General features: G+C 67.3%; 106 protein-coding genes and 8 tRNA genes (2 of these 114 cut by a window edge). 47 read left to right on the forward strand and 67 right to left on the reverse strand.

The genetic code is table 11. The features are described 5' to 3' along the window. Both N8888_RS12535 and N8888_RS12540 read right to left on the reverse strand, forming a co-directional pair. Positions 1-69, reverse strand: the 5' end (the start) of a protein-coding gene (locus N8888_RS12535; protein WP_263175088.1) for an amidohydrolase. 738 nt of this gene lie to the left of the window's left edge; the window shows 69 of its 807 coding nt (coding positions 1-69); it begins with the start codon at positions 67-69; its stop codon lies off the left edge, out of view. A 14-nt stretch (positions 70-83) separates the two neighbouring features. Next, positions 84-1232, reverse strand: a complete 1149-nt coding sequence (locus tag N8888_RS12540) for a pyridoxal phosphate-dependent aminotransferase (protein WP_263175089.1) — start codon at positions 1230-1232, stop codon at positions 84-86. 143 nt (positions 1233-1375) lie between these two features. Between N8888_RS12540 and ccmA the strand changes: the two genes are divergently transcribed. The 11 genes from ccmA (at position 1376) to N8888_RS12595 (ending at position 9839) form a co-directional block, all read left to right on the forward strand. Then, positions 1376-2077: a heme ABC exporter ATP-binding protein CcmA gene (ccmA, locus tag N8888_RS12545; RefSeq protein ID WP_428992327.1), complete on the forward strand. Its 702-nt coding sequence runs from the start codon at positions 1376-1378 to the stop codon at positions 2075-2077. After that, positions 2074-2769, forward strand: coding sequence for a heme exporter protein CcmB (gene ccmB, locus N8888_RS12550; RefSeq protein ID WP_053516872.1), 696 nt, complete (start codon positions 2074-2076; stop codon positions 2767-2769). The genes ccmA and ccmB overlap by 4 nt, the downstream gene beginning before the upstream one ends. A 43-nt stretch (positions 2770-2812) precedes the next feature. Next, complete coding sequence (gene ccmC / locus N8888_RS12555) at positions 2813-3583, forward strand: heme ABC transporter permease CcmC (protein ID WP_193396145.1); 771 nt, start codon at positions 2813-2815, stop codon at positions 3581-3583. After that, the gene (gene ccmD / locus N8888_RS12560; RefSeq protein ID WP_053516869.1) at positions 3580-3768 is read left to right on the forward strand and encodes a heme exporter protein CcmD; all 189 of its coding nucleotides are present in this window, start codon (positions 3580-3582) and stop codon (positions 3766-3768) included. The genes ccmC and ccmD overlap by 4 nt, the downstream gene beginning before the upstream one ends. Then, a complete protein-coding gene (gene ccmE / locus N8888_RS12565; protein WP_262218736.1) occupies positions 3765-4241 on the forward strand; it encodes a cytochrome c maturation protein CcmE in 477 nt (158 codons plus the stop codon). Before ccmD ends, ccmE begins: the two co-directional genes overlap by 4 nt. After that, positions 4242-6161 carry a heme lyase CcmF/NrfE family subunit gene (locus N8888_RS12570; protein WP_262218734.1) on the forward strand — a complete coding sequence of 640 codons (1920 nt, stop codon included), beginning with the start codon at positions 4242-4244 and terminating at the stop codon, positions 6159-6161. A gap of 8 nt (positions 6162-6169) precedes the next feature. Beyond that, on the forward strand, positions 6170-6787 hold the full coding sequence (locus tag N8888_RS12575; protein ID WP_053516864.1) for a DsbE family thiol:disulfide interchange protein: 618 nt from the start codon (positions 6170-6172) through the stop codon (positions 6785-6787). 4 nt (positions 6788-6791) lie between these two features. After that, positions 6792-7238, forward strand: a complete 447-nt coding sequence (locus N8888_RS12580; RefSeq protein WP_430542986.1) for a cytochrome c-type biogenesis protein — start codon at positions 6792-6794, stop codon at positions 7236-7238. Beyond that, positions 7232-8224, forward strand: coding sequence for a tetratricopeptide repeat protein (locus tag N8888_RS12585; RefSeq protein ID WP_414488331.1), 993 nt, complete (start codon positions 7232-7234; stop codon positions 8222-8224). Before N8888_RS12580 ends, N8888_RS12585 begins: the two co-directional genes overlap by 7 nt. 161 nt (positions 8225-8385) lie before the next feature. Beyond that, the gene (gene metX / locus N8888_RS12590) at positions 8386-9498 is read left to right on the forward strand and encodes a homoserine O-acetyltransferase MetX (RefSeq protein WP_111186426.1); all 1113 of its coding nucleotides are present in this window, start codon (positions 8386-8388) and stop codon (positions 9496-9498) included. Further along, complete coding sequence (locus N8888_RS12595) at positions 9498-9839, forward strand: DUF1294 domain-containing protein (RefSeq protein WP_053520347.1); 342 nt, start codon at positions 9498-9500, stop codon at positions 9837-9839. The genes metX and N8888_RS12595 overlap by 1 nt, the downstream gene beginning before the upstream one ends. Positions 9840-9852: 13 nt before the next feature. On the opposite strand, the gene cydC is transcribed toward N8888_RS12595, so the two are convergent. Together cydC and cydD are read right to left on the reverse strand one after the other, a co-directional pair. Then, positions 9853-11526: a thiol reductant ABC exporter subunit CydC gene (gene cydC / locus N8888_RS12600; RefSeq protein ID WP_263175101.1), complete on the reverse strand. Its 1674-nt coding sequence runs from the start codon at positions 11524-11526 to the stop codon at positions 9853-9855. Continuing rightward, on the reverse strand, positions 11523-13262 hold the full coding sequence (gene cydD / locus N8888_RS12605) for a thiol reductant ABC exporter subunit CydD (protein WP_263175102.1): 1740 nt from the start codon (positions 13260-13262) through the stop codon (positions 11523-11525). Before cydD ends, cydC begins: the two co-directional genes overlap by 4 nt. 228 nt (positions 13263-13490) lie before the next feature. On the opposite strand from cydD, the gene N8888_RS12610 reads away from it, so the two are divergent. The 6 genes from N8888_RS12610 (at position 13491) to N8888_RS12635 (ending at position 18220) form a co-directional block, all read left to right on the forward strand. Continuing rightward, positions 13491-15080: a cytochrome ubiquinol oxidase subunit I gene (locus N8888_RS12610; protein ID WP_263175104.1), complete on the forward strand. Its 1590-nt coding sequence runs from the start codon at positions 13491-13493 to the stop codon at positions 15078-15080. 17 nt (positions 15081-15097) lie between these two features. Further along, the gene (cydB, locus tag N8888_RS12615) at positions 15098-16249 is read left to right on the forward strand and encodes a cytochrome d ubiquinol oxidase subunit II (protein ID WP_053520343.1); all 1152 of its coding nucleotides are present in this window, start codon (positions 15098-15100) and stop codon (positions 16247-16249) included. A 27-nt stretch (positions 16250-16276) separates the two neighbouring features. Further along, on the forward strand, positions 16277-16393 hold the full coding sequence (gene cydX, locus N8888_RS12620) for a cytochrome bd-I oxidase subunit CydX (RefSeq protein WP_053520342.1): 117 nt from the start codon (positions 16277-16279) through the stop codon (positions 16391-16393). 55 nt (positions 16394-16448) lie between these two features. Continuing rightward, positions 16449-16525 (forward strand) — tRNA-Pro (locus N8888_RS12625). A gap of 140 nt (positions 16526-16665) precedes the next feature. Next, positions 16666-16742: transfer RNA gene (locus N8888_RS12630), tRNA-Pro, on the forward strand. A 272-nt stretch (positions 16743-17014) separates the two neighbouring features. Further along, positions 17015-18220: a CynX/NimT family MFS transporter gene (locus tag N8888_RS12635; RefSeq protein WP_197600310.1), complete on the forward strand. Its 1206-nt coding sequence runs from the start codon at positions 17015-17017 to the stop codon at positions 18218-18220. Positions 18221-18257: 37 nt separating this feature from the next. On the opposite strand, the gene N8888_RS12640 is transcribed toward N8888_RS12635, so the two are convergent. The 11 genes from N8888_RS12640 to N8888_RS12690 all read right to left on the reverse strand — a co-directional run bounded on the left by N8888_RS12640 (position 18258) and on the right by N8888_RS12690 (position 29562). Then, positions 18258-19529: a glutamate-5-semialdehyde dehydrogenase gene (locus N8888_RS12640; RefSeq protein WP_263175108.1), complete on the reverse strand. Its 1272-nt coding sequence runs from the start codon at positions 19527-19529 to the stop codon at positions 18258-18260. Further along, entirely contained in the window at positions 19526-20683 is a 1158-nt protein-coding gene (gene proB, locus N8888_RS12645; protein ID WP_053519697.1) for a glutamate 5-kinase, read from the reverse strand. Before proB ends, N8888_RS12640 begins: the two co-directional genes overlap by 4 nt. A 10-nt stretch (positions 20684-20693) precedes the next feature. Next, positions 20694-20957, reverse strand: coding sequence for a YciI family protein (locus N8888_RS12650; protein ID WP_065181936.1), 264 nt, complete (start codon positions 20955-20957; stop codon positions 20694-20696). Next, complete coding sequence (gene argH / locus N8888_RS12655; RefSeq protein ID WP_263175110.1) at positions 20957-22252, reverse strand: argininosuccinate lyase; 1296 nt, start codon at positions 22250-22252, stop codon at positions 20957-20959. Before argH ends, N8888_RS12650 begins: the two co-directional genes overlap by 1 nt. A 19-nt stretch (positions 22253-22271) precedes the next feature. After that, a complete protein-coding gene (gene argC / locus N8888_RS12660) occupies positions 22272-23225 on the reverse strand; it encodes an N-acetyl-gamma-glutamyl-phosphate reductase (protein ID WP_053519694.1) in 954 nt (317 codons plus the stop codon). Further along, positions 23222-23824, reverse strand: a complete 603-nt coding sequence (locus N8888_RS12665) for a GNAT family N-acetyltransferase (RefSeq protein ID WP_263175112.1) — start codon at positions 23822-23824, stop codon at positions 23222-23224. Before N8888_RS12665 ends, argC begins: the two co-directional genes overlap by 4 nt. A 3-nt stretch (positions 23825-23827) precedes the next feature. Then, positions 23828-25156: an acetylglutamate kinase gene (locus N8888_RS12670; protein WP_053519692.1), complete on the reverse strand. Its 1329-nt coding sequence runs from the start codon at positions 25154-25156 to the stop codon at positions 23828-23830. A 75-nt stretch (positions 25157-25231) separates the two neighbouring features. Then, entirely contained in the window at positions 25232-26320 is a 1089-nt protein-coding gene (locus tag N8888_RS12675; RefSeq protein WP_053519691.1) for an acetylornithine deacetylase, read from the reverse strand. Between the two features lie 85 nt (positions 26321-26405). Beyond that, positions 26406-27602, reverse strand: coding sequence for an argininosuccinate synthase (locus tag N8888_RS12680; protein ID WP_053519690.1), 1197 nt, complete (start codon positions 27600-27602; stop codon positions 26406-26408). Positions 27603-27662: 60 nt separating this feature from the next. Then, positions 27663-28673 (reverse strand): N-acetylornithine carbamoyltransferase, encoded by a 1011-nt coding sequence (locus N8888_RS12685; protein ID WP_053519689.1) that lies wholly within the window; start codon positions 28671-28673, stop codon positions 27663-27665. Between the two features lie 319 nt (positions 28674-28992). Continuing rightward, positions 28993-29562 carry a glycine zipper 2TM domain-containing protein gene (locus N8888_RS12690; RefSeq protein WP_197600315.1) on the reverse strand — a complete coding sequence of 190 codons (570 nt, stop codon included), beginning with the start codon at positions 29560-29562 and terminating at the stop codon, positions 28993-28995. Positions 29563-29749: 187 nt separating this feature from the next. On the opposite strand from N8888_RS12690, the gene cysS reads away from it, so the two are divergent. The 3 genes from cysS to N8888_RS12705 are packed head-to-tail and all read left to right on the forward strand — an operon-like array spanning position 29750 to position 32858. Then, positions 29750-31126 (forward strand): cysteine--tRNA ligase, encoded by a 1377-nt coding sequence (gene cysS / locus N8888_RS12695; protein ID WP_065181932.1) that lies wholly within the window; start codon positions 29750-29752, stop codon positions 31124-31126. Between the two features lie 35 nt (positions 31127-31161). Next, a complete protein-coding gene (locus N8888_RS12700) occupies positions 31162-31614 on the forward strand; it encodes a SufE family protein (RefSeq protein WP_053519686.1) in 453 nt (150 codons plus the stop codon). After that, complete coding sequence (locus N8888_RS12705; RefSeq protein WP_180875549.1) at positions 31611-32858, forward strand: MFS transporter; 1248 nt, start codon at positions 31611-31613, stop codon at positions 32856-32858. The genes N8888_RS12700 and N8888_RS12705 overlap by 4 nt, the downstream gene beginning before the upstream one ends. Positions 32859-33392: 534 nt before the next feature. On the opposite strand, the gene dksA is transcribed toward N8888_RS12705, so the two are convergent. After that, positions 33393-34610 carry an RNA polymerase-binding protein DksA gene (gene dksA / locus N8888_RS12710; protein WP_263175120.1) on the reverse strand — a complete coding sequence of 406 codons (1218 nt, stop codon included), beginning with the start codon at positions 34608-34610 and terminating at the stop codon, positions 33393-33395. Between the two features lie 271 nt (positions 34611-34881). Between dksA and yidD the strand changes: the two genes are divergently transcribed. From yidD to N8888_RS12725, 3 genes are read left to right on the forward strand one after another with little or no spacing between them, the layout of a single operon-like run. Continuing rightward, positions 34882-35136 (forward strand): membrane protein insertion efficiency factor YidD, encoded by a 255-nt coding sequence (yidD, locus tag N8888_RS12715; protein ID WP_053519683.1) that lies wholly within the window; start codon positions 34882-34884, stop codon positions 35134-35136. A gap of 1 nt (position 35137) precedes the next feature. Continuing rightward, positions 35138-36484, forward strand: a complete 1347-nt coding sequence (locus N8888_RS12720; protein ID WP_053519682.1) for a dihydroorotase — start codon at positions 35138-35140, stop codon at positions 36482-36484. After that, entirely contained in the window at positions 36484-37329 is an 846-nt protein-coding gene (locus N8888_RS12725; RefSeq protein ID WP_065181928.1) for a M23 family metallopeptidase, read from the forward strand. Before N8888_RS12720 ends, N8888_RS12725 begins: the two co-directional genes overlap by 1 nt. Before the next feature lie 269 nt (positions 37330-37598). Here the strand turns inward: N8888_RS12725 and N8888_RS12730 are convergent, their stop codons facing one another. The 5 genes from N8888_RS12730 to efp all read right to left on the reverse strand — a co-directional run bounded on the left by N8888_RS12730 (position 37599) and on the right by efp (position 41820). Continuing rightward, positions 37599-38303, reverse strand: a complete 705-nt coding sequence (locus N8888_RS12730; RefSeq protein ID WP_065175504.1) for a squalene/phytoene synthase family protein — start codon at positions 38301-38303, stop codon at positions 37599-37601. A gap of 11 nt (positions 38304-38314) precedes the next feature. Continuing rightward, positions 38315-39010, reverse strand: coding sequence for a phosphoglycolate phosphatase (locus N8888_RS12735; protein ID WP_263175121.1), 696 nt, complete (start codon positions 39008-39010; stop codon positions 38315-38317). Beyond that, positions 39007-39723 carry a bifunctional 2-polyprenyl-6-hydroxyphenol methylase/3-demethylubiquinol 3-O-methyltransferase UbiG gene (ubiG, locus tag N8888_RS12740; protein WP_065175506.1) on the reverse strand — a complete coding sequence of 239 codons (717 nt, stop codon included), beginning with the start codon at positions 39721-39723 and terminating at the stop codon, positions 39007-39009. The genes N8888_RS12735 and ubiG overlap by 4 nt, the downstream gene beginning before the upstream one ends. Before the next feature lie 24 nt (positions 39724-39747). Continuing rightward, positions 39748-41091: a TRZ/ATZ family hydrolase gene (locus N8888_RS12745; protein ID WP_263175122.1), complete on the reverse strand. Its 1344-nt coding sequence runs from the start codon at positions 41089-41091 to the stop codon at positions 39748-39750. A 162-nt stretch (positions 41092-41253) separates the two neighbouring features. Next, entirely contained in the window at positions 41254-41820 is a 567-nt protein-coding gene (efp, locus tag N8888_RS12750; protein ID WP_053520087.1) for an elongation factor P, read from the reverse strand. A gap of 121 nt (positions 41821-41941) precedes the next feature. Here efp and epmB point away from each other — a divergent pair, with 121 nt between their 5' ends. Next, complete coding sequence (epmB, locus tag N8888_RS12755; RefSeq protein ID WP_053520088.1) at positions 41942-42958, forward strand: EF-P beta-lysylation protein EpmB; 1017 nt, start codon at positions 41942-41944, stop codon at positions 42956-42958. A gap of 60 nt (positions 42959-43018) precedes the next feature. On the opposite strand, the gene N8888_RS12760 is transcribed toward epmB, so the two are convergent. From N8888_RS12760 to N8888_RS12770, 3 genes are read right to left on the reverse strand one after another with little or no spacing between them, the layout of a single operon-like run. Next, entirely contained in the window at positions 43019-45145 is a 2127-nt protein-coding gene (locus tag N8888_RS12760; RefSeq protein WP_053520089.1) for a putative bifunctional diguanylate cyclase/phosphodiesterase, read from the reverse strand. Further along, a complete protein-coding gene (locus tag N8888_RS12765; protein ID WP_111186437.1) occupies positions 45142-46074 on the reverse strand; it encodes a phosphate/phosphite/phosphonate ABC transporter substrate-binding protein in 933 nt (310 codons plus the stop codon). Before N8888_RS12765 ends, N8888_RS12760 begins: the two co-directional genes overlap by 4 nt. Positions 46075-46121: 47 nt before the next feature. Next, on the reverse strand, positions 46122-46892 hold the full coding sequence (locus N8888_RS12770; RefSeq protein WP_053520091.1) for an RNA methyltransferase: 771 nt from the start codon (positions 46890-46892) through the stop codon (positions 46122-46124). A 120-nt stretch (positions 46893-47012) separates the two neighbouring features. Here N8888_RS12770 and N8888_RS12775 point away from each other — a divergent pair, with 120 nt between their 5' ends. Next, positions 47013-47840 carry an inositol monophosphatase family protein gene (locus tag N8888_RS12775; protein WP_053520092.1) on the forward strand — a complete coding sequence of 276 codons (828 nt, stop codon included), beginning with the start codon at positions 47013-47015 and terminating at the stop codon, positions 47838-47840. 479 nt (positions 47841-48319) lie between these two features. Here the strand turns inward: N8888_RS12775 and htpX are convergent, their stop codons facing one another. Then, on the reverse strand, positions 48320-49186 hold the full coding sequence (gene htpX, locus N8888_RS12780) for a protease HtpX (protein WP_053520093.1): 867 nt from the start codon (positions 49184-49186) through the stop codon (positions 48320-48322). A 93-nt stretch (positions 49187-49279) separates the two neighbouring features. Here htpX and gluQRS point away from each other — a divergent pair, with 93 nt between their 5' ends. The 3 genes from gluQRS to phaR all read left to right on the forward strand — a co-directional run bounded on the left by gluQRS (position 49280) and on the right by phaR (position 51675). Further along, positions 49280-50221 (forward strand): tRNA glutamyl-Q(34) synthetase GluQRS, encoded by a 942-nt coding sequence (gene gluQRS, locus N8888_RS12785; RefSeq protein ID WP_263175123.1) that lies wholly within the window; start codon positions 49280-49282, stop codon positions 50219-50221. Continuing rightward, complete coding sequence (gene phbB / locus N8888_RS12790) at positions 50218-50958, forward strand: acetoacetyl-CoA reductase (protein WP_180875542.1); 741 nt, start codon at positions 50218-50220, stop codon at positions 50956-50958. Before gluQRS ends, phbB begins: the two co-directional genes overlap by 4 nt. A 183-nt stretch (positions 50959-51141) precedes the next feature. After that, positions 51142-51675 carry a polyhydroxyalkanoate synthesis repressor PhaR gene (gene phaR / locus N8888_RS12795; protein ID WP_065175511.1) on the forward strand — a complete coding sequence of 178 codons (534 nt, stop codon included), beginning with the start codon at positions 51142-51144 and terminating at the stop codon, positions 51673-51675. Between the two features lie 77 nt (positions 51676-51752). Here the strand turns inward: phaR and N8888_RS12800 are convergent, their stop codons facing one another. The 6 genes from N8888_RS12800 to N8888_RS12825 all read right to left on the reverse strand — a co-directional run bounded on the left by N8888_RS12800 (position 51753) and on the right by N8888_RS12825 (position 59272). Continuing rightward, entirely contained in the window at positions 51753-52700 is a 948-nt protein-coding gene (locus tag N8888_RS12800; protein WP_193396134.1) for a TraB/GumN family protein, read from the reverse strand. A 1-nt stretch (position 52701) separates the two neighbouring features. Then, positions 52702-53631 (reverse strand): DUF1684 domain-containing protein, encoded by a 930-nt coding sequence (locus N8888_RS12805; protein ID WP_193396133.1) that lies wholly within the window; start codon positions 53629-53631, stop codon positions 52702-52704. An 11-nt stretch (positions 53632-53642) separates the two neighbouring features. Next, positions 53643-55538 carry a DNA mismatch repair endonuclease MutL gene (gene mutL, locus N8888_RS12810; protein ID WP_263175124.1) on the reverse strand — a complete coding sequence of 632 codons (1896 nt, stop codon included), beginning with the start codon at positions 55536-55538 and terminating at the stop codon, positions 53643-53645. A gap of 131 nt (positions 55539-55669) precedes the next feature. Beyond that, positions 55670-57226, reverse strand: a complete 1557-nt coding sequence (locus N8888_RS12815) for an N-acetylmuramoyl-L-alanine amidase (RefSeq protein WP_263175126.1) — start codon at positions 57224-57226, stop codon at positions 55670-55672. An 82-nt stretch (positions 57227-57308) separates the two neighbouring features. After that, positions 57309-57791 (reverse strand): tRNA (adenosine(37)-N6)-threonylcarbamoyltransferase complex ATPase subunit type 1 TsaE, encoded by a 483-nt coding sequence (gene tsaE / locus N8888_RS12820; RefSeq protein WP_111186443.1) that lies wholly within the window; start codon positions 57789-57791, stop codon positions 57309-57311. Then, positions 57788-59272 (reverse strand): NAD(P)H-hydrate dehydratase, encoded by a 1485-nt coding sequence (locus tag N8888_RS12825; protein WP_263175129.1) that lies wholly within the window; start codon positions 59270-59272, stop codon positions 57788-57790. The genes tsaE and N8888_RS12825 overlap by 4 nt, the downstream gene beginning before the upstream one ends. A 23-nt stretch (positions 59273-59295) precedes the next feature. On the opposite strand from N8888_RS12825, the gene queG reads away from it, so the two are divergent. Both queG and xseA read left to right on the forward strand, forming a co-directional pair. After that, positions 59296-60372, forward strand: coding sequence for a tRNA epoxyqueuosine(34) reductase QueG (queG, locus tag N8888_RS12830; protein ID WP_164150595.1), 1077 nt, complete (start codon positions 59296-59298; stop codon positions 60370-60372). Between the two features lie 69 nt (positions 60373-60441). Further along, complete coding sequence (gene xseA, locus N8888_RS12835) at positions 60442-61782, forward strand: exodeoxyribonuclease VII large subunit (protein WP_263175130.1); 1341 nt, start codon at positions 60442-60444, stop codon at positions 61780-61782. Between the two features lie 34 nt (positions 61783-61816). Here the strand turns inward: xseA and N8888_RS12840 are convergent, their stop codons facing one another. Both N8888_RS12840 and N8888_RS12845 read right to left on the reverse strand, forming a co-directional pair. Beyond that, positions 61817-62713, reverse strand: coding sequence for a M48 family metallopeptidase (locus N8888_RS12840; protein WP_263175131.1), 897 nt, complete (start codon positions 62711-62713; stop codon positions 61817-61819). 86 nt (positions 62714-62799) lie between these two features. After that, complete coding sequence (locus tag N8888_RS12845) at positions 62800-64683, reverse strand: formylglycine-generating enzyme family protein (protein ID WP_193396128.1); 1884 nt, start codon at positions 64681-64683, stop codon at positions 62800-62802. An 84-nt stretch (positions 64684-64767) separates the two neighbouring features. Between N8888_RS12845 and rnd the strand changes: the two genes are divergently transcribed. Continuing rightward, positions 64768-65847 carry a ribonuclease D gene (rnd, locus tag N8888_RS12850; RefSeq protein ID WP_053520336.1) on the forward strand — a complete coding sequence of 360 codons (1080 nt, stop codon included), beginning with the start codon at positions 64768-64770 and terminating at the stop codon, positions 65845-65847. Between the two features lie 67 nt (positions 65848-65914). Here the strand turns inward: rnd and N8888_RS12855 are convergent, their stop codons facing one another. Beyond that, positions 65915-68209, reverse strand: a complete 2295-nt coding sequence (locus tag N8888_RS12855; protein WP_315974026.1) for a TonB-dependent receptor — start codon at positions 68207-68209, stop codon at positions 65915-65917. Positions 68210-68461: 252 nt separating this feature from the next. On the opposite strand from N8888_RS12855, the gene N8888_RS12860 reads away from it, so the two are divergent. Next, positions 68462-68537, forward strand: a tRNA-Ala gene (locus N8888_RS12860). Positions 68538-68725: 188 nt separating this feature from the next. On the opposite strand, the gene N8888_RS12865 is transcribed toward N8888_RS12860, so the two are convergent. Both N8888_RS12865 and N8888_RS12870 read right to left on the reverse strand, forming a co-directional pair. After that, complete coding sequence (locus N8888_RS12865) at positions 68726-68899, reverse strand: hypothetical protein (protein ID WP_164972374.1); 174 nt, start codon at positions 68897-68899, stop codon at positions 68726-68728. Between the two features lie 109 nt (positions 68900-69008). Continuing rightward, positions 69009-69770: an SDR family oxidoreductase gene (locus N8888_RS12870; RefSeq protein WP_263175135.1), complete on the reverse strand. Its 762-nt coding sequence runs from the start codon at positions 69768-69770 to the stop codon at positions 69009-69011. 132 nt (positions 69771-69902) lie between these two features. Here N8888_RS12870 and N8888_RS12875 point away from each other — a divergent pair, with 132 nt between their 5' ends. After that, on the forward strand, positions 69903-70742 hold the full coding sequence (locus tag N8888_RS12875) for a bifunctional transcriptional activator/DNA repair enzyme AdaA (protein ID WP_253119465.1): 840 nt from the start codon (positions 69903-69905) through the stop codon (positions 70740-70742). An 89-nt stretch (positions 70743-70831) separates the two neighbouring features. Here the strand turns inward: N8888_RS12875 and N8888_RS12880 are convergent, their stop codons facing one another. Further along, on the reverse strand, positions 70832-71857 hold the full coding sequence (locus N8888_RS12880; RefSeq protein WP_263175136.1) for an NADPH-dependent curcumin/dihydrocurcumin reductase: 1026 nt from the start codon (positions 71855-71857) through the stop codon (positions 70832-70834). A gap of 371 nt (positions 71858-72228) precedes the next feature. Between N8888_RS12880 and N8888_RS12885 the strand changes: the two genes are divergently transcribed. From N8888_RS12885 to dxs, 7 genes are all read left to right on the forward strand, one after another. After that, positions 72229-72304, forward strand: a tRNA-Phe gene (locus N8888_RS12885). 74 nt (positions 72305-72378) lie between these two features. Further along, positions 72379-72454, forward strand: a tRNA-Phe gene (locus N8888_RS12890). 127 nt (positions 72455-72581) lie between these two features. Then, complete coding sequence (locus tag N8888_RS12895; RefSeq protein WP_053518705.1) at positions 72582-73133, forward strand: lipocalin family protein; 552 nt, start codon at positions 72582-72584, stop codon at positions 73131-73133. 161 nt (positions 73134-73294) lie between these two features. Continuing rightward, positions 73295-73771 (forward strand): LEA/WHy family protein, encoded by a 477-nt coding sequence (locus N8888_RS12900; protein WP_065181910.1) that lies wholly within the window; start codon positions 73295-73297, stop codon positions 73769-73771. Positions 73772-73832: 61 nt separating this feature from the next. Beyond that, positions 73833-75623, forward strand: coding sequence for an acyl-CoA dehydrogenase C-terminal domain-containing protein (locus N8888_RS12905; RefSeq protein WP_053518703.1), 1791 nt, complete (start codon positions 73833-73835; stop codon positions 75621-75623). A gap of 246 nt (positions 75624-75869) precedes the next feature. Continuing rightward, a complete protein-coding gene (locus N8888_RS12910) occupies positions 75870-76535 on the forward strand; it encodes an HNH endonuclease (protein ID WP_053518701.1) in 666 nt (221 codons plus the stop codon). A 105-nt stretch (positions 76536-76640) separates the two neighbouring features. Continuing rightward, positions 76641-78548, forward strand: coding sequence for a 1-deoxy-D-xylulose-5-phosphate synthase (gene dxs / locus N8888_RS12915; protein ID WP_065175547.1), 1908 nt, complete (start codon positions 76641-76643; stop codon positions 78546-78548). 69 nt (positions 78549-78617) lie between these two features. On the opposite strand, the gene N8888_RS12920 is transcribed toward dxs, so the two are convergent. The 3 genes from N8888_RS12920 to N8888_RS12930 form a co-directional block, all read right to left on the reverse strand. Next, on the reverse strand, positions 78618-78821 hold the full coding sequence (locus tag N8888_RS12920) for a hypothetical protein (RefSeq protein WP_263175139.1): 204 nt from the start codon (positions 78819-78821) through the stop codon (positions 78618-78620). Between the two features lie 170 nt (positions 78822-78991). After that, entirely contained in the window at positions 78992-79531 is a 540-nt protein-coding gene (locus N8888_RS12925; protein ID WP_263175140.1) for a DUF3011 domain-containing protein, read from the reverse strand. Between the two features lie 132 nt (positions 79532-79663). Then, a complete protein-coding gene (locus tag N8888_RS12930; protein ID WP_065175527.1) occupies positions 79664-79870 on the reverse strand; it encodes a hypothetical protein in 207 nt (68 codons plus the stop codon). 405 nt (positions 79871-80275) lie between these two features. Between N8888_RS12930 and N8888_RS12935 the strand changes: the two genes are divergently transcribed. Both N8888_RS12935 and N8888_RS12940 read left to right on the forward strand, forming a co-directional pair. Continuing rightward, the gene (locus N8888_RS12935; RefSeq protein WP_053518696.1) at positions 80276-80551 is read left to right on the forward strand and encodes a hypothetical protein; all 276 of its coding nucleotides are present in this window, start codon (positions 80276-80278) and stop codon (positions 80549-80551) included. A 10-nt stretch (positions 80552-80561) separates the two neighbouring features. Next, positions 80562-80795: a DUF1653 domain-containing protein gene (locus N8888_RS12940; RefSeq protein ID WP_053518695.1), complete on the forward strand. Its 234-nt coding sequence runs from the start codon at positions 80562-80564 to the stop codon at positions 80793-80795. Between the two features lie 57 nt (positions 80796-80852). On the opposite strand, the gene N8888_RS12945 is transcribed toward N8888_RS12940, so the two are convergent. The 3 genes from N8888_RS12945 to N8888_RS12955 all read right to left on the reverse strand — a co-directional run bounded on the left by N8888_RS12945 (position 80853) and on the right by N8888_RS12955 (position 82504). After that, positions 80853-81026: a DUF1328 domain-containing protein gene (locus tag N8888_RS12945; protein ID WP_006380555.1), complete on the reverse strand. Its 174-nt coding sequence runs from the start codon at positions 81024-81026 to the stop codon at positions 80853-80855. 106 nt (positions 81027-81132) lie between these two features. After that, the gene (locus N8888_RS12950; protein WP_263175167.1) at positions 81133-81774 is read right to left on the reverse strand and encodes a LysE family translocator; all 642 of its coding nucleotides are present in this window, start codon (positions 81772-81774) and stop codon (positions 81133-81135) included. A gap of 97 nt (positions 81775-81871) precedes the next feature. Then, positions 81872-82504, reverse strand: coding sequence for a cation efflux transmembrane domain-containing protein (locus N8888_RS12955; RefSeq protein WP_263178409.1), 633 nt, complete (start codon positions 82502-82504; stop codon positions 81872-81874). Positions 82505-82611: 107 nt separating this feature from the next. Between N8888_RS12955 and N8888_RS12960 the strand changes: the two genes are divergently transcribed. Then, positions 82612-83307, forward strand: coding sequence for an aspartate/glutamate racemase family protein (locus N8888_RS12960; protein WP_053518692.1), 696 nt, complete (start codon positions 82612-82614; stop codon positions 83305-83307). Positions 83308-83326: 19 nt separating this feature from the next. Here N8888_RS12960 and N8888_RS12965 read toward each other — a convergent pair whose 3' ends face one another. The 10 genes from N8888_RS12965 to thrS all read right to left on the reverse strand — a co-directional run bounded on the left by N8888_RS12965 (position 83327) and on the right by thrS (position 91727). After that, positions 83327-83722 carry a hypothetical protein gene (locus N8888_RS12965; protein ID WP_065181907.1) on the reverse strand — a complete coding sequence of 132 codons (396 nt, stop codon included), beginning with the start codon at positions 83720-83722 and terminating at the stop codon, positions 83327-83329. A 216-nt stretch (positions 83723-83938) separates the two neighbouring features. Then, positions 83939-84015 (reverse strand) — tRNA-Pro (locus tag N8888_RS12970). Between the two features lie 67 nt (positions 84016-84082). Next, a complete protein-coding gene (locus N8888_RS12975; RefSeq protein WP_053518690.1) occupies positions 84083-84439 on the reverse strand; it encodes a MerR family transcriptional regulator in 357 nt (118 codons plus the stop codon). Next, the gene (locus N8888_RS12980) at positions 84420-84719 is read right to left on the reverse strand and encodes an integration host factor subunit alpha (protein WP_005410432.1); all 300 of its coding nucleotides are present in this window, start codon (positions 84717-84719) and stop codon (positions 84420-84422) included. Before N8888_RS12980 ends, N8888_RS12975 begins: the two co-directional genes overlap by 20 nt. A gap of 27 nt (positions 84720-84746) precedes the next feature. Next, positions 84747-87128, reverse strand: coding sequence for a phenylalanine--tRNA ligase subunit beta (gene pheT / locus N8888_RS12985; protein ID WP_263175192.1), 2382 nt, complete (start codon positions 87126-87128; stop codon positions 84747-84749). An 85-nt stretch (positions 87129-87213) separates the two neighbouring features. After that, the gene (locus N8888_RS12990) at positions 87214-88209 is read right to left on the reverse strand and encodes a phenylalanine--tRNA ligase subunit alpha (RefSeq protein WP_065181862.1); all 996 of its coding nucleotides are present in this window, start codon (positions 88207-88209) and stop codon (positions 87214-87216) included. Between the two features lie 190 nt (positions 88210-88399). Then, complete coding sequence (gene rplT, locus N8888_RS12995) at positions 88400-88759, reverse strand: 50S ribosomal protein L20 (RefSeq protein WP_005410435.1); 360 nt, start codon at positions 88757-88759, stop codon at positions 88400-88402. Between the two features lie 11 nt (positions 88760-88770). Beyond that, positions 88771-88968: a 50S ribosomal protein L35 gene (gene rpmI, locus N8888_RS13000; RefSeq protein ID WP_005410436.1), complete on the reverse strand. Its 198-nt coding sequence runs from the start codon at positions 88966-88968 to the stop codon at positions 88771-88773. A gap of 266 nt (positions 88969-89234) precedes the next feature. Then, entirely contained in the window at positions 89235-89777 is a 543-nt protein-coding gene (gene infC / locus N8888_RS13005) for a translation initiation factor IF-3 (RefSeq protein ID WP_080104334.1), read from the reverse strand. A 48-nt stretch (positions 89778-89825) separates the two neighbouring features. After that, positions 89826-91727, reverse strand: coding sequence for a threonine--tRNA ligase (thrS, locus tag N8888_RS13010; RefSeq protein WP_065175534.1), 1902 nt, complete (start codon positions 91725-91727; stop codon positions 89826-89828). 431 nt (positions 91728-92158) lie between these two features. On the opposite strand from thrS, the gene N8888_RS13015 reads away from it, so the two are divergent. Genes N8888_RS13015 through N8888_RS13025 form a run of 3 tightly spaced genes read left to right on the forward strand, consistent with a single transcriptional unit; the run spans position 92159 to position 94288 of the window. Further along, on the forward strand, positions 92159-92455 hold the full coding sequence (locus tag N8888_RS13015) for a hypothetical protein (RefSeq protein ID WP_053518685.1): 297 nt from the start codon (positions 92159-92161) through the stop codon (positions 92453-92455). Further along, on the forward strand, positions 92455-92718 hold the full coding sequence (locus N8888_RS13020) for a hypothetical protein (protein ID WP_053518684.1): 264 nt from the start codon (positions 92455-92457) through the stop codon (positions 92716-92718). The genes N8888_RS13015 and N8888_RS13020 overlap by 1 nt, the downstream gene beginning before the upstream one ends. A gap of 10 nt (positions 92719-92728) precedes the next feature. Then, complete coding sequence (locus N8888_RS13025; RefSeq protein ID WP_128988813.1) at positions 92729-94288, forward strand: PepSY-associated TM helix domain-containing protein; 1560 nt, start codon at positions 92729-92731, stop codon at positions 94286-94288. Between the two features lie 37 nt (positions 94289-94325). On the opposite strand, the gene N8888_RS13030 is transcribed toward N8888_RS13025, so the two are convergent. After that, entirely contained in the window at positions 94326-95516 is a 1191-nt protein-coding gene (locus tag N8888_RS13030; protein ID WP_263175193.1) for a glycoside hydrolase family 18 protein, read from the reverse strand. 260 nt (positions 95517-95776) lie between these two features. On the opposite strand from N8888_RS13030, the gene N8888_RS13035 reads away from it, so the two are divergent. Further along, positions 95777-96823, forward strand: a complete 1047-nt coding sequence (locus N8888_RS13035; RefSeq protein ID WP_263175194.1) for a serine hydrolase domain-containing protein — start codon at positions 95777-95779, stop codon at positions 96821-96823. Here N8888_RS13035 and N8888_RS13040 read toward each other — a convergent pair. The 13 genes from N8888_RS13040 to nuoL form a co-directional block, all read right to left on the reverse strand. Further along, complete coding sequence (locus tag N8888_RS13040) at positions 96792-98354, reverse strand: winged helix-turn-helix domain-containing protein (RefSeq protein WP_263175195.1); 1563 nt, start codon at positions 98352-98354, stop codon at positions 96792-96794. The two genes, N8888_RS13035 and N8888_RS13040, sit on opposite strands and share 32 nt — an antisense overlap. A 136-nt stretch (positions 98355-98490) precedes the next feature. Further along, on the reverse strand, positions 98491-100599 hold the full coding sequence (gene pnp, locus N8888_RS13045; RefSeq protein ID WP_053518678.1) for a polyribonucleotide nucleotidyltransferase: 2109 nt from the start codon (positions 100597-100599) through the stop codon (positions 98491-98493). 151 nt (positions 100600-100750) lie between these two features. Next, the gene (gene rpsO / locus N8888_RS13050; protein ID WP_005417886.1) at positions 100751-101011 is read right to left on the reverse strand and encodes a 30S ribosomal protein S15; all 261 of its coding nucleotides are present in this window, start codon (positions 101009-101011) and stop codon (positions 100751-100753) included. Between the two features lie 172 nt (positions 101012-101183). Then, the gene (gene truB, locus N8888_RS13055) at positions 101184-102092 is read right to left on the reverse strand and encodes a tRNA pseudouridine(55) synthase TruB (protein ID WP_065181858.1); all 909 of its coding nucleotides are present in this window, start codon (positions 102090-102092) and stop codon (positions 101184-101186) included. A gap of 111 nt (positions 102093-102203) precedes the next feature. Beyond that, positions 102204-102587 (reverse strand): 30S ribosome-binding factor RbfA, encoded by a 384-nt coding sequence (rbfA, locus tag N8888_RS13060; protein WP_053518676.1) that lies wholly within the window; start codon positions 102585-102587, stop codon positions 102204-102206. A gap of 123 nt (positions 102588-102710) precedes the next feature. Then, positions 102711-105353, reverse strand: a complete 2643-nt coding sequence (infB, locus tag N8888_RS13065; RefSeq protein WP_053518674.1) for a translation initiation factor IF-2 — start codon at positions 105351-105353, stop codon at positions 102711-102713. Between the two features lie 92 nt (positions 105354-105445). Further along, complete coding sequence (gene nusA, locus N8888_RS13070; protein WP_263175196.1) at positions 105446-106957, reverse strand: transcription termination factor NusA; 1512 nt, start codon at positions 106955-106957, stop codon at positions 105446-105448. 4 nt (positions 106958-106961) lie between these two features. After that, positions 106962-107552: a ribosome maturation factor RimP gene (gene rimP / locus N8888_RS13075; protein ID WP_053518672.1), complete on the reverse strand. Its 591-nt coding sequence runs from the start codon at positions 107550-107552 to the stop codon at positions 106962-106964. 368 nt (positions 107553-107920) lie between these two features. Further along, positions 107921-107997: transfer RNA gene (locus N8888_RS13080), tRNA-Met, on the reverse strand. A gap of 82 nt (positions 107998-108079) precedes the next feature. Then, a tRNA-Met gene (locus tag N8888_RS13085) sits at positions 108080-108156 on the reverse strand. 126 nt (positions 108157-108282) lie between these two features. Continuing rightward, complete coding sequence (gene nuoN / locus N8888_RS13090; RefSeq protein WP_065181855.1) at positions 108283-109743, reverse strand: NADH-quinone oxidoreductase subunit NuoN; 1461 nt, start codon at positions 109741-109743, stop codon at positions 108283-108285. 15 nt (positions 109744-109758) lie between these two features. After that, positions 109759-111267 (reverse strand): NADH-quinone oxidoreductase subunit M, encoded by a 1509-nt coding sequence (locus N8888_RS13095; RefSeq protein WP_053519919.1) that lies wholly within the window; start codon positions 111265-111267, stop codon positions 109759-109761. Between the two features lie 23 nt (positions 111268-111290). Next, positions 111291-112082, reverse strand: partial view of an NADH-quinone oxidoreductase subunit L gene (gene nuoL, locus N8888_RS13100; RefSeq protein WP_053519918.1) — the final stretch only. Its footprint extends 1371 nt past the window's final position; 792 of the gene's 2163 nt are visible here — the last part of the coding sequence; its start codon lies off the right edge, out of view; the stop codon is at positions 111291-111293.

Consider the following 112082-nt stretch of genomic DNA (forward strand, 5'->3'; position numbering starts at 1 on the left):
GGTGCGGTTGCCGGCCGGGTCGTGCCAGCGGGTGTCGCCCTGGACGAGGGAAATGCGCAGATCCTGCATGGTCGTCACTCCGCTCACAGCAGGCGCAGGCGTTCGATCGCCGCGTCCAGGGTCGCCTCGTTCTTGGCGAAGCACAGCCGTACCAGGCGCTGGCCGGCCGGTGCGGTTTCGTAGAACGGCGACAGCGGGATGGCGGTGACGCCCTTCTCGATGGTCAGCCACTTCACGAATTCGTGGTCGGGCAGATCGCTGATGGCCGAGTAATCGACCAGCTGGAAGTAGCCGCCCGGCACCGGCAGCGGCTTCAGCCGCGTACCGGCCAGCTGCTCGCGGAAGCGGTCACGCTTGGCCTGGTAGAACGCGCCCAGTTCCAGGTGGTGCTCCGGTTCGTCGCGGATCATCGCGGCAAAGCCATACTGGGCCGGGCCGAAGCTGGTGAAGGTGTTGTACTGGTGCACCTTGCGGAATTCCGCGGTCAGCAGCGGCGGCGCCACCGCATAACCGATCTTCCAGCCGGTGCAGTGGTAGGTCTTGCCGAAGCTGGAGATGACGAAGGTCCGCTCGCGCAGTTCCGGGTAGCGCAGCACCGATTCGTGGCGGCGGCCATCGTAGATGATGTGCTCGTACACCTCATCGGAAATCAGGTAGATCTGCGTGCCACGCAGCACGTCGGCCAGCGCCTGCATGTCGGCCTCGTCCAGCATCGCACCGGAGGGGTTGTGCGGGGTGTTGACCATCAGCATGCGGGTGCGCGGCGTGATGGCCGCACGCACGCGGTCCCAGTCCACGGCGAACGTCTGCGGGTCCAGCGGCACGTGCACGGTGGTGGCGCCGGCCAGCTCGATGGCCGGCTCGTAGCAGTCATATGCGGGGTCCAGCACGATCACCTCCTCGCCGGCACGCACCACGGCGTGGATGGCGTTGAAGATGGCCTCGGTCGCGCCGCTGGTGACGGTGATTTCGGTGTCCGGGTCGACCTGGGCGCCATACAGGTCCAGTGACTTCTGCGCGATGGCCTGGCGCAGCGGCGCCACACCGGTCATCGGCGGATACTGGTTCAGGCCGGCCGCCATCGCCCTGGCGGTTTCGTCGATCAGGCGCTGCGGCGCGGAAAAATCCGGAAACCCCTGGCCCAGATTGACTGCACCGTGCTCGGCAGCGAGCTGGGACATGACGGTGAAGATGGTGGTACCGACCTTGGGCAGCTTGGTGGTGGGTTGCATCGGCCTGGGCTAATGGGAACAAGGGCTGGAAGTGTACGAAATCCGGACCCGGCCTGCGGCGCGGGCCGGTCGTGACGGGTCATGCCGGGCGGCTGTTTGCACATGCCCTTTCAGCGGGATACCGCGCTTGACGCTCGCCGGGCGTGGCCCGGCGCTACCGGGCGGATTTCATCGCTACAATTGCCGCCGCACTCCGGCATGAAGATCCCTGCCCCTTGGACACCCCTGCATTGCTGGCCGCCAGCGGCCTGAGCTTCTCGCGCAATGACGCGCCCGTGTTCGGCCCGCTGGACTTCCACGTGGATGCTGGCGAGGCGCTGCTCGTGCAGGGCGGCAACGGTGCCGGCAAGACCACCCTGCTGCGCGTGCTCGCCGGCCTTGCGCGACCCGGCGCCGGCCAGGTGCGGATCGACGGCAGGCCCGCCAGCAACGCCGAACGGGCGCGCTACGTCGCCTATCTCAGCCATCTTCCCGCGCTGAAGCCGGACCTGGACACACTGGAGAACCTGCACTTCCTGTGCGGCCTGCACGGGCGCCGGGCGCGGCAGATGCCGGGCAATGCGCTGGCCATCGTCGGCCTGGCCGGGTATGAGGACACCCTGGTGCGGCACCTGTCGGCCGGACAGAAGCGGCGGCTGGCGCTGGCCCGCATCTGGCTCTCGCCCGCCCCGCTGTGGCTGCTCGACGAGCCCTACGCCAACCTCGACCTGGAGGGCATCACCCTGGTCAACCGGATGATTTCGGCACACCTGCGTGCCGGTGGCGCCGCCCTGGTCACCACCCATGGGGCCTACGCCGCACCACCGGTGCGTACCCGCCAGCTCGACCTCGGCGGTGCCGCATGATCGCCCCGGGTACCGAACCTGGCCTGTGGCAGACCGCGCGCGCCCTGGTCAGGCGTGACCTGCGCCTGCTCTGGCGCCGCCGCGGCGATGCGTTGCAGCCGCTGCTGTTCGCCCTGCTGGTGGTGGTGCTGTTCGCACTGGCACAGGGACGCGATCCACAACCGCTGGCGGCGACCGCTGGTGCGGTGCTGTGGCTGGCGGTGCTGCTGGCCGGGCAGCTTGCGCTGGATTCGCTGTTCCGCTCCGACGCGGAGGATGGCTCGCTGGAGCAATGGCTGCTGGCACCGGTGCCACTGGCGTGGCTGGTGCTGGTGCGGGTGCTGCTGCACTGGGCCACCACGGCCCTGCCACTGATCGTACTGAGCCCGCTGCTGGCGGAAATGCTGCATCTGCCGCATGACCAGCTGCCGATGTTGCTGGCATCGTTGCTGCTGGGAACACCGTTGCTGAGCCTGATCGGTGGTGTGGTCGCTGCACTGACCGTGGGCATCCGGCGCTCTGGTATTCTCGTGGCGTTGCTGTCGTTGCCGTTGTACGTGCCGGTGCTGGTCTTCGGTGCAGGCAGCCTGGCTGCAGCCAGCCGTGGACAGGATCCGGTCGGCGCGCTGCTGATGCTGGGTGCCGGCCTGCTGGTGGCACTGGTGCTGGCACCGCTGGCGACTGCCGCTGCGATTCGTATTTCTCTGAGTTGATCGAGCTGAGAGCCAATCCACCCCTGCTGGATAGCCGTCACGCATGAATCCGATTGTCCGCTGGTTCCACCAACTCGGTTCTCCGCCCACGTTCGATCGTTTCGCCGCCCGCTGGTCGCGGGTGTTCTACCTCGCGGCCGTGCCGGTCCTGCTTGTCGGAATCTGGCAGGCATTGCTGGTGGTGCCGCCGGAAGCCCGGCAGCTGGACAGTTTCCGCATCCTCTACATCCATGTGCCCAGCGCCTGGATGAGCCTGTTCGTATTCGCGCTGATGGCGCTGTACGCCGCCATTGCCCTGATCTGGCGGATCAAGGTCTGCGAGATCCTGGCCATGGCGTGCGCGCCGATGGGCGCGGGGTTCACGCTGATCACCCTGCTCACCGGCAGCATCTGGGGCAAGGGCACGTGGGGGACCTGGTGGGACTGGGACCCGCGCATGACCAGCGAACTGGTGCTGCTGTTCCTGTATCTGGGCGTGATCGGCCTGTACCACGCCATCGAGGACCGCCGCAGTGCCGCCCGTGCGGCCGGTCTGCTGGCCATCGTCGGCGTCAGCCTGCTACCGGTGATCCGCTATTCCGTGGACTGGTGGGGTGGGTTGCACCAGCGCCAGTCGATCAACGTGTTCGGTGAATCGGCCATCGACAGTGCGATGATCGCCCCGCTGTGGTGGATGGTGATCGGTACCAAGTTCTGGTTCGCCGGTTCGGTGCTGGCCAAGGCGCGTGCCGACAATCTCGACCGCGAGGCCGGCAAGGCCTGGGTCGGCGGCCGCATCGACACCGCGCAGGCTGCTGCGGAGAACCCGCAATGAGCCACCTGCCCTACGTGATCGGTGCGTACGCGGTGTTCGTGCTGGTGCTCTGCGCCGACGCGCTCGGTTCCTGGCTGCGCCTGCGCGCCGCCCGGCGCATGGCACAGGCCCGGCAGCAGCGGCAGCAGGCACGTGCCAGCGCTCAGGATGTCCCACCGTCGCTGTCCACGGAGCTGGAACGATGACACCGGTCCAACGCCGCCGCCTGGCCTGGGTCCTGCTGGCCCTGCTCGCTTCCGGCCTGGCCACCGCGCTGGTGGCGATGGCACTGGAGCGCAACATTGCCTACCTGTACACGCCCTCCGAAGTGCTGCGTGGCGACGTCGAGCCGCAATCGCGGTTCCGCCTCGGCGGCATGGTGGTGAAGGGTTCCTTCAACCGCCCGCCCGGCTCGCTGGATGCCCACTTCCTGGTCACCGATGGCGATGCCCAGCTGGCGGTGACGACCTCGCGCATCCTGCCGGACATGTTCGCCGAAGGCACGGCCGTGGTCGCCAGCGGCCGCCTGCAGGAGGGCGCGCTGCAGAATGCCGTGTTCATCGCCGACGAAGTGCTGGCCAAGCATGACGAGCAGTACGTGCCGAAGGAAGTGGCCGACAAGATGGGCCAGGCCCATCTCAAGCACGACGTGCCGGTGACGGCACCCGAGGTCCGCTGAGTGCTGCCCGAACTGGGTCAGATCCTGCTGCTGTGCGCACTGCTGGCGTCGCTGCTGCTGGCCGGCCTGCCGCTGGCCGGCGCCCATCGCGGCAACGCGGCGTGGATGGCGGTGGCACGGCCGGCCGCTTACGCGCAGCTGCTGCTGGTGGCCGGTGCATTCGCGGTGCTGACCGCCACCTTCGTGCAGCAGGACTTCTCGGTGCGCTACGTGGCCGAGAACTCCAACTCACTGCTGCCACTCATCTACCGCTACTCGGCGGTGTGGGGCGCGCACGAAGGCTCGCTGCTGATGTGGGCGCTGGTGCTGGCGCTGTGGACTGGAGCGGTCGCGCTGTTCTCACGGCACCTGCCCCGACACGTGCAGGCGCGCGTGCTGGCGGTGATGGGCATCGTCAGCGTGGGCTTCCTCGCCTTCCTGATCTTCACCTCCAACCCGTTCCTGCGCTTGAACCCGGCCCCGCTGGAGGGCCGTGACCTCAATCCGCTGCTGCAGGATCCGGGACTGATCATCCACCCGCCGATGCTGTACCTGGGCTACGTGGGTTTCGCGGTGCCGTTCGCCTTCGCCGTGGCCGCGCTGCTGGAGGGACGCGTGGACGCACGCTGGCTGCGCTGGACGCGGCCATGGACCAATGTCGCCTGGGCGTTCCTGACCCTGGGCATCGCCCTGGGCAGCTGGTGGGCCTACTACGAACTGGGCTGGGGCGGCTGGTGGTTCTGGGATCCGGTCGAGAACGCCAGCTTCATGCCATGGCTGGTCGGCGCCGCACTGATCCACTCCCAAGCGGTCACCGAGAAGCGCGGCACCTTCGGCAGCTGGACCCTGCTGCTGGCGATCGCCGCATTCGCGCTGTCGCTGCTGGGCACGTTCCTGGTGCGCTCCGGCGTGCTGACCAGCGTGCACTCGTTCGCCGCCGATCCTTCGCGGGGCCTGTTCATCCTCGTGTTCCTGTCACTGCTGGTGGGTGGAAGCCTGCTGCTGTACGCGCTGCGCGCTGGCCAGCTGAGCATCGACGCCGATGATGCCCGCCGCGGCTTCACCGCAACCTCGCGCGAAACGCTGCTGCTGGCCAACAACCTGCTGCTGGCCACCGCCTGCGCGATGGTCCTGCTCGGCACGCTGTACCCGCTGCTGGCCGATGCGCTGGCGCTGGGCAAGATTTCGGTCGGCCCACCCTACTTCGGCAGCCTGTTCCTGCTGTTGATGGCGCCGTTGGTGCTGCTGCTGCCCTTCGGCCCGCTGGTGAAATGGCAGCGCGACCAGCCTTCGCGCGCCATGGCCCTGCTCGCCCCCTGGCTCGGCCTGGCGGTACTGCTCGGTGCGCTGGCCTGGTGGCAGGCGCCGCAGAACGGATGGAAAGCCGGCATCGGCGTCGCCGCGGCGGCCTGGGTCGCGCTGGGCACCGCCCGCTTCGTCTGGCAGCGGTTGCGTGGCAATGGCCGCTTTACTGCCGAAATGCTCGGCATGATCGTTGCCCATGCCGGCGTCGCCGTGTTTCTGGCGGGCGCGTTGCTGGTGGAAGCGCTGAACGTGCAGCGCGAAGTGGCGCTGGCACCGGGCCAGCAGATCGTGGTCGGCGGTCACGAAGTGCGCTTCGAAGGCGTGGATCACCGCGAGGGCCCCAACTTCATTGCCGACCGCGGTCATCTGCGGGTGTTCCGCGACGGCCGCGAACTGGCCCTGCTGCATCCGGAGAAGCGGCAGTACGCCAGCGGTGGCCAAGTGATGACCGAGGCCGGCATCGATGCGCGCATCGGCGGTGATGTCTACGTGGCATTGGGTGAGCCGCTGGGCAACAATGCATGGGCGGTCCGCGTCCACATCAAACCGTTCGTGCGCTGGATCTGGCTGGGCGCGCTGCTGATGGCCCTGGGTGGATTCATCACCGCCGCTGACCGCCGCTTCCGTCGTCCGTAGGAGTTTCCATGTCCGAGTCCCCCGCCCCGCGCCCCTCCCGCCCGCTGCCGCCGGTCGCCATCGTTATCGGCGTGCTGTTCTTCTTCGGCCTGCTCGGGTTGATGATCTACGGCGTGATGAAGTCGGGCGACCCGCAGCGCGACGTGCTGCCTTCGGCCCTCATCGACAAGCCCGCCCCCGCCTTCGCGCTGCCGGTGCTGCACGATCCGCAGATGATCGTGCGCAGCGAAGAACTGCGCGGTGCGCCCTATCTGCTGAACGTCTGGGGCAGCTGGTGCGCGGCCTGCCGCGAGGAACACCCGGTACTGACCCGTTTCGCCGAGAGCAAGCGCGTGCGCGTGATCGGCTACAACTGGAAAGACGACCCCACCGATGCCCTGCACTGGCTGGAACAGCTGGGCAATCCGTTCATGGTCGTGCTCAGCGACATCGAAGGCCGTACCGCGATCGACTGGGGCGTAACGGCCGCGCCGGAGACCTTCCTCGTCGACGGCAGCGGCATCGTGCGCTGGAAGTACAGCGGAGCGATGACGCAGAAGGTGGTCGACGAGAAGCTGATCCCGGCGCTGGAGAAGATCGAGAAGGCTCAGAACGATGCGGCCGGTTCGCAGCGCGTTGCTCCGTAGCGGCCTGCGCGGGCTGCTGGTACTGCTGCTGGCCGGGTCGTTGCCCGGCCTGGCGCAGCAACCACTGCATGACCCAAAGCCGCTGCAGTTCCGTGATGCAGCGGAGGAGCGTCGTTTCCACGACCTCGCCGCGCAGCTGCGCTGCGTGCAGTGCCAGAACCAGTCGCTGGCCGATTCCAACGCCCAGATCGCCCAGGACCTGCGCCGGGAGGTACTGCAGCTGATGCAGCAGGACCATGACGATACGCAGATCAAGCGCTTCCTCGTCGCCCGCTATGGCGACTTCGTGCTTTACCAGCCCCCACTGCAGCCGGGCACCTGGTTGCTGTGGGGTGGTCCGCTGCTGGTACTGGGCGCCGGCGCGCTGGTGGTGGTGGGCATCGTCCGCCGTCGTGCCCGTACCGTGGCCGCCGCACCGCCGACATCGGCCGACGAGGGAGAGGACTGGTGAACGATTGGCTGCTTTTCGCGGCTGCCGCCAGCGCTGCGCTCACTGCGCTGCTGGTGTTGTGGCCGCTGCGGCGGCAAGGCCGCACCGGCTTCCTCGTCGCCGTGGCTGCCGTGGGCATCGCCGGCGCCTGCCTGTACCAGCTGGTGGGGAACCCGCAGGCGGCACGGGTGCAGCCGGCGCCATCGGTGGCGACCCTGCGCGAGGGCGTGCAGGCCCTGCAGGGCGCGCTGCAGCGCGATCCACAACGTGCCGATGGCTGGGCCCTGCTCGGCCGCTCGCAGAGCGAACTGGGCAACGCCGCCGCGGCTGCCGAAGCCTTCGCACGCGCGGTGGCACTGGCACCGGACGACCCGGGCGTGCTGGTGGAAGCGGCACAGGCGCGCGCCCAGGCCGATGCCGGAAAGCAGTTCGACGACACCGCCGTATCGTGGCTGCAGCGGGCGCGCACGCTGGCGCCCGAAGCCGAACGGGCCAGCTGGCTGCTCGGCATCGCCCTGCGCCAGCGCGGCCGCAACAGCGAAGCCGCCGATGTCTGGAGTGGCCTGCTGCCGCACCTGGAACCGGGTGCCGCGCAGGCGCTGCAGGCACAGATCGCCATTGCCCGCGAAGCGGCCGCACAGGCGCATGATCCGGCCCCGGCGACCTCGCCTGCACTGCTGCAGGTGCGTGTGCAGCTGCCCACCTCCGTGCAGCATGCGCAATGGCCGGCGGGCGCGCAGATCTTCGTGCTGGCACGTGCGGTCGGCGGCCCGCCGATGCCGGTCGCGGTGCGCAAGCTGCCCCTGGCCGGTTTTCCCGGCACGGTCGGACTTGGCGACGGCGACAGTCCAATGCCCACCGCTCCCCTGTCAGCGCATCGCGAGGTGGAAGTACTGGCGCGGATCTCGCGCAGTGGCAGTGCCAATCGCGGCGACGGTGACCTGCAGAGCCTGCCGGTAAAGGTGACCCTGCCGCATGAGGATGTGGTGGAACTGCGGTTTCCGTAACACCGCACCGCTGCGCTCGCCGGGCACGGCCCGGCGCTACCTGTGCGCTTGCCATCGGTAGCGCCGGGCCATGCCCGACAGAGGGTTGGCGTGCGACATTCGCCCGCTGATGGAAACCAGCGTGTCGCCAGCTCCACATGTGGCCCCGCTAGAATGCCCGCATGACCGAATTCATTCCGCCCGGCACCCGCTTCCATGCCCTGCCTTCGCCCTTCCCGTTCAAGCGCGGCGGCGCCCTGCACGGTGCGCGCGTGGCCTACGAGACCTGGGGCACGCTGGCTGCCGATGGGGGCAACGCGATCCTGATCGTCACCGGCCTGTCGCCGGACGCACATGCCGCCGGCAACGCAGGCAATCCCGCACCGGGCTGGTGGGAGGCGATGCTCGGGCCGGGCAAGCCGATCGATACCGACCGCTGGTTCGTGGTCTGCGTGAACTCGCTGGGCAGCTGCAAGGGCTCGACAGGACCGGCATCGATCAATCCGGCGACCGGCGAACCGTACCGGCTCGACTTTCCCGAACTGTCGATCGAAGACGGCGCACGCGCCGCCGTCGAGGTGGTGCGTGCGCTGGGTATCGAACGGCTGGCCTGCGTGATCGGCAACTCGATGGGCGGCATGACCGCGCTGGCGGTGCTGATGCTGCATCCGGGAATCGCGCGCAGCCACATCAACATTTCCGGCAGTGCGCAGGCGCTGCCGTTCTCCATCGCCATCCGATCGCTGCAGCGGGAAGCGATCCGTCTCGATCCACGCTGGAACAGTGGCCGCTACGACGACACCCAGTACCCTGAATCCGGCATGCGCATGGCGCGCAAGCTGGGGGTGATCACCTACCGCTCGGCGCTGGAATGGGACGGCCGCTTCGGTCGCGTGCGCCTGGATTCGGACCAGGCCGACGACGATCCGTTCGGCCTGGAGTTCCAGGTCGAAAGTTATCTCGAAGGCCACGCGCGCCGCTTCGTGCGCTTCTTCGATCCGAACTGCTATCTGTACCTGAGCCGCTCGATGGACTGGTTCGACCTGGCCGAATATGCCGATGGCGATGTCATGGCTGGACTGGCCAGGATCCGTGTGGACAAGGCGCTGGCCATCGGTGCCAACACCGACATCCTGTTCCCGGTGCAGCAGCAGCAGCAGGTGGCCGACGGCCTGCGCGCCGGCGGCGCCGATGCACGCTTCATCGGACTGGACTCGCCGCAGGGCCATGATGCCTTCCTGGTCGATTTCGATCGGTTCGGCCCGGCTGTTCGCAGCTTCCTCGACACGCTCTAGTGGGATGGCGGCGTCATCTCGCGCTGGCCGCCTTCGGCGCGCTGATCGCACTGACGATCAGCGGCGTTCTGCCCCTGTGGCTGGGCGGCTGGTGCCTGCTGGCCAGTGCCGTGTCGTTTGGCCTGTATGGCCATGACAAGCGCGCCGCACAACGCAACCACCGGCGCATTCCGGAACGGACACTCCAACTGCTGGCCTTCGCCGGCGGCTGGCCTGGCGCATTGCTGGGCCAGGCGACGTTCCGCCACAAGCATCGCAAAGCCGCATTCCAGTGGGTATTCGGGTTGTGCGTGCTGGCCAATGTGGCCTCGATCGCCGTGATGCTGCGCGAATTTTCCTGATGAGGCGCGCCGCTCACGCCTCGCGGATCAGCGCGCCATCGCGCAACCGGTACTGCGCGTCGACCACGCCATCGGGCAGGTCGTCATGGGTGATCATCAACAGGCTGCGACCGTCCAGCAGGCCAGCCAGATCCTGCAGCAGGGCATGGGCCGTGTCCACGTCCAGGCCTTCGGTCGGTTCGTCCAGCAACAGGATCGGCGCGTTGCGCAACAGCGCGCGGGCCAGCGCCAGGCGTCGCGCCTGACCCGCGGACATCGTCGCACCGTTCTCGCCAACCCAGGCCAGCAGGCCACCATTGCGCTCGGCCCACTCGCCCAGCCGCACCCTGTGCAACACCGCCCACAGTGCAGCATCGTCGGCATCAGGATCCCCCAGGCGCAGGTTCTCCGCCACGCTGCCGGCGAACACCGGGGCGTTCTGCGGCAGCCAGGCCAGCTGCCGATGCCAATCGGCCTGGGCGAAATCACGCAGGTCCCGCCCGCCATAGGTCAGCCGGCCCTGCTGCGGATCCCACAGGCGCAGCAGCAGGCTGGACAACGTGGTCTTGCCGCAGCCACTATCGCCACGGATCGCGATGCGCTCGCCGGGCGCCAACGTCAGCTGCAGCCCGCGCAGCACCGGGCGTACCGCCCCCGGCCACTGGAAGTGGACGTCATCCCAGTGCACGCGTGCGTGCACCGGAACCGGCTGCGGTGCCAGCGGTTCGTCCACGGCCGGCGGCTGCTCGACGATGGACTGCAGGCGATCGACCGAGATGCGACCGGACTGCAACGACTGCCATGCCAGGCCCATCCCCGCCCACAGCTCGATCAGCGCCACCGTCAGGAACACCAGTCCGGCTGCCATTTCAGCGGCGATGCGCTGCTGCTCGGCCGCATGCAGGGCCAGTGCCAGCATGGCCACCAGGCCAAGTCCGGCCACGCTGCCGTGCAGTGTCGACGCGGCGATCAGGCGCCAGCGGCGACGGCGATCACGCGCGGCCAACTGCTTGGCGGCCACCCGCACCTTCAGCTGCCACGCCGCATCGGCATGCAGCGCCGCCAGATCGCCCGCGCCTTCCAATCCTTCAAACGCGGCAGTGCGCAGTGCGGCTCGATGCGCGGCGCGATCCGCTTCCTCGCCATCGCGGCCACGCACGCCCAGCCACGGCACACCGAAGGCAATCAGCGCGGCCAGCACCGCCAGCAGCACCGCTGCGGACGGCAGGATCATCGCCGCCGACAGCACGGCCACCATCGACAGGGCACCCAGCGCGACCAGCGGGCCCAGCGCGCGGACCAGCAGGCCGTCCACTTCACCGATATCACCGAGCAGGCGCGCGAGCAGCTCGCCGGTGCGGGTGGCACCCAGCCGCGCGGGCGCCAGTGGCAGGGCGCGCCGGAAGAACCATACCCGCAGGTCGCGGGCGATGCGCAACGTGGCATCGTGGCCAACCAGCTTCTCGAAATAGCGGGAAACGATGCGTGCCATGGTCAGGCCACGGATGCCGGCCGAAGGTGAAAAGAAGTTGAAGCCCTGGCCGAGACCGGCGGCACCGGCCAGCGCCGCTGCGGTGAGGAAGCCACCGGACAGGCCAAGCAGGGCGGTACCTGCCAGCATCGTGGTCCACAGCAGCAGCATGGTCAGCAGCAGACGCGGCCGCTGCTGCAGGAACACCGCACGCAGCGTATCGGGCGAGCGGCTCATGCGTGCACCGCCTGCGCCGGCTCGACCAGACGTCCTTCCGGCAGCAGCAGGCAGCGATCAGCCCAGGCGATCACGGCCGGGCTGTGGGTGGCAACCACCACGCTGCGGCCACGCGCGTAGGCGGCAAGACTGCGCAGCAGCGCTGCTTCGGTATCTGCATCGAGGAAGGCGGTCGGCTCATCCAGCAACAGCACCTGCGGATCGCGCAGCAGCAGGCGGGCCAGGCCGATGCGTCGTGCCTCGCCCCCGGACAGGCCGAAGCCGCGTTCACCGATGATCGTGTCCAGCCCCTGCGGCAACCCCTGCGCGAACGTGAGCACCTGCGCTGCCTCGGCCACCGCGCGCAATCGTGCATCACTGGCGCCAGGATCGGCCAGCCGCAGGTTGTCGGCGATGCTGCCGTGGAACAGATAGGGGCGCTGGCTGGCATAGGCCACCTGCACGCCGGGGCGCAGCATCAGCCTGCCCTCGCGCGGCGGCAGCCAGCCGGCCAGTGCCTCCAGCAGCGTGCTCTTGCCGCTGCCGCTGGCACCTACCAGTGCCAGCCGCTGGCCTGGTTCCAGCAGCACATCCACGCCCCGCAGCACATCCTGCGACGCGCCCAGCGGGCGCAGCACCAGGCCCTGTGCCTGCAGCGGCGGCAGTGCGGCCTCGGCCGGCTCCACTGCCAGCGGCACGACCTCGTTCTCGATCAATCCCTGCTCATCCGGCAACGACTGCAGCAGGCGCTCCACTTCGGCTGCCGCGGCCAGCGCGTTGGCACGATCGTGATAATGGGCGGCCAGTCGTCGCAGCGGTGCATAGAATTCCGGTGCCAGCAGCAGGCAGAACAGGCCTGCGCCCAACGTCGGCACGGCCGCATGCAGCGACATCATGCCCAGATAGCTCAAGCCCAGGTACAGCGCGACCATCGCCACGCTGACGGAAGCGAAGAACTCCAGCACCGTGGACGACAGGAACGCGATCCGCAGCACTTTCATCGTGCGCAGCCGCACGCCCTCGGCAGCGGCTTCTATGCCCGCCAGCTCGGCCTCGCCCCGTCCGTACACGCGCAGCAGGCCCAGGCCCTTGATGCGGTCGGCGAAATGGCCGCTCATGCGCGCCAGCTCACCCAGCTGCGCGCGACCTGCCGCTTCGGCGCCCCACCCCACCAGCATCATGAAGAACGGCACCAGCGGCGCCGTGAACAGCAGGATCAGCGCCACCACCCAATCCACCCAGGCCACCGCGGCCAGGATCAGCACGGGCACCACCACCACCTCAGTGCGCACCGGCAGGAAACCACTGTAATAATTCTCGATCGCATCACCATGATGCAGCAGCAGCTCGCCCAGCTCGCCGGTGCGGCGCTGCCGCAGCCACAGCGGCCCGTGGCCGAGCAGGCGCGCGAACACGCGCTCGCGCAGGGCCAGGCGGGCAGTGTCGGCAACATCGCCGGCGGCAGCCTGGGTCGCGCTGCCCAATGCCGTGCGCAGCAGGAGGATCAGCGCCAGTGCGGCCAGCACCGGCAGGCCCGAGGACAGCGGCGCCTGCTCCACCAGCACCTGCTGCACCAGCCAGGCGATGGCGGCGGCCTGGCCGATCAGCAGCGCGCCGGACAGGCTGATGCATACGGCCGCCAGGCGCTGGCGGCCCCGTGCCCCCCGCGCAAGGTCTGCCAGCCACGCGGTGCGGGCACGCCGCTGCCGGTTCGTCTCGGCTTCCGGCGAAAGGACGGTCGGTTCGGCAGCGCTCAAAGGGTCTTCACAGGGAGTGGAGGATGGATGGCATTGTAGGCATAGGCAACAGCCTCCCCCTGCGGCCAGGGGTCGCAGTTTTCACAGGGCCCGCATACGATCTCTTCGCGTACCTGTTCATACATTGATCTGGATCAAGGCTGTCTGAAGTAGTCGGTCACATCATTCACGTCGTAGACCACCCTTCCCGCCACCTGCAACGGCACTATCCAACGAGGTAGCCAGGCCATGATTGATCAGACAGTCGTAGAACTGTCGCGGCTGCAATTCGCGCTGACCGCGATGTACCACTTCCTATTCGTACCACTCACCCTGGGCCTGTCGTTCATGGTCGCCATCATGGAGAGTGTCTACGTGATGACCGGCAAGGAGATCTGGCGCCGGATGACCCTGTTCTGGGGCGTGCTTTTCGGCATCAACTTCGCCATGGGCGTGGCCACCGGCATCGTCATGGAATTCCAGTTCGGCATGAACTGGTCGTACTACAGCCATTATGTGGGTGACATCTTCGGTGCGCCGCTGGCGATCGAAGGGCTGATGGCCTTCTTCCTGGAAGCCACCTTCGTCGGCCTGTTCTTCTTCGGCTGGAACCGCCTGAGCAAGGTCAAGCACCTGACGGTCACCTGGCTGATGGCGCTGGGCACCAACCTGTCGGCGGTGTGGATCCTGATCGCCAACGGCTGGATGCAGAACCCCACCGGCGCGGTGTTCAACCCGGAAACCATGCGCATGGAAGTGGTCGATTTCATGGCCGTGGTGTTCAACCCGGTGGCGCAGGCCAAGTTCGTGCATACCGTCAGCGCCGGCTACGTGACCGGCGCGGTGTTCGTGATGTCGATCAGTGCCCTGTTCCTGCTGCGCAACAAGCACAAGGACCTGGCCCGCCGTTCGTTCGCGGTGGCCGCTGCGTTCGGCCTGCTGTCATCGCTGTCGGTGGTGGTGCTGGGCGATGAGAGTGGCTACGCCGCCAGCGAGCACCAGAAGATGAAGCTGGCTGCGATCGAGGCGATGTGGGAGACCGAGCGTGCCCCGGCGGACTTCACCGCCTTCGGCATTCCCAACCAGCAGACGCACCAGAACGACTATGCGGTGAAGATCCCATACCTGATGGGCCTGATCGCCACCCGTTCGCTGGACCAGCCGATCCCGGGCATCCTGGAACTGGTGGAGCGCGCCGAGCACCGCGTACGCGGCGGCCAGCTCGCCTACGGTGCGCTGGAGCGCCTGCGCGCCAACAAGAACGACGTCGAAGCCCGTGAGATGTTCGACCGCCACTGGCAGGATCTGGGCCATGGGCTGCTGCTCAAGCGCTACCGCGAGGACATCCTCAACGCCACCCCCGAGCAGATCTCGCAGGCGGCAATGGATACCGTGCCGCGCGTGATGCCGCTGTTCTGGACCTTCCGCGTGATGGCAGGCCTGGGCTTCTACCTGATCGCCTTCTTCGCATTGGCCTTCTACTACTCGTGCCGCAACAACTTCCAGGACAAGCGCTGGTTCCTCACGCTGGCCCTGTGGACGCTGCCGGCACCGTGGATCGCGATCGAATGCGGCTGGTTCGTGGCCGAGTACGGCCGTCAGCCCTGGGCGGTTGATGGCGTGCTGCCGACGTTCTACGCGGCATCGGGCCTGGCCCTGCACCAGATCGTGCTGACCCTGGCCGGCTTCACCGCGATCTACACCGCACTGATCGTGGTCGAGATCAAGCTGATGCTCAAGGCGATCCGCAAGGGTCCGGACGAGGTGCTGCCGTCGCTGCAGTCGCCCCGCCCGAATGCTTCCCACAATGCCGCAGCGCCGGCCGCCGGCCAGGCCTGAGGCAGGAGAAAACCAAGATGGATTTCATTCTTCTGGACTACACCACGCTGCGCGTGATCTGGTGGCTGCTGCTCGGCATCCTGCTGATCGGCTTCGCGGTGATGGATGGTTTCGACCTGGGAGTGGGCACGCTGCTGCCTTTCGTGGCCCGCACCGACGCCGAGCGCCGGCTGGTGATCAACACCATCGGCCCGGTATGGGAAGGCAACCAGGTGTGGCTGATCCTGGGTGGTGGTGCGATCTTCGCCGCCTGGCCGCCGCTGTACGCGGTCAGCTTCTCAGGCTTCTACCTGGCGATGTTCGTCATCCTGTTTGCCCTGATCCTGCGCCCGGTCGGCTTCAAGTTCCGCAGCAAGATGCCGGGCGAGCGCTGGCGCAACACCTGGGACTGGGCGCTGTTCATCGGCGGCTTCATCCCTGCGCTGATCATGGGCGTGGCGGTGGGCAACGTCCTGCTGGGCGTGCCGTTCCACTTCGATGACAGCATGCGCATCTTCTACACCGGCTCGTTCTTCGGGCTGCTGATGCCGTTCGCGCTGCTGGCCGGCCTGCTCAGCGTTTCCATGCTGGTGGCCCACGGTGCCGCGATGCTGGTGATCAAGACCGATGGCCCGGTGGCTGAACGCTCGGCACGCTTTGGCAGCATTGCCGCGCTGATCGCCTTCGCACTGTTCGCGGTGGGGGGAGCCTGGGTGGCCTTCGGCCTGCCGGGCTACCAGATCACCTCGCAGGTGATCACCGACGGCGCCACCAACCCGCTGCTGAAGAGCGCCGAGCTGGGCGCGGCCGGCGGCTGGATGCGCAACTACAGCACCATGCCGGCGACCCTGCTGGCGCCGCTGGTCGGCCTGCTTGGCCTGCTCGCCAGCGCGGTGCTGCTGCGTGCCCGTCGCGGCGGCCTGGCCTTCATCGCCTCCGGCGCAGCCATCGCCGGCATCATCCTGACCGTCGGCTTCGCGATCTTCCCGTTCCTGCTGCCGTCCTCCAGCCAGCCCACCTCCAGCCTGACCGTGTGGGATGCCTCGTCCAGCCATCTGACCCTGTGGATCATGCTGCTGGCCACGGTGGTGTTCCTGCCGATCATCCTCGCTTACACCACCTGGGTGTACCGCGTGCTCAAGGGCAAGACCACCAGCGATGAAATGGGCAGCAACCCCAACGCCTACTGATCCCCTGCCTCCCAAGGAGAACCGAACATGTGGTATTTCGCCTGGATCCTCGGCGCCGGCCTCGCCTCGACGGTCGCCATCCTCAACGGCATGTGGTTCGAAGCCCGCGAACAGAACCGCATCGACACAGAGAATCGTCGCTGAAATGTAAAAAAACCTTGCCGCCCAGGCCTTCACACGGTATCTTAGGCGGCTCCTTCGGGGTGTAGCTCAGTCTGGTAGAGCGCTACGTTCGGGACGTAGAGGTCGCAGGTTCGAATCCTGTCTCCCCGACCACTTCGGTGGTCGCATTGAAGCCTGGTGAAGTCGCCCAGGCTTTTTTGTTCCCTGAAGAGCCGCTGCCCCGGCAGCGTGAAGGAAACGGCGTTCACCCCTTGCCGCCATCGGGGTGAATGGCTAGAATAGGCGGCTCCCTTCGGGGTGTAGCTCAGTCTGGTAGAGCGCTACGTTCGGGACGTAGAGGTCGCAGGTTCGAATCCTGTCTCCCCGACCACTCCGGTGGTCACCAAGAAGCCTGGAAGACGCCATCGTCCTCCGGGTTTTTTTTGTGTCTGCCGTCCAGCGACCCGCCGGACGCGACGCCGGAGAGGCGCGCCGCAGCGTGCCGGAAAGTGCCGATAGCGACAGATTGCGCCGACGGGACCTCGCCCCGCCCGCCAGCCAGCCACGTACAATGATGCCCACTCCCCCACCCGCCGCGTCGGCGTAGACCGATGCCGGCGCTGCACGCCACTGTGGCGGCGTGCGACACCTGCAAGGACCACCATGAGCTCCTCCTCACCCGAATCGCCGTCGCTGCTGCACGGCCGCGTTCTGGCATTCGCCGCCATCCTGCTGGCGGCGGTCAACCTGCGCACTGCCGTCACCTCGATCACCCCGCTGCTGGACGTACTGGGCCAGCAGTTCGGATTCGGCACCACCATGACCGGCGTACTGGGCATGCTGCCGACCGCCTCGTTCGCGCTGTTCGGCGTGGCCACGCCGGCCGTGGCCCGGCGCCTGGGCCTGGAGCGCACCACCCTGCTGGCGATGATCCTGGCCACGGCAGGCCTGCTGCTGCGCTCCAGCGCCGGCAACGTCGGCACCCTGCTGCTGGGCGCAGTCGTCGCGCTGGCTGGAATGGGCATCGGCAACGTGGTGGTGCCGCCGCTGGTGAAGCGCTATTTCGCCAACAAGGTCGGCACCATGAGCACGCTCTACATCAGCGTGCTGCAGCTGGGCACCATGCTGCCGGCACTGCTGGCGGTGCCGGTGGCCAGCGCGGCCGGCTGGCGCGTATCGCTGGGCATGTGGGCATTGCTGGCATTGGCCGCCGCGCTGCCGTGGCTGGTACTGGCCAGGCGCGCGCCGAAGCCGCAGGCCGACGCTGCCGATCCCACCGCGCAGCCTCACGGCAAGGTCTGGCGCACCTCGTTGGGCTGGAGCATGACGCTGATGTTCGGCATGACATCGTTGATGACCTATTCGATGTTCACCTGGCTGCCGCGCATCGTGGTCGAAGCCGGCGCCACACCTGCGTTCGGTGGGGTGATGGTGGCGGTGTTCTCGGCGCTGGGCCTGTTGCCGTCGCTGGTCATTCCGTCGATGGCGGTGCGCCTGCAGAATCCGTTCCCGCTGGTCCTGATCGGCTATTCGTCATTCGTGATCGCCTTTGCCGGCCTGCTGCTGGCCCCCATGAAGGCGCCGCTGCTGTGGGCCTGCCTGCTCGGCGTGGGCCCCTCGACCTTCCCGCTGGCGCTGACCCTGATCAACCTGCGCACGCGTACCCCGACCGGTTCCGCCGCGCTGTCCGGCTTCATGCAGGGCGTGGGTTACAGCTTCAGCTGCCTGGGTCCGTTCCTGGTCGGTTGGCTGCATACCGTCAGCAACGGCTGGACGCTGCCGTTCGGCTTCCTGTTCGGCTGCGCCACGCTGATGCTGTGCGCATCGTGGGTGGCCTGCAAGCCGCGAAAGCTGGAAGACCTCTGGTAAACGGCTCGCCGCCGGCGCAGGCCTGGCGGCTGCCGGGTCAGACCCGCGTCTGACCCTCGCCGCGGACCACGAAGCGCTCGACCGTCAGTGCCTCCAGCCCCATCGGACCATAGGCATGCAGGCGCGTGGTGGAGATGCCGATCTCGCTGCCCAGCCCAAGCTGGCCGCCGTCCGAAAAGCGCGAGGACGCGTTGACCATCACCACCGCCGAGCGCAGCGCATTGACGAACCGCTCGGCATTGACGGCATCGGTGGTCGCGATCACTTCGGTGTGATCGGAGGTGTAGCGGCGGATATGCGCGATTGCCGCATCGAGATCATCGACGACGCGCACGGCCAACACCAGATCGAGGAATTCGGCTGCGTAGTCCTCGTCGGTCGCCTCGGTGCTGCCCGGCAGCAACGGACGCGCGTGGGCATCCGCACGCAGTTGTACGCCCCGTTCGCCAAGCGACTGCGCCACGCGCGGCAGGAACTCCGCCGCCACGCGCCGATGCACCAGCAGCGTCTCCAGTGAATTGCATGCGGCCGGCCGGCTGCACTTGCCATCGACCAGCAGGCCGACGGCCTGGTCGAGATCGGCGCTGGCGTCCACGAACAGATGGCAGACGCCCTTGTAGTGCTTGATCACCGGCACGCGCGCGTGTTCGGCGACAAAGCGGATCAGGCCTTCGCCGCCCCGCGGAATCGCCAGGTCGATCAGCTCGTGCAGCTGCAGCAGCTCCAGCATCGCCTCACGCCGCAGGTCGGTCAGTACAGTCACCGCTGCGGGGGGAACACCGTTGGCCTGCAACGCACCGGCCAATGCCTGGGCAATGGCGGTATTGGAATGGATCGCCTCGGAGCCACCACGCAGGATCACGCCGTTGCCTGCCTTCAGGCACAGTGCGGCCGCTTCGGCGGTCACGTTCGGGCGCGCCTCGTAGATCATCGCGATCACGCCCAGCGGCACCCGCACTTTCTGCACGCGGATGCCATTGGGGCGGACGTCGTTGCGGGTCACCTGCCCGACCGGATCGGGCAACGCGGCAACCTCACGCACCGCGTCGGCCATCGCCAGCAGACGCGGCGGGTCCAGTGCCAGCCGGTCCAGCATGGCACTGCCGACGCCCTTATCGCGCGCGGCGGCCAGGTCGCGCGCATTGCCGGCCAGGATCTGGCCGGCATTCACTTCCAGTGCCTGTGCCATGGCCTGCAGCAGCGCGCGACGCGCTTCGCTGTCGAGGCCTGCAACCGCCTGGGCCGCGTCACGGCAGGCGCGTGCCTGTGCTTGGATGTCACTCATCGGGGTGTCCTGCGGTCCGGTCATGGCAGCACCAGATCGTCACGATGGACGACGCTGCCCCCATAGTTGTAGCCCAGTACGGCCTGGATGTCGCGCGAATGGCGGCCAGCGATGCGGCGCACGTCGTCAGCCGCGTACTGGCTGACACCACGGGCAACGCAGACCCGCCCTTCGGCGGTGTTCCAGCACACCTGCACCATGTCGCCCCGGCGGAAATCACCGTCGGCACCGGTGATGCCACCGGGCAGCAGCGAGGCGCCCTTCTCACGCATCGCCTGCGCCGCGCCCGCGTCGATCACGATCGCGCCATCGGCCAGGGGGGCATGGCGCAGCCAGTGCTTGCGCGCCGCCTCACGGCTGCGTGCGGCATGGATCCGGGTGCCGAACAGGCGATCCTGCGCCAGCGCGCGCACCACCTCGCCGCTGCGGCCGTTGAACAGATAGGTTTCGATACCCAGCCGGCCGGCCTTGGCTGCGGCCTCCAGCTTGGTACGCATGCCCCCGGTGCCCGCGCGCGAGCCGGCGCCGCCGGCCATCGCCAGCACGTCCGGGCCCAGTTCCGGCACATCGTGCAGCGGCCGTGCGTCGGCCACGGTGCGCGGATCGGCGCTGTACAGGCCATCGATGTCGGTGGCGATGAACAAAGCGTCGGCATCGACCAGCGCCGCCACGGTCGCGGCCAGGTTGTCGTTGTCGCCGAGCTTGAGTTCATCCACCGAGACGGTGTCGTTCTCGTTCACCACCGGCAGCGCACCCAGCCGCAGCAGTTCGGTGAGGGTGGCGCGGGCGTTGAGGTAGCGGCGGCGGTTGCGCAGATCGTCGTGGGTCAGCAGCACCTGCGCGACCGGGCGCTCGAAGAAGCGCTGCCACAGGCCGATCAGCTGCGCCTGGCCAAGCGCAGCCAGTGCCTGCCGCGCGGCCATCGCAGCGCCCGGCGCATCGGCACGCGGCAGGATCGCGCGGCCGGCGGCGACCGCGCCGGACGAGACGATCACCACTTCGCGGCCAGCCAGCACATTGGCCGAGACGAACTGGGCCAGGCCAAGCGCGTGGCGTGGCGACAGGCCGCCTCCATCGGCAGCGAGCAGGCTGCTGCCCACCTTCAGTACGGCACGTCGCCATGGCGGCAGCGCCTGTTCGGGAAACGGCGAAGCGACGGGGGCGGCGTGCGGGGTCATGGCCGGGCTCTCAGCGGGTATTCCATTCGTGCACGGTCAGCTCGGAGGCCTGCATCGTCACCAGCGGATCCGTGGCGACGATGGCCTGCGCCTGTGCGAGGCTCTCCACGTTGCACAGCACGTAGGCACCGCCGCTGCCGTCGGCGAAACCACCGGTGAGCTGCAGCTGGCCCTGCGCACGCAGTCCATCGAGGAAATCCAGATGCGGCTGCACAGCGGCGGCACTGAAGCCGGGCCGGCGCATGGCCAGGACCAGATAGACGGTGCCCGCCATCAGGAAAGCGCCTGCCAGCGCGCGCGCAGCTCATCCAGGCGCAGGTCCGATGCCGAACCCGGCGAGACACGCGCGGCCAGGCTGCCCTCCGGCGTGCGTCCCTGCCCTGCGCTCTCGGCACCTGCCGCGGCGGCCTTGTAGGCGTCGCGGAACGGCACGCCGGCCACGGCGGCCTCGACCGCGACGTCGGTGGCATACATGCCGGAGTCGATCGCCGCGCGCAGCCTGTCCTCGCGCCATTCCAGATTGGCCAGCAGCGCCGGCAGCAGTTCCAGCGCGGCCAGGCCGCGACCGAAACCATGGAAGATGGCCCCCTTGGACGATTGCAGATCACGATGGTAGCCGGACGGCAGCGACAGCAGCTGTTCGATTTCGGTGCGCGCCGCAGCAACGCTGGCATGGGTGGCACGCATCAGTTCGATCACATCGGGGTTGCGCTTGTTCGGCATGATCGAGCTGCCGGTGGTGTACTGCGCCGGCAGTGCGACGAAGCCGAATTCGGCGCTGGTGAACAGCGACAGGTCCCAGGCGATGCGACGCAGGTCCAGGGTAGCGCCACCCAGCGCCTCCAGGGCGGCCAGCTCGAACTTGCCGCGCGACAGCTGTGCATAGATCGGTGATACCTGCATGCGCGCGAAACCAAGCGCGGCCGTGGTGTGTTCACGGTCCAGCGGCAGGTTCACGCCATACCCGGCGGCGGTACCCAGCGGGTTGGCATCGACCAGCGCATGGGTGTCACGTGCACGGATGGCATTGTCGATGAAGGCTTCCGCCCAGCCGGCCCACCACATGCCCGCCGAGGACACGACGGCTCGCTGGATGTGCGTATAGCCCGGCACCGGCAGGTCCTTTTCCGCCTGAGCGCGGTCGAGCGCGACCTTGGCCACCTCGGCGCTGAGCTGGGCGACGCGCTGCAGCTTTTCCTTCAGCCACAGGCGCGTGGCGACCAGGATCTGGTCATTGCGGCTGCGACCGGTGTGGATCTTGCGGCCGGCATCACCCAACCGCTCGGTCAGGCGCGCTTCGATCGCCGAGTGACCGTCTTCATAGCGCGTATCCAGCACGAAACGGCCTGCGCGGAAGTCGTCTGCCAGCACCTCCAGCTCGCGCAGCAGGCCCTCCAGCTCGCTGGCGGCGAGGATGCCGATGTGCTGCAGGCCCTGTGCATGCGCGGCGCTGGCCGCGATGTCATGCAGGAAGAACTCACGGTCGAGGATCACGTCATCGCCGGCGAGGAAGGTCTGGATCTGGGCGTCGACAGCGACGCCGGGTTTCTGCCAAAGAAGGTCTGCCATGGGGGCTCCGGATGCGGGTTCAGTGCGGGATCGACGTCAGTTCGTCGATGCCCAGCGCAAGGTTGAGATTCTGCATGGCCTGGGTGGCCGCGCCCTTCAGCAGGTTGTCCAGCGTCGCCACCACCACCACCCGCTTGCCACCCGGGGCCAGGGTGAAGCCACCGATCTGGGCACCGTGGCGGCCGGCGATGCGGCTGACCCACGGCGCGTCATCCACCACCTCGATGAGTGCTTCGCCGGCATAGGCCTGCTGGAAACGCTCGACGATCTGCTCGCGCGTCTGTGCGCGGTTCAACCACAGATTGGCGGTCAGGGTGATGCCGCGGAAATGGGGCGCCACATGCGGCATGAACTCCACTGCCACCCCCAGCTGCACCGACACCTCGCGCTCGTGCACGTGGTTGGTCAGCGCGTACGGCATCAGGTTGTCGGCCAGCAGCTCGACGTTGTTCTTGTCGGAGGGCGTGGTGCCCGCACCGGAGTAGCCGGACACGCCGAAGCACTGCGGGGGCCCGGCCAGCAGGTCCAGCAGCGGATGGATCGCCAGCTGCATCGCGGTGGCGTAGCAGCCAGGATTGCTGATGTGCTTCTGCCCGGTGTAGCGACCCCGGGTCAGCTCCGGCAGACCGTAGTACCAGCTGTGGTCGAAGCGGTAATCGGCCGACAGGTCCACGATCACCGTATCGGGCCGGGCGCTTTCAAGCGCGGCCACGAACGGTGCGGCCAGGCCATTGGGCAGCGCCAGGATCACCGCGTCCACGCCCTTGGCCGCCACCGCGTCGGCGTCGAGGTTCTCGTAGCGCAGATCACCCTGCACTTCCGGGTGATGGTCAGACAGGCGCTGCCCTGCACGTTCGCGCGAGGATACGAACGCCAGGCGCAGGCGCGGATGCGCGGCAACGAGCTTGATCAGTTCGGCACCGGTATGGCCGCGGGCACCGATGATGCCCAGGGAGAAAATCGAATCGTTCATGCGTGGCTGTCCAGACGGTACTGCAGTTGGCGCTTCACGCCCTGCCATTCCGCATCGATGATGGAAAAGATGACGGTGTCGCGCGGCGTGCCGTCGGCATGCCGCTTGTGGTTGCGCAGCACGCCATCCTGCTTGGCCCCCAGGCGGGCGATGGCGGTGCGCGAGGTGGTGTTGAACCAGCTGGTTTCCAGCACCACGCTGATGCAGCCCATGACTTCGAAGGCATGCTGCAGCAGCAACAGCTTGGCCTCGGTATTGGCACCGGTACGCTGCGCGCGCGGTGCATACCAGGTATAGCCGAGACTGAGCCTGGGCACGGCGGCATCGAGGTCATAGAAGCGGGTGCTGCCGACGATGTCGCCAGCGGCATCACGGATGACGAAGGGCAGCACCCTGCCCTCCGCCTGCGCCTGCAGTGCGGCCTGTACGTAGGCGCCTGCCTGTGCCGGCGCCGGCACCTGGGTGTACCAGAGCCGGTCCAGTCCGCTGCCTTCCAGCGCGGCACGCAGGCCGTCCACGTGTCCCTGCTGCAAGGGCTGCAGCGTCACATGCTGGCCGCGCAGGGTCGGCACCGTCGCCCAGGTGTCGGTGACGGTCATCGTTCAGCCCTGCAGGCTCGGTGCGCGTGCAGCGCAGTGATCGACATAGGTGCGGATGCGGTCGATGCCATCGGCACCGAACCAGAACACCTTCCACTGGTCCTGCTTGTAGCAGCCGTCGGATTCGGCGTAGTAGAAGTGGTTGATCGGATTGCCGTGACGCGAGCGCCAGAACAGCTGAGGCGTTTCCTCCAGCATCACGTTCCAGACCGCACGCCCCAGGCCCTCGCCCTGCGCATCATCGAGCACGGCGAACTTGTCCAGATAGACACCTTCGGCCTCGTTGGTCAGGATGACGGCCGTCCGATAGTTCTCGCTGACGTACGCGCGCAGCAGCCTGGTCTTCTGGAAGTAGTCCGGCACCAGGGTGCGGCCGAAGCTGGATTCGATCAGGCCCTTCAGGCGTGGCAGATCCAACTCGTCCCACGTGGCCGCACGCAGCACCTTCTCGCCCTTGCGCACCAGCGTGCCTGAGCCCTTGTGGGTGAACAGTTCCTTGGCCAGATCGGCCGGGCGGGTGATCGACACCGACGATTCCAGCGGCAAGCGATCGAGCAGATCCTTGATCTGTTCGATCTTGACCTTCATGCCGCCGTGGATCCACGGCTGTGCGATCAGGTGGTCGTACTCGGTGGACAGGTTGATTGAATCGATGACGTTGCCCGCCTCGTCCAGCAGGCCACCGGTACCGGTCAGGAAGATGATCTTGTACGGCTGCAGTTCCTGCACCAGTTCGTTGGCGGCAAAGTCGGCATTGACGTTCAGGATCTGTCCGCCGGCGGTCTCACCCAGGCTGGTGATGACCGGGATCGATCCGGCGCGCAGGCTGGCTTCGATCGGCGCCAGGTTGACCTTCTTCACTTCACCGACCAGGCCGTAGGTGTCCACGTCCAGGTACTCGGCCTCGAACACGCCACCGGTGATCGAGGTGGCACGCGCTCCATTCTGCTGCAGGGCTTCGACCAGGCGCAGGTTGGATTGCTGGAACACCCGGCGCACGATCGCCAGTGCTTCCGGCGAGGTCACGCGCAGGCCGTTGACGGTCTGCTTCTCGATGCCAGCAGCGGACAGCTCGGCGTCCAGCTGAGGGCCGGCACCGTGCAGCACGATCGGGGTCAGCCCGACTTCCTGCAGGAAGGACAGCGAGGAGGTCAGCGCTTCAAGATCGTCGCGCAGCACGGCGCCACCGACCTTGACCACGGCGAAGCGCTTGGCGTCCAGCTGCGAGAAGCGCTTGAGGTACTGGCTGATCTCCTTCGCGCTGGCCATGCTGGACAGCAGGCGCACGATGGTCTGGCGGGTCTGGCGGTGGGGCTGGAGGGCAGGAGACATTTCGGTTTCGTCACGGGCGGCGGTCGCCGCGTTGCAGTTCCACCATGCCGGGGCGTGGCGGCGTTGTGGGGTTGATCAGGCGCCGGCGCCGATGATGCGGTGCACGGCGTCGGTATAGCGTTGCAGCTGCTCCAGCGTCACGAACTCATCGGCCGTGTGGGCCTGGGCAATGTCGCCGGGGCCGAACACCAGCGTGGTATAGCCTGCCGCGGAGAACAGCGAGGCCTCGGTCCAGAAGTCCACCGCGTTGCCGATCGGCAGCTCCAGCGCATCGGCCACGTCACGCGCCAGCAGACGGCGGTTCTCGGCTTCGGCGATGTCACCGGCCGGGAGGCTGGGGCCACGGAAGGTTTCGGTGAACAGCGCGGCTTCCGGTTCGGCAAGACCCGCGAAGGTCGCCAGCAGCGCATCGATGTCCATCGAGGGCAAGGGGCGGAAGCCGAAACGCACTTCGGCTGCCGGTGCGATCATGTTGGCCTTGATCCCGCCTTCGACGCGCCCGATGTTGAAACGCAGGCCGGTCAGGCCACCGAAGCGTGCAGATGCAAGGGAATCCACATGATCCAGGGCCCGATTGCCCCAGCGCATCGCCTGGTGCAGCGCACTGGCGGCGGCATCCTGCCTGCCGGACGCATGGCCCGCACGGCCGGCGAACTGCATCAGCACCGAGCTGATGCCACGGTGCGCGAGCACGGCCTCGCTCATGGTCGGCTCGGCCACCAGCACCGCGTCATAGGCAATGCCACGGGCCAGGAACGCGGCGATGCAGCGTGGATCGTTGGCTTCCTCGTCGCTGGAGAACAGGAACGCGGCGTCGCCATCACTGGCATTGGCCGCAGCCACCAGCGCCGCCGCAGCGCCCTTGATGTCACACACGCCCAGGCCGACCACACGATCGTCCAGGCGGCGCATCACGTGCGGGTCGGCAGTCCAGTGTGGCGAATCCGGCACCGTGTCCAGATGCACGTTGAACAGGTACTTCGGTGTGCCGCGCACGGCATACAGGCTGACCGCACCGGCCCCGTGATCGATCACTTCAACGGTGAAACCCGGCAGGTTGGCGCGCAGGTAATCGAAGATGCCAGCGGTGCTGATCGCGCGCGGCGGGTTGCGGGTGTCGAAGGACACCAGGGCCTGCAGGTGATCGAGTGTCTGTTCAAGCATGAATCAACAGTTCCTGTGAAATTCCGCCGGGCATGGCCCGGCGCTACCGTATCGCCTCTGCTGGAGCGCCCCAGCGCAATCGCGGTCAACCGCGATTGACCTGCGCGTACAGCGTGGAGCTCATGCCGAACAGCTTGATGAAGCCTTCCGCCTCTTCCACGCCCCAGTCGGCCGACTGCGCATAGGTGGCGCCCTTGGTGTTGAGCAGATGCGGCGACTTCACCGCCACCGCGTCCACGCGCCCGCCACGGGTCTCCAGTACCACTTCGCCGTTGACCTTGGCCTGCGAGGACTTCAGGAACGCTTCGATGTCGGTCTTCAGCGGGTCGTGATAGAAGCCTTCGTAGACCAGCTCCACCCACTTGCGCGCCACGTCCGGCTTGAAGCGGTTCTGCTGCTTGGTCAACACCGCGTCTTCCAGCGCGCGGTGGGCGGCCAGCAGCGAAACCAGGCCCGGGGCCTCGAACACGATGCGGCCCTTCAGGCCGATCACGGTGTCGCCGGTGTACACGCCACGGCCCACGCCGTAGGGAGCGAACAGCTTGTTGAGCTGGGCCAGGATCTGGTCGCCCGGCAATGCCTTGCCGTCGAGCTCGACCGCTTCGCCCTCGACGAACTTCAGGGTGACGGTCAGCGCCTGTTCCGGCCATTCACTGCGCGGCGAGCACCAGCCACGTGCGCCCTCGCCCGGAGCTTCCCAGCGGTCGATCTCGCCACCGGACATGGTCACGCCCAGCAGGTTCTCATTGATGGTGTAGGCCTGCTGCTTGGCGCGCACGCCGAAACCACGCTCTTCCAGGTACTTCTGCTCGTAGGCGCGGGTCTGGGTGTGCTCCTTCTGGATCTCGCGGATCGGCGCGATGATCTGGTAGTCGCCCAGCGCCTTCACCGCCAGATCGAAGCGGACCTGGTCGTTGCCCATGCCGGTGCATCCGTGGGCGATGATGTTGGTGCCCAGCTCGGCGGCACGCTTCAGCGCGGCATCGACGATCAGGTAGCGGTCCGAGACCAGCAGCGGGTACTGGCCCTGGTAGCCCTCGCCCGCCCACACGAACGGCTTGACGAAGCCCTCCCAGATGGCCGGGCCACCGTTGACGGTGACATGGCTGGTCACGCCCAGCTCGGCGGCACGCTTCTCGATGAAATCACGCTCTTCATCATCCACGCCGCCGGTGTCGGCGAACACGGTATGCACGTTGTAGCCGCGCTCCTGCAGGTACGGCACGCAGAAGCTGGTATCGAGGCCACCGGAGAAGGCGAGGACGACGTCTTTGTTGCTCATGGGGGGTAATGTCCTGGTAGCGCCGGGCCATGCCCGGCGGGGTTTTTGAATGGGAAAGAATCAGCGCCCGGCAACCGCCGCCATGATCGCCTTCTGTACGTGCAGGCGGTTCTCGGCCTCGTTGATGGCGATGCACTGCGGCGAGTCCATCACCGCGTCGGTCGCCTTCACGTTGCGACGCAGCGGCAGGCAGTGGCTGAAGACACCGTTGTTGGTCAGTGCCATCTTGCGTTCGTCGACGATGAAGTGCTTGAACTGGTCGCGGATCGGCTTTTCCGGCTCCCAGTTGCCGAAGAACGGCAGCGCGCCCCAGCTCTTGGCGTAGACCACATCGGCACCGGCGTAGGCGCTGTCGATGTCATGGCTGATCTTCAGCGAACCGCCGCTCTCGGCCACGTTCTGCTCGGCCCAGCCCATGTAGCGGTCGTCGAGAATGTAGTCGGCGGTCGGGCACAGCAGGGTCACGTCCATGCCCATGCGGGTGGCGATGGTCAGCGCCGAGTTGGCCACGGCGGTATTCAGCGGCTTGGGATGATAGGTCCAGGTCAGCACGTACTTCTTGCCGCGCAGGTCCTGGGTGCCGAAGTGCTCCTGCAGCGCCATCACGTGAGCCAGTTCCTGGCACGGGTGGGTGATGGTCTCCATGTTGATCACCGGCACCGGCGAATACCTGGCGAAGCTGTTGAGCACGATGTCCTGGCGGTCATAGGCCCAGTCCACGAACTTCGGGAACGCGCGCACGGCGATGATGTCGCAGTAGCGGCCCAGCACCTTGGCCACTTCGGCGATATGTTCTTCGGTATCGCCGTCCATCACCGTACCGAGGTTGAACTCGATCGGCCACGCATCCTTGCCCGGTTGCAGCACCACCGCGTGGGCACCCAGCTGGAACGCGCCCAGCTCGAAGCTGGTGCGGGTGCGCATCGACGGATTGAAGAACACCAGCGCGATCGACTTGCCCTTGAGCTGGTCGCCGAGCTTGTTGCGCTTGAACAGCGCTGCCTGGGTCAGCAGCGCATCAAGCTCGCTGCGGCTCCAGTCCTGGGTGTTCAGGAAGTGCTTGGGGGACATCATCTTTCCTTGCGTGGCGGCGTCAGGTTCGACGCGGTGGAAGGGAAATGCGGAAACCAAAGGTGGGGTGAAATCGTTGCAGTTGAAGCTTTCAGGAAGCGGAAACGAAAAAACCCAGCCGGCGGGCTGGGTTTCTATCGGACGAACAGCAAAAAGCTCCGGTTACCCAGCGAGAATGTGGGGTTCCGGTCGACGGGCACGCGAGGTCATACCCGACGCCTGTCGGGCTGCGCTGCTGTCGTGCTGGAAGTCGGTGAGCTTCATGGCCGGGCATCTTTGCACGCGGCCGGCGCCGGCGCAAGGGGCCGGCGTCCCAGAATCAGGGATTGCTGGCGGTGCCCTGCTCCGGGCCGACCCAGGGCGTGATCGAGACCCGGACCTTGAGCCGGTTGCCAGGGTCTTCCGGCAGGCGCGAGCGGTACTTGGTGCCCCTGTAGACGTAATCCACGTCGTAGGCGATGGGCCGACGGAACTCGCGCCCGACGGGAACGATCCGGCAGTCGCGGGTCAGCATCGGCCCGTTGTTGGTGGGACCGGTGGGCGCGGCCGGCGCCTCGGCTGCGGTCTCGTCCACCGCCTCCTCGTCGCTGCGCTTGAACATCGAGCGCACCGAGTCCCAGAAGCGGCTGATCCGGCCCTTGTCCTCCGTCGGCTCCTCGCCGGTGACATTCACCGGGGCCAGGGTCCGGGTCGACACCGGCTCGCAGTGCTCCTCGGTCCGGGTCGCGCGCAAGGTCTGGAACACCGGCTCGACGTTCAGCACCTGGGCGTAGTCGAACTTCACGTTCTCCACGATCACCACCCGGTTGCGGGGCTCCCCCTCCTGGGCCAGAGCCACGGCCGGCAACGCCGACAGCCAGGCCAGGGTCAGCAACGCGGTGGATTTCATTGGCGACGGGAGCAAGGACACGGCAATAGTGTAGGCAGTGACGAGCGCAAGGGGCTGAACATTACCCGTCCGCGCCGCTCCTGCCCACCCCACCTGGGTGGCCCCCGGGTCCACCGGTGGCAGGCGGTCGCCCCAAAGGGGGCCGACACGTTCTAAAATCGCAGGCTTGTCCCCCAGCCACACCCCCATGACCCTGCGCCTGCACAACAACCTGACACGCCAGCTCGAACCGTTCATTCCGCTCGACCCGGCCTGTCCGACCCTGTATGTGTGCGGCCCGACGGTCTACAACTACGTGCACATCGGCAATGCCCGTGGGCCGGTGGTGTTCGGCGTGCTGGCCGACCTGCTGCGGCGGCGTTTCGGCGCCCTGCGCTACGCCCGCAACATCACCGACGTGGATGACAAGATCAACACGGCCGCGCGCGAACAGGGGGTGCCGATCAGCACCATCACCGACCGTTTCGCCGCCGCCTACCGCGAGGACATGGCCGCGCTGGGCGTGGTGCCGCCGGACATCGAACCGGAAGTTACCGCGCACATGCCGCAGATCATCACCATGATCGAGCAGCTCATCGCCAACGGTCATGCCTATGCCGCCGAGGGCCACGTGCTGTTCGCCGTGGCCAGCTTCGATGGCTACGGCAAGCTCTCCCGCCGCGACCCGGAAGAAATGCTGGCCGGCGCCCGCGTCGATGTCGCGCCGTACAAGCGCGATCCAGGCGATTTCGTGCTGTGGAAGCCGTCCACCGACGACCTGCCGGGCTGGGCGTCGCCGTGGGGCCGTGGCCGCCCCGGCTGGCACATCGAATGCTCGGCGATGGCTGCCGCCCATCTGGGCGAGACCATCGACATCCATGCCGGTGGTGTCGACCTGCAGTTCCCGCATCACGAGAACGAAATCGCGCAGAGCGAATGCGCCCATGGCGGAAAGATCTTCGCCCGCTTCTGGCTGCACAACGGCATGCTCAATTTCGGCGGTGCCAAGATGAGCAAGTCGCTGGGCAACATCGAACGCGTGCACGACCTGGTGCGCCAGCACCCGCCGGAAGCGCTGCGCCTGGCCCTGCTGTCGGCCCACTACCGGCAGCCGCTGGACTGGTCCGACGCGCTGATCGAACAGTCGGTGCGCACGCTGGACCGCCTCTACGGCACCCTGCGCGAGCTCGCCGCGGTTCCGGCCGTGGCGGTGATCCCGGCCACGATCGAGGCAACCCTGGATGACGACCTCAACACGCCGCAGGCACTGGCCGAACTGGCGCGCATCGCCGCCGAAGCACGCCGCGCCATCGAGCCGGCCGAACAGGCGCGCCTGAAAGGCGAGCTGCTCGGTGCGGGTCTGGCGCTGGGCCTGCTGCAGGCCGACCCGGCGCAGTGGTTCGGCACCGTTGCCCACGATGATGGCGAGGATGCGCGCATCCAGGGCCTCATCGATGAACGCGCCGCCGCCAAGAAGGCGCGTGACTTCGCCCGCTCCGACGCCATCCGCGACCAGCTGGCCGCCGAAGGCATCGTGCTGGAAGACACCCCGCAGGGCGTGCGCTGGTCGCGCAAGCGCGGCTGATCCGCGCCCGCCACGCCCCCACCGAAGAGATTGCAGTGATCGACTCCCCGTTCCCGCTTGAACCCACCACCGCCGAGGCCCAGGCCGCCATCGCCGAGGAATTCGGCTTCTTCGGCGACTGGTCCGAGCGCTACCAGTACCTGATCGACCTCGGCCGCAAGCTGCCGGCCTTCCCCGAAGAGTGGAAGACCGAAGAACACCGCCTGCTCGGCTGCCAGTCGATGGTCTGGATCGTTCCGGAAGGCAATGCGCAGTCGCTGCGCTTCCACGCCATCAGTGATTCGGCGATCGTCTCCGGCCTGATCTTCCTGGCCCTGCGTGTCTATTCCGGGCGCTCGGCACAGGAAATCCTGGACACACAGCCGAGCTACATCCAGGACATCGGCCTGGCCCGCCATCTTTCGCCGACCCGCAGCAACGGCGTCGCAGCGATGCTGGCCTTCATCCGCGAGACGGCGCAGGCCCAGCTGCAGCGCGGACACCCGTGAGCGGGACCGCCCCGGCCGAAGACACGGCGCTGGGCCTGCTGGCCCGGCCGGGCTTCGCCAAGCTGCTGGCCTACCGCATCTTCGCCATGTTGTCCTACCAGGTGGTGGCCGTCACCGTCGGCTGGCACATCTACGAAGTTACCCGCAATCCGTTCTCGCTGGGCCTGATCGGTCTGGCCGAAGTGCTGCCGTTCTTCTGCGTGGCCCCGTTCGCCGGCTATCTGGTCGACCATCTACCGCGGCGCAAGCTGGGAATGGTCGCCTGCTCCGGCCTGATCGCCACCGCACTGGTACTGACCAGCGTCGCCATGGGCTGGCTGCCGTTCCACGGCGTATGGCCGATCTATGCGGCGATCGCACTGACCGGCATGGTCCGTGCCTTTCTTTCGCCGATCTACAATGCATTGTTCGCCCGCGTGCTGGCGCGCGAGCAGTTCGCACGCGGTGCGGGACTGGGCGCCGTGGTGTTCCAGGCCGGCATGGTGGTGGGTCCGGCGCTGGGCGGCGTACTGGTCGGCCTGGGAGGCAAGGGGCTGTCCTATGGCGTGGCGACGGCCTTCGCGCTGGTGGCAGTGGCCTGCCTGGCCACGCTGAAGGTGGAGGAACCGGTGCACAGCGGCCCCGCAGCACCGATCTTCCAGAGCATCGCCGAAGGTGCGCGCTTCGTGGTCGGCAACCGCATCATGGTCGGCGCGATGGCGCTGGACATGTTCTCGGTGCTGCTGGGCGGTGTGGTGGCAATGCTGCCCGCCTTCCTGCATGAGATCCTGCACCATGGACCCGAAGGGCTGGGCATCCTGCGCGCTGCGCCCGCTCTGGGCTCGATCGGCGTGGGCCTGTGGCTTGCCCGGCACCCCCTGCACCGCAACGCTGGCCGGGTGCTGTTGTCTGCGGTCGCGGGCTTCGGGCTGTGCGTGATCGGTTTCGGGCTGTCGCAGCACTTCTGGCTGTCGGCGCTGATCCTGCTGTTCTACGGCGCCTTCGATGGCGTGTCGGTGGTGGTCCGCTCGACCATCCTGCAGCTGGCGACGCCCGAGGAAATGCGTGGGCGGGTATCGTCGATCAACGGCATCTTCATCAGTTCGTCCAACGAACTGGGCGCCTTCTATGCCGGCACGATGGCACGACTGCTGGGCCTGGTACCGGCAGTGGTGCTGGGGGGCTTCGCGGTGCTGAGCGTGGCCGGCATCACGGCATGGAAGAACCCGACGCTGCGGAAGTTGAATCTTCGCGACCTGCAGTGAACCTGCAGAGCCGAGCCCATGCTCGGCTGCGCATTTCCGTGCGCCCACGCAGCGGTTGCGCCGGGCCGAGCCCGGCGGGCTTCTTCCGCGACCGCGGCGGGGTGTAACTTTCTTTGCTCGTGCAAAGAAAGTCACCAAAGAAACACGCCGCCATCCGCGAGCCGGCGCTGCGCGCCAGTGCCCTGCGGTGCTCGGCTCGCTACAAGGCGGACCCAACAGCCGCGAGCGCACGCATGACCGCTCCTGGTAGAGCCAAGCCATGCTTGGTTGCTTTTGCTTTTGCTATTCCTTGCCCTCCGGCTTCGGCCTGAGCCGAGCGTGGGCTCGGCTCTACATCGGCCGCGCACGCAGGGATGCGTCGAGAGCCTGTGGGTGGGGCCGGGCAGAACCGTCCGCGGCATGGATACCGCGGCCGAGCTTACACCCGCGGGCTCCACCGATACCCGGAAGGCGCTGCCCCACACAGCCAACGTGAACCCAACAAAAAACCCGGCCAAGGCCGGGTTTTCTGCATGACCAGACAACGATCGGGAATCAGTCGCCCTGCTGCTTCTGCAGGTGCTCCCAACGCTCCTGGGCGTCGATGGTGCGCTCGGCCGTGAGGCGGGCTTCCAGGCGCTCCAGACCGATCTCTTCACCCGTGTCCACGCAGTAGCCGTAATCACCGGCTTCCAGGCGCTTGAGCGTGCTGTCGATCTTGCCGATCAGCTTGCGGTAGCGGTCGCGGGTGCGCAGCTCCAGCGAGTTCTCGGTCTCACGGGTCGCACGCTCGGCCTCGTCGCCGATGTCACGCACTTCCTCGCGCAGATTCTCGATGGTCTGCTTGGACTCCTCCACCAGATCCGCGCGCCAGTTCTGCAGGCGCTGGCGGAAGTACTCCTGCTGCAGCGGGCTCATGTATTCCTCTTCCGACGACGGCTTGTAACCGGCCGGCAGGATCGGGCGGCCGGTGGCCTCGTCGGTCTTGTACTCGACGACCTTGTACTTGCTGCGCGGGGCCGGGGCGGCCGAGCGGGCGGCGACGGCCACGGCGACCTTGCCGACAGGGCGCGACACGGTCTTCGGAGCGGGATCGGATTTCACGGCGGTTTTGGCAGGCGATTTCGAAACGGGCACGGGATTCTTGGATTGCGGGGCGGTCGACGCGGAAGGTGCAGCGGCCGAGGCCGGCTTGGATGCCGGTTTGGCTGCAGCACCTGCCGCGGTCTTGGCCGGGACAGGCTTGGCCGGAGCCTGCGTTGCGGCAGGCTTCGGTGCGGACTTCACTACGGGGGCCGGTGCCGGCTTGGCAGCCGGCGTGGCGATATTCTTGGTGACCTTCTTTACAGCGGCAGGCTTGGCCGCCGGCTTGAGTGCCGCGGCCTTCTTTGCCGCTGGCGGTGCAACCGGCTTTTTCACCGCCGCCTTCGGCGCCGGCTTGGCTGCCGGCTTCTTCGCAGCCGGTTTGGCAGCAGCCTTCTTGACCGGCACCGCCTTGCTGGCGGCCTTTTTCACTGCCGGCGCCTTCTTGCTGGCAGCAGCAGGTTTGGCCTTGACCGGCGCAGCGGCCTTCTTGACGGCCGCTTTGCTTGCCTTGGCCGGCGTTTTTTTCGCGGTGGCCTTCCTGGCCGCCGGTTGCGAGGACGCTGCCTTGGTCGCCGGCTTGGCCGCCGGCTTCTTGACAACGGGCTTTGCCGCCAACTTCTTCACAACAGGCTTGGCGGTTTTCTTGGCGGCCTTTGCGGCCTTCTTTGCAGTTTTTTTAGCAGCCACGAAACGCTCTTCCTTGGATTCCCCGGGGCCCGGGAAAGCGGGCCTTTATAGCCTACCCGACCCGCAGCAGCAACCTCGACAGCCCCACTCCATTCAGTCCTGGAGTCAAGGCCCCCAAGGGCAGTCCGACGAACACGGACCGCCTCGCGCGGTACGGAACCTGGCCGGCACCCGAAGGTGCCGGTACCGGTCGCAGGCCATCGGCGACATGCGACCAACGGCCCATCCTGCACAAATGCGGCCTTCATGCCAACTGGCATAAGATGACTGGGTGATCTCGCGCCTGCTCATTGCCCTGCTGCGCTTCTACAAGCGCTTCATCAGCCCCCTGCTGGGGCCACGCTGCCGTTTCGTGCCCAGCTGTTCTGAATACGCGATGGAAGCCATCTCCCTGCATGGCCCGCTGCGCGGCAGCTGGCTGGCCGCGCGCCGGCTCGGCCGCTGCCACCCCTTCCACCCCGGCGGTGTCGACCTCGTGCCCGAACGCACCGACACCCCTTCATGCCGTTGCACAGGAAAACACTGACATGTCCTCCACGCTCATCACCAATGCCCGCATGGTCAATGAAGGCCGCACCTTCGACGGCGACCTGCGCATCGAGAACGGTCGCATCGCGCAGATCGGCACCGGGCTGGCGCCGCGCGAGGGCGAGCAGGTGGTGGACGCCGCCGGCCGCTGGCTGTTGCCCGGCATGATCGACGACCAGGTGCACTTCCGCGAGCCGGGCCTGACCCACAAGGGCGATATCGCCAGTGAATCGGCAGCGGCCGTGGCCGGTGGCCTGACCAGCTTCATGGACATGCCCAACACCAATCCGCCGACGCTGGACTCCACCATCCTGGAAGCCAAGTACGAACTGGCGCGTGGCCGCGCCTGGGCCAACTACGGCTTCTACCACGGGGCCAGCAACGACAATCTTGAGGCCATCCGCCAGCTCGATCCGAAGAAGGCGCCGGGCGTGAAAGTGTTCATGGGCGCGTCCACCGGCAACATGCTGGTGGACAACCCGGAAACACTGGACGCGATCTTCCGCGAGTGTCCGACCCCGATCATCACGCACTGTGAAGACACGCCGATGATCGATGCCAACCTGAAAGCCTTCCAGGAAAAATACGGCGACGCGCTGACCCCGGACATGCACCCGGACATCCGTTCGCGCGAAGCGTGCATCAAGTCGACGCGGCTGGCGCTGTCGCTGGCACGCAAGCACGGCACCCGCCTGCACGTCCTGCATATCTCCACCGCCGACGAACTGGCACTGTTCGAGAAGGGCCCGCTGATCCGGGCCGATGGCAGCCGCAAGCAGATCACCGCCGAAACCTGCGTGCACTTCCTGCACTTCGCCCGCCCGGATTACGCCACCAAGGGCAACCTGATCAAGTGCAATCCGGCCATCAAGGACGTGGCCGACCGCGAGGCGATCACCGCCGCGCTGGCCGACGACGTGCTGGACGTGCTGGCCACCGACCATGCCCCGCACACCTGGGAGGAGAAGCAGAAGCCCTATGCGCAGGCGCCGTCCGGCCTGCCGCTGGTGCAGTACGCGCTGGTGGCCGCACTGGAGCGCGTGCACGAGGGCAAACTGACCCGTGAGCAGGTGGTGCAGAAATTCGCGCATGCCCCGGCCCAGCTGTTCGACGTGGAACAGCGCGGCTTCCTGCGCGAAGGCTATTTCGCCGATCTCGTGCTGGTGGAAGACGTGCCGTTCACGGTCAAGCGCGAGGACGTGCTCTCCAAGTGCGGCTGGTCGCCGTTTGAAGGCACGACCTTCCGGTCGCGCATCGCCTCCACCTGGGTCAACGGCCAGCGGGTGTGGGACGGCAGCACGCTGGTGGGCGAGCCGGCCGGCCAGCGCTTGACCTACGACCGCTGATGCGCGGGTTCCTCATGTTGGGGGTGCTGGTTGCCGCCCCCCTCTGGGCCGTATCTGCGGCACAGGCCCAGGATGGCATCGGCAGCCTGATCGACAGCCGCGTGGTGTTTCCTGCCAGTGCGTCGCAGGGCGCGCTGGTGATCGGCAAGGTTCCCGCCGGCAGCCGCGTGCAGTATGCCGGCCGCTCGCTGCGCGTGAGCGGTTACGGCAGCGTGGTGTTCGGTATCGGCCGCGATGAAAAGGGGCCGCTGCGCGTGCAGGTGCAGCGCCCGGACGGCGGCAGCGAAACGGCCACCATCTCGGTGACGCCGCGTGACTGGCCGACCGAACGGGTCAACGGTGTACCGCCGAAGACGGTCAATCCTCCGCCCGCCATTGCCGAACGGATCAAGCGCGAGCAGGCACAGGTAACCGCTGCGCGTGCCCGCGACGATGACCGCACCGACTTCACCCAGACCTTCATCTGGCCGGTGCAGGGCCGCATCAGCGGCCGCTTCGGCAATGCCCGCGTCTACAACGGCCAGCCCGGTGCCGGCCATTCCGGCATGGACATCGCGGTACCCACCGGCACCCCGGTGAAGGCACCTGCCGCCGGGGTGGTCACCTTTGCCGGCCCCGACCTGTACCTGACCGGTGGCACACTGCTGATCGACCATGGCTACGGCGTCAGCTCGAACTTCCTGCATCTGTCGCGCATCGACGTCAAGGTCGGTGATCGCGTCGAGCAGGGCCAGGTCATTGCCGCGGTTGGCGCCACCGGCCGTGCCACCGGCCCACACCTGCACTGGGGCATGAACTGGTTCGACACCCGCATCGATCCGCTGCTGGTGCTGGAGCGGAAGTAACCCGCGTGCACCCTCGCCGGGCATGGCCCGGCGCTACCAGAGCCACCAAACGGTAGCGCCGGGCCATGCCCGGCGAGCGCAGCGGCAACGGAATCAGCGACGCGCAACCCGGTAACGCCGGGCCATGCCCGGCGAACGCAGCGGCAACGGAATCAGCGACACGCGACCCGGTAGCGCCGGGCCATGCCCGGCGGCGCAGCGGCAACGGAATCAACAACCTGCAACCCGGTAGCGCCGGGCCATGCCCGGCGAGCGCAGCGGCAACGGAATCAGCCGCGTGCGGCCCACCACACCCGCAGCAGGGTGCGCAGCGGGGTCGCCTCGATCGGCTTGCCGGCCGCCTGGGCCGTCAGGCGTGCACGGGCCAGGCTGGACCACACGCGGCGCGGGCGCGGCCCGGGCACGCGCGCGCCCCACCCCTTCAACAGGTGCTGCGCCCAGCGCTGCGCGGCGGAGCGGGTGTCCTCGTCCAGCAGGCTGCGCGGCACGCCGGCCACGCCTGCGTCCTGCAGGCGCTGGGCCAGCGTCTGCAACTGCACGGCCCGGCCCGCACCGGTCCGCGGCCTGTCATCGAACAACACCACTTCCACGGCCGCGACTGCTTCAGCGTAGCGGGCCAGCGCGGCTTCGGCACTGGCCGCATCCGGCGCGACGGTGCGTGCCTCCACCAGATCCGGCAGCGTTTCCGCCAACCGCGCCCACGGCGCACGCACCGGTTCCAGCACACGACCCAACGGATGGCGCGAACGCTGTCCTTCCCAGCTGCGCAGCTCCTCGCCCCACCATGCCAGCTTGGCATCGGCCGGCAACGGATCGCCGCTGGTATTGAGCATGTCGTCGAATTCCTGCAGCAGCGCGAACCACGCTACGGCCAACTCACGGTGCGATTCGGCCACGAACGGCGCGGCCACCGACCATTCCGGCCAACGGCTGCGCCATTTGTCGAGGAAGCTTTCCAGCGCGGTGCTGCTCACTACGATCGTCCTTACGGGTGGGCCGGGCGTGCCGACCGCGTTGGCCACAGGCTGGCCAGTTGCAGAAGTGCGGCGTTCTCGACCAGTACATCGGCCTGCCAGGCCAACGGGTCGTCGCTGTGCAGGCGGTAGCCCCACAGCGCTGCCACCGATGGCATGGCCGCGGCGCGCGCCGCGATGATGTCGCGCTCGTCGTCGCCGACATACACGCAGTCGCTTGCCGCGACACCGATCGCCTGCGCAGCGTGCAGCAGCGGCAGCGGGTGCGGCTTGCGCTCGGCCAGGCTGTCGCCGCCGACCAGCACGGCGCAGCGCTGCTGCCAACCGTGCTGCGGCAGGATCAACCGCGCCAGGTACTCGGGCTTGTTGGTAACGATGCCCCATACCGTTCCAGCAGCATCGAGCGCGGCGAGCATGCCGGCGACGCCATCGAACAGCACCGCGTGCTGGCCGATCAACGCTTCATAGCGCTGCAGGAACTCCGGGATCAGCGCGTCGCGCGCATGCGCATCCAGGTCCGGGAAGGCCGCCGCGATCATCGCCCGCGAGCCCTTGGACACCACCGGGCGCAGCTGCGCCGGATCGATAGGCGCGCGTCCACGCTCGGCCAGCATGGCGTCGCAGGTGGCAACGAAGTCCGGCGCACTGTCCAGCAGGGTGCCGTCCAGGTCGAACAGCACCGCGCGCGGGAAGTGCGTGGCGGTCATGCCGGCTTGACCGCGTAGGCCAGGTAGTTGATGTCGGTGCGGGTGCTGAGGCGGGCACGGTTGCGCCACGGCTCGTATGCCATGCCGCTGACATCGGCCAGCTGCAGATCAGCCTCGCGCAACCAGCGTGCCAGTTCGGCCGGCCTGATGAATTCCTGGTAGTGGTGGGTGCCCTTCGGCAACAGGCGCGCCACGTATTCGGCACCGACAATGGCCACCGCGAATGCGGCGGCCGTGCGGTTGATGGTCGACAGGAACAGGTGCCCCCCCGGCTTCAGCAGCCGCCTGCAGGCCTCGATGATCGCGCCGGGGTCCGGCACGTGCTCGAGCATCTCCATGCAGGTCACCACATCGAAGCTGCCCGGCTGTTCAGCGGCCAGGTCCTCGGCGGCCTGCACCCGGTAGTCGACCTTGGCACCACTTTCCAGTGCGTGCAGCCGCGCGACCTTGACCAGCTCCGGGGCCAGATCGATGGCGGTGACATCGGCACCGGCCTGGGCCAGTGCTTCGCTCAGCAGGCCGCCACCGCAGCCGATGTCGAGCACGCGTGCGCCGCGCAGCGGCACGCGGTCGGCCACGTACTTCAGGCGCACCGGGTTCAGCGCATGCAGCGGCTTCTGCGGACCATCGGCGTCCCACCAGCGGTTGGCCAGTGCGGCGAACTTGTCCAGCTCGGCCTGATCGAAATTGGAGGAAGCATGGGGGGCAGTCATGGGGAATCCTTGCAGCGCCGGGGTTCAGGCGCGGATATGGCGGATGCGCTCGCGCCACTGGCGCGCGTTGGCGATGATGCCCGGCAGGTCCATGCCGACCAGCTCGCGCTGCACCAGCTTGGGCTTGCCGGCAATCCAGACGTCGCTCACCTGCTGCCGGCCGGTGGCGTACACCAGTTGCGATAGCACGTTGTGCAGCGGCTGGGTTTCCAGCGCGGACAGGTCCACGCAGACCAGATCGGCCTGCTTGCCCACCTCGATCGAGCCGATCCGCTCGCCGAAGCCCAGCGCACGGGCACCGCCGAGCGTGGAAGCGCGCAACGTGGTGGCCGCGTCCAGCGCAGTGGCGTCGTTGGCGACAGCCTTGGCCAAGATCGCCGCGGTGCGGTTCTCGCTGAACATGTCCAGGTCGTTGTTGCTGGCACAGCCATCGGTACCGATGGCCAGGTTCACGCCTGCGCGCTGCAGGGCGCAGGCGGGGCAGAAGCCGGAGGCCAGTTTCAGGTTCGATTCCGGGCAGTGCACCACGCTGACGCCACGCTCGGCGCACAGGTGGATCTCCGCGTCGGTCAGTTGGGTCATGTGCACCGCGATCAACCGGTCATTGACCAGGCCGAGGCGATCGAGTCGCGCCAGCGGACGCTGGCCATGCAGCCTGATCGAATCGCTGACTTCCTGCGCGGTCTCATGGGTATGCAGGTGCACCTGCATGTCGAGCTGGTCGGACAGCATCCGCACCCGCTCGAAATTGGCATCGCTGACCGTGTAGGGCGCATGTGGTGCGAACGCGACGCCGATCAGACTGTCGTTGCGCCACTGGTCGTGCAGTTCCCCGGCCTTGGCGAAGTACTCGTCGTCGCTCTTCGCCCAGGCGGTCGGGAAATCGATGATGACCGCCCCCACCAGCGCGCGGAAACCATGCTTCTTGTAGACCGCCGCCTGCACGTCGCCGAAGAAGTAGTTCTCGTTGGCGCAGGTGGTGCCGCCGCGCAGCATCTCGGCAATCGCCAGCGTGGTACCGTCGGCGACGAACTCGAGGCCGATCACCGCCGCTTCCACCGGCCAGATGTGCTCCTGCAGCCAGGTCATCAGCGGCAGGTCATCCGCAACGCCGCGCAGCAGGGTCATCGGGTTGTGCGTGTGCGCGTTGACCAGGCCCGGCATCAGCGCGGCGTCCGGACGGCTGACCACCTGCGCGGCACGGAAGCGCGCCCGCGCTTCGGCACGCGGCAGCACGGCCACGATCTCGCCGCCACGCACGGCTACGGCATGGTCTTCCAGCACCACGGCATGCGGTTCGATCGGAACGACGTAGCCGGCTTCGATGAGCAGGTCGCAGGCTTCGGGGAGGTGCGGGCTGTCGCTCATGCAGGCTCACTTGGCTGGGGGGAGAACCTCACGGGAGGCGGTAGCGCCGGGCGATGCCCGGCGGCTGTCCGTTGCGGCGCCGTGGACGCCGGCAACGGGTTCCGGGCGATGCCCGGAAAGCCGGGCCTGGGCCCGGCTCACAGGTCATCCGGCTGCGCCGGATTACTTCACGCGCGAGGAGTACTCGCCCGAACGGGTGTCGACCCGGATGACTTCATCCTGGTTGACGAACAGCGGCACGCGGACCACGGCACCGGTTTCCAGCGTGGCCGGCTTGCCGCCACCGCCGGAGGTGTCACCGCGGACGCCCGGATCGGTTTCGGTGATCTTCAGCTCGACGAAGTTCGGCGGCTGCACGAAGATCGGCGCACCGTTGAACAGGGTCACGATGCAGGCTTCCTCGCCCTTCAGCCACTTTTCGGCGCCGCCCATGCCGGCCTTGTCGGCCTGGACCTGCTCGAAGGTCTCCGGATCCATGAAGTGCCAATACTCGCCATCGCTGTACATGTAGTTCATGTCGGTGTCGACCACGTCGGCCACTTCCAGGTCGTCGGTCGCCTTCATGGTCAGTTCGACCACGCGGCCCGAACGGATGAAGCGGTACTTGACGCGGGTGAACGCCTGGCCCTTGCCCGGCTTGACGTATTCGGTATCGGTGATGACCGCCGGTTCATTGTTGACCAGGATCTTCATCCCGTTCTTGACGTCATTCATGCCCACAGTGGCCATGCTCAAGCTCCTCAAATGGCAAAACCGCCGCGGGTGCGGCGAGCCGGTAGAATGGAAAGCCCACCGGATGCCGGTGGGCGACTGTTTTTCTGCCCCCATGATAACCGCAGGCCCCCTCTCCATGCAGCTTTCCGCCTTTCCCCGCCCGTCGTCGCCGGGTGCACCCGCACGCTGGCAGGAACTCTGGCGCCAGGCGCTGCGCGACCCGCACGCACTGCTGGCGCGGCTGGAGCTGGATCCGGTCGCACTGGGCGTGTCCGAGGCGGCCATGGCCCAGTTCGCGCTGCGCGTACCGGACGGGTTCGTGGCCCGCATGCGCAAGGGCGATGCGGCCGACCCGCTGCTGCGCCAGGTGCTGCCGGTCAATGACGAGATGCAGGTCGTTCCCGGGTTCAGCTTCGACGCGGTGGGCGATGGTGCGGCCAGGAAGGCGACCGGGGTCATCCAGAAGTACCGGGGCCGGGCGCTGCTGATCGCCACCGGCAGCTGTGCAATCAATTGCCGCTACTGTTTCCGCCGGCACTTCGACTACGCCGCTGAGAATGCCGCCAAGGGCGGCTGGTGGGAAGCGGTGGACGCCATCGCCGCCGATCCGGATATCGACGAAGTGATCCTGTCCGGGGGGGATCCGCTGTCGCTGGCCACCCACAAGCTGGTCGAACTGACCGACGCGCTGCGGCGGATTCCGCACATCCGTCGCCTGCGCATCCACACCCGGCTGCCGATCGTGCTGCCGGAACGGGTCGATGACGAGCTGCTGGCCTGGCTGGGCAGCCTGCCGTGGCCGCTGGCGATCGTGGTCCATGCCAACCATGGCAATGAGTTCGATGCCAGCGTGGACGCGGCAATGGCGCGCCTGCGTGGCACCGGCGCCCAGCTCCTGAACCAGGCAGTGCTGCTGCGTGGCGTCAACGACAGCGTGCAGGCGCTGCAGGAACTGAGCGAACGCAGCTTTGCCGCCGGCGTGCTGCCCTATTACCTGCACCAGTTGGACCGGGTCGAGGGCGTGGCCCACTTCGAGGTGGATGACACCCGCGCCAGGGAGCTGATCGCCGGCCTGACCGCGCGCCTGTCCGGCTACCTGGTTCCCAAGCTGGTGCGGGAACTCCCCGGCGACCCGAGCAAGCGCCCGCTGTAGCGATCCCGCCGGGGTCAGAGCCCTTTCCTGCAGAAAGGGATCTGACCCCTGAACCAGGATTCAGACGCCGGACTCGATCATCCGCACCACTTCGGTCGCGGTGACCGGGTGGCTCAGCCAGTAGCCCTGGCCAAGATCGCAGCCGCGCTGGGCCAGCAGCTCGAACTGTGCCTGCTGCTCGATGCCCTCGGCAACTACCGTGATGCCCAGCGCGTGGGCCATGGCGATGATCGCCGTGGTCAGCGCCAGGTCGTCCGGATCACGCTGCATGTCGGCAATGAAACTCTTGTCGATCTTCACGCCGTCCACGGGCACCTGGCGCAGGTGGCTCAAGCCCGAGAAGCCGGTGCCGAAGTCGTCCAGCCACACCTTGACGCCGGTGCGATGCAGCTTGTCCAGCAACTGCGCGGCCACCATCTCATCACCGATCACGGCGGTCTCGGTCAGTTCCAGATGCAGGCGCGAAGCCGGCAGCCCCGACTCATGCAGGCACTGTGCGACCAGTGACGGCAGCTCGCCGCCACGCAGCTGCCGGGGCGACACGTTCACCGACACGAACAGATCATCGCCGCCCGCACTGCGCGGCCACTGCGACGCTTCCATGCAGGCCGCGCGCAGCACCTTCGGCCCGATCACCTCGATCAGCCCGCTCTGCTCGGCCACTTCGATGAACACCGACGGCGGGATCGTGCCCAGAGTGGGGTGCTGCCAGCGCAGCAGCACCTCGACGCCGACCATCCGCCGGTCGCGGGTGCGGAAGATCGGCTGGTAGGCCAGGCGCAGCTCGCCGCGCTCCCAGGCGCCGCGCAGTTCCTGTTCCATGTGCACGCGGCGCTCGACCGCATGGTCCATCGCCCGGCTGTAATACCGGTAGCAATTCTTGCCGGCCATCTTCGCCTGGTACATGGCGATGTCGCCGTTCTTCAGCAGTGTGGTCGCGTCTGCGGCATCGTCCGGGAACAGGGTCACGCCGATGGAGGTGCCCAGGAACAGCTCCCTGCCCTGCACCACCAGCGGCTTGCCCAGTTCGCGCACCAGCACCTCGGCCAGCAGCCGCGCATTGGCAGCGACATCGCCGTCGCCGACCAGGATCACGAACTCGTCGCCGCCAAAACGGGCCAGCAGCGCCTCATCGCCCCCGGCCTCGGCGACGGCGCGGCCGATCCGCTGGGCAAACTGCAGCAGTGCTTCGTCGCCCGCTTCATGCCCGAGGGTATCGTTGACCCGCTTGAAATCGTCGATGTCCGCAAACAACAGGCCCAACCGCTGCTTGGACGCACGCGCGGCCATCAGCCGGTGGTCCAGGGCTTCGCGGAACGCCAAGCGGTTGGTCAGGCCGGTCAGTGCGTCGGTGTAGGCCATGTGCCGCACCTCGCGGTCGTGGCGGGCGATGGCATCACGCATGCGGGCGAATCCCCGCACCAGCTCGCCGACCTCGTCGTCGCGGGTATTCTCCAGCAGCGGCGCCTGGTAGTCGCCGGCTTCGATGCGACGGGCCGCCACCGCCAGGTCGCGGATCGGCGCGACCAGGGTGCGCTGCACGTAGAAGATCACCGCCACGCCGATCACCACCAGCAGGCCGAGCATCAGCAGCAGCCAGCCCAGATGACGGCTGCCGACCTGCTGCAGGCGCTCGCCCAGCGTTGCGTTGGCGGCCTGCTCGCGCTGCTGCACTTCGTCCAGCGCCATGCCGACGCGGACGCCGCCGATGCGCTGGTTGCCGACCATGATCGGCATCGTGTTGTCGAGCACCTTTGGCGACTGCTGCACCACCAGCGTCCGCGCGGCGATCGCGCCCGGTGCAAGGGGGTCTCCCATCGGCTGACCGAAGGCGGCGACCTCCACCGAACCGTCGTGCACCAGCCGGCCACGTTCGTCGAACACCAGCACATAGCGCACCACGGGCTGCCGCGACGTGCTGCGCACCAGTGCGCCGACCTGGTCCAGATCGTGGTAGTACAGCGGGTTGGCCAGCGCATCGGAAAGCTCACGGGCAATCGCTTCGCCGCGGCTGCGCACGCTGCGGTCGAACAGTTCATGGATGACGCCGCCGCTGAGGTTGCGCACCTCGCTCTGCATCGCCGCCTGCCGCCCCAGCAGCACCGCCAGGATCGCCACCACCACAAGCATCGCCCCGCCCATCGCGAGCAGGAACCGCGCCTGCATTCCCGAGCCGAGCCACTTCATTCCACTTCCATCCGCACGCGCGTCAATCCTTGTTTCAATTCATCCAGCCGCTGCTGCGCATGCGCGTCGACGCGGTGGAAACCGGAAGTACCAAAAAAACGGTGCAGCGCTGCCTGTGCCTGCGGATCACTGGCCGCCTGCAGCAGGACCTCCTGCAGGCGATCACGGACGCGTGCATCCAGGTCGGCGCGCACCACCTCCACGGCGCGAGGATAGGGCTCCGTGCGCAACAGTTCGCGGAAGTCGCGCCGGAACGCCCGCGGCATGCGCCGCTCATCGTTCCAGTCCACGCTGCTCACCGCGCCCGCATCGGCCACGCCCTTGTGCACGTAGGTGGCGATGTTCAGCTCGCTGCGGGCGAACACATAGCCGACGCTGTCCGTGCCCGGAGCGTCCCACGTACCCGCGAGGATCTGTGGGGACAACCCGTGGCCCAGCAACGTCATCACCGGCACCAGGTAGGCGCTGGTGGATGCGGTGTTCTGCAGCGCAAGGCGGTGGCCCCGCAGGTCCTCCAGCCGCTGGAACGGGCTGTCGCGGCGCACGAAGAATACGGTCTGGTACTCACGCACGCCATTGCGCTCGGTCAGCAGCAACGGCCGCGCACCGCTGCGCTGCCCCAACGCCACTGCGGTTCCGGCGGTTTCCGTGACCCAGTCGACCTGCCCCCGCCGCAGATAGCTGGCCATCTGCTGCGGATCACGCGCCATCAGTATCCTCCCCTCCTGGATGCCGACGTCCTGCATGCGTGCCACCACGTAGTCCAGCAGCGGCTGCAGCTGCTGGTAATGGGCCTTGGGATCGTCGCTGATCCGGCCCAGCACCAGCACCGGATCCGGCGCAGCACGCACCGTTCCGGCCAGCAGGACCATGGCCAGGCTCAGCAGCGCCCCCTGCATTGCCGTTCGCAGACCCGACACCGGTTTCATCCCCCCCTGGGTATCCGGACAGACTACCCGAAAAAATGAGAACGTCGTCAGCCGTTGTGACTGCCCGGCTTGGCCAGACGCGCCATGCGCTGGGCATCGGCCAGGATGCCGCGCAGCAACCGCACTTCCTGCTCGCTCGGCTCGCTGCGCAGGAACAGGCGGCGCAGCTTGCGCATCGCCGACTCCGGCGCACGGCCTTTGTGGAAATCGATCTCGTCCAGGGTGTCGCCAAGCTGGGCGAAGAAGCTCTCCATCTGTTCGTGGCTGGCCACCTGCTCACGAAAGCCCGGTTCGGCGCCAACGGCAGGCTGGGCGCCGAGCAGCTGCATGCGCACCTCGTAGGCCAACACCTGCACGGCGGCGGCGAGGTTGAGCGAACTGAACGCCGGATCGGACGGAATGTGCACCGCCGCGTGGCACAGCTGCAGCTCCTCGTTGGTCAGGCCGGTCCGTTCCCGGCCAAACACCAGCGCCACCTCGGCACCCTCACCGGCCTTGGCGACCGCACGGGCCGCTGCGTCGGCGGGCAGGTACTCCTCCAGCTGGACCCGGCGTGCGCGGGCCGTACACCCCAACACCAGACGGCAGTCGGCGACGGCCTCGGCCAGGGTGGCCACCACGGGCGCATCGCCGAGCACGTCCTCGGCGCCGGCCGAGCGGCGGAATGCCTCCTCGTCCAGCGGTTTTTCCGGGGCCACCAGTACCAGGCGGGCCAGGCCCATGGTCTTCAGGGCGCGGGCGGCGGCGCCCATGTTGCCGGGATGCTGGGTTCCGACCAGGACGAATCGGAGGCGGGTGGCGGCGGGGAACTGGGACATGAACAGGGAAAAGGTCGAGCTGGACGATGACCAATGGTAAACTGTGCGGCCGGCCACTGCGCCGGACCCGCTCTTTTCCCCCGCCAGTCCTACCCTTCTGCCTTTCCGGGAGCCCACGCCATGCAGAAACCCGCCGTCACCGTCATGGTCAAGGCCGCCCGCCTCGCCGGCAACGTCCTGTTGCGCAACATCAACAAGCTCGAGGCACTGAACGTGGTGCAGAAGGGGCGGATGGACTACGCCAGCGAAGTCGATGCGGACGCGGAAAAGGTCATCGTCAAGGAGCTCAAGCGCGCGTATCCCGAGTACGGCGTGTTTGGCGAGGAAGGCGGCGTGCAGGGCGAACATCGCCACATGTGGGTCATCGATCCGCTGGACGGCACCAGCAACTACCTGCGCGGCGTGCCCCACTACTGTGTATCGATCGCCCTGGTCGAGAACGGCGAGCCGACCGACGCGGTCATCTTCGATCCGCTGCGCAACGAGCTGTTCACCGCCAGCCGTGGCGCGGGCGCCGTGCTGAACGACCGTCGCATCCGCGTGGCGGATCGCAAGGACCTGGGCGGCACCATGATCCAGACCGGCTTCGCTCCGCGCGAGCGCGCCCGTGCCGGCGCCCAGTTGAAGGCGGTCGATGCCCTGCTGGTGCAGGCCGAGGACATCCGCCGTACCGGTTCCGCTGCGCTGGACCTGGCCTATGTCGCCTGCGGTCGCGCCGACGCCTACTTCGAGGCCGGGGTGAAGGCCTGGGACATCGCGGCCGGCGTGCTGCTGGTGCGTGAGGCCGGTGGCAAGGTGTGCGATTTCAAGGGAGCACCGCTTGCACGCATGGACAACCGCGGTCCGGAAACCCAGCAGGTGGTGGCGGGCAACCTGAAGGTGGCCGAGTCGCTGCAGAAGGTGCTGGTCAACACGGGCTATGCGGCCGAGTTCGACGCGAAGTTCTGAGCTTCCCTGTAAAGCGGTTCATGGAGACGGCACCTGTGAAGGTGCCGTTTTCGTATCCGCAGTGATCGTGCTTGTCACTTTCTTTGCTCGTGCAAAGAAAGTAACCAAAGAAACACGCCGCCAGGACGCGAGCCGACGTGCTGTGCACGCCGGTTCCCTTCGCTCCTCGGTCCGTCGAGGGACGGTGCGGGAACTCGCTGCGCTCAGACACCCGCACCTCTTCGCCCTCGCCGGACCTGCGGTGCTCGGCTCGCTCAAGGCGGACCCAAGGTCAAGAACCACAGCTGCACGACGATGACGGGTAGCGCCGGGCCATGCCCGGCGAGCGAAGCGGCCGCTTCGCCTTCGACCTTGAAAGTGACACCCCTCCGCAGTCGCGGAAACGATCCTGCGGGCACGCGTCGATGCTGCCGACGCGCAAACAGAAACGCCCGGCACGGGGCCGGGCGTTCCTGTAGCAGTGCGTTGCAACCGGAGGCTTACACCACCGTCGAGGCCCGCAGCGCGGCGATGCGCTCTTCCAGCGGCGGATGGCTCATGAACAGCTTCTTCGCGGTCGAACCGGCGATGCCGAAGGCGGCGATCTGGGTCGGCAGCGTGCTCTGGCCGTGGTTGAGCTGCAGGCGCTCCAGCGCGGCGATCATCTTCTGGCGACCCGCCAGCGAGGCACCACCGGCATCGGCGCGGAACTCACGATGGCGCGAGAACCACATCGAGATCATGGTCGCGAACAGGCCGAACACCATCTCCAGCACGAACACGATGATGTAGTAGGCGAACCCGCGGCCGCCGCCTTCGCGGTTGCCCGACAGCGCGCTGTCGATGACGCCGCCGACCACGCGCGCCAGCACGATCACGAAGGTGTTCAACACACCCTGCAGCAGCGCCATGGTGATCATGTCACCATTCGCCACGTGGGCGATCTCGTGGCCCAATACGGCTTCGGCCTCGTCTTCGCTCATGTTCTGCAGCAGACCGGTGGACACCGCCACCAGCGCGTTGTTGCGGTTGGCGCCGGTGGCGAATGCGTTGATCTCCGGGCCATCGTAGACCGCCACTTCGGGCATGCCGATGCCTGCCGCCTTGGCCTGTCGCTCGACGGTGGCCAGCAGCCAGCGCTCGGTCTGGTTGCGTGGCTCGGTGATCACCACCGCGCCGGTGGAGCGCTTGGCCATCCACTTGGACAACAGCAGCGAGATGAAGGAACCGCCGAAGCCGAAAATCGCAGCCATCACCAGCAGGCCGCTCATCTGGTTCGGATTGACCCCCAGCAGCGACATCACGATGCCGGCCAGGATCAGCACTGCAAAGTTGGTGGCTAGAAAGAGTGCGATGCGGGTAAACATGGGAAATTCCGGCTCGGAAGGGGTCGATATCCGTCAATTTGCGGTGCGGTCAGCTTGAATTCAAGCACCAACCTGACCGACGATTCAGCCAGCATGACCTCCCCCCTTTCCTGCGGCCGCTTCGCGCCCTCGCCTACCGGCCTGCTGCACCCCGGCTCCCTGCTGGCTGCATTCGGCAGCTGGCTGCTCGCGCGCCATCACCATGGCCTGTGGCGGCTGCGCATCGAGGACATCGATCCCCCACGCACCGTGCCCGGGGCTGCGCACGCGCAGTTGCAGGCACTGGCGGCATTCGGCCTGGCCCACGATGGTCCGGTGCTGTGGCAGAGCGAACGTGGCGATGCTTACCAGCAGGCTCTGGACAGGCTGCTGGCCAGCGGGCTGGCCTTCATCTGCCACTGCAGCCGCAGCGAACTGGCAGCCCGGGGGGGCATCCACCATCGCTGCGTCGCGCGGCAGCCCCGACCGGACCCTGCCGTCCGCTTCCGCGTACCGGCCGGCAGCGTGGTGCAGTTCGACGATGGCCTGCGCGGCCGTCAGGTGCAGGACGTCCACGCCGAGGTGGGTGATTTCGTGCTGCGCCGCGCCGACGGGTGCTGGGCCTACCAGCTGGCGGTGGTGGTCGACGATGCCGCGCAGGGCGTCACCGACGTGGTGCGCGGCGCCGACCTGCTCGACTCCACCGCGCGGCAGATCCTGCTGCAGCAGGCACTCGGACTGGCAGTGCCGCAGTACTGGCACCTGCCCCTGCTGCTGGACGCGCCCGGGCACAAGCTGTCCAAGTCGCTGGCCGCGCTGCCGGTCGACAGCGCCCACCCGGTGCCGGTGCTGCGTCAGTTGTGGGGCCTGCTCGGCCAGTCGCCCGCCGCACTCGAGGGTCACGACGATCTGCACAACCTGCTCGCGGCGGCCCGGCAGGCATTCGATCCGGCCCGCCTGCCACGCACGGACATCCTGTTGCCGACGGGCGCACTTTCCGCGCCGATGTTGCAGAATCCCCCTTCCCCCACCTCAAACCCGGACTGCATTCCATGACATCTCGCGTCGCACTGGTCACCGGCGGAACCGGCGGCATCGGTACCGCCATCTGCCAACGCCTGGCCGACCAGGGCCACCGGGTCGCCACCAACTATCGCGATGAAACCAAGGCCCGCGCCTGGCAGCAGGCGATGACCGAACGCGGCTACAGCGTGTCCATCTTCGCCGGCGACGTGTCCGATCCGGACAGTGCCGAAGCGATGGTGCGCGCCGTCGAAAACGAACTGGGCCCGGTCGAGATCCTGGTCAACAACGCCGGCATCACCCGCGATACGACCTTTCACCGGATGCGTGCGGACCAGTGGCATGACGTGATCAACACCAACCTCAATTCGGTGTTCAACGTCACCCGCCCGGTCATCGAAGGCATGCGTCGCCGCGGCTGGGGCCGGGTCATCCAGATCAGCTCGATCAACGGTCTGAAGGGCCAGTATGGCCAGGCCAACTACGCCGCCGCCAAGGCCGGCATGCACGGCTTCACCATCTCACTGGCGCGCGAGAACGCGGGCTTCGGCATCACCGTCAACACCATTTCGCCGGGCTATGTCGCCACGGACATGGTCATGGCCGTGCCGGAGGAAGTGCGGGCCAAGATCATCGCCGACATTCCGACCGGGCGCCTGGGCAAGCCGGAGGAGATCGCCTACGGCGTGTCCTTCCTGGTGGCCGAGGAGGCCTCGTGGATCACCGGCAGCAACCTGGACATCAACGGCGGCCACCACATGGGCTGGTGATCCGCGCGGGCGCGGCCGGTCGTGTGCCGGACCGCACCTGCCTGCGGTCATGCTGCGCAGCACGCAAACCCTTGTTGCGCAACATGATCCGCCGTGAAAGCCAAGCCTGGCGGGGGCTGGGGCGGTTGCAACGGCTGCTGCACTGCGCCATGCTGCGCGTCTACTGTGACGAGTGACCGCTTCATGGCTGCGACCCGCATCATCAAGAAGTATCCGAACCGCCGTCTCTACGACACCGAGATTTCCAGCTACATCACCATCGAGGACGTCCGCCAGCTGATACTGGACGGTGAAGACTTCGAGGTCCGCGACGCCAAGAGCGGTGACGACCTTACCCGTTCGGTCCTGCTGCAGATCATCGCCGACCAGGAGCAGGACGGCGAGCCGATGCTCTCCACCCAGTTGCTGAGCCAGCTGATCCGCTTCTACGGCGACTCCCTGCAGGGATTCATGGGCAACTACCTGGAACGCAGCATGCAGGTGTTCCTGGACCAGCAGCAGCAGTTCCGCCAGCAGATGGGCAACCTGCTGGGCCAGACGCCGTGGGCGATGATGAACCAGCTGACCGAACGCAACCTGGAGCTGTGGCAGGAATTTCAGCGCAGCATGGGCACCGGCTTCGGCGGCCCCCGCCCCGGCGGAACCGGCCCGGGAACCGGAACCGGCAGCAAGCCGAACGAACCGGGCACCGGCACCGGCGGCAAGACCCGCCGCTGAGCCACGGCAGGGACTGACATGAAAACGGCGCGCCACTGGCGCGCCGTTTTCGTCTGCGGGTCATCCGCAGGCAGACGTCAGCGCTTCGCCTTGCACGCCGTGCAGACGCGCTCGACCTTGTAGCCCTTCGCCCTGAGCTTCTCGACCACGCCATCGCTGCCGAGCAGATGCAGCGTGCCAACCACCACCAGCGTGCCACCCTGCCCCGCCTGCAGATAGGGCACCAGCTTCGGCACCCAGGCATCATTGCGGCCGGTATTGATGCGCTGATACAGCTGCGGATACTGCTGGCGCATCTCGGCAGCCATTTTCGTCCACAGCAGGCGCTCGTCACCGCGGCGCCATGCGTCGTGCAGCATGCGCGCCTGTTCATCACCCTTGTCGGCCTGATCGAGGGCTTCGGACAGCATCTGCCGCTGCTCCTGCACCGACATCCCATCAAGCATGCCGATCTGCGTATCGATGTCCTCCAGACCACCGGTGCTGCGCCCGGTCGCCTGTGCGCGCTCCATGAAGTGACGGTCCAGACCGAGGGCCGGGTCCAGGCCCATCTTCTGCATCTGCCCCACTGAAATGCTCAGACCGACAAACCAGGGTTTCATGCCCTGCATCTGCGCCAGCGGCAGCTTGTTCGCGGTGGCGAAGGCCTGCAGCTTCTGCCAGGTCGCTGCATCGAGATCACGCTTCAGTTCGCTGCCGTCGGTGCGCACGGCGGCCTGCACCATGCGGCTGGCCAGCTGCGGCGACTGCATGTCTTCCGGTGAGAGTTCGAACAACACGCGCTGCGAGGCCCCGAAGGCCTGCTCCACGTCGGCCGACAGCGGATAGTCCTGCGGCTTCAACAGATGGAACGAGCCCAGCAGATACAGCCGTGAATCGCCGGGGCCGGTGACCTTCCACAGCAGCGGTACCGGCGGCTTGACCGACGCACCTTCAGCGGCCGGCGCATTGCGGGCCTGCGCCAGTGGCGCCACCGCGCAGGCCAGCAGCAACAGGGCGGCGTGTAACAGGTGTCTGATCAGCATGTCAGCCTTCTCCTTCAGGCAGGTGGTAGGCCTTTTCGCCCGCGTCCACGCGAAGGTCCAGCCGGTTCTCCGGCGGTGCCAACGGACAGGTCGCGTAGGGCGTGAACGCGCAGGGCGGGTTGTAGGCGTGGTTGAAATCGATAAGCACGCGGCCATCGGCGCCGGGGGCGCCGGTATCCAGATAGCGGCCAGCGGGATAGCTGCCGCGGCCGCTGGTGCGGTCCGCGAAAATCAGGAACAGGGGCTCGCCGGGGGCACCGATCGCCTCCAGCCGCCAGGTCCGGCCATCACGCTCGAACTCGACGGCACCGGCATTGGGCATGTCGGTGGTCAGTCCGGTGATGTCGACGATCGGCAAGGTCTTGCCCGGTGCGTGCGCAACGAAGCGCGCCTGCACCTGCCAGTCGGGACCTCCCGGCCAGTACTGCAGGCCGGCGAAATCCCGGCGTGCAGGCGCGTCGGCATGCTTGACCCTCAGCGCATCGCGCGGACCACGCCGGATCAGGCTGAGCTGGCCCTTGCCACCGTCGAAGGCAAGCAGGGTAGGCTGCGGATCCTTGTCGGTATCCATGCGGATGCGCCCCTTCACCGGCTGGCCATTGTGAGTGAGCTCCGCCCCGGCTTCCGGCGTGAACCACCATTGCCGGCCCTCGCGCCGCAGCAGGCCGAGCTTGTCCGGCCCCACTGCCAGGCGGATGCCATTGGTGGCACCGCTGCCAACGAAGTGCGAGCTGTTCTGCAGCCAGTGCAGACCGACCAGCGCCGTCCAGCCATCAGGCCGTGTCAGGTCCTGATAACGCGCCACGCGCCATTGCTGCTGCGCGGCGGCGTATGCCGGATCTTCCACCACCGCAGGCGCCGGCGGCGGCGCCGGGCTGCAGGCTGCCAGCAACAAGACAGCCAGCAGGCCGCCCATTCCCCGATACGCCATCGATGCTCCCCTCAACGTCCGCGCAGGAACCAGCGGTCGATCTCCGCCAGCGAAAAACGGGCCCAGGTCGGCCGGCCGTGGTTGCACTGGCCGGATCGCTCGGTGATCTCCATGTCGCGCAGCAGGGCGTTCATTTCCGGCACCGTCAGCCGGCGATTGGCTCGCACAGCGCCATGGCAGGCCATGGTCGACAGCAGTTCATCGCGCGCGCTCGCTACGCGGCGGCTCTGGCCGTGCTCACGCAGGTCGGTCAGCACATCGCGCAGCAACCCCTCCGGCTCGGCGTGGGCCAGCAGCGCGGGAATGCTGCGCACATGCAGCGAGCCCGGGCCGGCCCGCGTCACCTCGAAACCAAGCGAGGCCAGCGTCGCGGCCTCGCTCTCTGCGGTATCCGCTTCGCGTTCGCCCACCGCCAGCGTGATCGGCACGAGCAACGGCTGCGACTGCAGGCCGATACCATCGTGCGCGTTCTTCAGCCGCTCGTAGCCGATGCGTTCGTGCGCCGCGTGCATGTCGACCACGATCAGGCCTTCGGCATTCTCGGCCAGGATGTAGATGCCATGCAGCTGCGCGATCGCATACCCCAGGGGCGGCACGCCCGCGTCTGCACGGGTGTCCGGCAGGCCGTTTCCGCTCGGCATCGCAGGCTGCGCGGTGCCGCCTTCGCCTGCAGCAGGCGTGGCATAGAGCGCAGCGTAGGCGGCCGGCGCATCGGCAACCTGCAGGCCCAGCGGCTGCTGCTGGCGCCATCCCTGATATCCGCCACCGCCGCCCGCCCCCGGAGCAGGACCACGGACCAGACCGAATCCGGACGCGCCCACGGTCGATGCCGCCGCTGCTGCCCCGGCGTCCGCTGCCTGCCCGGCACCTGCACCGATCTCCTGCGCCGACACGCCGGCTCGGGTATCGGCCAGCGCGTCCTTCAGCGTGCGGTAGACGAAATCATGGACCAGCCGCGCATCACGGAAACGCACTTCGTGCTTGGCCGGATGCACGTTGACGTCAACGCGCGTGGGGTCGAGTTCCAGGAACAGCACGTAGGCCGGCTGCCGGCCATGGAACAGCACATCGCCGTAGGCCATCTTCACCGCATGGGCAACGCTGCGGTCGCGCACCGAACGGCCGTTGACGTACAGGTACTGCTGGTCGGTACTGGCCCGCGAATAATGCGGCTGCGCGATCCAGCCGTGCAGGCGCAGGCCCGCGCCGCTGTGGTCCACGCGCACCGCCTGCAGCGCGAAATCATCGCCCAGTGTCTCGGACAGGCGCGCGTCCGAATACAGGTCACCCGGCTTGTAGCGGCGTGATGCCTTGCCATTGTGCGAGACCCGCAGCTCGACGTCCGGCCGCGCCAGCGCCAGCGAGCGCAGCCATTCTTCGATGTGCCCCAGTTCGGTGCGCTCGGCGCGCAGGAACTTGCGTCGCGCGGGCACGTTGTAGAACAGCTCGCGCACTTCCACCGTGGTACCCGGTGCGTGCGCGCGCGGCGTGACCTCGCCGATCTTGCCGCCATCGATCTGCAGCGCGGAACCGTGCTCGTCATCTGCGCGGCGCGACGCCAGGGTGAAACGACTGACCGACGCGATCGATGGCAGCGCTTCGCCGCGGAACCCGAGCGTGGCCACCGACTCCAGATCGTCCAGGTTGGCGATCTTGCTGGTGGCATGCCGCGAGACGGCCAATGGCAGCTGCTCCGCTGCGATGCCACTGCCGTTGTCGCGGATGCGGATCAGGCGCACGCCACCTTCTTCCAGGTCGATGTCGACACGGCTGGCGCCGGCATCGATCGCATTCTCGACCAGTTCCTTGACCACTGACGCGGGGCGCTCGACCACCTCGCCGGCGGCGATCTGGTTGATCAGGATGTCCGGCAAGGGCCGGATCGGGCGCGGGCCGGGCGCGCTCATGGGGCAAGGTAGGCAGCAGACTTCATGCGCCGATGATAGCGGAGGTACCGCGTGGAGAGTCGAGCCGGATCACCTGTGCGATGCCGATGATGCGCCACGCCCCAGGCATGGCCGGTCCAACAGGGTGCGGCCTACTTGCTGCCGCCGGCCATGGTGGCAGCCGCGTCGATCTCGGCCTGTGCGCGGGCCGCGTAGAGCGTCCCCGGCGGCGGCTGCCGGCTGAAGAACGTGTGCACGCCATCGAGCACCGCACCGGCGATCTTGCGCTGGTAGCCCGGGTCGATCAGGCGGCGCTCCTCGTCCGGATTGGAGATGAAGGCGGTTTCCACCAGCATCGCCGGCATGTCCGAGGTGCGCAGCACCGCGAAGTTGGCCCGCTCGATGTTTGGCTTGTGGTTGTTGCCGATCCGCTTCAGTCCACCCAGTACGTGGCCGGCCGCATCTTCGGACGCTTTCATGTAACCGCTCTGCGCCAGATCGAGCAGAACGTTGGCCAGCGTGCCTTCAGTCTGCTGCAGGCGCACACCACCGACCAGATCGGCGGCGTTTTCCTTGTCCGCCAGCCAGCGCGCACGCTGCGACGAGGCACCCTTGGTGGACAGCACGTACACCGATGAACCGGTCGCCGAGCGGTTCTCGGCGGCGTCCGCATGAATCGAGATGAAGATGTCAGCCTTGTTCGCGCGGGCCTTCTGTGCGCGCATCGGCAGCGGGATGAACACGTCGCTGTCGCGGGTCAGATAGGCTTTCAGGCCCGGCGTGGCATTGACCTGACGGGCCAGCTCACGCGCCACCGCCAGGGTAACGTCTTTCTCGCGCTTGCCGGTGGGTCCGATCGCGCCCGGATCCTGTCCGCCGTGGCCGGGATCAATCGCCACCACCAGGTGCCGCATGCCAGGCTGCATACGGATGCGCGAAGCGTCGCTGGGCATCGCCGGACGCGGCGGTTCGGGCGGCGGCGATGCCGGTACCGGTGCCGGGGCTGGCGGATTGCTCACCACCGCAGCGGTGCGCTGGCCGGCCAGGATCGCCGCGGGCGACGATGCCGGCGGGGTGCTGCTGGCGCTGGTGCCCGCAGCGGCCACCTGCACGGGCGCGGTGGACGGCGCCGGCGTGGGCGCGGCCGGGGCGGCAGCCGTGGCACTGGCCTGCTGCTGCACCTGCGCGGTCAACAACGCGGTAGCGCGGGCGGCGTCGCTGCGCGTCTGCATGCTGGGTGCCGTCGTCTGCGTGGTCGTGGCAACCGGAGCCGGAGCCGGCGCCGGCGCCGGCGCCGCAGCGGCCACGCCCGGGCTGTCACCCGGCCATTCGATCACCAGCTTTGACGCCTCTCCTTCGCGCTGCATCTGCGGGCGGAACGGCGCCACGGATTCCGCAAGATCGAAAACAACACGGAAGGTGCCCGGAACCGGTTGTCCGGTGCGCACTGCCGTCACCACGCCCTGCGCAGCCGGCATCTTCAGGTTGCGCACGGCAGTGGAATCCGGGAAATCGACCACCAGCCGGTTCGGGTTGGCCAGTGACAGCGTCTTGTAGCCGCCACTGCCGACCAGCGAGATTTCCGCGCGGGTGCCGGTGGAGCCTGTATTCAGCTGTACCTGACGGACTTCACCCGCCCACGCACTGAGGCTCGCCAGACCCAGTCCGACGGCGGCACAGATGGCGATGAGACGGTTCCCCAGGCGCATGGCTCAGGATTCAATCACCGCGCTGAACGGAATGCAATACCTTTTTCCTTAATAATCCGTAACCTGCCGATCTTTGTTCTCGTCAGGCGACAGAAACAGGCCGCAAGTCTCCACCTTCGGCCAGCCGCTGCAGCCATTCCCGGCCAGCGTCGCTGAGCCCACTGAGACGCGCCCGGCGCCCCTGGCCCTCGATCTCCAGCGCCACGACCAGGTCCGTCGGCGGCAATGCGCCCGCCCCCCGTTCCGGCCACTCGACCAGCCACAGCACCGCACTGCCCTCGTCCAGGCCCAGGAAATCCAGTTCCCCGGCCTGGCCGATGCGGTACAGGTCCAGATGCCACGCCTCGCCGCCACTGGCCAGCGGATAGCGCTCGACCAGGGTGTAGGTCGGGCTGCGGATCGCACCCTGCACGCCCAGCGCACGCAGCAGCGCACGCGCGGTGGTGGATTTGCCGGCGCCGAGGTCGCCGCGCAGCTCGATCAACGCCTGCGGCGGTCGCGTGGCCGCCAGCCACTGCCCGAGACGTTCGGTGGCATCGCTGTCGGCAAGGAAGAATTCGTTCATGGGGAGCGTTCCGGATTGGCCAGCCGCCGCAGGGGCGCCAGCAGGTCGGTGGGAAGCAGACCACGCGCGCCGTCGATGGCAGCGGCGTCGCCGGCAAGCGCGTGCAGCAGGGCGCCGCCTGCTGCGGCATCGAATGCGTCCAATCCCTGCGCGCGCAGTCCAGCAATGACGCCGGTCAGCAGATCTCCCATGCCACCGACCGCCATGCCCGGATTGCCGGCCGCGATCAGCCGCGGCAGCCGCGCAGGTGCCGCGACTACACTGCCGGCACCCTTCAGCACCACCGTGGCGTGATAGCGCTCGGCCAGCGCCTGCGCGCTGCCGAAGCGATCGGCCTGCACCTCGGCGGTACTGCAGCCCAGCAGGCGTGCAGCCTCTCCCGGATGCGGCGTCAGGATGGCATCAGGCACCGCGTGCGGGTTCTGCGCCAGCAGATTCAGGGCATCGGCGTCGATCACCAGCGGACGCCCGCAGGCGAGCACGCTGGCATGCAGCGCACGCGCCCAGTCGTCCTGGCCAAGGCCCGGCCCGATCGCAACGACCCGTGCGCGGTCCAGCAGCGCAGGCAACGCCGCGCCATCTTCCAGCGCATGCGCCATCGCCTCGGGCAGGCGCGCAAGCATCGCCCCCACATGCTCACGACGGGTGCCGACACTGAGCAGTCCGGCACCGGCACGCAGTGCGGCCTCGGCCGCCATCACCGCTGCGCCGCCACTGCCGCGGTTGCCGCCCACACACAGCACATGCCCGGACTCGCCCTTGTGGGTATTGGCCCGGCGCGGCGGCAGCAGCGCCCGCAGACGGTCGCCGACCCAGCGTTCCGCGCTGGCCGCGATGCCTTCCCGCGCCGCCTCCGGCAGGTCCAACGGCGCCAGCCGACGCTGGCCGACATGATCCAGCGCGTCGCCGGTGTACAGGCCCCGGTGGCAGACAATGAACTGCAGGGTGACCGCCGCGCGCACCGCAACGCCGGGAACGCCGCCCTGATCGGCATCGACACCGCTGGGTACATCCAGTGCCAGCACCGGCGCCGGAGAGGCGTTGAGTGCTTCGATCAGCGCCTTCGCCATGCCGGCCGGGGCCCGATCCAGGCCGAGACCGAACAGCGCATCCACGCCGACGTCGGCGACCGGCAGCTGGCCGTCGAATTCGATGCTGCTGCCGCCGGCGGCAGCGAATGCCGCCGCCGCCTGCTGCGCCAGCGGCGTGGCGGGCAGCCTGCCCGGCAGGGTGATCACCTGCACCTGGCGGCCCGCCTGCAGCGCATGGGTCGCCAGTACGTAGCCATCGCCGCCGTTGTTACCGGCGCCAGCCACCACATACAGACTGCGGGCATCCGGCCATTGCTGCAGCAGGCACTGCCAGCCCGCCAGGCCAGCCTGCGCCATCAGGCTCCAGCCACCATCACCGGCAAGCGCCGACGCGCGGGCGTCCAGCGCGCGCGCAGCAGCGGTGTCGAACAGAAGAGAGAGATCGGGCATGCCGGGATTTTATACTGGTGCGCATGTCCTCCGTCCCCGCCCCTGCCCCAGCCGACCCGGTCCAGGCCGTGCAGCGCATCCGCGAACTGGCCCGTGCACACGGTTTCCAGCGCTGCGGCATTGCCGGCATCGAGCTGGGCGAGGACGAGGCACACCTGGCCGACTGGCTGGGCCAGGGCCTGTACGGGACCATGGACTGGATGGCACGCCACGGCACGCTGCGCGCACGCCCGGCGGAACTGCTGCCGGGCACGGTGCGGGTCATTTCCGTGGGCATGGACTACAGCCACCGCGACGATACCGAAGCCTGGGCGACCCTGGCCGATCCCGGCCGCGCCTACGTAGCGCGCTACGCGCTGGGGCGCGACTACCACAAGCTGATGCGCAACCGCCTGCAGAAGCTCGCTGCGCGGATCAACGATGAAGTCGCGCCACTGGGCTACCGCGTTTTCGTCGATTCGGCACCGGTGCTGGAACGGGCCCTGGCCCGCAACGCCGGGCTCGGCTGGATCGGCAAGCACACCTGCCTGATCGATCGCCAAGGAGGATCATGGTTCTTCATCGGCGAGATCTACATCGACCTGCCGTTGCCGGTCGACGCGCCCGCCACTGCGCACTGCGGCACCTGCACGCGCTGCATCGACATCTGCCCCACGCGCGCCATCACCAGCCCGCAGCGGCTGGATGCGCGCCGCTGCATTTCCTATCTGACCATCGAGCATGACGGCGCGATCCCCGAGGACATGCGCCCGCTGATCGGCAATCGCATCTACGGCTGCGACGACTGCCAGCTGGTCTGCCCGTGGAACAAGTTTGCCAAGCGCACCGATGAAGCCGATTTCCGCGCACGCAACAACCTGGACACCGCGCGCCTGGATCAGCTGTTCGCCTGGGACGAGGCGGAATTCCTGCGCCGCACCGAGGGCAGCCCGATCCGTCGCAGCGGCCATGAGCGCTGGCTGCGCAACATCGCCGTGGCACTGGGCAACGCGCCGACAGCACCGCAGACCCTGGCCGCACTGCAGACCCGCATCGATGATCCCTCGCCGCTGGTGCGCGAGCACGTGCAGTGGGCGCTGGCACAGCACCGCACGACCTGAGCCGGGCGTGCCCGGCGCGCGCCAACGTGCGATCCTGAGTGCCCGCTCCACCCGCAGCGCGCCGTACCCATGCAGCCACGCAACACCGACATTCTCACTCCCAGCCAGCTCAACACGCTGGCGCGCGACCTGCTGGAAGGCAGCTTCCCGGCGATCTGGGTCGAAGCCGAACTGGGGAGTGTGGCCCGCCCTGCGTCCGGGCACCTGTACTTCACCCTGAAGGACGCACGGGCACAGCTGCGTGCGGCGATGTTCCGGATGAAGGCGCAGTACCTGAAGTTCGTACCGCGCGAGGGCATGCGCGTGCTGGTGCGTGGCCGGGTGACCCTGTACGACGCACGCGGCGAGTACCAGATGGTGCTCGACCACATGGAGGAAGCCGGTGAAGGCGCGCTGCGGCGGGCGTTCGAGGAGCTGAAGGCGCGCTTGGACGCCGAAGGCCTGTTCGATCCTGCACGCAAGCGGGCGCTGCCCGCGCATGTGCGGCGGCTGGCGGTGATCACCTCGCCGACCGGCGCCGCCGTGCGCGATGTGCTGAGCGTACTGGGCCGTCGTTTCCCGCTGCTGGAGGTGGACCTGCTGCCGACCCTGGTGCAGGGCTCCAGCGCCGCCGCGCAGATCACCCGCCTGCTGCAGGCAGCCGATGCCAGTGGTCGCTACGACGTGATCCTGCTGACCCGCGGCGGCGGTTCACTGGAAGATCTATGGGCGTTCAACGACGAAGCGCTGGCGCGCGCGATCGCCGCCAGCGATACGCCGGTCGTGTCGGCCGTCGGCCACGAGACCGACTTCAGCCTGAGTGATTTTGCCGCCGACCTGCGCGCGCCGACACCTTCGGTGGCGGCCGAGCTGCTGGTCCCCGACCAGCGTGACCTGGCCCTGCGCCTGCGCCGCAATGCCGCGCGGCTGGCACAGCTGCAGCGCCACGCGGTAGGACAGGCCATGCAGCGCGCCGACCGTGCGCTGTTGCGATTGAATGCGCAGAGTCCACAGGCCCGGCTGGACCTGTTGCGGCGCCGTCAGCTGGAGCTGGGCCGGCGGCTGCACGCGGCGTTCAACCAGCAGCAGGAGCGCCGTGCCGCGCGCCTGCGCCATGCTGCCGCGGTGCTGCGTGGCCATCATCCGCAGCGCCAGCTGGACGCGATGCAGCGTCGCCTGTCGGCCCTGCGCGGACGCCCCCATGCAGCGATGCAGCGGCTGCTGCAACGCGATGCGCTGCGCCTGCGCGGCCTGGCCCGGTCCCTGGAGGCGGTCAGTCCATTGGCCACGGTGGCACGCGGTTACAGCATCGTGACCCGTGCCGATGATGGTGCACTGGTACGACAGGTTGAACAGGTCCAGCCCGGCGACGCACTGCAGGCACGCGTGGGCGACGGCGTCATCGACGTGCAGGTCACCTCGGTCAGGTAAGCGGGGGCCAAGGCGCAGCCCGGCGTGCGCCTTCCTACCTGGCCGCCTCGCAGAACTGCTTCCGGTACTCCAGCGCCTTCGGCATCAGAGCCTGCAGATTCTGGATCCGGGTTCCCGGGTTGGGATGGGTGGAGGCAAACTCCGGCTGCGACTGACCACCACTGGCCTGGCCCATCCGCTGCCACAGCGGCACCGCTTCGCGCGGATCGAAACAGGCAGCCGCAGCCAGCATCAGCCCCACCTCATCGGCCTGGGTCTCGTGGCTGCGTGCGTAGGGCAGCAGATAGCCATAACCCATCGCCGACATCACCATCTGCTGCTGCTGCGCATCCATGCCACTGGCAGCCCCGGCCATCTGCCCGATCTGGGTCAGCTTCTGCTGTGCCATGCGCTGCGCTCCATGGCGCAGCAGCGCATGGGCGATCTCATGCCCCATCACCACCGCCATCGCATCCTTGGTCCGCGCCACCGGCACCAGACCGGTATAGACCGCCATCTTCCCGCCCGGCAGGCAGAAGGCGTTGGCCTGCTCGGAGGGGATCACGTTCACCTCCCACTGGAAGCTGCGCGCGAAATGGGCCGGCTCCACGCCATGCTCCCGCGCCAATGCGGTCTCCACCACATCGACCTTGGCGATCAACCGCTCGGCAATCGCACGCACGTCACGCGAGATCTGCGCATTCGGGTCCAGTGGCCGCTCCTGCGCCAGGATCTGCTGGTAGGCCTGCAGGCCCAGCGCGGTTTCCTGCTGGGCATCCAGGCTGCTGTCGATCATGACCTTCTCGCCGGTATAGGGATCGACCGTCCGGTTCGAAAACCAGTAAAAGGCCGCGTAACCCGCCGCCAGCAGCAGTACCCACCAGCGGATGTTGCCGAACAGGCCACGCCGCTGCGGGCCCTGCGGCGAGCGGGAAAATGGGTCGTTGCGCATGCGGTGGTCTTCCGGCTGGCCCCGCCGGCCGGCGGGCACGGCGCAATCTTAGTGTGCCGGAGCCCGCGCCGGGTGAAGCCGGCCGCTCAGATGCCGCGTACCAGGCGGAACCCGATGCGGGCGTTGGTGGTGTCCGAGTCCTGCGACTGCCGCCAGGCCGCCCGGGTCTGCTCGGGAGAGTTCGCCCAGTTGCCTCCGCGGATCACCCGCGCCCGGCAACCCGGGTTGAACCAGGCCACGCCGTCGGAGGGCGCACGCCGGTAGCTGGAATGCCAGCAGTCGGCCACCCATTCGCTGAGATTGCCGGCCATGTCGTGCAGGCCGAACGCGTTGGCCCGGAAGTTCGCCACCGGCGCAGGGCCCCACCAGCCATCGCCATAGCCGATGAACGCGTTGTGCCAATGCCGGCCAGACGGCGAGACATCCTTGCTGCCGGTGAAGTTGCCGCTGCCCGGCGGGGGCGTGCCTGTATCCCCCCAGGGATAACGGCCGCTGCTGCCGGCGCGCAGCGCATACTCGAACTCGGCCTCGCTGGGCAGCCGGTAGCTGTAGCCGGTCTGCTCGGACAGCCACGCGGCATAGTTTTCCGCGTCGCGCACGCTCACATGCATCACAGGCGCGTTGCCCAGCGCGCGCGCGCCGTCGTAATCCGAGCGCCAGTCGACACCGCTGCGGCGGATGAAGTTGCCGCTGCGCTCGTCATAGACCACCGAATGACCGCGGCGGGTCGCGCGTGGGCGGGCATTGGTGGCTTTGACGTAGCGCTCGAAATCGCTGACGGTCACCTCGGTGATGGCCATCGCGAAACCGCGGTCAAACCGCACGTAATGCGAAGGGCGCTCGGCATCGGTGGCGCCGGGCTCGGCATCCCCTGCGCCCATCTGGAAGCCGCCATGCGGCACCACCACCATCTGCGGGCCACGCCCGCCATCGCGCATCGCGTCGCTGAACACCTGGCCGGGACGGAAGCTGCCGTAATGGGTTGCCAGATCGATGCGCTCGCGCAGCTGCGCCACGACCGCGTCGCCGGGCAGCGCGATGCGCAGTGCTTCGGCCAGCTTCTCGCGTGCAGGTTTCAGGCCCTGCGGCGTCGCCAGGTCGCGCAGGCCCTCGTCGCGCAGCTGCGCCAGGGTGTTGGCCCGGATCTGCTCGATGCGCTCGAAGGCGTCGGCGATGGTCGGAGAGGAATCACGGACCTTGCTGGCTTCGGCCAGCCAGGTGCCGGCACTGGCGAAGTCACGGCGGCGGGCGGCCTCCTCGGCACGCCGGATCAGGCCGCTCTCCGCCGCAGCAAGGCCCTGGCGTGCGCGGCGGTTGCCCTCGTCAAGCGCCAACGCCTCGCGGAAACTGCCGATCGCGCCGTCACCGTCCTCGCCGATCCGGTCCGCGCGCAGGTCCTCCTCGCCGGCCCGGTTGTAGGCCACCACGCGTTGCGCGATCTCCACCCGCGCCTGCAGGGCACGCACCTTTTCATCGTCAGGGGCCAGGGTCAGCAACACCAGCGCCTGGCGTCCCGCTTCGGCCAGCGCCTCGCGCTGCTGCAGCGGCCGCACCAGCAAGGCATCGGTCTGCTGCAGCAGGCGCTGGCGGGCACGCTGCAGACCAGCACGGGCCTGGCGGTCGTCAGGCACCTCCTCCTGCACCGCCAGCCACAGCGGGATGGCGGCATCGCCATCCTCGTACAGCCGATCCTGGGCAAACGCCTGCTCGGCGGCCCTGCGCAGCTGCGCCAGGCTGCGCCCCTCCCGATCGACACGGGGCGGCGTCCACTGCTGCACGTCTTCGGCGGCATCCTGACCGGCGATGGTCACGCTGCCCTGCACCGCCGGCCGATCCTCCGGCGCCGGCGGCGATGCCGCCTGGCCGGATCCCTCGCCGGCCTTGCCTGCCGGTGTCGGCGGTGACGGGGTGCAGGCGACCAGAGCCAGGGCCAGGCTGGCGCACAGCGCGGACGACAGCGGAAAACGCAAGCAGAGCCTCCTTCGGCACGGACGCGGACCGACGTTAGGCTATTCTCCCCTGCCTGAGCAAACCCGAGTAGCAGGCCCTGACCCGTGGCAATCTGGATCACCACCCCCGCCGAGCTGGATGCGTACTACCAGCAGCGTCCCACCCGCATCGGTCTGGACACCGAATTCATCCGTGAACGCACCTTCTGGCCGCAACTGGCGCTGGTGCAGATGGCGGTCGGCGAGGACATCCTGCTGATCGATCCGCTGATTCCCGGCATGCCCGAAGCACTGGCCCCCTGGCTGACCGATACGTCGATCATCAAGGTGATGCACAGCGCCAGCGAGGATCTGGTGGCCTTCAAATGGACCTGCGGCGTGCTGCCACGACCGCTGTTCGATACCCAGATCGGCGCGGCGCTGGCCGGCATCGGTGCCGGCATGGGCTACCAGAAGCTGGTGCAGGAGATCACCGGCGTGACCCTGGCCAAGGGCGAGACCCGCTCGGACTGGATGCGCCGCCCGCTCTCCGAGTCGCAGCTGCAGTATGCCGCCGATGACGTCGAGCACCTGTTCGCGCTGCATGACGCGATCGACGCGAGACTGCAGGCGATGGGACGCCAGCAGTGGCTGCACGACGACGCTGAACGCCTGTTGGCCAGCGTCGCCAACGATGAGGACCGCTGGCCGCACCTGTCCATGCGCTCGGCCCAGTTCCTCGATGCCGAGGCACAGCGACGCCTGCTGCGCCTGCTGCGCTGGCGCGATGTGCAGGCACGCCAGAGCGACCGGCCGCGCAGCTGGATCCTGGACAACGAACTTGCCGCCCTGCTGGCGCGCTCGCCACCGGCCGATGTCGACGCGCTCGCCAAGCTGTTCGAGCCGTTCCCGAAGGCGCCGCGCAAGCTGACAGCCGCCGTGTGGCAGGCCCTGGACACTCCGCTGGCCGATGAGCAGGACGCGCCGCTGGCCACCCAGCCCACCGACAGCAGCAAGAAGACGCTGAAGAAAATGCAGGACGCCGTGGCCGAATGCAGCCGCGAGCTGGGCCTGGCGGACGGCGTACTGGCCTCGCGCAAGCACCTGGAAAGCTACCTGGAGCACCGCCAGTGGCCGTCGGCGCTGGCCGGATGGCGCCAGCAGGCGCTGGAATCGCGCCTGCAGCCATTGTTGCCGGTGCGCTGACAACCCGCTGCAGCAACGGGAAGGGGCGGCCAGGATCACCGGGCCGCCCCTTCCCGCAACCGTTCGATTACCAGTTCATGTTCAGCGACACACCCACGGTACGCGGCTCGTTGTACACCGCGGCCATGTAGTTCTCGATCACGCCCTTGAGATTCTTCTCGTTGGTGATGTTGCGTGCGAACAGCGCGACTTCATAGGCGCCGTAGTTGCCGGAGTAACCGATCTTCAGGCCGCCCTCGAAGTCCCCCTTGGAGTTGAACTCCTTGCTGTCATACAGCACGAAGCTGGTATAGCCCTGCTTGTTCCAGTCGGTGGACACGAACATCGTGGCCGCGTCGCTGACCGGGAAATCGTAGCGTGCGGCCAGGTTGACGTTGTACTTCGGTGCGTTCGGCAACGGGTTGCCGTCGATCTGCGCGAAGGTGTTCGCACCCACCTTGATGGTCGGATCATCCACCGTGCACACCACCTGGCCATTCAGGCCGCAGACCTGCGCGTACACGCGCTTGTCCTTGATTTCGCTGTGCAGCAGGCTGACACCGGCGCTCAGGGTCAGGTTGGGAACCGGACGCAGTTCCATGTCCGCTTCGAAACCATACGCCTTGGCCTTGTCTGCGTTGAACAGCACGCCGTTGCCGTCCGAATCGTTGCCGTTGAGCTGGATATCGTTGACGGTGTAGGTGAACGCGGTGGCGTTCAGGCGCAGGCGGTTGTCCCACAGGCTGCTCTTCACGCCGGCCTCCCAGGACAGGATGGTCTCCGAGTCGGCGGTGGTGAAGTCGGCATTGAACACGGCCGAACGGCCCTGGATGGTCGGCCCGCGGAAACCGCGCGCCACCTTCGCATAGACGCTGACGTCCGGCGTGATCTGGTACATCGCACTCAGGTCCCAGCTGGGCGTGGTATCGGACATCCTGACGTCGGTGCGGCCCTTGTAGGTCACCACCCCGGCAGCGGTGTCGGCGGTCTTCAGCAGCCGGGTGTGCTTCTCGTCGCGGGTCTGGCGCAGGCCGGCGGTCACCGTGAACCTGTCGGTGAAGGCGTAGCTGAGCTGGCCGAAACCGGCCCAGGAGGTGTTCTTGTTGCGCAGGCGTACCCAGTTGTTCGGATTGCGCGCAGCGCCCTGCAGGAACCAGGCACGCTGGTAGAAGTCGGTGGTGTCGCTGCCGTTGAAATAGAACGCGCCGGCCTGCCACTGCAACGCGCTGTCGTCATGGCTGGCCAGACGGAATTCCTGGGTCCACTGGTCCAGGTCGCGGATCCGGCCCATCGACTGGCCGTAGCCGTTGGGCACGCCGTTGACCGGGTAGTTCACCGCAGCACCGCCATCGGTATCGCCACGGCTGTAACCGGAGGTGGTTTCATACGCGGTGATCGAAGTGAAGTCGATCGCGCCGAAGTCGTAGCGCGCCTTCACCGAGCCACCGTAGGTCTTGTAGGCCTGCGGGTTGTTGTCGGCTTCGTCGTAGGCGACCTGGTCGCGCGGCACGTCGGTGCGGTTGGAACCCTTGGTCAGCGCACCGCGCAGGAACAGGGTCGAGGTGCCTTCGTAATCGCGCGCGTGTGCCGAGGCCAGGATCGAGAACTGCTCGCTCGGCGTCAGCAGCAGCTGGGCGCGGACGTTGCGGTCATCGAAACCGCCCATGGCGTTCTTCTTCGGGCTGACGGTGCCATCCGCACTCGGGCCGCTGTAGGTGTTGTCGACATAGTCGTCGCGATGCTGGTACAGGGCCGACACGCGGAACGAGGCGATATCGTTGATCGGACCGCCAAAGCCGCCATCGATCGACACGCTGTTGTAACTGGCGTAGCTGGCGCTGACGCGGCCGGTGTAGTCCTGCGTCGGCTTGAGCGTGTCGAACTTGACGATGCCGGCCGTGGTGTTGCGGCCGAACAGCGAACCCTGCGGGCCGCGCAGTACTTCCACCTGGTCCACGTCGTAGACCGGATTGGACTTGAGCACCACGTGCTCCAGCACCACGTCATCCTGGATGATCGACACCGGCTGGGAAGCACCCAGATAGAAATCGATGTTGCCCAGCCCGCGGATGTAGAAGCGCGGGAAGATACGACCGGTGGTGGTTTCCGCATACAGGCTCGGCACGCGGCCGGACAGCGCCAGCAGGGTGTCGTCGCCGCCGGCGGTGAAGTCGCGCATGCGCTCGCCCTGCACGACGCCCACCGACACCGGCACCTCCTGCAGGTTCTGCTCACGGTGTTCGGCGGTCACGGTGATGGTATCCAGCCCGGTGGGGGTCGGCGCACTGTCCTGCGCCGCGGCGCCGAAGCTGCCGACCAGCGCCAGGCCTGCGCAGGCCAGCGCGAGCGGATGGCGACGGAAGGAAACGAGGGAAGACGACATGCCCGACAGACGGCGGGAATCGGTATGGGAAGGCATCGAAAGCTCTGAGGAGACGTCCGGGCGGCCTGCGCGGGCCGGGCGGCGAGAAAGGGAACTGCTGCGCAGACTGGGGATTATCCTCCAAATTGTTACGATTTCGTTTCGCGCAACGGAATCGCACGAAAGCCGGCGGACTCGGCACAGTCGCCTATGGCCACGGCCGCGCGTCGCTTGGCAAGGCCGACCGCCAGCGATACAATGACAGCGCACTACGGGGCCATAGCTCAGCTGGGAGAGCGCGTCGTTCGCAATGACGAGGTCAGGAGTTCGATCCTCCTTGGCTCCACCATCCACATGCCCACCAGGGCATGAAAAAGGCCGGAACTCCTGACACCCAGGGTCCGGCCTTTTTCGTTGCACGCCCCGGGCTACCGGGCCGATGAGACGCGCGACCTGCGCATGACCGAGCCCGGTGGCGACAAACCCAGCATCGGGCAGCCGCTGGCTCGGGCCGAGGGCGCTTGCAGCAATGACGCGTCAGGCAGGCTCCTGCCCACCATCCTTGCGCCGTGGACTGCGCGAGTGGGTGTCACGTACCTGCTGGTCGCGCTGTCCCGGACGCTGCTTGGCGACGTCGTCCTGCTTCCGGTCCTGGCGGCTTTCCTGCACCCCCTGGCGTGGATCGGGCGTGTCCTTTTCGTGTCTGCTCATGCGTGGCTCCGCCGCCGGCGGAGGCCGGCGCTGGAGCCACGCTAGAGGTCGCCGGGTAACGGACGGGTCAGTCCGGCGCGAACGCCATGTGCAGCCGCCGGCCGTCCCCTCAGGTGCGATTGGTGGATATCCCGCCGTCCACGCGCATCGCACTACCGGTCACGAAGCTGCCTTCATCGCTGGCCAGGAACAGCGCAGCGTTGGCGATCTCTTCCGGCCCGGCCAGGCGCTTGAGCGCATGCAGCGACCGTACGAAGTCCAGCGCATCCTCGTCTGGCGCAGCCTGCCGGCCCATCTCGGTGTCGGTGCCGCCGGGCAGCAGCACGTTGCAACGCACGCCCCGTACGCCGTACTCGGCGGCGATCACCTGGCTCAGGCCGATCAGCCCGGCCTTGCTCGAGGCGTAGGCGGCCATGCCGGGCAAGCCGACGGTATGGCCGACGATGGTGCCGACGAACACCAGCGAGCCGCCGCCCCGCGCCAGCAGGGCTGGCAACTGCGCACGTGCGGCGTGGAAGGCTGCATCGAGGTTGGTGGCCATCACCTGCCTCCAGGCGTCCACCGGAAACTCCGCAGCGGGCACGCCCGGCCCCAGCATCCCGGCATTGTTGATCGCGATGTCCAGGCCTCCGAAGGCCCGCTGCGCCAGGTCGACCAGCACCTGTGCAGTGTCCGGCCCGGCGACATCGGCGGCATGCACCACCGCCTCGCCGCCGGCAGCACGGATCTGATCGGCCAGCGCCTGCAACGGCTCCGGCTGCCGCGCGTTGAGCACCAGCCTTGCGCCTTCGGCGGCGAAACGCAGCGCGCAGGCGCGGCCGATGCCGGCGCTGGCACCGGTGATGAGGGCGATCTTGTCGTGCAGACGCATGTTCGGGGTCCAGGCAGTGAAGTGGACCCTACGATGTCGCGCCCCTGCCCCGTTGACACTCCGTTTCCGGGCCCTGCCGGCGCGTGCAGGAAACGGAGTTTCCGCCAGCGGGGCACGTGCCAGAATCGACGCATGGACACTGCCATCGCAACCACCGATGCCCGCGTCGAACGCGTCTGCCGCCACCTGCAGGCCCGTCTCGACGAACCCTCACTGCAGGAGCTTGCCGAACTGGCGGGCTGCAGCCCGACCCGGCTGCATCGCCTGTTCAAGCAGGCCACCGGACTGACCCCGAAGCAGTATGCGGCGGCCCTGCGCGCCGATCGGCTGCGCACAGGACTGCAACAGCAGGCGCGCATCACCGATGCTTTCCACGACGCCGGCTTCGGCTCCAGCGGCCGCTTCTACGAGAACGCTCCGCGCCTGCTGGGAATGACGCCCCGGCAATGGCGCAGCGGTGGACGCGGTGAGGTGATCCATTTCGCCATCGCCGAAAGCTCGCTGGGCAGCGTACTGGTGGCCAGCAGCAGCATCGGCGTGGTGGCGATCCTGCTCGGCGACGATCCGGAAGCGCTGCTGCAGTCGTTGCAGCAACGCTTCCGCCAGGCTGAGCTGGTCGGCGCTGACAGTGGCTACGAGCAACGGGTGGCGCAGGTGGTCGGCCTGGTCGAGGATCCGGCACGTGGCGCGACACTGCCACTGGACATCCGCGGCACAGCCTTCCAGCAGCGCGTCTGGCAGGCGCTGCAGCAGATTCCCCAAGGGCAGACCGCATCGTATGCCGACATTGCCGCGCGCATCGGCGCACCGCGCTCCAGCCGCGCGGTCGCGCGTGCCTGCGCCAGCAATCCACTGGCGGTGGCAGTGCCATGCCATCGCGTGGTGCGCCGCGATGGCGATCTGTCCGGCTATGCCTGGGGTGTGGCCCGCAAGCGCGAACTGCTGCGCCGGGAGAAAGCCGCCAACGGCTGATGCCGCCGCATCAGGACCGGTGGATGCCGACCGTGGCCGGCTCGCGCCGTGGCAGCGCCGGGCCATGCCCGGCGGACACCGGCGAGAGCTCAGTCCAGCTTCACCACCAGCTTGCCGAAGTTGCGCCCCTGCAGCAGCCCGAAGAAGGCATCCGGTGCGCTCTGCAGCCCTTCGACCACGTCCTCGCGGTACTGGATGCGCCCTTCCCGCAGCCAGTGCGCCATCTCGCGCTCGAACTGCGGCCACAGGTGGCTGAAGTCGTGCACGATGAAGCCGCGAACCGTCAGCCGCTGCCGCAGGATCTGGCTGAACAATGCCGGCAGGCGATCGGGCCCGGGATGCTCGACGCCGCGCGCGTTGTAGGTGGCGATGGTGCCGCAGACCGGAATGCGGGCGAAATCGTTGAGCAGTGGCAGCACCGCGTCGAGTACGTGGCCGCCGACATTCTCGAAGTAGACGTCGATGCCGTCCGGCACGGCGGCGCGCAGCTGCGCGGCGAAATCAGCCGCGCGATGGTCCAGCGCCACATCCACGCCAAGCGATTGCAGGTAGGCACGCTTGCCATCGCCGCCGGCAATGGCGACCACGCGGGCGCCCTGCAGTTTGGCCAGCTGGGCGACGGTTGCCCCCACCGGCCCGGTCGCAGCGGCGACCACCAGCGTCTCGCCCGGCTGCAGCCGGGCGATTTCATGCAGGCTGGAATACGCGGTGAATCCCGGCATGCCATACACGCCGAGTGCCGTGCTCAGCGGCAGGCCCGCCGGGTCCAGCCGACGCCCCAGCACCTGCGCATCCAGCACCGCATGGGTCTGCCATCCACCCGGCGCCAGGAACAGCTCGCCCACCGCGATTCCCGCCGCATTCGACTGCAGCACTTCGGCGACGGTCTGCCCTTCCATCACCGCACCCACGGCAACGGGAGGCGCATAGGAAGGTCCCTCGTCCATGCGCCCGCGCATATACGGATCCAGCGACAGATAGCGGTTGCGCAGCAGCACCTGTCCTGCTGCCGGCGCCGGCAGCGGCGACTGCTCCAGGCGGAAATTGGCAGCGATCGGCGCACCCTGCGGCCGCGAGGCGAGCACGATGCGGGTGGTGGTCGGTTGATCAGCCATGGGATGGACTCTGCTGCGGACAGAATTGGACAGGAGGGGCGACAATACGCCGCGACGATCGGCGCGTGCGGCGGCGAAAACAGCGTTCCATCGCCTGCCTGATGCAACCGCGGCCGCATGCCTTGCCCCTGCGTGTTTGCCGATGCGGGCGGCCCGCTGATTTCCGCTGCAGGCGACGATCCTCGCAGCCGCCGCGACCACCCGCCTCGTCCGCCATCGACCTGCGCCGCCACCTCGGCACGACGCAGGATCAACCACTTGCGCCCGCGCAGACGGCAATGTGAAGGTTTTTTTCCAAAATGCTTGCCGAAGACAGCCGACCTCCGTAATATGCGCGTCCTTGGCAGCGACGTCGCTGCAACGAAACACGTGGCCGAGTAGCTCAGTTGGTAGAGCAGGGGATTGAAAATCCCCGTGTCGGCGGTTCGATTCCGTCCTCGGCCACCACGTTCGAAGGCCTGCAGAAATGCAGGTCTTTTTTTTCCGGCCACCGCTGTCGATCGCGGTCTGCCGCACAATCTGGCCGAGTAGCTCAGTTGGTAGAGCAGGGGATTGAAAATCCCCGTGTCGGCGGTTCGATTCCGTCCTCGGCCACCATGCTTGAAGACCTGCAGAAATGCGGGTCTTTTTTTGTTTCCGGCGCGCCATGCAGGCGGTTGACGAAACATTCACACCGGCACGCAGCACGCCCCCTACGCTCCAGTGTCCTGCCCGGAGTCTGCCGATGCATCTGCGCCCTGCCCTGTTCGCCTGCCTGCTGCTGGCGTCGCTGTCCGCGACCGCCAGCGAACCCGTGCGCGCCGTCGATGCGCTGGACATCGACCGCTATGCCGGCCAGTGGCACGAGATCGCCCACCTGCCCGTGTCGTTCCAGAAGCGCTGCGTTGGCGACATCACCGCCCACTATGCACTGCGCCGCGATGGCCGCATCAGCGTCACCAATGCCTGCCGCAATGGCGACGGCGAACGCGTGGTGGCTGAAGGCGTGGCCCGGCCCGTGGCCGGACATCCCGGCCAGTTGCAGGTGCGCTTCGTCCCCGACTGGCTGAGCTGGGTGCCGCTGGTCTGGGCCGATTACTGGGTGCTGGCGCTGGATCCGGACTACCAGTGGGCGATGGTCGGCGGCCCTGACCGCAAGTATCTGTGGATCCTGTCGCGCCTGCCGGAGATGGACCGCGCACGGTTCGAACAGCTGAAGGCCAAGGCCGAGGCGATGGGCTACGACCTGGCGCCGCTGCGCCTGATGGCGCCGATACGCGACGCACCGGCCGACTGAGCCGCCCTCCGGCTGCGCGCAACGCGCCCGCTCCGGCGCTGTGCGTGCCCGGCCGCCATCTTCACGCGCTACCCTCTGCGGCGGGTCGCCACAGGCGATCCACTGAACCATACGCCGTAGTATGCTTACGCCAACGCACCCCCTTCAGAGGACTTGCGCCCATGTTGCACCGTTTCCGTACCGTCTTGATCGTCCTGTGCACCCTCGCCCTCGCCGCCTGCAGCGACGGCATCGTCAAGCGCGTCTCGGAACCGGCCGCCAGCCTGCAGCAGCTGACCGTCCGCGCCGACGGCAACTGGACCGTGGCGCTGCGCCTGCAGAACTACAGCTCGATGCCGATGACCTTCGACGATGTGTCCCTGGCGCTGAGCGTCGGCGACAGCGAAGCCGGCACCCTGCAGGCCCGTCCCGGCATCTCCATCGGCGGCACCTCCGCCGACGTCATCACGGTCGACCTGGTGCCCAGCTCGGCCGCACGCCTGGTGGTGGCCGATGCGCTGGCCGGCAACCGCACCCTGGCCTATGGCCTGAAAGGTTCGGTGACAGCCACGCCGCAGGAAAAGAAGCAGCGCAGCTTCGACGTCAGCAGCCGCAGCACGTTGAACCAGGCGCCGGGCCTGCCGGGCGTGCTGCGCTGAACACCGCTTTCCATCGCGGCGCACCGCGCCGTTCTCCCTGTCCCTGATCGAGACGTATCCGATGAGCAGCTACACCGCCCCGCTTTCCGACCTCCGTTTCGCCCTGCACGACGTGCTCAAGGTCGAACCGCTGTTCGCCCGCCTGGGCTTCACCGACGCCACCGCCGACGTGGTCGATGCCGTGCTGGAGGAAGCCGGCCGTTTCAGCGCGAGCGTGCTGGCCCCGCTCAACAGCGTGGGCGATGAAATCGGCTGCGTGCTCGACCAGGCCACCGGCGAAGTCACCACCCCGCCTGGCTTCAAGCAGGCCTATGACCAGTTCGTCGACGGCGGCTGGACCGGCCTGACCGCCGCACCCGAGCTGGGCGGCCAGGGACTGCCGCACACCCTGGGCGTGCCGCTGAATGAAATGATCAACGCTGCCAATCTGGCGTGGGGCAATTTCCCGCTGCTCTCGCACGGCGCCATTGAAGCGCTCAAGCAGCACGGCGAAGCGTGGCAGCACGACGCCTTCCTTAAGCCCCTGATCGAAGGCCGCTGGACCGGCACCATGTGCCTGACCGAACCGCACTGCGGTACCGACCTGGGCCTGCTCAAGACCAAGGCCGAGCCGAACGCCGATGGCAGCTACGCGATCACCGGCACCAAGATCTTCATCACTGCCGGCGAGCACGACCTGACCGGCAACATCGTGCACCTGGTGCTGGCCAAGCTGCCCGACGCGCCTCCGGGTGCAAAGGGAATCTCGCTGTTCGTCACCCCGAAGTTCAAGGTCGACCGCGAGGGCAACGTCGGCGAGCGCAACGCGCTGCGCTGCGGCTCCATCGAGCACAAGATGGGCATCAAGGGCTCGGTCACCTGCGTGATGAACTTCGACGGCGCGCAGGGCTATCTGGTCGGCCAGCCGCACAAGGGCCTGCAGGCAATGTTCACCATGATGAACACTGCGCGCCTGGGCGTCGGCCTGCAGGGCATCGGCCTGTCCGAACGCGCCTATCAGAACGCGCTCAAGTACAGCCGTGAGCGCCTGCAGTCGCGCGCCCTGAGCGGCGCGAAGTTCCCGGACAGGCCGGCCGACCCGATCCTGGTCCATCCGGACGTGCGCCGCATGCTGCTGACGGTGAAGTCACTGGTGGAAGGCAGCCGCCTGCTGGCCCTGCACGCGGCCACCCTGATCGACATCGCCCACCGCGCCGACGACGCTGCCGAGCGCGAGCGCGCCGACACCCTGGTGAGCTTCCTGACCCCGATCTCCAAGGCCTGCCAGACCGAATGGGGCATCGAGAACACCTACAACGCCCTGCAGTGCTTCGGTGGCCACGGCTACATCCGCGAACACGGCATGGAGCAGCTGGCGCGCGATGCACGCATCACCACGCTGTATGAAGGCACCACCGGCATCCAGGCGCTGGACCTGATCGGCCGCAAGACCGCCTCCAGCCAGGGGGCCGGCCTCAAGCTGATGCTGGCCGAGATCGAGGCCTTCGCCAGGGAACACGAGGGCAACGAAGCGCTGGCCGAGTTCATCGGCCCACTGCGCGCCAAGGCTGCCGAATGGGGCAAGCTGACCATGGACGTGCTGCAGCGCGCCGCCGGCAACCCGGACGAGCTGGGTGCGGCCAGCTACGACTACCTGTTCTATTCCGGCTACGTGGTGCTGGCGTACTGGTGGGCACGCAGTGTCGCCGCCGCCGACGCCAGTGCGCACGGCGCGGCATTCGCGCAGGGCAAGCGCGAAACCGCGCGCTTCTACTTCGCCCGTGTGCTGCCGCGTACGCTCAGCCATGCTGCCGCGATCCAGGCCGGTGCCGCGCCGCTGATGGCGATGGACGACGAGCGCTTCGGCGCCTGAGCCCATCCCGCCGGTAGATCCACGCCATGCGTGGATGAGGGGTCAGAGTCCTTTCCCTCGGAAAGGGATCCGACCCCGGCCTGACCGCCCTCGATCATCCCTCTGGAGAAAAGCCCCCCTTTGTTAAGGGGGGCGCGCCAACGGCGCGGGAGACAGGAGGAATGCGCGGACCTGAATCTTGCGATTTGCGTATCGCCGACGGGCGATACACAAATCGTCAACATTCAGGTATAAGCTGTTCTCCCGATGGAGACAGACACTACACGCTTGGGTCTGATCGAAGCCGGAGCCCCGCTTTCTGCTCCGGGCGTCGAAGCATCGCCCAACGTCACGACGTTGCACCGCCCCGGTTCGGTCCGGCTGCTCTCGCTCGACGCCCACGGACGCGTACTGGACTGGATCACCTGGCAGGATGCCGCCTGCCTCTACGCCCGCGAGGCCGTCGCCTGGACCCTTGGCGACCCCTGCCTGCACATCCACGGCGGAACCAACCGGTTCAGCGGCCTGCAGAGTGGCCTGGACCTGCATCCGATCATCGCCGCGCGCGGCCACGCGCGATCCCGTGCCATCGACCCTACCCCGAACCTGACCAACCCGGCCCTGTTCGCCCGCGATTCGCACCTGTGCCTGTATTGCGGCCAGCAGTTCAACCGTCCCTCGCTGACCCGCGACCACGTCATGCCGCTGTCCAAGGGCGGGCTGGACTGCTGGGAAAACGTGGTCACCGCATGCTTCCACTGCAACTCGCGCAAGAGTGACCGTACCCCCCAGCAGGCCGGCATGCCGCTGCTGGCGGTGCCCTACCGGCCCAGCTGGATCGAGCACCTGATCCTGTCCAACCGCAACATCCTGGCCGACCAGATGGCGTTCCTGAAAGCGCAGCTGCCCAAGCGTTCCAAGCTCAGCACCTGAACCTGCCGGCCGGCAACCCTCACCGTCCTGTCACGGACGGCGGCGTTTGCTTGCCCCACCCCCGTTTGAGGGCGAAAATGGTCGTTCAGAACACGTGCGAACATGATGATCGACTCTGCCCGCTATCCCCGCCTCGCGCACATCCAGACGCCGGATGACCTGCGCACGTTCGACGAATCCGAGCTGAGGGCGGTCGCCGACGAACTGCGCGCCTACCTCATCGAATCGGTGGGCAAGAGCGGCGGACATTTCGCCGCCGGCCTGGGCGTGATCGAACTCACCGTCGCCCTTCACTACCTGTACCAGACCCCGCATGACCAGCTGGTCTGGGATGTGGGCCATCAGACCTACCCGCACAAGATCCTCACCGGCCGCCGTGACGAGATCCACACCGTCAAGCAGAAGGACGGCGTGGCGCCGTTCCCCAAGCGCGAGGAAAGCGAGTTCGACACCTTTGGGGTCGGTCATTCCTCGACCTCGATCTCCGCCGCACTGGGCATGGCCATCGCCCGCCAGTCACAGGGTGACGACCGCAAGATCGTGGCAGTGATCGGTGACGGCGCGATGACCGCCGGCATGGCCTTCGAGGCGCTGATGCACGCGGGCGGCATGGAGCCGGAGCCGAATCTGCTGGTGATCCTCAACGACAACAACATGTCGATCTCCGAGGCCGTCGGCGGGCTGACCAAGATGCTCGGCCGCGCCACCGGCAGCCGCACGCTCAATGCACTGCGCGAAGGCGGCAAGAAGATCCTGGGCGACAAGAAGAACAATCCGGCGCGCTTCGTGAAGCGCTGGGAAGAGCACTGGAAAGGCATGTTCGTGCCCTCCACGATGTTCGAGGAGATGGGCTTCCACTACACCGGCCCGATCGACGGCCATGACCTGCCCGCCCTTCTGTCCACGCTGAAGACGCTGCGCGCCTCCAAGGGCCCCAAGCTGCTGCACGTGATGACCACCAAGGGCAAGGGCTACGAGCCTGCCGAAGGCGACCAGATCGGTTATCACGCAGTGGGCCCGTTCGATCCAGACAAGGGCCTGGTGGCCAAGACCGGCGCCAAGAAGCCGACCTACACCGACGTGTTCGGCGACTGGCTGTGCGACGCTGCCGCCGCGGAGCCACGCCTGTACGGCATCACCCCGGCGATGCGCGAAGGCTCCGGCCTGGTGCGCTTCAGCAGGGAATACCCGCAGCGCTACTTCGACGTGGCGATCGCCGAGCAGCACGCGGTCACCCTGGCCGCCGGCATGGCCACCCAGGGCGGCAAGCCGGTGGTGGCGATCTATTCCACCTTCCTGCAGCGCGCGTACGACCAGCTGGTGCATGACGTGGCCATCCAGGACCTCGACGTGCTGTTCGCGATTGATCGCGCCGGCGTGGTCGGACCGGATGGGGCGACCCATGCCGGCAACCTCGACCTGAGCTTCCTGCGCTGCGTGCCGAACATGGTGGTGATGGCCCCGTCGAACGAGGCGGAGTGCAGGCAGATGCTCAGCACCGGTCTGCAGTACGCCGGTCCGGCCGCCGTGCGTTACCCGCGTGGCAGCGGTACCGGCGTCGCGGCCGGCAGTGACCTGTCCACGCTGCCGATCGGCAAGGGCGAGCTGCGCGTGCAGGGCAGCCACATCGCCCTGCTGGCGTTCGGCAGCACCGTTGCCGCCGCCGAACAGGTGGGCCGCGAGTTGGGCCTGAGCGTGGTCAACATGCGCTTCATCAAGCCGCTGGACCGCGACCTGGTGCTGGCAATGGCCGCCCAGCACGAAGGCCTGGTGACCATCGAAGACAACGTGGTGGCCGGTGGCGCCGGTTCCGGCGTGGCCGAGCTGCTCAACGCCGAAGCGGTGCTGCGACCGATCCTGCATCTCGGCCTGCCCGACGCCTATCAGCATCATGCCAGCCGCGAGGACCTGCTGGCTGAAGCCGGCATCGATGCCGCCGGGATCCGCGCGGCCGTGCTCAAGCGCTGGCCACAGCTGGCTGCCACCACTCCGCCGCTGAGCGCGGCGGGCTGACCGTTCCGGGTGGAACCGGGCAGGCGCCCGGTTTCCCACGCCTGCTGCGGAACGACGCGCGGTCCCTGTTCAACCGTAGCTGATCGCTTCCACGAACGCGCCGCTGGCTTCCACGCGCACGGCGGCGCGCTGCCCGGTGTCCGCGAAGTGCAGCCGGGCCAGGGCCTGGGCGAAATCGAAGGCGCGGGCGCCGTCGCGGAACTCGATCGGCTCCGGTCTATCCGGGTGCAGAACACGCCATTGGCGCTGTTCGCACTGAAGGCGGATCAACATGCAGCTCACTCCTTGAGGCAGCGTATCGATGATGGCGGAAGGCGTGCATCGGTGCCGGCACGGACTGCCGATGCGATCAGGGCACCCGTGCCCTGATTGCAGACGATACGGCGTTCAAACTGTGAGCAATATCAGACTTTTCTGATTTTGACGCAGATGGCCGGAAGGACTCAGTTCACCTGGAACTGGGCGCGGCACCCATCGCTGACCCAGATGCCGCGGCGGTCCCAGCCCCAGGTCCGGCCCTCGATACAGGCACTGCGGGAGTCCTGCCGGATCAGGCGTACGCTGCGGCGGACGCGGGTGTCACAGTATTCCTGTCGATGGCCATTGGAATGACAGGCGATCACTTCGCCACCGCGGCCATTGCCGTTGCCCCATCCACCACCCCAGCCGCCGCCACGACGCGACTCGCCGACGAACTCGGCCCGGCAGCCCCGGGTCACCCACACCCCGGAGCGCGACTGGCCCCAGGTCTCGCCCTCCACGCACGGCGAGCCGGACAGCTGGCGGATCAGCCGGGGCCGCCCTTCAAGGCGGCACTCATTGCTGCGGTTCTTGACCGATTCGCATCGCACGATGCCGCCCCCGTCGCGGCCGCCATGGCGATCGACGTCATAACCATAGTTCTGCGCCTGCGCGCCCCCGGCGGCGGCCAGCATCGGCAGCAGTGCGCAGGCCAGGGTGCGCCAGGTGAGTGCGTTGCCCATCGAGATCTCCAGATGAATGCGTGGCGGCAAGCATCCGGGATTCGCGGCACGGCGCACAGAGGGCAACGCACCGTCGGTTCTTTCCCCATTCAAACAGCTCAACCACGGCTGACTGCGCCGCAGGGTCGGCCGCTAGGCACCGATCCGCAGTACATCCACTGCCCCCCCCAGTGCCTCCACACGCACGATGCAGTGCTGGCCCGTGCGGCGGTGATGTTCCTGGGCCAGTTCGGTGGCGACATCGAACGCGTCGGCGCCGCGGGCGAACGAGGCGGTGGTGCGCGCCTCGGGGTCCAGCACGAACCAGTGCTGGGCATTGCAGTGGACGGTAAACACCATGATCGACTCCAACGGAGGGAATGGACGCGGCGCCGGGGATGAGGTGAGAGCGCCGATACCTGTTCAGGCTAGCGAGCGCTTCAGGCAGGGCCTATCAGATTTGTCCGAAAAATCCCCGCCGGCGGATCGGAATTCGCGCTTCGTCACATCCCTGAGCCCGTTCACCCCATGACTTTCGTGATTCTTGTCACGAAGTCAGCTTGGCTTCACACTATCGTCACCAACAGGGGCCCCTTCCACATGCGCACCTTCCAACCGCCGCAGCGCTCGACGCTGCTGAAGTTCTACTTCGCAGCCTGCTACCTGGTCCTGATCGAGGAACTGATCCGCGCGTCGATGAGTTGAGTGCTTGCCGCTGCTGCTGGCCCGCCGCACACTGGTGGTTTAGGCCACGGAGTGTCCTCGATGAAAGCCCTCATGCTGGCGCCGATGCTGCTGGCCCTGGCCGCCTGCGCGGCACCGCAACAGACGCCCGTGCGCGAAGCGGCAGCCACTTCCGCACCCGTAGTCGGCGGTGATCGCGATGCCCATGGCTGCATCGGCTCGGCTGGCTACCAGTGGTGCGAGCGCAGCCAGCGCTGCGAGCGCCCCTGGGAACTGGCCCAGGCGCAGGGCCTGGCCAACACCGCCGAGGCGATCGACGCCTACTGCGCGATGCCGGCACAGCCGGCGCGCAGATGAGTGCGGCCCCATGACGGCGCTCAGTCCCCTGCCCACGCTTGCGCGCGGCCGCTATCGCCATTTCAAGGGCGGCGAGTATGAAGTGATCGACATCGTGCGCAGCAGCGAGACCCTGCAGCCGATGGTGCTTTACCGCGCACTGTATGGCGAAGGCGGATTGTGGGTGCGACCGTACGCCATGTTCGTAGAACAGGTACCGGGCGCACTTGGCCCACAGCCTCGTTTCGCACGTATCGAAGACTGAAGACTGCGCGTCTCGCGTGGCAGCGCACGCCTGCGCGCGCTGCCACGCAGGCAGCCGCTAGCTGACCTTCTTCGCGACGGTCATGCCCAGCAGGAACAGCACCACGGCAATGATGATGCCGGCCCAGAACAGGAACTTGGCGATACCCACCGCGGCACCCGCGATGCCGCCGAAGCCGAGCACGCCGGCGATCACACCGATGATGGCGAAGATGATGGCCCACTTGATCATGTCGATCCTTTCCCCACAGGGACTGAAAACAGTGCGATCAGCCTAGGCCGCAGCCGATGCCAGCCTCGTGAGGGAGCCGCGCGTGCGGCGTGAAGCCGCATACGGATCAACGGGGCCGGAAGCGCAGCAGGGCCACCGCGAACGCCAGGAATACGCTGCCCACCAGCCGCTCGAACCAGCGCCGGGCGAACGGCCGGCCGAGCCAATGGCGCAGGCCATGGCCACCGGCGGCATACATCACGTACCAGAACAGCTCGCAGCTGGCGAAGGTTGCCACCAGTACGCTGTACTGCAGGGCCTGCCCCCGCGCGGGATCGACGAACTGCGGCAGGAACGCCGTGGCGAACAGCAGCAGCTTGGGATTGCTCAGGCCCACCAGCAGGCCGCCGCGGAATACCGCCCAGGCTCCGTCCGCTGGCAGCACCGTCGCCGGGGCCTCAACGTCCACCGGCGCTGCCGGCCGGCTGCTGTCGCGCCACGCTTTCAGGCCCAGCCAGGCCAGGTAGGCCACGCCCAGATAGCGCAGCACTTCAAACAGCATGGGTGAGGAGTGCAGCAGTGCGCTCAACCCGGCGGCGGAGGCCGCCAGTACCGCCAGCATGGCCAGCAGGCAGCCGGCCATGGCCGGGAGGCTGGCGCGGAATCCCAGGCCGACGCTGCGTCCGAGGATATGCAGCATGTTCGGTCCAGGGGTGCCACACAGCACGAACACCGTAGCCAGGAACCACCACCAGGTCTGCAGGGACATTCGGCCATCCACGAAAGAGAACCGTCCCAGCATAGGCGGTGGCTCACCGCGACGTCACATACAGCGCGATGCCGATGCGACGGTTACAGGTGGCCACTCACGCATGAACCTGCCGTGCCGCGCGCAGCTCCGACCACGCCGTACCCAGCACACGCATCGCCGACCGCAGAAACAGCACCAGCAGTGCGGCCGCCACCAGCAGATCGGGCCAGCCCGCACCGAACAGCGCCACCAGCCCTGCAGCCAGCAGCACCGCCGAGCCCTCGTACAGATCGTTGCGCGAGCACTCCCAGGCGGACGCCAGGTTGACGTCATCGTTGCGATAGGGTGTGAGCAGCCACAGGCACAGTGAATTGGCTGCCAGATTGAGCAGGGCGGCCAAGCCCATGCTGGCGAACAGCGGCACCTCCGGATGCAGCAGGCGCCAACCGATCTGCACCGCCACGGCCACCGCTGCGGCAAGGATCAGCAGCCCCTTGAACAGCGCCACACGTGCCTTGGCGACGATGCCCGCACCCACCACCGCGAGGCTGAGCGCATAGGTGGCCGCGTCGCCCAGATTATCCAGCGCACCGGACAGCAGTGACGAAGAATGGCTGTACCAGGCAGCCAGCACCATCATCGCGAACGTGGCAAGGTTGACCAGCAGCACGATCCGCAGCACGCGGCGGTGACGCGCCTGCATCGCCGCCAGGTCCATCGTCCTGCCGCAGCCACAGCATTCGCCCATCACCCTGCCCTCGATCATCGATGGCCGCATTATCGCGCCTGTCAGCGGTCGCGGCGACATCGCCGCCCGCCTGTGCTGCAATGGCGCCTCCCCACCTGGAGCGGCACATGAAGACCCTGGGCCTGATCGGCGGCATGAGCTGGGAGAGTTCGGCGCAGTACTACCGCCTCATCAACGAAGAGGTGCGCCGTCGCCTGGGGGCCGCGCACTCGGCGCAGCTGCTGATGTGGTCGGTGGATTTCGCTCCGATCAAGCAGTTGCAGCACGACGGCGACTGGGATGCGCTTGCGCGGCACATGGTGGATGCGGCAGAGCGGTTGCAGGCGGGCGGCGCCGATGTACTGCTGATCTGCACCAATACGATGCACGCCCTGACCGCACAGATCGAAGCAGCCTGCCCGCTGCCGCTGCTGCACATCGCCGACCCGACCGCCACCGCCATCGTGGCGGCCGGTTGGCGCAGGGTGGGCCTGCTCGGTACTGCTTTCACCATGGAGCAGGACTTCTACCGGGGACGCCTGGCCGGTCGCTTCGGGCTGGAAGTGCTGGTACCCGACGCCGAAGATCGCCAGCAGGTCCACGACATCATCTACCAGGAGCTGATCGCCGGCGTGGTCAGCGAGCGCTCGCGACAGGTCTACGCCGACGTGATCGCGCGGCTGGTGGCGCGTGGTGCCGAAGCGATCATTCTCGGCTGTACCGAAATCATGCTGCTGGTACGCCCGCAGGACAGTGCGGTGCCGCTGTTCGACACCACCAGCCTGCACGCCCAGGCAGCGGTTGACGCCGCGCTGGCGGGATAGACGGCCGGCATGGACGCGATCACTCCGCCCCCTGCACTTCCAGCGCCGTGACCAGCCAATCCACCACCGCCTGCGAGTCGCACAGAAAGAAGATCGCATCGCCGGACCGGGCCTCGGTCAACAAGCGATAGACCGTGATCGCCACCGCCGACTGGTTGGCGATGAACACCTCGGGGCTGCGCGGCCCCTCGTTGTGCCGGGAAACGGTCTGCAATGCGCGGCGCGCGGCCACCGTTGCGGCCGGGTCGGCACTGCGGGTCAACTCGGGCCCACGCAGGCCCCAGCTGACAAAGACGTGCTTGCCCTTGAACGTGGTGTCCAGGACCTGCACCTCGGCGGCACCTGCCTCAGCCGAGCGATGAATGACGGTACTGCTGATCAACGCAACCCCCTGTGGTCGTCGTGGTCCGCGCATCCACCTCCACGGACCCGCTGCACGCCCATGACCGCAGCCACATGCTGCGCCAGCGGACGCGGAAGAGAGACGGAAGGAGAAACCGATGCGATCGGATGTGCAGCGATGATACGGGATGTCGGTCACGCATGGGCCGGCGTACGCGGCCGCATCGCCCATCGGTTCACCCACAAAAAAGCCCACGCATCGCTGCGCGGGCCTTCTGTTCCATCACAGTGGTCGGGACGGCCGGATTCGAACCGACGACCCTCTGCCCCCCAGGCAGATGCGCTACCAGGCTGCGCTACGCCCCGACTGATGCTGCGATGTTCCCGCCAGTGCGGCGGGGCGTGAAGTATAGCGGATCACGCGGGATTTGGGTCACCGGCGAAGCAATTGCAGCACTTCTTCCAGCTCCATCCGCACCTGCTTGATGATCTGGTTGCTCAGCGCCGATTCCTCGCGGGCATCGGGGCCCTCCAGACGCAGGCGGGCACCGCCGATCGTGTAGCCCTGTTCGTACAGCAGGCTGCGGATCTGCCGCACCATCAGCACGTCATGGCGCTGGTAGTAGCGGCGGTTGCCGCGGCGCTTGGCCGGCTCAAGGCTGGGAAACTCGGTTTCCCAGTAGCGCAGCACGTGCGGCTTGACGTCGCACAGCTCGCTCACCTCACCGATGGTGAAGTAGCGCTTGGCCGGGATCGGCGGTAGTTCGCGGTTACTGCCCGGATCCAGCATAAGCTTCCACCCTTTCCTTGAGCTTCTGGCCCGGACGGAAGGTGACCACCGTACGGGCGGAAATCGGAATTTCCTCGCCGGTCTTCGGATTGCGGCCCGGACGCTGGTTCTTGCGCCGCAGGTCGAAATTGCCGAAGCCCGACAGCTTCACCTGACGTCCCTGTTCCAATGCTTCACGCAGCACATCGAAAAACGCGTCGACGAATTCCTTGGCTTCACGCTTGTTCAGACCGACTTCGTCGAACAGCTTTTCCGCCATCTCCGCCTTGGTCAATGCCATTGCCTGCTACCCCCGAGTGCTGCCCGCTCAGCCGCGGATCCGGGCGTGGTGTTCACGCTCGATGGCGGTGACCGCCTCGGCCACCACCGCATCCACGTCGCGGTCCGTCAGAGTGCGCGACTTGTCCTGCAAAATCAAGCCCATAGCGAGACTCTTGAATCCCGGCTCGACCCCCTGGCCCACATAGCGGTCGAACAGGTTCAGCTCGCGCAGGAGCGGGCCGGCGGCCTGGCGGACCGTCGCGGCCAGATCGCTCCAGGCCACCTGCTCCGGCACCAGGAACGCCAGGTCGCGTCGCACCGCCGGGAAGCGCGACAGCTCGCCGGCACGCGGCAGGCGGCGCGCCGACAGCGGCTCCAGGTCCAGCTCGAAGGCGTAGACATCGGCCTCGATGTCCATCGCCTTGGCCAGGCGCGGGTGGATCTGGCCGATCCAGCCGATCGCAACGCCGTCGCGGAACACCTCGGCCGAGCGCGCCGGGTGGCCATGCGCACGGCTCGACGGGCGGAACTCCAGCGAGGCACCACTGGCAGCAGCCAGGGACTCCAGATCACCCTTCAGGTCATGGAAATCGACCTTGCGGGAAGGCAGTCCCCACTGCACCGCCTGCGCATCGCCGCACACCGCGGCAGCAACACGCGGAGTTTCCAGCGGCGCCGGCTGGCCCTCCCCGGCCTGGCGGGCGAACACGCGGCCGATCTCGAACAGGCGCACCCGGCCCAGCTGGCGCGCGGCATTGCGGCCCAGCGTGGCCACCAGGCCCGGCAGCAGCGACGGGCGCATCACCGCCAGTTCGGCCGACAGTGGATTGGCCAGCGGCACCAGATCGTCGCGCAGTTGCCACTGGGTCAGCAGCGCATCGTCGACGAAGGCGAAATTGAGGGTTTCCTGCAGGTCGCGCGCGATCAGCTGGCGACGCACGCTGAGGGTGTCGAGCCGGGTCTCGCTCGGCATCGCCACGCGCGCGGCACCGCCCGGCAGGGTGGTGGGAATCTGCTCGTAGCCATGGATGCGGGCCAGCTCTTCGATCAGGTCCTCTTCGATGGCGATATCGAAACGGCGGCTCGGTGCGGTGACCTGCCAGCCGTCCGCCGTGGCGACCACCTCCATGCCCAGCGCGCGCAGGATGCGCTCCACTTCGGCATCCTCGATGGTGATGCCGAGCACGCGGGTAATGCGCGCGCGGCGCAGCGCGATGGTGGCCGGCCGGGGCAGGTCAGCCTCGCGCACGGCCTCGGTGACCGGTGCCGGGGTGCCGCCGGCCAGGTCCAGCACCAGGCGGGTGGCGTACTCGATGGCGGTGCGCGGCAGCGCCGGATCGACGCCGCGCTCGAAGCGGTGGCCGGCATCGGTGTGCAGGCCCAGCTTGCGGCCACGGCCCATGATCGCTGCCGGCGCGAAGTGCGCAGCCTCCAGGAACACGCTGGTGGTCGCGTCGGTCACACGGGAATCGAAGCCCCCCATCAGACCCGCCAGGCCCACCGCGCGATCAGCATCGGTCACGACCAAGAAACTGTCGTCCAGCACGGCATCGCGGCCATCGAGCAGCTTCAGGTTCTCGCCTGCGCGTGCGCGCCGCACGGCGATGCTGCCCTGCAGGGTGCCCAGGTCATAGGCATGCATCGGCTGACCCAGTTCCAGCATCACGTACTGGGTGATGTCGACCAGCAGCGACACCGGACGCACGCCACTGCGGCGCAGGCGCTCGGCCATCCACAGCGGGGTCTTCGCCGCAGGGTTCAGGCCCTCGATGACGCGCCCCAGGTAACGCGGCGCCTCGGCGCCGGCGTCGAGCCGGATCGACAGCTCTCGGCTGCCGACGGCGGCGACCGGTGCTGCAGCGAAGTCCAGCACCTGGCTGCGGGTGGCGGCCGCCACGTCGTAGGCGATGCCGCGCACGCTGAAACAGTCGGCACGGTTCGGGGTCAGCTTGATCTCGATGCTGGCATCGGGCAGGCCTAGGTAGTCGACCAGGGTCTGGCCGGCCGGGGCATCCGCGGGCAGTTCCAGCAGGCCGGAAGCATCGTTGTCCAGGCCCAGCTCCTTCGCCGAGCACAGCATGCCGTTGGACTCGACACCCCGCAGCTTGGCCGGCTTGATCTTCAGTTCGCCGATCTGCGCACCGACCATCGCCAGCGGCGCGACCAGGCCCGGACGCGCGTTCGGTGCGCCGCAGACGATCTGCAGCAGCTCGCCCTGCCCGGCATCGACCCGGCAGACCTGCAGGCGGTCCGCTTCGGGATGGCGCACGGCCTCGACGATGCGCGCCACCACCACGTGCTGCAGGCCCTCGCCCAACGCGGTCACGTCTTCCACTTCCAGGCCGATCGCGGTCAGCACCGCACTCAGCTCATCGCGCGACGCGCGGGTGGGGACGTGGCTGCGCAGCCAGTTTTCGGAGAATTTCATGTTGTCACCCTGGTGGACCCGGCGCAGGCGCCTGGGCCGTCGAATGTTTGAGTCCGCCAGGCTGGGCCCGGCGTTGCCGAATGCGTTACGCGAACTGCTTCAGGAAGCGCACATCGTTCTCGAAGAACGCGCGCAGATCGTTGACGCCGTAGCGCAGCATCGCGAAACGCTCCACGCCCATGCCGAAGGCGAAACCGGTGTAGCGCTCAGGATCGATGCCGACGCTGCGCAGCACGTTCGGATGGACCATGCCGCAGCCGAGCACTTCCAGCCAGCGGGTGCTGCCATCGGGCTGCTGCCAGGCGATGTCCACTTCCGCACCGGGCTCGACGAACGGGAAGTAGCTGGGACGGAAGCGCATCTCGAAGTCGCGCTCGAAGAAGGCACGGACGAATTCGGCCAGCGTGCCCTTCAGGTCGGCGAAGGTCGAGTGCTCGTCCACCAGCAGGCCTTCCACCTGATGGAACATCGGCGAGTGGGTCTGGTCGCTGTCGCTGCGGTACACCTTGCCGGCGGCGATCATGCGCAGCGGCGGCGCATGGTCGCCCATGTAGCGCACCTGCACACCGGAGGTGTGCGTGCGCAGCAGGCGGCCGTCACCGAAGTAGAAGGTGTCATGCATGGCGCGCGCCGGGTGGTGCGGCGGGAAATTCAGCGCTTCGAAGTTGTGCCAGTCATCCTCGATCTCCGGCCCTTCCGACAGCTCGTAGCCCAGTCGGCCGAAGATGCCGGTGATGCGCTCCAGGGTACGGGTGATCGGGTGCAGGCCGGCGCGTTCGCCATTGCGGCCCGGCAGGGTGATGTCGATGGCTTCGGCGGCCAGGCGCGCATCCAGTGCCGCATCCTCCAGCAGCGCCTTGCGCTCGCCCAGCGCGCGGGTCAGTGCGTCGCGGGCCTGGTTGATCGCTTCACCGGCGGCCTTGCGCTCGTCGGCCGGCAGGGCGCCGAGCTGCTTGAGCTGCGCAGTGATGCTGCCGCTCTTGCCGAGCAGGGCCACGCGCAGTTGCTCCAGCACGTCGGGGCTCTGTGCAGCAGCCACCTCGGCCAGCGCCTGGGTGGTGAGGGATTGGATGTCGCTCATGGGGGGCCGGAACTCCAGTCGATCTGCCATCGCGGCAGGCGAAGGGCCGACCCCTGTCGCCACCGCCGTCCCCGCGTCGCCGTGGCCACGCCGGGACCCAAAAAAGAATGGGGAAGGACTTGCGCCCTTCCCCATGCATTGCCTTGACCTGACACCGTTCCGGATGAACGGCAACGGCATCGGGAAGGACTTATGCCGCCAGCGCGCCCTTGGCCTTTTCGGCCAGCGCGGCAAAGCCGGCTGCGTCGTGCACGGCGATGTCAGCCAGGACCTTACGGTCCAGGGTGATGCCGGCCTTCAGCAGGCCGTTCATGAAGCGGCTGTAGCTCAGACCATTGATGCGGGCAGCCGCATTGATGCGGGTGATCCACAGCGAACGGAAGTTGCGCTTCTTCTGCTTACGGCCGATGTAGGCGTACTGCTGTGCCTTGATGACCGCCTGCTTGGCAACGCGGAAGACCTTGCGGCGGGCGTTGTAATAGCCCTTGGCGAGATCCAGAATCTTCTTGTGGCGGCGACGCGCCTGTACGCCACGCTTAACTCGTGCCATTTTTCAGTTCCTCAGAGGTAAGGGAGCATGCGGTCCAGACGGCCTGCGTCTTCTGCACGGACATGGCCCGTCTGACGCAGATTACGCTTACGCTTGGTCGCTTTCTTCGTGAGGATGTGGCTACGGTTGGCGTGGCCGCACTTGTACTTGCCCGAGGCGGTCTTGCGGAAACGCTTGGCCGCTGCCCGGTTGGTCTTGATCTTGGGCATTGCAATGTCCTTGATGGGATTTGACCCTGGTTTCTGACTGATCTGGCGGCGGCCTGGGCCGCTCTTTCCGTCCTGCCATGATCGGCGTACGACCCGTCCTGGGTGGGTCGAGCCGGGCATGATACAGGCAAAACCGCCCTGCCACCAGCCCCAGCACCCCTTGCGCCGGCATTTCACCGGCATCCTGCAAAAGCAAAGGGACGCCAGTGGCGCCCCCTTACCCTGAACCATTCAGCCAGGCGCCCCGGAAGGCGGCCCGTCAGGCCTCAGGTCTTCTTCTTCGGCGCGATCATCATGACCATCTGACGCCCTTCCAGGCGCGGACGGGATTCAATGACGATGTCCTCGCCCAGATCGGCTTCGATCCGGTTGGCCATTTCGCGACCCAGTTCCTGGTGGCTCATTTCACGGCCACGGAAACGGATGTTGACCTTGATCTTGTCGCCTTCTTCAAGGAATCCGCGCATCTTGCGCAGCTTGATCTGGTAGTCGCCCTCGTCCGTGACCGGACGGAACTTCACTTCCTTGATCTCGACCTGCTTGGTCTTCTTCTTGGCCTCGCTGGCCTTCTTCTGCGCTTCGAACTTGAACTTGCCGAAGTCCATGATCTTGCAGACCGGCGGATCGGCCTGCGGCTGGATTTCGACCAGGTCCAGGCCTTCATCTTCGGCCATGGACAGCGCTTCGTCGCGCGACAACACGCCGATCATTTCTCCGTCACTGCCGATCACGCGGACGCGCGGCACACGGATTTCCTGATTCTTGCGGTTCTGTTTGTTGTCAGGGGTGCTGATATTACGTTCTCCCAAGGGTATCGAACCGGTCCGGGTGCCTGTGCCCCCGGACCGGACCTTTGCTTACGCGCCCTCGGCCTGGAGCCGCTCGATGAAGGCCTGCAGGCTCATGCTGCCCAGGTCTTCGCCAGAACGCGTACGCACCGCCACAGCCCCATTTTCCTTCTCGCGGTCACCAATGACCAGCAGGTAGGGCACGCGCTGCAACGTATGCTCGCGGATTTTATAGCCGATCTTCTCGTTACGCAAATCCGAGCTGACGCGGAAGCCTTGCTCCGCAAGGGTTTTGGTCACGCCCGAGACGTAGTCGGCCTGGGCGTCGGTAATGTTGGCCACCACCACCTGGGTCGGCGCCAGCCAGGCCGGGAACTGGCCGGCATGGTGCTCGATCAGGATGCCGATGAAACGCTCCATGGAGCCGACGATCGCCCGGTGCAGCATGACCGGGTGCTTCTTCTGGCTGTTCTCGTCCACGTACTCGGCGCCCAGGCGGCCGGGCATCATGAAGTCGACCTGCATCGTGCCCAGCTGCCAGGTACGGCCGATGGCGTCCTTCAGGTGGTACTCGATCTTCGGGCCGTAGAAGGCGCCCTCGCCCGGCAGTTCCTGCCACTCCACGCCGCAGCTGGCCAGCGCCGAGCGCAGTGCGCCCTCCGCCTTGTCCCAGGTGGCGTCATCGCCCAGCCGCGATTCCGGCCGCAGCGCGATCTTGATCTGGATCTCCTCGAAGCCGAAGTGCCGGTAGACCGCCAGCGCCTGCTGGTGGAAGGCGGTCACTTCGGATTCGATCTGCGCCTCGGTGCAGAACACATGGCCGTCGTCCTGGGTGAAGCCGCGCACGCGAAGGATGCCGTGCAGTGCGCCGGAGGGCTCGTTGCGGTGGCAGGAACCGAACTCACCGTAGCGGATCGGCAGGTCGCGGTAGCTGTGCAGGCCCTGGTTGAACACCTGGACGTGGCCCGGGCAGTTCATCGGCTTGACCGCGTAGGTGCGCTTCTCCGACTCGGTGAAGAACATGTTGTCCTGGTAGTTGTCCCAGTGACCGGACTTCTTCCACAGGCTCACGTCCAGGATCTGGGGGCAGCGCACTTCGCCATAGCCGCTGTTGCGATAGACCTTGCGCATGTACTGCTCGACCACCTGCCACAGCGCCCAGCCCTTGGGGTGCCAGAACACCAGGCCCGGCGCCTCTTCCTGCAGGTGGAACAGGTCCTGCTGCTTGCCGATGCGGCGGTGGTCGCGCATTTCGGCTTCCTCGATGCGCTTGATGTAGGCATCGAGCTGCTTCTTGTCGGCCCAGGCGGTGCCGTAGATGCGCTGCAGCTGCTCGTTCTGCGCGTCACCACGCCAGTACGCACCGGAAATGCGGGTCAGCTTGAAGGCCTTCAGGAAGCGCGTGTTCGGCACGTGCGGGCCACGGCACATGTCCACGTACTCCTGGTGGTAGTACATGCCCATGGCCTGGATGTCGTCGGACATGTCCTCGATCAGGCGCAGCTTGTAGTCCTCGCCACGCGCCTTGAAGATCTCGATCACTTCCGCGCGCGGCGTCATCTTCTTGATGACGTCGTAGTCCTGGGCGATCAGTTCACCCATGCGCTTCTCGATCGCGGCCATGTCGTCCGGGGTGAACGGGCGCTCGGAGTAGATGTCGTAGTAGAAGCCCTCGGCGATCACCGGGCCGATGACCATCTTCACGTCCGGGTACAGCTGCTTGACGGCATGGCCGACCAGGTGGGCGCAGGAGTGGCGGATGATCTCCACGCCCTCCTCGTCCTTGGCGGTGATGATGCGCAGGCTGGCATCGTGATCGATGACGTCGCTGGCATCGACCAGCACGCCATCGACCGAGCCGGCGATGGTCGCCTTGGCCAGGCCGGCACCGATCGACTGGGCGACGTCCATGACGCTGACGGGGTTTTCGAACTCGCGGCGGCTGCCGTCGGGAAGGGTAATGTTGATCATCGCAGTGGCTTCGTGCGGGGGCCCGCGCTGCGGGCTGGAAAGCGGCTCCGGGCAGGCGCCCGGGCAATAAAAAAGCGCCGCGAGGGCGCCTGGAACGCAGGGCCTTCGGGGGCAGGTCAACCGTGGGCGGTGGTAGTGCTCATGTCGCACGCTCGGCCGGCGCTGGGCGCGGGCCACCTTGTTCCAGTCAGGATAATGACTGCGATTTTAGACCAGTGCGCGGGAAAGCCCAAGCACTCCCCGTCGCGCCCCTGAATGGCCGTCGCTGGCAGCTTGAAATCGCAATGATTACCATATCCAGGCAGCCCGCCCCGTGCCAGCCTGCCCGCTTTCCCCCAGGACCTCGTGATGCGCCACCCGCTCCGACCGGCCTACGCCGGCCCCGCCCGTGTCCCGCGTTCGCCGCCCTCGCGCCGCGCAGGCTGCCGGCAATGATCACTGTCGGCCTTTCCACGCTCGGCTTCTGCAGCCTGGGCGTGCTGTCTGCGATGTTCTCGGCGACGGCCTTCTATGCCGCCTCGCCGCATTGCCGCTGGCCGCGCCTGCGCCGGGCTGGCCGGCTTGGCCGACAGATCGGCCTGGTTGCCGCTGCGGCCGCACTGTGGCTGTGGATGGCCGAACTGGGCTTCGCCGCCGGGCTGGTGGCGATGCTGTGCACCTGGATGCTGGCGGCGATGCTGCTGCCGGCCATCGCCGCCTGGCACCGCCCCGGCGCGGAGCCGCGCTGATGTGGGCCCGCGCCCTCGCCGGCATCTTCGCCGGCTTCCTGCTGGCCGCGGCCGCCACCGGACTGGTGGCCTGGCTGCCGCCCGGCCCATGGCAGCACGCCCTGGTACCGGCCCTGATCGCCTTCATCCCGCTGTGGATGCTGGCCGCCCTCTGGGCGTTCAGCTTCCGCCGCGCCGCGCACGCCTGGCTGGCCCTGGCCGGCAGTGCTGGCGCCGGCTTCGCCGTGCTCGGCCTGCTGCGCCTGGCCGGTGCGGTGCAATGAGACCGTCCCCATGAAGTTCTCCTCGCAGACGCTGCGAACGTTCACCACCCTGCACACCTGGGTCGGCCTGGTCGCCGGCTTTGGCCTGTTCGTGGCCTTCTATGCAGGCGCCCTGACCCTCTTCCACCATGACCTGCCGTTGTGGCAGACGCCGGGCGCGGCGACGGCATTGCCCGCGGACCTGGATGACGCACAGCACCTGCTCGAGGACGTGCTGGCAGCCCACGCGGAGGCACGCCGCCATGTCGGCATGACCTTCCCCGGCACCGACCATCCGCAGCCGCTGGCCTACTGGCAGACCGATGACGGCAGCTGGCGCTATGCGTGGCCGGGACACACCGCCGGCAGCCCGACGCCGCCGCAGACCGGTCTGGCCGAACTGGTCAACGAGCTGCATTACAGCCTGGGCCTGCCGGTGGCCGGCGTGTATGTGATGGGCATCGTCAGCCTGCTGTACGGCATGGCCCTGCTCAGCGGCCTGGTGATCCACCTGCCGAAACTGCTGGGTGACCTGTTCGCGTTGCGCCCGGGCCGCAACCTCAAGCAGCAGTGGCAGGATGCGCACAACGTGATCGGCGTGCTCAGTCTGCCCTTCCATCTGATGTTCGCCGTTACCGGCGCCCTGCTCTGCCTGGCGTTCGTACAGATGGCACTGCTCAATCCGCTGATCTTCGATGGCAAACTGCTGCAGGCCGTGCCGACCGCGATGGATACCGCTCCGGTGCGCGAGGCCAGCGGCGTTCCGGCACCGCCGGGCAGCCTGCAGGTCCTGCATGCGCGCGCCCTGGAAGTGGCCCGCGCCCAGGGCGTGGCCAACTTCGAACCGGCCTATCTGAAACTGGCCAATGGTGGCGACGCAAAGGCCACCATCGAGATCACCGGCGAATCCACCGGCACGCTGGGCCCGCTGGGGGCGGTCGCCCTGGACGTGGCCACCGGCGACGTGCTGGCCACGCAGCTGCCGGGCCAGCGCGATGCCAATCACGCTACGCTGAGCGCCGCCTATGCGCTTCATTTCGGTGAGTTCGGCAACGGCGTGGTGGTCTGGTTGTACTTCCTGATGGGGCTCGGCGGCGCCTTCCTGTTCTATTCCGGCAACCTGCTGTGGATCGAATCGCGACGCAAGCGACGCCAGCCCGAGCAGTCGCGTGCGGCCGTCAACATGGCGCGTGCCACCGTCGGTGTCTGCATCGGCCTGTGCGTGGCGATCTCGTTGGCGTTCGTGGTGGCGCTGGTGCTCGAACGCGCAGCACCCGCGGCGGTCGACCCGGGCATCCGTTGGGCCTGTTTCAGCAGCTGGGCCGCGTGCGCGCTGTGGGCATTCCTGCGCAGGCCCGCACAGGCTGCCCGGGAACTGCTGTGGGCCGCTGCGGCCGCGACCGCGCTGGTGCCGGTCCTGCATGGTGCATTGAACGGTGACTGGCTGTGGCGTGCCGCCGCTGCCGGGCACTGGCCGCTGTTCTGGATCGACGCCGTCGCCCTGGCGATGGCCTTCGGCTTTGCGCGCCTGGCGCTGGCCAGCCAACGCCGGGCGCGCAACGGCGACCCCAACAGCGTCTGGGCCGACTGACCGCCCCGCCGGGCCATGCCGGCGGAGCGCGGCGCCTTCAATCGCCCACGCGGGCCTTGTGCCAGGGCGCCAGCATCGCGTTGAGCAGGCTGGCCTGTTCATCGTCGCCGGTCAGCTCCCACATGAAGACACCGGCCAGCCCCTGTTCGCGGGCGAACTGCGCCCGCAGGCCGATCGAACGCGGGTCTTCATAGCTGATGAAGACGTTCTCCCGCGGGTTGTACAACCACGGGCTCTGCGCCTGCGGGTGCCAGTGCCTGGTCCAGCCCGGCTGATCGAGGTAACGCGCCTTGATCACCCGCCAGTCGCCGGCATCGGCCGGCGCACTGTAAGCCTGGTACAGGCCGTCGGCAGTCTCCCCGGTCACCTTGAAGCCGCGCCCGTAGAACGGCACGCCCAGCACCAGTTTGTCCGCCGGCACGCCATGTTCGCGGTAGTACTGCACCGCACCGGCCACGTTGTTCCAGCGCCGCAGTTCCGGCGCCAGCGGGTCGGCCGGCACTTCATGCAATGGCGCGTTGAAGGTCGACACGGCCGAAAAACCGGTACCCATGTCGTAGCTCATCAGGTTGATGAAATCGAGTATCCGGGCCAGCGCTGGCAGGTCGTAGCTGGCGGCGGGATCATAGGGGCCATCGGTCTGCAGCCGGCCAGCGGCCAGCGCGGCGGTCAGCAGCATCGGCTGCCCTGCCCTGCGCCCGTACGTATCGAGCGCGGTACGGAACGCCTGCGCCAGGCGCGTCATGTTGGCCCGGTCCTGCGGACGATGGGCCAGTTCCTTCGGGCCGCCACTGACCGGAAACTCCCAGTCGATGTCCACGCCGTCGAAGCTGCCTGCGTGCCGTTCGAAGAACAGCGTCATGCAGGAGTCGACCAGGCGCCTGCGGCTGGCTTCGGTCAGCGCGGCATCGGAGAACCCACCGGCGCCCCAGCCGCCGATCGAGATCAGCGTGCGCAGATGCGGATGCGCTTTTTTCAGGTCAGCCAGCTCGGCAACGTTCTTCGATGCGTCCGCACCGATCACGCATCGGCCGTCTTCGATGGTGGAGAACGCGTAGAACAGATGCGTCAGGCGCTCGGCTGGAATGCTCGACACCGGATAGCGCCCGGCCGAGCCACCGGGGTAGTAGGCGCCGAAGATCGGCGACTGCGCCGGCGCAGCGTGCACTGCGCCGGGCACGGCAGCGGTGACGAGTACGGCAAGGACGGCCAGGGTCTGGCGGAACATGGGATCTCCCGGTTCGAAGGCGCAGCCACGGTAGCAAACCGATCACGCCCCGGCGCGGCTTCATCGAATGTCGTCCACTGGACAGGCACGGACGCCCGCAGGATGACATCGGCATGTCCCTGACGCCCCACGGCAGGACAGCGCGCTGCCGTCGCCGGTACTGACCCTTCAGAATTCTTCAGACACGCTTCCAGCACTTCAGCGAAGGACCGGGCTCAATCCAGTCTCCTTTCCGATGGAGCCCGACCATGCGTCCGTTGATGTCCTTCCTCCTTCTGCTGCTGGCATTCATACCCCACACCACCGGCGCCGCAACGCCTGCCTCCGTCCGCCTGCCCGCCCTGGAGCAGGCCATCGCCCGCGATGACCTCAAGCAGATCCGCAGCGTGCTGCTGCAGGTCGACGGCAACGTCGTCTACGAGGGCTACTTCAACGGCGCGGACGCGGGCACCCTGCACGATGTGCGCTCGGCCAGCAAAAGCGTGACCGCACTGCTGATCGGCGCCGCCATCGGCGAGGGGGCGCTGCCGGGCGTGCAGGCCCGGGTCTACGACTACTTCCCCGGATTCACCGCGCGCCACGTCGTCGACCCGCGCCTGCGCGCCATCACCCTGCAGGATCTGCTGACCATGAGCAGCCTGTGGGAATGCGACGACGAGAACCCATTCTCGAGCGGCCACGAAGAGCGCATGTACGTGAGCGAGCGTTGGCTGGACTTCGCCCTGTCCCTGCCGGTGAAGGGCTTCGCGCCCTGGATGCAGCGACCGGAGGACAGCCCTCATGGCCGTTCCTTCGCGTACTGTACGGCCGACTCGTTCGTGCTCGGCGCCGTGCTCGAGAGGGCCACCGGCATGCCACTGTCGGACTATGCCGCCCGGGCACTGGAGCGTCCGCTGGGCATCACCGAGAGCCACTGGAACCGTTCACCGGAGGGCATCGGAATGGGAGGCGGCGGCACGCGCTACCGCAGCCGCGACCTGGCGCGGCTGGGGCAGCTGGTGCTGGATCAGGGGCGCGGCAATGGCCGGCAACTGGTTCCCCGTGATTTCATCGCTGCAATGATCCAGCCACAGGCCCGCACTGGCGATGGCAGCGAGTACGGCTACCAATGGTGGGGCCTGCAGCTCACGGTGCAGGGCAGGCAGCGGACCGTGTGGGCGATGTCCGGCAACGGCGGCAATTATGTCTTCCTGATTCCTGACAGGAATGCCGTGGCCGTAGTCACCAGCCAAGCCTACAACCGCAGCTTCGCCCATCCGCAGTCGCGGCGGATTCTCACTGAGTTCCTGCTTCCGGCACTGCGCTGAGACCGGACAGATCGGAGGGTCGCCATGCGGCGGCGAGGACCTGCGCGCGCTGCCTGGCGACATCCGCATCGATACGCGCCAGCAGCGGCTCCCACTCCGGCGCGCTGCGCAGCGGAGCATACAGCGGCGTGGCACGCAGCCATGCCGCATCGCGGAAGCCATCGTCCACCGCCTGGTGCAGCGCGGCCACGGCGGCCTTCGCATCACCCACCGACTGCAACAGCAGAGCCCGCTCGAGCGCAGCATCGGCCCAACCATCACCACTCCCCGCCGGCAGGCGCTGCAATCGCGCACGTGCCCATGCCGGATCGATGGCCGTCGATCCGTACAGGCCCGCCAGCGTCTCTCCCAACGATTGCTGCGGCCGCAGCCGGTGCGCCGTCGCGAACGCCTCGGCCGCCGCCGCGGTGTCACCGGCCAGCAATGCCAGTTCTCCCTGTAGGCGCAGCAGCTGGGGGTGTGGTGTGCCACGCGTCAATGCGATGGCCAGCTCCTCCCGGGCGCGCCCGGCGGCCCCGGCAACGTACAGGCTGCGCGGCCACGCGATGTTGGCGAACACGTTGTCCGGGTAAAGCTGGAAGTTGCGCGCATGGCGCTGCGCTGCCGCCTGGGTGAAACCGAGCAGTTCCATTTCGCGCGCCACCTGCACATCACGGAAGCGGATGCGTTCGGGTGCCTTGAGTGCGAGGTTGGCGCGCAGCGCCAGCGACAGGTGGCCCTGCTCCTGCTGCAGGTAGGCCAGCGATGCGCGGGTGCGCTCGTCCGCAGGATCGAGCTGGATCGCGCGCACGTAGTCGGCTACCGCATCGTCCATCCGCCCAAGGCAATCATGCGCATACCCGCGCAGGGCGTACGTGGCACCGTCATGCGGCGCTCGTGCACGTTCGGAGTCGGCCAGCGCCAGCGCTTCGCGCATCTGCTGCGGAGAACCGTTGAACAGGCATCCCTGCGCCGACAATGCACGTGCCAGCCCACGCCGGGCCGCGCTGGATTCTGGATCGACCTGGAGTGCCTGGCGGTAGAGGGCGATCGCGCGTTCGTTGTTGCTCGCCTGGCCGATGCTGGCGTAATAGTCCGCGCGCTGCAGCAGGGACGTCGCTGCGGCGGGCGGAGCCTGGTCCGGCCACGCCAGCACCGCCGCCGCCAACCCGCCCACCGCCACCAGCGCTGCAGCCCACCACCAGCGCCCTCGTGACGATCCGATCACTGGCGGCGGTGCCATCGGTATCGGTGCGGCGCACAGCTGATAGCCGCGCCCGCGCACCGAACGGATGTAGCGCGGCTCACGGCTGTCATCGCCGAGTGCCTGCCGCAGCAGTTTCACCCGCTGACTGACCGCATCCTCGCCAACCACCGCAGGTGCCCAGACCTGGGCCGCCAACGTGTCGAAATCCACCACACGGGTGCCGTGTGCAAGCAGCACGTCGAACAGGGTCCAGCTCAGGCCACTGATGGGCAGGGCCTCACCGGCCCGGCTCACGCGCTGCGCCGGGCGGTCGATGTCCAGGTCGAGCAGGCGCAGGAGGTCCATGACAACAGCATAGCGGCAAGCCCGCTCAGGATGCCGGACAAAGAAAAAGCGGGCCGAAGCCCGCTTTCTCATTCCAGCGATGTCAGCGGCGGTGCTCAACCCGGGTTGACACCTGCCGTGATCGACCGTGGGTCGATCATTCGGCGCTGGCGCCCTCGCCTTCTTCCACGGCCTTCATCGACAGACGGATACGGCCCTGCTTGTCGACTTCCAGCACCTTGACCTTGACCACATCGCCTTCCTTCAGCTTGTCGCCGACCTTCTCGACGCGCTCGCTGGAGATCTGCGAGACGTGGACCAGGCCGTCCTTGCCCGGCAGGATGGTGACGAACGCACCGAAGTCCATGATCTTGGCGACCTTGCCTTCGTAGATGCGGCCCGGCTCGACGTCCGAGGTGATCTGCTCGATGCGGGCCTTGGCCGCCTGGGCAGCGATCGCGTTGACCGAGGCAATGACGATGGTGCCGTCATCCTGGATGTCGATCTGGGTGCCGGTTTCCTTGGTGATGGCCTGGATGGTCGAGCCACCCTTGCCGATCACTTCGCGGATCTTGTCCGGGTGGATCTTGATGGTCAGCAGGCGCGGCGCGTAGTCGGACAGTTCCGAACGCGGAGCGGTCAGGCCGTGGGCCATTTCGCCCAGGATGTGCAGACGGCCAGCCTTGGCCTGCTGCAGCGCCTGCTTCATGATCTCTTCGGTGATGCCTTCGATCTTGATGTCCATCTGCAGGGCGGAGATGCCCTCAGCGGTACCGGCCACCTTGAAGTCCATGTCGCCCAGGTGATCTTCGTCACCCAGGATGTCGGACAGGACGACGAAGCGGTCGCCTTCCTTGACCAGACCCATGGCGATACCCGCCACCGGGGCCTTCACCGGCACGCCGGCGTCCATCAGGGCCAGCGACGAACCGCAGACCGAGGCCATCGACGAGGAACCGTTCGACTCGGTGATTTCCGAGACGACGCGGATGGTGTACGGGAAGGCTTCCAGCGACGGCATGACAGCCAGCACGCCGCGCTTGGCCAGGCGACCGTGGCCGATCTCGCGGCGCTTCGGACCCATCATGCGGCCGCACTCACCCACCGAGAACGGAGGGAAGTTGTAGTGGAACAGGAAGTTTTCCTTGTACTCACCGGCAACGGCATCGATGACCTGACCGTCGCGGGCGGTGCCCAGGGTGATGGTCACGATGGCCTGGGTTTCGCCGCGGGTGAACAGCGAGGAGCCGTGGGTACGCGGCAGCACGCCGGTCTTCACGGAGATCGGGCGGACGGTATCCAGCGCACGGCCGTCGATGCGGACCTTGGTGTCCAGCACCGAGTCGCGCATGGTGCGGTATTCCAGTTCGCCGAATTCCTTCGACAGCTCGGCCGGGTTCCAGCCTTCGGCAGCCACGCGGCCGGCCAGGGCTTCGACCACGTCCTTCTTGATCGCCGAGATGGCATCGCGACGCTGCAGCTTGTCACGCACCTGGAAGGCTTCGCCCAGGCGCGGGCCGATGGCTTCCTTCAGGGCGGCGATCAGCGCTTCGTTCTTGGCCGGGGCTTCCCAGGTCGACGGCTTGGTGCCGGCTTCGACGGTCAGCTCGTTGATCGCGTTGATGACCTTCTGCATTTCGCGGTGACCGAAGGTCACGGCGCCCAGCATCACTTCTTCCGACAGCAGCGCGGCTTCGGATTCGACCATCAGCACGGCGTTGGAGGTACCGGCAACGACCAGTTCCAGCTGCGAGTCAGCCAGTTCACTGACGGTCGGGTTCAGGATGTACTCGCCGTTCTTGTAACCGACCTTGGCAGCGCCGATCGGACCCATGAACGGGGTGCCGGCCAGAGCCAGGGCCGCCGAAGCACCGATCAGGGCCGGAATGTCACCGTCCACGTCCGGGTTCAGCGACATCACCGTGGCGATGATCTGCACTTCGTTCTTGTAGTCTTCCGGGAACAGCGGACGGATCGGACGGTCGATCAGACGCGAGATCAGGGTTTCCTTCTCGGTCGCACGGCCTTCGCGCTTGAAGAAACCACCCGGAATGCGGCCGCCGGCGTAGAACTTCTCCTGATAGTCGACGGTCAGCGGGAAGAAGTCCTGGCCTTCGCGCGCGCTCTTGGCGGCGACGGCGGTGACCAGCAGTACGGTGTCGTCCATCTTGACGATGACGGCGCCGCTGGCCTGACGGGCGACTTCGCCGGTCTCAAGCGTGACGGTGTGCTTGCCGTACTGGAAGGTTTTGGTGATTTTTGCCACGGAGGGTGTCCTTGGGGATGCTGTCTGCGAATTTGGACCGTCGGCGACCCTTGCCGCCAGCGGGTGACCGGATCGTTCCGGCCTGAATCGGGGATTGCGGTACTACAAAACAAAACCGCGGCGCATCGCTGCGCCGCGGGGGATTCGTTGCTTAGCGACGCAGGCCAAGCTTCTCGATCAGGGCCTTGTAACGCTCGACGTCCTTCTTCTTCAGGTAGTCGAGCAGGCTGCGACGGCGGTTGACCATCTGCAGCAGGCCGCGGCGGCTGTGGTGATCCTTCTTGTGGGTCTTGAAGTGGCCGGTCAGCAGTTCGATGCGGGCGGTCAGCAGGGCCACCTGGACTTCCGGGGAGCCGGTGTCGGCGGCGCTGCGCTTGTTGTCTTCAATGACCTTCTGGGTGTCGATCGACATGTCTTTTTCTCAGTGATGCGTGGCCGGCAGGAACGCGCTTCGCGCACCGCCAGGCTCGCCGTGGACTACAGGGATGAAACCTGCGCGGGGCAGGCTGCCAGAAAATGGCCGCGAAATTGTAACGGCCAGGGGCTCCGGGGACAAGGACCGGGGCTGAACCGCCCCGCCCTGCTCAGAGGTTGAAGCGGCGCTGCGGGGCCAGCAGGCCACTGTCATCGACCTGACCGAGGCCCTGGACAGCGGCGTCCGGACCGAACACCGCCACCAGACCGCGCGGCCAGCCGGCATCGCGCAACCGCTGTCCCATGCAGAACCGTTGCGTCTGGCCGGCGTCCAGCTCGACCCGCGGATACCCGGCCAGACCGTCGGCCAGCGGCAGCAGCAGCGCATCCATGGCCGCCAGGTCGCCCGTTTCGACCATGGCCCGCAGCTGGTCCAGGGTGACCATCGCCGGCTCGCGGAACGGCTCCACCCACAGCCGGCGCAGGGCGCTGATGTGCGCACCACAGCCCAGCGCCTCGCCGAGATCACGCGCCAGGCTGCGGATGTAGGTACCCGAGCCACAGGTGACGCGCAGGCGCAGCCGCTCGGGCTGCTGTTCCAGGACCTCGATGGCATGCACCTGGACCTGCCGCTCCGGCGCCTCGATGGCGTCGCCGCGGCGGGCCTTCACGTAGAGCGGCTCGCCTCCCTGCTTCAGCGCTGAATAGATCGGGGCCCGCTGGCGGATGCTGCCGGTCAGCGGTGCCAGCGCGGCCTGCAGGACGTCAGCAGTGATCTGCGGCACCGGGCGCTGCAGCAGCACCTCGCCTTCGGCGTCATCGGTGTCGGTGGTCTGGCCGAGTACGATCTCGGCGTCATAGGCCTTGGCCGAGCCCAGCAGCAGGCCGGCGATCTTGGTCGCCTCGCCGAAGCACAACGGCAGCAGGCCGGTGGCCAGCGGGTCGAGACTGCCGGTATGCCCGCCCTTCTCGGCACGGAACAGGCGGCGCGCCACCTGCAGGGCAGCGTTGGAGCTCATGCCGGTCGACTTGTCGAGCAGCAGGATGCCGTCCAGGCGGCGGAACTGAATTCGGGTCATGACAGATACGGGTGTAGCGCCGGACCATGCCCGGCAAGCGCGCGGCGCGGCCTGCATCAGACATCGCGCAGCCGGAATGCAGCAACGCCGGGCATGCCCGGCGTCGCGCGGTTATTCTTCGTCGCTTTCGCGGCGCTTCTCGGCAGCCACGGTGTCGGGCAGATCGCGCAGGATGTTGTCGATGTGCTCGCCCCGATCAACCGAGTCGTCGTAATGGAAATGCAGCTCCGGCACGTGACGCAGCTTCATCGCCCGGGCCAGGTCCATGCGCAGGCGATAGCCCAGTTCCTTCAGGCCGGCCACCGCTTCGGCCGAACGTTCCGGCATCAGCGCGGTGACAAAGACCTTGGCATGGGCCATGTCGCGGGTGATTTCCACGTCGGACACGCTCACCGAGGGCAACCCGTGCTCGCGCACGGCGTTGTGCACCAGGGTGCCGAGTTCACGGCGCAGCTGGGCGGAGACACGGTCGGTTCGATGGAAAGTCTTGGGCACGCGGTCGGGCTCTTGAATTGAATGTGACCCGACCAAGGTCGGGCCCTACCGGGAGAGACGGCCCGACCGGGGTCGGGCGCCACCTGGGGCGGACCGGCCCGCGAGGGCCGGTCCATTGCAGCATTACAGGGTACGCGGCACTTCGATGCGCTCGAAGCACTCGATCTGGTCGCCCGGCTTGACGTCGTTGTAAGCCTTCACGCCGATACCGCATTCGGTACCGTTGCGGACTTCCTCGACGTTTTCCTTGAAGCGACGCAGCGATTCCAGCTCGCCTTCGAACACCACCACGCTGTCGCGCAGGACGCGGATCGGCTTGCTGCGCTTGACCACGCCTTCGATGACCATGCAGCCGGCGACGGCGCCCAGCTTGGAGCTGCGGAAGACATCGCGGACCTCGGCGATACCGATGATCTCTTCGCGGATCTCCACGCCCAGCAGACCGGAGGCCACCTGCTTCACCTGATCGATCACGTCATAGATGATCGAGAAGTAACGCAGGTCCACGCCGTTGGATTCGATGATGCGACGGGCCGAAGCATCCGCACGCACGTTGAAGCCGATGACGGTGGCCTTGGAGGCGGCAGCCGAATTGGCGTCCGACTCGGTGATGCCGCCCACGCCGGAGTGGATCACGTTGATGCGGATGTCGTCGTTGGACAGCGCGACCAGGGCCTGGCTCAGCGCCTGCACCGAACCCTGCACGTCGGCCTTGATGACCAGGTTGAGGACCTGCTGGCCCTCACCCTTGCCCAGGGTCGCCATGATGTCTTCCATCCGGCTGCCCGCCGTGGCGACCAGGCGCGACTCGCGGCGCTTGGTCTCACGCTGCTGGGCAACGTCCTTGGCCAGACGCTCGTCCTCGACCACCACGAAGTCGTCACCGGCTTCCGGCACGCCGGACAGGCCCAGGACCTGCACCGGGATGGACGGGCCGGCGAACTCCGGCTGCTTGCCGGTTTCGTCGAACAGCGCTCGCACGCGGCCGTACTGGATGCCGCACACCAGGTAATCGCCCTTCTTCAGGCGGCCCTGCTGCACGAGCACGGTGGCGACCGGGCCGCGGCCCTTGTCCAGCGACGATTCAATCACCACGCCGGACGCGCGGCCTTCATCGACAGCCTTCAGCTCCAGCAGTTCGGCCTGGATCGAGATGGCGTCCAGCAGGTCGTCGATGCCCAGGCCGGTCTTGGCCGAGATCTCCACCATCTGGGTGTCGCCACCGAAGTCTTCGGCCACGACCTGCTCGGTCAGCAGTTCGTTCTTGACCCGCATCGGATCGGCGTCGGACTTGTCGATCTTGTTGATTGCCACGATCAGCGGCACGCCGGCGGAACGGGCATGCTGGATCGCTTCCTTGGTCTGCGGCATCACGCCGTCATCGGCAGCGACCACCAGCACCACGATATCGGTCAGCTTGGCACCGCGGGCACGCATCGAAGTGAAGGCTGCGTGGCCCGGGGTATCCAGGAAGCTGATCACGCCCTTCGGCGTATCCACGTGGTACGCACCGATGTGCTGGGTGATGCCGCCGGCTTCGCCGGTGGCGACCTTGGTGCGGCGGATGTAATCCAGCAGCGAGGTCTTGCCGTGGTCGACGTGGCCCATGATGGTGACCACCGGCGGGCGCTGCACGGCTTCGCCCTGGTTTTCACCGGTCGATGCCAGCAGTGCGTCTTCGGCGTCGTTGTCGTTGGCACGGATCGCCTTGTGGCCGAGTTCCTCGGTCACCAGCGCCGCCGTGTCGTGGTCGATGGACTGGGTGATGGTGGCCATCACGCCCATCTTGAACAGCGCCTTGACCACCTCGCCGCCCTTCAGCGCGAGCTTCTGCGCCAGGTCGGCCACGGTGATCGTGTCGCCGATCGCCACTTCACGCACGACCGGGGCGGTCGGACGTTCGAAGGCATGCGGACCGGCGTTGCTGCCACCGCGCGACATGTCGCGACGGCCGCCGGCCTGGTTCCGGCCGCCCGGACGACCACGGGTCGTGCTGTTGCTGTTGCCACGACGTGCACGGTCGGCGGCCGACAGGTGCATCTGGCCGGAGAAACGATCGCCCGGGCCACGCTCGTTGCGCGGCGCGCTGCGGTTGTTGCGGTCATCGCTGCGTGGCGGAGCGCCACGCGGGGCAGCCGGGGCTGCGGCCGGGGTACGCGGCGGACGCGGTGCGGTTTCGTCGATCGGAGCGCGCGTCTTCGGCTGGCTGGCGGCCAGCGCCTCGGCGGCCTTGGCGGCAACCGCTGCTTCCTCTGCAGCCTTCTTCTCGGCTTCGGCACGCTCCTTGGCGGCAATCTCTTCCTCGCGTGCACGGACGATGGCCTCGTCGCGCAGACGGTCCTTCTCGGCCAATGCCTGCTGTTCGGCGAGGTTGCGGGCGCGCGACTCTTCCAGCTTGCGCAGGATGTCGGCGCGCTCTTCGTCCGGAGTCATCGCACGACCACCATCGGACTTGACGTAGGTACGCTTCTGGCGCACCTCGACATTCACGGTCGTCTTGCTGCGACCGGAATTGACCGTCACTTCCTGCTGTTTACGGCGGTTGAGGGTGATCTTCTTTGCAGACTGATCGGTCTCTTCCGGCGCCTGCTCGGGCTTGCCGTGCGAACGACGAAGGAAGCCCAGGAGCTTCACCTTCTCGGTGCTGGTCACGACCTGGTCGGGACCGCTGAACTTCATGCCGGCACCGGCCAGCTGTTCAAGCAGTTTTTCGACCGGTGTGTTGACCAGTTCGGCAAGCTTGCGGATGGTGGTTTGCTGCGACATTCGGATCCTATGATCTTGTGGGCGCCCCCCCGCATCTGGAGGTGGCGCGGATTCTACGCCCTGAGCGGCTCAGGGCCCTGTTCATTGCCGGCTCATTCGCCGCGTTCCAGTCGGGCGATCTCCTCGGCACGCGCGGCCAGGATCAGCGCGGCGGCGCGCTCCTGGTCCAGCCCTTCGATGCCGAAGTCCACGACCTCGTCGGCGGCCAGGTCGGAGAGATCCTCGCTGGTGCGCACGCCGTGGCCGGCCAGCGCATACGCGGTGGCTTCGTCCATGCCCTGCAGGGACAGCAGGTCCTGCGCCGGCTGGCCGTCTTCAAGGCCTTCCTCGACTGCCAGGGCCTCATTGAGCAGCGCATCGCGGGCACGAGCGCGCAGCTCTTCGACGATATCCTCGTCGAAACCTTCCACGGCCAGCAGTTCGCCGACCGGGACATAAGCGATTTCCTCGACGGTGCCGAAGCCTTCGCTGACCAGGATGCCGGCGATCTCCTCGTCCACTTCCAGCTTGTCCATGAACAGCTGGCGGGCCGAAGCCTGCTCGGCCTCCGACTTGGCGGTGACCTGGTCCTGGGTCATCACGTTGAGCTGCCAGCCGGTCAGGCGGCTGGCCAGGCGCACGTTCTGGCCACCCTTGCCGATCGCCTGGGCCAGGCGGTCCTCGGCAACGGCCAGATCCATCGAGTGCTTGTCCTCATCGACGATGATCGACTGCACCTCGGCCGGCGCCATCGCATTGATGACGAAGTTGGCCGGGTTGTCGTTCCACAGCACGATATCCACGCGCTCGCCATTGAGCTCGTTGGACACCGCCTGCACGCGCGAACCGCGCATGCCGATGCAGGCACCGATCGGATCGGTGCGCTGGTCGTGGGCCAGCACGGCGATCTTGGCGCGGTCGCCCGGATCGCGGGCACAGGCCTTGATTTCCACCAGGCCCTGACCGACTTCCGGCACTTCCAGCTTGAACAGCTCGATCATGAACTCCGGTGCGGCGCGGCTGATGAACAGCTGCGGGCCACGCGGCTCCGAGCGCACTTCGGCCAGGTAGCCGCGGACGCGGTCACCGGCGCGCAGCACGTCGCGCGGAATGCCCTTGTCCTTCGGGATGAAGCCTTCGGCGTTGCCGCCGAGGTCGACGTAGATGTTGCCACGCTCGGCACGCTTGACCACACCGGTGATCAGCTCGCCGACGCGGTCCTTCCATGCGTCCACGACCTGCTGGCGCTCGGCTTCGCGAACGCGCTGCACGATCACCTGCTTGGCGGCCTGGGCGGCGATGCGGCCGAAGTCCGGGTTCTCGATCTGCTCTTCGATGTAATCGCCGACGTCCACGCCCTCGGCTTCATCGATGGCGTCCATCAGGCGGATCTGGCGGTCGGGCGACTCCATGACCACGTCATCGGCCACCACTTCCCAGCGACGGAAGGTTTCGTAGCTGCCATCCTTGTGGTCGATGACCACGCGGGTCAGCACTTCCTCGTCGGGATAGCGCTTCTTCGCTGCCGAGGCCAGGGCGGCCTCAATGGCATCGAAGATCACTTCACGCGGCACGCCCTTCTCGTTGGCGACCGCGTCGACTACCAGCAACAGTTCCTTGCTCATTGGCTCACTCCGCGCGCGGCTTCTTTGCCGCCGGCTCGTTGGAAGAAGAATTCTTGTTCGGCTTCGGACGCTTCGGTGCCGGACCGGTCGGCTTGCTCGGGGCCAGCCCCAGCGCCACCCAGTCGGGCAGGATCCGTGCCTTGTCGATGTTGTCCGCCGACACGACCACTTCGGCCTTGTCGACGATGAAGGTGATGGTGCCCGCAGCCTCGTCGGTCGCTTCGATACGGCCCTGCAGGCGACGTCGGTTGTCCTGCGGCAGCTTCAGGGTGACCTTGGCCGACTCCCCCAGGTGGCGAGTGAACTGCTCCAGGTTGAACAGCGGACGATCGACGCCCGGCGAGGACACTTCCAGCGTGTAGTTGCCGCTGATCGGGTCTTCGACGTCCAGCTGCGCCGACACTTCGCGGCTGACCCGCTCGCAGTCGTCGACATTGATGATGCGCTCGGGCTGTTCAGCCAGCGGCACATCGATGTAAAGGCGCAGGGTCGCACCGCCGGGGGCCGGCAGATACTCAACGCCCAGCAGCTCCAGGCCCAGCGACACAACGGTCGGGGCGAGCAGATTCGCGATGTCGGTTGCCTTGTCGCTCACAGCCTGCCTTGATCTCTTGGTTGGGTGCCGGCCATGGCCGGCGTGAACATGACGCCCCGGAAACGACAAAGGGCCCGCAGGGCCCCTTTTTCCGGAAAGACTCCGGTGACTGGATTCCGGTTGCAGCACGCCGCGAAGGCATGTTGCGAGCCCTCCTTCCGGGTGAGGTCTCCCCAGGGGAGCGCCGCCTTCAGGGGTACTGCTTAGGCCGATGATGATAGCGGCTGCACCGCGCTGGTGCAAGGCAGGGACCCGGGGTCAGATCCCTTTTCCACGGAAAAAGGGATCTGACCCCGAATACGTGGAAAGCACACAGACCTCAAAGAAAAACGCCTTCGAAGCAGGACTTCGAAGGCGATCTCTTTACTTGGTAGCGGGGGCAGGATTTGAACCTGCGACCTTCGGGTTATGAGCCCGACGAGCTGCCAGACTGCTCCACCCCGCATCAGAAGCGGAATCATGAGGCATAAGTGCAATAAATGCAAGCTTTCCCTCATTCATCAAGCCGGATGGCGCCGGCCCGATGTTGGTAGCGGGGGCAGGATTTGAACCTGCGACCTTCGGGTTATGAGCCCGACGAGCTGCCAGACTGCTCCACCCCGCACCGGAAGTGTTTGAACTGCTGCCCCACCCTGACGAGGGGGCCATTGCAACGATGTTCTGGCTGAACCGCTGCAGTGACAACTCAGGCTGCGCATATTACACGAATCGCGCAGCTTTGTGTCAACTTTTATGCAAGATGCGCAAAAGCCTGCTGGCACCAGACCATGATCGGGTTCCAGGCCAGGCCCAGGGCCAGCAGCGCCAGCGCGTTCACGCCCAGCACCAGGCCCAGCACGCGGTCGTTGCCGCGCGGAATGGCCTCGCCCACCGGCTCATCGAAGTACATGACCTTGATGACCCGCAGGTAGTAGAAGCAGCCGACCACTGCGCACAGCACGCCGAGGATCGCCAGCCACAGCAGGCCGCCGTTGACGGCCGCACCCAGCACCGCCAGCTTGGTCCAGAAGCCGAGGAACGGCGGAATGCCCGCCAGCGACGCCATGATGCACAGCACCAGGCCGGCCATCCACGGGTTGCGGGCGTTCAGGCCCTTGAAGTCCTCGATGTTCTCGGCCTCGAAGCCGGCACGCGACAGCGCGATGATCGCGCCGAAGGCAGCGGTGGACATGATGGCGTAGGCCAGCGCATAGAACAGCGCGGCAGCGTAGCCCTGCGAGCCACCACCGGCGATGCCCATCAGCAGGAAGCCGATGTGCGAGACGGTGGAGAACGCCAGCATGCGCTTGAGATTGCTCTGCGCGATCGCCATCAGGTTGCCGATCACCAGCGATACGGCGGCCAGGCCGGCGATCAGCAGCTGCAGCTCGGTCGACAGCGGACCCACGCCCATTTCCAGCAGGCGGTAGGCCATGCCGAACGCAGCCAGCTTCGGTGCCGAGCTGATGAACAGCGCGATCGGCGCCGGCGCACCCTGGTAGACGTCCGGCAGCCACATGTGGAACGGTGCCGCACCCAGCTTGAAGGCCACGCCCGCGATCATGAACACCGCGCCGGTGATCAGCAGCACGCGCTCTTCGGAATGCGGGATGGCATCGCGGATCACGTCCAGGTGCAGGCTGCCGGTGGCGCCGTAGATCAGCGACATGCCATACAGCAGCAGGCCGGAGGCAAGCGAACCGAGCACGATGTACTTCATCGCCGCTTCCGAGGCCAGGCCGCTGTCGCGGTTGCTGGCCACCAGCGCATACGAGCACAGCGCCAGCAGTTCCAGGCCCAGGTAGACCATCAGCAGGCTGCCAGCCGAGACCAGGATCATCATGCCGGCCGTGCCGAACAGGATCAGCACCGGGATCTCGCCCTGGAACAGGTTGCGGTCGCGCAGGTAGCGCCAGCCGTACACGAGGGTCAGGCCGCTGAGCAGCACGATCCCGGTCTTCATCACGTCCGCGGCGGTATCGCGCACGAACATGCCATGGAAGACCTCTCCCTGCCCGCCCACGCCGGTCGCCAGCATGAACAGCACGACGGCCAGTGCAGCAACCGAGAACAGGTGGGTGACGATCTTGTTCCGCTCGCTGACGAACAGGTCGAGGATCATCAGGGCGAAGGCGCTGCCGATCAGCACCAGCTCGGGGGCGAGCGGAGGCAGGTCAGCAGCGGTCAATGGCAGCAGCGGCGAGGTGGTCATCATCAAATCCTGGAATTACAGCAGCTTGCTGGATGCGATCTGCATCGCCAGCTTCGCGATCGAGGGCTCCATCAGGTCGGTCAGCGGCTTGGGGTAGATGCCCAGGGCAAGCACGCCGATGGCGAACACGCCCAGCACCAGCCATTCGCGGCCGTTGATGTCCTTCAGTTCGGCGACATGGCTGTTGGCCACTTCGCCGAAGAAGATGCGCTTGTACAGCCACAGGGTATAGGCCGCACCGATGATCAGGGTGGTGGCCGCGCCCAGGGCGATCCACGGGTTACGCTGGAAGGCGGACAGGATGACCATGAACTCGCCGACGAAACCGCTGGTGCCCGGCAGGCCCGCATTGGCCATGAAGAACAGCATGGCGAAGGTGGCGAACCAGGGCATCACGTTGACCACGCCGCCGTAATCGGCGATGCGGCGGCTGTGCATGCGGTCGTACAGCACGCCGACGCAGGAGAACATCGCACCCGACACGAAGCCGTGCGAGATCATCTGCACCATCGCGCCCTGCAGGCCCAGGCGGGCCGCATCGACGTTGCCGGCTTCACGCACCAGCCACAGGGCAATGAAGGTACCCAGGGTGACGAAACCCATGTGCGCGATCGACGAGTACGCGATCAGCTTCTTCATGTCGTCCTGGACCAGGGCGACCAGGCCAACGTAGATCACCGCGATCAGCGACAGCGCGATCACCAGCCAGGCCCACTCCAGCGAAGCATCCGGCACGATCGGCAGGTTGAAGCGCAGGAAGCCGTAACCACCGATCTTCAGCGCGATGGCGGCCAGGATCACCGAACCGGCGGTCGGCGCTTCCACGTGCGCATCCGGCAGCCAGGTGTGCACCGGGAACATCGGCACCTTGACCGCGAAGGCGATCAGGAAGGCGAAGAAGATCCAGGTCTGCTCCTTGGCCGTCAGCGGCAGCGCGTACAGATCGGCCAGCTGGAAGCTGCCGCCCTTCATGTACAGGTAGATCAGGGCCACCAGCATCAGCACGGAGCCGAGGAAGGTGTAGAGGAAGAACTTCAGTGCGGCGTAGATGCGACGCGGGCCACCCCAGACACCGATGATGAGGAACATCGGGATCAGCATCGCTTCGAAGAACACGTAGAACAGCATCGCGTCCGTCGCGGCGAAGATGCCGACGGTGACGCCTTCCAGGATCAGGAAGGCCGCCACGTACTGGTTGACGCGCTTGTCGATCGCGCTCCAGGCACCGATCAGGGCAAGCACGCTGACCAGGGTGGTCAGCAGGATCAGCGCCACGGCGATGCCGTCCACGCCCAGGTTGTAGCCGATCTTGTACGCCGGGATCCACGCATGGGTCTCGACGAACTGCAGGCCATCGATGCCCGGGTTGTAGCCGCCCAGCAGCGAGAGGCTCGCCACGAAGGTCAGCACCGCCACGCCCAGCGACGCCCAGCGGGCGGTCTGAGCATCACGGATCGCAAGGATCAGGGCACCACCGATGATCGGCAGCCAGATGAGGACACTGAGTAGAGGCCAGTTCGACACGTCTTCTTATTCCGTACAGGTCATCAACGCAGGTAATGCATCAGCACGCCCAGCAGGGCAATCAGGCCGATGATCATCGCGAAGGCGTAGTGATAGAGGAAACCGGATTGGGTACGACGCAGCACGCCGGCTGCGACGTCCACAACACGTGCCGAGAGATTGACCACGCCGTCGACGATGTTGCTGTCGATCCAGCGCGAGACCCTGCCGAGCTTGACGCTGCCACCGGCAAAGCCATCGATCCACAGCTTGTCGAAGCCGTACTTGTTTTCCAGCACCGACACCAGCGGGGCGAAGGCCTTGCGTGCCTTGCCCGACAGGTCCGGCTTCCACAGGTAGAACAACGCGGCCAGCAGGAAGCCCGCCAGGGTCAGCCAGAACGGCGGCAGCATCATGCCGTGCAGCGCGAACGCCACCGGGCCATGGAACTCCTCGCCGAGGAAGGCCACGGTGTTCTTGGCCGGATCGTAGAAGTCGACGATGCCGGTGAAGAACGTGGTCGCCTGGCCCTTGATCGCCTCATGGGCGTGGTGGCCGGCCCAGTCGGTGCCGTGCAGCATCGGACCGATGCTGAAGAAGCCGATGGCGATCGACGGGATGGCCAGCAGGATCAGCGGCAGAGTGACCACCCACGGGGTCTCGTGCGGCTCGTGCGCGCCGTGGCCATGACCGTGGTCGTCATGGTGGGCGTCGGCATGGTGCGCATCGGCGGCATGGTGATCGTCATGGCCGTGGCCATGATCGTCATGCGCGTCGCGGAAGCGCTCCTTGCCATGGAAGGTCATGAACAGCAGGCGGAAGCTGTAGAAGCTGGT

This window comes from Stenotrophomonas maltophilia (genome assembly GCF_025642255.1).
GTDB classification, from domain to species: domain Bacteria; phylum Pseudomonadota; class Gammaproteobacteria; order Xanthomonadales; family Xanthomonadaceae; genus Stenotrophomonas; species Stenotrophomonas maltophilia_P.

What these genes read in the sequence shown, in the direction of transcription:
- N8888_RS12540 (WP_263175089.1), bottom strand. Translation starts at nt 1,232, where the DNA reads ATGCAACCCACCACCAAGCTGCCCAAGGTCGGTACCACCATCTTCACC.
- ccmB (WP_053516872.1), top strand. Translation starts at nt 2,074, where the DNA reads ATGATCGCCCCGGGTACCGAACCTGGCCTGTGGCAGACCGCGCGCGCC.
- ccmC (WP_193396145.1), top strand. Translation starts at nt 2,813, where the DNA reads ATGAATCCGATTGTCCGCTGGTTCCACCAACTCGGTTCTCCGCCCACG.
- ccmD (WP_053516869.1), top strand. Translation starts at nt 3,580, where the DNA reads ATGAGCCACCTGCCCTACGTGATCGGTGCGTACGCGGTGTTCGTGCTG.
- ccmE (WP_262218736.1), top strand. Translation starts at nt 3,765, where the DNA reads ATGACACCGGTCCAACGCCGCCGCCTGGCCTGGGTCCTGCTGGCCCTG.
- N8888_RS12575 (WP_053516864.1), top strand. Translation starts at nt 6,170, where the DNA reads ATGTCCGAGTCCCCCGCCCCGCGCCCCTCCCGCCCGCTGCCGCCGGTC.
- metX (WP_111186426.1), top strand. Translation starts at nt 8,386, where the DNA reads ATGACCGAATTCATTCCGCCCGGCACCCGCTTCCATGCCCTGCCTTCG.
- cydC (WP_263175101.1), bottom strand. Translation starts at nt 11,526, where the DNA reads ATGAGCCGCTCGCCCGATACGCTGCGTGCGGTGTTCCTGCAGCAGCGG.
- N8888_RS12610 (WP_263175104.1), top strand. Translation starts at nt 13,491, where the DNA reads ATGATTGATCAGACAGTCGTAGAACTGTCGCGGCTGCAATTCGCGCTG.
- cydB (WP_053520343.1), top strand. Translation starts at nt 15,098, where the DNA reads ATGGATTTCATTCTTCTGGACTACACCACGCTGCGCGTGATCTGGTGG.
- cydX (WP_053520342.1), top strand. Translation starts at nt 16,277, where the DNA reads ATGTGGTATTTCGCCTGGATCCTCGGCGCCGGCCTCGCCTCGACGGTC.
- N8888_RS12635 (WP_197600310.1), top strand. Translation starts at nt 17,015, where the DNA reads ATGAGCTCCTCCTCACCCGAATCGCCGTCGCTGCTGCACGGCCGCGTT.
- N8888_RS12640 (WP_263175108.1), bottom strand. Translation starts at nt 19,529, where the DNA reads ATGACCGGACCGCAGGACACCCCGATGAGTGACATCCAAGCACAGGCA.
- proB (WP_053519697.1), bottom strand. Translation starts at nt 20,683, where the DNA reads ATGACCCCGCACGCCGCCCCCGTCGCTTCGCCGTTTCCCGAACAGGCG.
- N8888_RS12650 (WP_065181936.1), bottom strand. Translation starts at nt 20,957, where the DNA reads ATGGCGGGCACCGTCTATCTGGTCCTGGCCATGCGCCGGCCCGGCTTC.
- argH (WP_263175110.1), bottom strand. Translation starts at nt 22,252, where the DNA reads ATGGCAGACCTTCTTTGGCAGAAACCCGGCGTCGCTGTCGACGCCCAG.
- argC (WP_053519694.1), bottom strand. Translation starts at nt 23,225, where the DNA reads ATGAACGATTCGATTTTCTCCCTGGGCATCATCGGTGCCCGCGGCCAT.
- N8888_RS12665 (WP_263175112.1), bottom strand. Translation starts at nt 23,824, where the DNA reads ATGACCGTCACCGACACCTGGGCGACGGTGCCGACCCTGCGCGGCCAG.
- N8888_RS12670 (WP_053519692.1), bottom strand. Translation starts at nt 25,156, where the DNA reads ATGTCTCCTGCCCTCCAGCCCCACCGCCAGACCCGCCAGACCATCGTG.
- N8888_RS12675 (WP_053519691.1), bottom strand. Translation starts at nt 26,320, where the DNA reads ATGCTTGAACAGACACTCGATCACCTGCAGGCCCTGGTGTCCTTCGAC.
- N8888_RS12680 (WP_053519690.1), bottom strand. Translation starts at nt 27,602, where the DNA reads ATGAGCAACAAAGACGTCGTCCTCGCCTTCTCCGGTGGCCTCGATACC.
- N8888_RS12685 (WP_053519689.1), bottom strand. Translation starts at nt 28,673, where the DNA reads ATGTCCCCCAAGCACTTCCTGAACACCCAGGACTGGAGCCGCAGCGAG.
- N8888_RS12690 (WP_197600315.1), bottom strand. Translation starts at nt 29,562, where the DNA reads ATGAAATCCACCGCGTTGCTGACCCTGGCCTGGCTGTCGGCGTTGCCG.
- cysS (WP_065181932.1), top strand. Translation starts at nt 29,750, where the DNA reads ATGACCCTGCGCCTGCACAACAACCTGACACGCCAGCTCGAACCGTTC.
- N8888_RS12720 (WP_053519682.1), top strand. Translation starts at nt 35,138, where the DNA reads ATGTCCTCCACGCTCATCACCAATGCCCGCATGGTCAATGAAGGCCGC.
- N8888_RS12725 (WP_065181928.1), top strand. Translation starts at nt 36,484, where the DNA reads ATGCGCGGGTTCCTCATGTTGGGGGTGCTGGTTGCCGCCCCCCTCTGG.
- N8888_RS12735 (WP_263175121.1), bottom strand. Translation starts at nt 39,010, where the DNA reads ATGACCGCCACGCACTTCCCGCGCGCGGTGCTGTTCGACCTGGACGGC.
- ubiG (WP_065175506.1), bottom strand. Translation starts at nt 39,723, where the DNA reads ATGACTGCCCCCCATGCTTCCTCCAATTTCGATCAGGCCGAGCTGGAC.
- N8888_RS12745 (WP_263175122.1), bottom strand. Translation starts at nt 41,091, where the DNA reads ATGAGCGACAGCCCGCACCTCCCCGAAGCCTGCGACCTGCTCATCGAA.
- efp (WP_053520087.1), bottom strand. Translation starts at nt 41,820, where the DNA reads ATGGCCACTGTGGGCATGAATGACGTCAAGAACGGGATGAAGATCCTG.
- epmB (WP_053520088.1), top strand. Translation starts at nt 41,942, where the DNA reads ATGCAGCTTTCCGCCTTTCCCCGCCCGTCGTCGCCGGGTGCACCCGCA.
- N8888_RS12760 (WP_053520089.1), bottom strand. Translation starts at nt 45,145, where the DNA reads ATGAAGTGGCTCGGCTCGGGAATGCAGGCGCGGTTCCTGCTCGCGATG.
- N8888_RS12765 (WP_111186437.1), bottom strand. Translation starts at nt 46,074, where the DNA reads ATGAAACCGGTGTCGGGTCTGCGAACGGCAATGCAGGGGGCGCTGCTG.
- N8888_RS12770 (WP_053520091.1), bottom strand. Translation starts at nt 46,892, where the DNA reads ATGTCCCAGTTCCCCGCCGCCACCCGCCTCCGATTCGTCCTGGTCGGA.
- N8888_RS12775 (WP_053520092.1), top strand. Translation starts at nt 47,013, where the DNA reads ATGCAGAAACCCGCCGTCACCGTCATGGTCAAGGCCGCCCGCCTCGCC.
- htpX (WP_053520093.1), bottom strand. Translation starts at nt 49,186, where the DNA reads ATGTTTACCCGCATCGCACTCTTTCTAGCCACCAACTTTGCAGTGCTG.
- gluQRS (WP_263175123.1), top strand. Translation starts at nt 49,280, where the DNA reads ATGACCTCCCCCCTTTCCTGCGGCCGCTTCGCGCCCTCGCCTACCGGC.
- phbB (WP_180875542.1), top strand. Translation starts at nt 50,218, where the DNA reads ATGACATCTCGCGTCGCACTGGTCACCGGCGGAACCGGCGGCATCGGT.
- phaR (WP_065175511.1), top strand. Translation starts at nt 51,142, where the DNA reads ATGGCTGCGACCCGCATCATCAAGAAGTATCCGAACCGCCGTCTCTAC.
- N8888_RS12800 (WP_193396134.1), bottom strand. Translation starts at nt 52,700, where the DNA reads ATGCTGATCAGACACCTGTTACACGCCGCCCTGTTGCTGCTGGCCTGC.
- N8888_RS12805 (WP_193396133.1), bottom strand. Translation starts at nt 53,631, where the DNA reads ATGGCGTATCGGGGAATGGGCGGCCTGCTGGCTGTCTTGTTGCTGGCA.
- mutL (WP_263175124.1), bottom strand. Translation starts at nt 55,538, where the DNA reads ATGAGCGCGCCCGGCCCGCGCCCGATCCGGCCCTTGCCGGACATCCTG.
- N8888_RS12815 (WP_263175126.1), bottom strand. Translation starts at nt 57,226, where the DNA reads ATGCGCCTGGGGAACCGTCTCATCGCCATCTGTGCCGCCGTCGGACTG.
- tsaE (WP_111186443.1), bottom strand. Translation starts at nt 57,791, where the DNA reads ATGAACGAATTCTTCCTTGCCGACAGCGATGCCACCGAACGTCTCGGG.
- N8888_RS12825 (WP_263175129.1), bottom strand. Translation starts at nt 59,272, where the DNA reads ATGCCCGATCTCTCTCTTCTGTTCGACACCGCTGCTGCGCGCGCGCTG.
- queG (WP_164150595.1), top strand. Translation starts at nt 59,296, where the DNA reads ATGTCCTCCGTCCCCGCCCCTGCCCCAGCCGACCCGGTCCAGGCCGTG.
- xseA (WP_263175130.1), top strand. Translation starts at nt 60,442, where the DNA reads ATGCAGCCACGCAACACCGACATTCTCACTCCCAGCCAGCTCAACACG.
- N8888_RS12840 (WP_263175131.1), bottom strand. Translation starts at nt 62,713, where the DNA reads ATGCGCAACGACCCATTTTCCCGCTCGCCGCAGGGCCCGCAGCGGCGT.
- N8888_RS12855 (WP_315974026.1), bottom strand. Translation starts at nt 68,209, where the DNA reads ATGTCGTCTTCCCTCGTTTCCTTCCGTCGCCATCCGCTCGCGCTGGCC.
- N8888_RS12865 (WP_164972374.1), bottom strand. Translation starts at nt 68,899, where the DNA reads ATGAGCAGACACGAAAAGGACACGCCCGATCCACGCCAGGGGGTGCAG.
- N8888_RS12870 (WP_263175135.1), bottom strand. Translation starts at nt 69,770, where the DNA reads ATGCGTCTGCACGACAAGATCGCCCTCATCACCGGTGCCAGCGCCGGC.
- N8888_RS12875 (WP_253119465.1), top strand. Translation starts at nt 69,903, where the DNA reads ATGGACACTGCCATCGCAACCACCGATGCCCGCGTCGAACGCGTCTGC.
- N8888_RS12880 (WP_263175136.1), bottom strand. Translation starts at nt 71,857, where the DNA reads ATGGCTGATCAACCGACCACCACCCGCATCGTGCTCGCCTCGCGGCCG.
- N8888_RS12895 (WP_053518705.1), top strand. Translation starts at nt 72,582, where the DNA reads ATGCATCTGCGCCCTGCCCTGTTCGCCTGCCTGCTGCTGGCGTCGCTG.
- N8888_RS12900 (WP_065181910.1), top strand. Translation starts at nt 73,295, where the DNA reads ATGTTGCACCGTTTCCGTACCGTCTTGATCGTCCTGTGCACCCTCGCC.
- N8888_RS12905 (WP_053518703.1), top strand. Translation starts at nt 73,833, where the DNA reads ATGAGCAGCTACACCGCCCCGCTTTCCGACCTCCGTTTCGCCCTGCAC.
- N8888_RS12910 (WP_053518701.1), top strand. Translation starts at nt 75,870, where the DNA reads ATGGAGACAGACACTACACGCTTGGGTCTGATCGAAGCCGGAGCCCCG.
- dxs (WP_065175547.1), top strand. Translation starts at nt 76,641, where the DNA reads ATGATCGACTCTGCCCGCTATCCCCGCCTCGCGCACATCCAGACGCCG.
- N8888_RS12920 (WP_263175139.1), bottom strand. Translation starts at nt 78,821, where the DNA reads ATGTTGATCCGCCTTCAGTGCGAACAGCGCCAATGGCGTGTTCTGCAC.
- N8888_RS12925 (WP_263175140.1), bottom strand. Translation starts at nt 79,531, where the DNA reads ATGGGCAACGCACTCACCTGGCGCACCCTGGCCTGCGCACTGCTGCCG.
- N8888_RS12930 (WP_065175527.1), bottom strand. Translation starts at nt 79,870, where the DNA reads ATGGTGTTTACCGTCCACTGCAATGCCCAGCACTGGTTCGTGCTGGAC.
- N8888_RS12935 (WP_053518696.1), top strand. Translation starts at nt 80,276, where the DNA reads ATGAAAGCCCTCATGCTGGCGCCGATGCTGCTGGCCCTGGCCGCCTGC.
- N8888_RS12940 (WP_053518695.1), top strand. Translation starts at nt 80,562, where the DNA reads ATGACGGCGCTCAGTCCCCTGCCCACGCTTGCGCGCGGCCGCTATCGC.
- N8888_RS12945 (WP_006380555.1), bottom strand. Translation starts at nt 81,026, where the DNA reads ATGATCAAGTGGGCCATCATCTTCGCCATCATCGGTGTGATCGCCGGC.
- N8888_RS12950 (WP_263175167.1), bottom strand. Translation starts at nt 81,774, where the DNA reads ATGTCCCTGCAGACCTGGTGGTGGTTCCTGGCTACGGTGTTCGTGCTG.
- N8888_RS12955 (WP_263178409.1), bottom strand. Translation starts at nt 82,504, where the DNA reads ATGGGCGAATGCTGTGGCTGCGGCAGGACGATGGACCTGGCGGCGATG.
- N8888_RS12960 (WP_053518692.1), top strand. Translation starts at nt 82,612, where the DNA reads ATGAAGACCCTGGGCCTGATCGGCGGCATGAGCTGGGAGAGTTCGGCG.
- N8888_RS12965 (WP_065181907.1), bottom strand. Translation starts at nt 83,722, where the DNA reads ATGCGCGGACCACGACGACCACAGGGGGTTGCGTTGATCAGCAGTACC.
- N8888_RS12975 (WP_053518690.1), bottom strand. Translation starts at nt 84,439, where the DNA reads ATGCTGGATCCGGGCAGTAACCGCGAACTACCGCCGATCCCGGCCAAG.
- N8888_RS12980 (WP_005410432.1), bottom strand. Translation starts at nt 84,719, where the DNA reads ATGGCATTGACCAAGGCGGAGATGGCGGAAAAGCTGTTCGACGAAGTC.
- pheT (WP_263175192.1), bottom strand. Translation starts at nt 87,128, where the DNA reads ATGAAATTCTCCGAAAACTGGCTGCGCAGCCACGTCCCCACCCGCGCG.
- N8888_RS12990 (WP_065181862.1), bottom strand. Translation starts at nt 88,209, where the DNA reads ATGAGCGACATCCAATCCCTCACCACCCAGGCGCTGGCCGAGGTGGCT.
- rplT (WP_005410435.1), bottom strand. Translation starts at nt 88,759, where the DNA reads ATGGCACGAGTTAAGCGTGGCGTACAGGCGCGTCGCCGCCACAAGAAG.
- rpmI (WP_005410436.1), bottom strand. Translation starts at nt 88,968, where the DNA reads ATGCCCAAGATCAAGACCAACCGGGCAGCGGCCAAGCGTTTCCGCAAG.
- thrS (WP_065175534.1), bottom strand. Translation starts at nt 91,727, where the DNA reads ATGATCAACATTACCCTTCCCGACGGCAGCCGCCGCGAGTTCGAAAAC.
- N8888_RS13015 (WP_053518685.1), top strand. Translation starts at nt 92,159, where the DNA reads ATGATCACTGTCGGCCTTTCCACGCTCGGCTTCTGCAGCCTGGGCGTG.
- N8888_RS13020 (WP_053518684.1), top strand. Translation starts at nt 92,455, where the DNA reads ATGTGGGCCCGCGCCCTCGCCGGCATCTTCGCCGGCTTCCTGCTGGCC.
- N8888_RS13025 (WP_128988813.1), top strand. Translation starts at nt 92,729, where the DNA reads ATGAAGTTCTCCTCGCAGACGCTGCGAACGTTCACCACCCTGCACACC.
- N8888_RS13030 (WP_263175193.1), bottom strand. Translation starts at nt 95,516, where the DNA reads ATGTTCCGCCAGACCCTGGCCGTCCTTGCCGTACTCGTCACCGCTGCC.
- N8888_RS13035 (WP_263175194.1), top strand. Translation starts at nt 95,777, where the DNA reads ATGTCCTTCCTCCTTCTGCTGCTGGCATTCATACCCCACACCACCGGC.
- N8888_RS13040 (WP_263175195.1), bottom strand. Translation starts at nt 98,354, where the DNA reads ATGGACCTCCTGCGCCTGCTCGACCTGGACATCGACCGCCCGGCGCAG.
- rpsO (WP_005417886.1), bottom strand. Translation starts at nt 101,011, where the DNA reads ATGTCGATCGACACCCAGAAGGTCATTGAAGACAACAAGCGCAGCGCC.
- truB (WP_065181858.1), bottom strand. Translation starts at nt 102,092, where the DNA reads ATGACCCGAATTCAGTTCCGCCGCCTGGACGGCATCCTGCTGCTCGAC.
- infB (WP_053518674.1), bottom strand. Translation starts at nt 105,353, where the DNA reads ATGTCGCAGCAAACCACCATCCGCAAGCTTGCCGAACTGGTCAACACA.
- nusA (WP_263175196.1), bottom strand. Translation starts at nt 106,957, where the DNA reads ATGAGCAAGGAACTGTTGCTGGTAGTCGACGCGGTCGCCAACGAGAAG.
- nuoN (WP_065181855.1), bottom strand. Translation starts at nt 109,743, where the DNA reads ATGACCACCTCGCCGCTGCTGCCATTGACCGCTGCTGACCTGCCTCCG.